This window comes from Amycolatopsis tucumanensis, from assembly GCF_021654135.1.
In the GTDB taxonomy this organism is placed as follows: domain Bacteria; phylum Actinomycetota; class Actinomycetes; order Mycobacteriales; family Pseudonocardiaceae; genus Amycolatopsis_E; species Amycolatopsis_E tucumanensis.
Genome location: NZ_JAKGSD010000004.1, coordinates 1 through 112,176 on the forward strand (window position 1 = coordinate 1; position 112,176 = coordinate 112,176).

The following is a 112,176-nucleotide window of genomic DNA, read 5'->3' on the forward strand; positions in this document are numbered from 1 at the left end:
GCATGTTCGGCCGCCGGAAAGCACGCAGGTTGCGGCCCTGGCTCAAGGTGATCGTCCAGTGTCAGGCGACGGGATGACCACCCAGCATGGGTTTTGTTCGCGGGCTAGTAGCCCTGGTAGCCGCCGCCTGCGGCCATTGCCTTCAGGCCTGGGTGCCCCTCAAAGCCGCCGTACCGGCTGAACGTGTACCGCACTCCGGCGATGATGTTGTCGACCGGGTTGTAGATGTCGTCGTGGCCGGGCAGTTTGTGCGCGTTGAACGTCGAGTCGATGCACTGCATCAACCCCTTGGACGGGTGCCCCGCCGCGGCATTGCTGTCCCAAAGGTTTATCGCGTTGGGATTGCCGCTCGACTCCTTTTCGATGATCGTCCAGATCTTGTCGATGTCGGCTTCCGTGACCGGCACCCCGGCGGCCTGCAGGATGCGGATCGCCTCTTCGATCCACTGCCGCACGTTGCCAGGGGGCTGGCTGCTCGGCGGGCCGCCGCTCGGGCCCAGCCCGCCGCCACCACCGCCACCCGCGCCGCCACCGCCGCCGGAGCCGGAGCGCAGTCCGCCCGTGCTCTTCATCGTCTTCGGCTTGCCGCCCAGCGGGGGCACCGACGCGTACCCGCCCTGGACCTCCTTGCGCACCAGGCCCATCACCCGGTTGATCTGCTCGTTCGCGCTGCTCAACAACCCCTGGATCTGGTCCCGGGCGCCGGCCGCGATGCCGCTCGTCTTCTGCGCGTTCGCGGCCATGATCTCGGCCGACGTGGGCGAGGGCATCGTGGCGCCGGGTTTGCCCTCGCGCACCTCGCGCTCCATCGCCTCGGCTGCGTTCGCGTTCGTCACCGCGTCGCTGTTGGCCTTCTCGATGTCCGTCTGCGCCTGCTGCCTGATCGTGTCGATCCGGCCCTTGACGTCGGCCAGCGACGTCTGCAGACCGGACAGCTCCCGCGCGACCTCGTCGAGGTGGTCGTTGACCTTCTTGCCCGCGTCGCCGATCTGCTTGACGTAGGCGAAGAACGCGTCGGCCGCGGGGCCGGTCCACGTGCCGCCGCCCAGTGCCGCGGTCGCGTTCCGCAGCGCCACCGAGTGGTCCGCGGAGTCCTTCGACGCCTGCGTGAACTGGTCCGCGACGGCCTGGATCCCCGCCGGGTTCAGCTTCTCGACCTGCTGCGCGCGGGCCACCACGTCGTTCCATTCGGGCGGCATCCCCGGTGCGGCGACCATGTCAGACCTGCAGGCTTCCGTCCTTGACGGTCACGCTGTCGCGCGCCGCGTCGTCGGTCTCGCGCAACGCCCGCGCCGCGTCGCGCAGGGCGCTGCCGGTCGACCTCATCAGCTCGGCAGCCGCGTCGAACTGCTTGTGCACGCCGTCGCGCAACGACCCCAGCGCGTCCACCATGCCGTCCGACGGGTGCTCGCCCGGCTCCAGCTCGTCCGGGCGCTTGATGGCGCCGAACGGGTTCTCCCCGGTCACGCCCGTGACCTTGTCCTTGGCTTTCTTGAACTGCTCGTGGATGGCCTCGACCTGCCCGGCCACATGCTCCAGCGAATCCGGATCACTCTCAGGCACGTCGCTCACTGTAGGACGGTTGTCGCAGCCTGTACGCGGAATCCGCCAAGTTCCACCATCCGGTGGTTCACACCTCGTCGAGCAGCTCCGCGACCCGGCTGACCAGCAGCTGGTTGTCCGCGGGCGCGACCGTCGCCCAGTCCTGCCCGCCCACCTGCAGCAGGTACCGGCCCGCGTCGGTGTCGTAGAACGCGACCACCCGGCCCGCGCGCCGCCCCTCCCGCTCGACGCCGAACTGCCCGCGCGTGGTCATCCCGACCAGCATCCCGGCCAGCTCCTGCGCCTCCCACAGCTCGACGCCCCGGTCCTCCAGCGCCGTGACCAGCGACTTCGGGTCGCCCTTCGCGTCGGCGTCGGCCGCCCGCAGCGTGCTGTGCGGCAGGCTCACCGAGTGCCCGACCCCGGCCGGCTGCTCACCGGCCACCGACACCGCCGACTCGGCCAGCGCGTTCGGCCGCGCCGGGATCAGCCACACCTCGCCCGAGTCCACCACCGCGAGCAGCGCCTGGCCGCCGTTGGACACCGCGAGGCCGCGGATCTCGCGGTCTGTCCACACCCACACGTCGATCGCGACCTGCGGGTTCGCCAGCAACGTCGCCATGTCGACGATCTCGCCGACGGCCCGCTGCCCGCGCGCGAGCCCGCGGTCGGCGAGCATCTCCCAGGCGCGGCCCGCGAGCTGCCGCCGCTCGGTGTGGGTGCGGCCCGGGCTCGGCACTCGCAGCGCCGGGTGGGCGCGGGGCAGCCGCAGGCTCTCCCACAGGACGTCGAACTCGAGCGTCGTCAGGACGAGGCTCATCGGTCGCCGATCGTGTCCGGTGAGACGTCCCGCCGGTCGGTGAACAGGTCGTTGTCGTCGACACCGAAGCGGCGGACGTGCCCGGCGTCCTCCTCGCCGTCCTGCGGTGCGGCGGGTTCCAGGATCGACCGGGTGGTCGCCGAGTCGGGGGTGTGGCCGCCGCGCCGGGCGAGGCGGGCTTCCTCCTCCTCGGGCAGGTCGTCGGAGGGGATCTGGTGGATGCGGTTGCCCGCGGTGTTCCGCCCGACGCGGCTCTGCCGTTCGCCCTCGCCCGCCAGCGCCCCGCTCGCCCCGGCCGCGCCGAGCGCGGGGGCGGCCTCGGCGAGCCCGCTGAGCCCGGAGGGCGTCCGCACGGCGGCGAACCCGGGGCCGACCGCATTGGGGGAGGTGGTGGAGGGCGGCATCGCGCCCGCGGAACGGCCCCTGCCGAGGGCTTCTTCGGCAGGTGTTGCCGCGCTTCCGCCGCCCGCGCCGCTTCCGCCCGCCGCGCCCGCGCCGCTTCCGGTGCCTGCGCCGAGCCCGACACCCGGGCCGAGCCCGGTGCCGGGTGCGCCGGCCGCGGAGCGGCCACCGGCACCGTGGACCTGCCCGGCGCCCGGCTGCCCGGCGGAGCCGGGCCGGGCGCCTACGGCGGAACCACTGCTGGGAATCGCCCGGCCGCCGGTCGCAGCGCCGGACTGGCCACCAGTGTTCTTCGATTCAGGCGAAGCCGACGCCCGGCGTTCGCCGGCGAAGCCGGCTCCGCCGGGGGAACCAGAGCCGCCGGCAACCGATCCGGTGGGCGCGGGCGCGGCGGGGCGTCCAGCCGTCGTCCCACCACCGGCGCCCGCCGGGGTGACCCCGGCCAACGAAGCACCCGCAGCCGGAGCGGCCGGCACGCCCATCGGCGGTGTCGGGGTGTCCACCCGCGCCGGCGTCACGTCCTTCGTGCCCTGGGCCTGGGTCGGCGCGGTGTCCGGCAGCGACGGCACCGGCGCCGACGCCCCGCCGATCCCCGCCACCACACCGGTGCCCGGCGCGGACAGCAGCGAGACCGGCGCCGGTGCGTCCACAGTGGACGTCGAGCCGAGGTAGTTGCCGCTGTCGTGGGCGTAGGCGTTGAGCGCGTCCACCGCCTGGGCCTTGGCCTCCTCGGCGGTGCGCACGTCGGCCGCATGATCGGTCTCGAACCCGAACAGGCTGAACACCGTGTCGCCGAAGGTGTAGCCGCCCGCCTTGCGCAGGTCCTCCGGCGCGGGCAGCTTGTTCCTGGTCCGGGTGAAGGCCTCGGCCTGCTCGTACATCATCTGCGCGGCCTGCTCGACCTTCGCCGTCGCCTCACCGGAGAACCCGGCCTCCCGCGCGACCACCGACGACGCCTGCCCGGCCGCGCGGCTCTGCCACTCCACACCGAGCGCCTTGAGCTGGGTCCGCAGCGCCTCTTCGGTGTCGGCGAGCGCGCCGGAGATCGACTTCAGCGCCTCGACGGCCCCGGTGATCCCCGACGGGCCCGCGCCGTCCCGGAACTTCTCCACGACCTGCGCGAGCTGCTCCGGCTGGTAGCCGTCGAACCGCTGGTCGCGCAGCTTCGCCACGAGCGTCGGGATGTCGTACTTGCTGCTGTCGAACGTGGCCACGCCACACCTCACTTCAGCGTTTCGAGCGTCTGGACGGCCAGCTTCGCGACGTTCGTCGCCATGTCGCACAGCTGCTGCTGGGTGAACGAGCGGTCGTCGGGCGCCATCTGGGCGCGCAGCGTCTGGCCCTGGGCGACGCCGACGAGCACCTCGCAGTCCTGGATCCCCTCGCTGGGCGCGTAGTTCACCAGCGCGGGGAACCCGGGCACCGCGACCGGCTGCTGGACCATGCTGGTCCGCCGGTGCGCGCCGGTGCGCCAGTCCTCGATGTCGGCGTCGCCGATGACCTCGAGGTAGTACGTGTACGTCGGCGGCCTGGCGTCGACGTCGAACGCGCAGGTCTTCGGGCAGCCAGCGGGGCGCGCCGTTCTCGCCGAGCCGGTCCAGCTGGGCGGACGTGAGCAGGGCGCACGGGTCGGCGTCCCGCAGCGGCAGCTCGCGTTGCCGGGCGGGCAGTTCGGGCGGCTGACTGCTCGGCCGCGTGGCGGGCCCGGCGACCCCGGACACGGTCGACGTGCAGCCGGACACCACGAGCGCGGCCGCGACGACCGTCCTAGGCAGGGCCGGCACCGCGGTCCCCCAGCGCGATGACCTTCTCCTCCTCACCGGCCTGGTAGGCCTGCGCGGCCTGCCGGAGCTGCGCGGCGAGGTCACGCAGGTTGCGGACGTAGGCCTGCACCCGCGCCGCGTACGAGTCTTCGCCGCGGGCCACCAGCCGGTTCCACGCGTCGGTGGCGGTGGTGCTGATGACGTCCTCGGCCGGCGCGGTGATGTTGAGGTCGATCAGCTTCTGCCGGATGCGGTCGTCGAGCGCGTCGGCCTGCTCGTTGACGACCTGCGCGACCAGCAGCACCTTGTCCGGGTCGACCCGCAGGTCGTGGGGCACCGACGGCACGGTCGCGCCGAGGGCGCCGAGCGTGGGTGCGAGACCCTGGCCGGCGCCGCGCAGGTCGTCCTCTGCCACAACTCACTCCCCGGGTACGGACGGTAACCGACCAGTTCCGGTAGGAAGGCTACCAATCCCGGGATCAGCTCGGGCCGGAATTCGCCGAAGCACCCGGCACGGTGATCTCGCCGCGAGCGGCCTTGAGCCCGATGTCGGTGCGGTGGTGCGAACCGGACAGGTGCACCTTCGCGACCCGCTCGTAGGCCTGGGCGCGGGCCGCGTCGAGGTCCTCGCCGACGCCGACCACGGACAGCACCCGGCCACCGTGGGAGACCACGGCGCCGTCGTCGCGGCGGCGGGTGCCCGCGTGCAGCACGCCCTCGGACTCGGCGCCGGTGATCACGTCGCCCGCGCGCGGCACACCCGGATAGCCGTCGGCGGCGATCACGACGGTGACCGCGGAGCCCGGGTGCCACTCCAGCGGCGGGTGCTCGGCGAGGGTGCCGGTCGCGGTCGCGTGCAGCAGCCCGGCCAGCGGGGTGGCCAGCAGCGCGAGCACGACCTGCGTCTCCGGGTCGCCGAACCGGCAGTTGAACTCGATGACCTGGGGGCCGTCGGAGGTGATCGCGAGGCCCGCGTAGAGCAGGCCGGAGAACTCGGCGCCGCGGGCGGCCATCTCGTCGACGACCGGCTGGACGATGTCGCGCACGATGTCGTCGACGAGGCCGGCGGGCGCCCACGGCAGCGGCGCGTACGCGCCCATGCCGCCGGTGTTGGGGCCGGTGTCGCCGTCGCCGACGCGCTTGAAGTCCTGCGCGGGCAGCAGCGGCACCACGGTGCGGCCGTCGACCAGGCAGAACAGCGACACCTCCGGCCCGTCGAGGAACGACTCCAGCAGCACCGGGTGGCCGCCGTCGAGCAGCTTCATCGCGTGCGCGCGCGCCGCGTCGCGGTCCGGGGTGACGACGACGCCCTTGCCGGCGGCCAGCCCGTCGTCCTTGACCACCCAGGTCGGGCCGAAGCGGGACAGCGCCTCGTCGAGCTTGGCCGGGTTGTCCACGATCTCGCTGCGCGCGGTCGGCACCTTCGCGGTGGCCATCACGTCCTTGGCGAACGCCTTCGAGCCCTCGATGCGGGCCGCGGCGGCGGACGGGCCGAAGACCGGGATGCCGGCCTTGCGGACGGCGTCGGCCGCGCCGGCGACCAGCGGCACCTCGGGGCCGATCACCACGAGGTCGGCCTGCCAGCGCTTCGCCAGCTCGGCGACCGCGGCCGGGTCGGCCACGTCGACGCCGAGCTGCTCGGCCAGCGCCGCGGTGCCGGCGTTGCCTGGCGCGCAGGCGAGCGCGGTGACGGCCGGGTCGTGGGACGCGGCGAGGAGCAGGGCATGTTCGCGGGCACCGGACCCGATGACTAGAACGCGCACAAGCCCTGAGCGTAGACGTTGACCTGCGCCACGCCCCGTTCACCCGCCCGCCAGCCCACCGTCCCCCGCCCGTGTGGCGGCCGTAGTCCGGGCCGGTGAGAGTGGCGCGGAGATCCCTTTCGTCCCCACAGGAGGTTCCCGTGCGGAGAAGACTCGCCGCCCTGGCGTTGTCCGGCCTGTTCCTGGTCGGCGCCGCCGGCGTCACCAGCGCGAGCCAAGCCGCCCCGGCTGACAAGGAGCGTGCCGAACCAGTGGTCGTCGGACACCGGGGCGCGCCCGGCTACCGGCCGGAGCACACGCTGGCCTCCTACGAGCTGGCCTACCGCCAGGGCGCCGACTGGGTCGACGTCGACCTCGTGCCCACCAAGGACGGCCAGCTCGTCGCCCGGCACGAGAACGAGATCGGCGGCACGACCGACGTCGCCGCCCACCCCGAGTTCGCCAACCGGAAGACCACCAAGGTCATCGACGGCGTCGCGCTGACCGGCTGGTTCACCGAGGACTTCACGCTCGCCGAGCTGAAGACCCTGCGCGCCACCGAGCGCATCCCGGACATCCGCCCGGACAACAAGATCTACAACGGCCGCTGGCAGATCGCGACCTACCAGGAGGTGCTGGACCTCACCAGGCGCCTCGGCCGCGAACTGCACCGCACGCTGGGCACCTACCCGGAGATCAAGCACTCCACCTACTTCGCCTCGATCGGCAACCCCACCGAGCCGAAGCTGGTCGACCTCCTCAACCGCAACGGCCTGAACAAGCGCAACGCGCCGGTGATCATCCAGTCGTTCGAGGTGGCCAACCTCAAGGCGCTGAGCAGGCAGGTGAAGGTGCCGCTGGTGCAGCTCACCTCGGCCAGCGGCGCGCCGGCCGACTTCGTCGCGAGCGGCGACAAGCGCACCTACGCCGACCTGGTCACCCCGGCCGGGCTCAAGGAGATCTCCACCTACGCCGACTACCTCGGCCCGGAGAAGGCGCAGATCATCCCGCGGACCGCGGCGGGCGCGCTCGGCACGCCGACCTCGCTGGTGAAGGACGCGCACGACGCGGGCCTGAAGGTCGTGCCGTACACCTTCCGCAACGAGAACAGCTTCCTGCCGGTGAACCTGCGCTCGTCGGCCGACCCGTCGGCGTGGGGCAACGCCTTCGCCGAGCTGGACGCGTTCCTCGCCACCGGCATCGACGGCCTGTTCGCCGACCAGCCGGACACCGCGCTGGTCGCCGTCGGGTCCTGAGTGGACGACGCGGGCACGGCCACGGGCCGTGCCCGCGTTTTCGCTTTCCGCTGAAGTGATCCCGACCACTCGAAAAGTCTTCGCGTCATAGCCTGTCGCCCGGCTAGTCTCAGAGTGGACTGAGGGGGATTTGCGCTTTTTCTTCGGGGTTTCCTCCTGCGGTCGGCCCTGCCCGCTCGTAGACCTGGACGGACCACTTCATGACCACTGCTTCGGAACCAAGACCCGCGGACGCCGACAAACTCGACAGCGCGGTGCTGAAGGTCGCTGCCGTCGTCGTGCTCGGCAGCGTGATGGCCATCCTCGACACCACCGTCGTCAACGTCGCGCTCCAGGCGCTGACGCTGGAGTTCGAGACCTCGTTCGACACGATCCAGTGGATCGCGACCGGGTACATGCTGGCGCTGGCCACGGTCATCCCGGTCACCGGCTGGGCGTGCGACCGGTTCGGCACCAAGCGCCTCTACATGCTGGCGATCACGTTCTTCCTGATCGGCTCCGCGCTGGCCGGTGCGGCGTGGGACATCGAGTCGCTGATCGTGTTCCGGGTCCTGCAGGGCCTCGGCGGCGGCATGCTGATGCCGGCGGGCATGACGATCCTGACCAAGACCGCGGGCCCGCACCGCGTCGGCCGCGTGATGGCCGTGCTCGGCGTGCCGATGCTGCTCGGCCCGATCGGCGGCCCGATCCTGGGCGGCTGGCTGGTCGACTCGGTGAGCTGGCGCTGGATCTTCTACATCAACGTGCCGATCGGCATCGTCGCGATCCTGCTGGCGTGGCGGCTGCTGCCGAAGGACGAGCCGCGCCCGGCCGAGAAGTTCGACTTCGCCGGCATGGTGATGCTCTCGCCCGGGCTCGCGGCGCTGATCTACGGCGTGTCGAACATTCCGCACCACGGCGGCGTCGGCGCGACCAACGTGTGGCTGCCGGGGATCGTCGGGATCGTGCTGATCGTGGCGTTCATCGTGCGGGCGCTGAAGGTCGCCAACCCGCTGGTCGACCTGACCCTGTTCCGCAACCGCACGTTCAGCATCGCGATGGTGACCATGACCCTGTTCATGATCGCCTTCCTCGGGTCGATGCTGATCCTGCCGACCTACTTCGTGCTGGTGCGCGGCGAAAGCGCGCTGCAGGCCGGTCTGCTGCTGGCGCCGCAGGGCATCGGCGCGATGATCACCATGCCGATCGCGGGCAAGCTGGTCGACAAGATCGGCGCGGGCAAGGTCGTGCTGCCCGGCATCGTGCTGATCATCGCCAGCGTCGCGGTGTTCACGCAGGTGGGTGCGGACACGTCCTACCTGCTGCTGATGGGCGCGCTGTTCGTGATGGGGCTCGGCATGGGCATGAGCATGATGCCGATCAGCACCGCGGCGCTGCAGACGCTGACGCAGCGCACGGTGGCGCGGGCCTCGACGGCGATGAACATCGTGCAGCAGACCGCCGGTGCGGTGGGGTCGGCCATCGTGTCGATCATCCTGGCCAGCCTGCTCGCCGGGAAGTTCGGCGTGGCGACCAGCGAGGGCCAGCTCGCCGCGACGGCCGCGCTGATGAACCCGGCCACGCACGACGCCGCGGCGGTGGCCAGCGCGGACGCCTTCGCGTCGACGTTCACCTGGACGCTGGTGCTGGTGGCGCTGTGCCTGATCCCGGCGCTGTTCCTGCCGAAGAAGCCGGCGCTGCCGCCGGAGGAGGACGCCGCCGAGGGCGCCCCGCCCGCGGTGATGATGCACTGAGATTGTTCTGAGGAAGGGCCCGGGCAGCGCTGGATTGCTGCCCGGGCCCTTTTTCGTGTGCGCGGCCGCGGGTTGCGCACCCGGGTGAGCGGGTTGTGCGCCCGGGTTGGGTTTCGCGCCTGGGTGGGTGGGTTGCGCGCTCGGGCTGGCGAGTCCCGCACCGGGGGCGGCGAGTCGTGCACCCGGGCTGGTGAGTCGCGTACCGGGGCTGGCGGTTGTGCACTGGGGGCGGTGGTTTCGCGTGGGGCGGCGAGTCGTGCACCCCGGCTGGCGAGTCGCGCACCGGGGGCGGCGAGTTGTGCACCGGGGGCGGTGGTTTCGCGCGGGGCGGCGAGTCGTGCACCCGGTTTGGTGAGTCGCGTACCGGGGCCGCCGGTTCTGCACCGGGGCCGGCGGTTCCGCACGGGGCGGCGAGTCGTGCACCCGGGCTGGCGAGTCGCGTACCGGCGCCGCCGGTTCCGCACCGGGGCCGGTGGTTTCGCGTGGGGGCGCGTCGTGCACCTGGTTTGGTGAGTCGCGTACCGGGGGCGGTGGTTCTGCATCGGGGGCGGTGGTTTCGGGTGGGGCGGCGTGTCGTGCACCTGGTTTGGTGAGTCGCGTACCGGGGGCTGGCGGTTCCGCATCGGGGGCGGTGGTTTCGCGTGGGGCGGCGAGTCGTGCACCCGGGCTGGCGAGTCGCGCACCGGCGCCGGCGATTCCGCACCGGGGCCGGCGGCTCCGCACGGGGGCGGCGCGTCGTGCACCCGGGGTCGCGCGTTCCACGTTCGTGCCCGCGAGTTCCCCGCCCGGCCCGGCGATTCAGCGCTCACTCGCGCGAGTCCCGCGCTCGCGGCAGCGAGTTCCCGCTCACCCCGCGAGTTCCTCACCCTGGCGAGCCCTGCGCTCGCCGCCGCGGGGCTCGTCACTCACCGGGTGGAGCGCGGCTCGCTGGGTAAGCATCTACCCATGGAGCTCCTGACCTTGATGGGCGTGCTCGCCGGCGCGCTCGGTCTCACCGCGATCGCCCGGCGGTTCAACCTCTCGGCGCCCCTGCTGGTCGTCGTGGCGGCGCTGGCCGTGTCGTTCATCCCGGGCGTGCCGCGGGTGCAGATGGAGCCGGAGCTGATCCTCACCCTGGTCCTGCCGCCGCTGCTCTACTCCACCGCACGGGAGAGCTCGTTCGCCCAGTTCAAGGCCGCCGCCCGGCCGATCATCGGGCTCGGCGTGGTCCTCGTCGTCGTCACGGCGCTCGTCGTCGGGTTCGTCGTGCACCTGCTGCTGCCGGACCTGCCGCTCGCCTCGGCGTTCGTGCTGGGCGCGGTCGTCGCGCCGCCGGACGCCGTCACCGCCGCCGCGATCGGCCGCCGCCAGCGCCTCCCGCGCCGCCTGATGACCGTGCTCACCGGGGAGAGCCTGGTCAACGACGCCGCCGCGCTGACCCTGTACAAGATCGGTCTCGCCGCGGTGCTCGGCGCGGCCGGGTCGCTCGGCCACGGATTCCTGGTGTTCCTCGTCGCCGCGGTGCTCGGGATCGGCGTCGGGCTCGCGGCGGCGGTGCTCGTCTCCTACATCCGGCGCAAGCTCGACGACCCGCTGATGGAGTCGGTCTTCGGCATCATCGTGCCGTTCGCCGTGTACGTCGTCGCCGAGCACCTGCACCCGTTCTCCGAGGACTTCAGCGGTTCGGGCGTGCTCGCGGTGGTCGCCGCCGGGTTGTACCTCGGTGACCGGTCGTTGTACGCGGGCTCGGCCACGCGGGTGCAGGACTCGTCGATCTGGGCGTCGCTGGACGTGCTGCTCGAAGCGCTCGTGTTCGCGTTGATGGGCCTGCAACTGCCGTTCGTGCTGGAGAGCGCCAACGAGAACGCGCGCGGCAACTGGCAGCTCTTCGCCGCGGCGATCGCCATCCTCGCGGTCACCATCGCCATCCGGTTCCCGTACGTGTTCCTCAACGCCTACCTGCCGCACGCCCTCCGGCTGTTCGGCCGCGAACGAGAACGGCCGCCGACGCGGAACCTCCTCGTGTTGTCCTGGGCGGGCATGCGCGGCGTGGTGTCGCTCGCCGCGGCGGCCGGTGTGCCGCTGACGACCCACGCCGGGCAGCCGTTCCCGGGCCGGGACGAGATCCAGCTGTTCGCGTTCGTCGTCGCGATCGGGACCGTGCTGATCCAGGGGCTCACCCTGCCCGCGGTGATCCGCAAGCTCGGCGTGCACGACAAGGACGACGCCGAGCAGGACGCGGAGGAGGAGATGGCGGCCCGCGAGGCGGCGATGCACGCGGCCTTGGCCCGGCTCGACGAGCTGGCCCCGGAGCTGTGCCACCGGCTCGACATCCCGCCGGAGAAGGCCGACCGGCTGGTGAACCGGTTGCGGGCCCTTGTCGAGACCCGCTACCGGGGAGCCGTCGCGGCGATCTCGCTCAGCGCCGAGGAACGCGAGTCCAGCCCGCACGCCGCGTTCGTGCAGGCGCGCCGCGAACTGCTGCTCGTGCAGCGCGAGACGATGCTGGAGCAGCGGGCCGAGGGCAAGCTCGACGACGAGGTGCTGCGCAAGGTCCTGCGCGAACTCGACCTCGAAGAGCTCGCCCTGTCGGACACCCTCACCGCGCGGCTGTCGTGACCGCCCTCCTCACAGCAGGTCGGCGATCTTGATCGGCAGGTCGCGCACCCGCCGCCCGGTCGCGTGGAACACCGCGTTCGCGATCGCCGCCGCGACCCCGACCGCGCCCAGCTCGCCGATGCCCTTCGCGCCGACCGGGCTCGCCAGCCGGTCGTCGTCCGGCACGAACGCCACGTCCAGCTCGCGGATGTCGGCGTTCACCGGCACCACGTAACCGGCGAGGTTCTTGCTCAGGAACCGCCCCAGCGCCGGCTCGAACACCGAGTGCTCCAGCACCGCCTGCCCGTAGCCCCAGACCAGCCCGCCGGTCATCTGGCTGTGCGCGGCCAGCGGGTTGAGGATCCGCCCCGCCGCGTACCGGCCGACCGCCCGCGACATGCGCAGCAGGCCGAGGTCCTCGTCCACCCGCACCTCGACGAAGATCGCGCCGTAGGTGTGGATCGAGTGGTCCGCCGACCGGCCCGCCGCCAGCGACGACTCCGGCGCCCACCGGCCCTCCGCGGTCAGTTCGGGCAGCCCGGCCGCGGCCAGCGCGTCGGCGAGCGGGTCGCCCGGGTCCGCGCCCAGCTTGTCCAGCACTTCGCGCGCCGCCGCCTGCACGGCCGAGCCGAGGCCCATCGCGGACATCGACCCCATCGTGCCGCCGTGCCCGGGGAAGTCCGGGTCGCCGTGCCGCACCTGGACCGACTCCGGATCGCAGCCGAGCGTCTCCGCGGCCACGGCCTGCACCATCGCGGGCAGCCCGGTGCCGATCTCCTGCGCCCCGGTCTCCACGGTGACCCGGCCCGCGGCGTCCACCCGGACCCGCGCCGCCGACGGGGCCCGGAACGTGTCCATGGTCGCCGCCGCGACACCCCAGCCGACGAGGTCGTGCCCGTCCCGCATCGACCGCGGTTCCGGATCGCGCTCGGACCAGCCGAACCGGCGGGCGCCCTCACGCAGGCACTCGACCAGCTTCCGCGACGAGAACGGCCTGCCGGTCATCGGGTCGGCCGCCGGTTCGTTGCGGATCCGCAGCTCGACCGGGTCGATGCCCAGCTCGTGCGCCAGCTCGTCCATCGCGGACTCGAGCGGGAAGATCCCCGGGCCCTCGTGCGGCGCGCGCATCGGCGTCGGCTGCGGCCGGTCCACCCGCTGCACCCGCATCGCGGTGTGGATGGCCGGGCTCGCGTACAGCCAGGTGGTGCCGTGGGTGGTGTTCTCGGTGTAGTCGTCCACCCGGGCGGCCGCGTTGCTGCTGAGGTGCCGGATCGCGGTGAGCCGCCCGTCGGCCGTCGCGCCCAGCGTGATCGTCTGCCGGGTGGCCGGCTGGTGCCCGGACAACGTGAACATCTCGGCACGCGTGAGCACCAGCTTGACCGGCCGCCCGGTGACGCGGGCGGCCGCGGCGGCCAGCGGGAGCGCCGGCCACACGTAGCCCTTGCTGCCGAACCCGCCGCCGGTGAACGGGCAGATCACCCGCACCGCGTCCGCCGGGACGCCGAACAGCTCGGCGACCACTGCCTGCGTGAGCGCGGCGGCCTGCACGGACGCGTGCAGCACCAGCTCGTCGTCCACCCACTCGGCGAGCACCGCCCACGGCTCCATCGGGTTGTGGTGCCGGTTGGCGGTGGTGTAGGTGGCCTCGACGATCCGGTCGGCCGCGGCCAGTCCGGCCTGGAGGTCGCCGGTCGACTCGTCGGCCTCGCCCAGCAGGTGGTCGCTGTGCGGCACGACGTCCTCGGCCTGTCCGAACAGCAGCGGCGGCCGGACGTCGTCGTAGGTCACCCGCACCTGCCGCGCGGCTTCGCGGGCCTGCTGCCAGCTGTCCGCGAGGACCACCGCGACCGGCTGGCCTTCGTAGTGCACGAGGTCGTCCCGCAGGGGCAGCACCGAGTGGCCCAACGGCGGCGACGGCATCGGGGTCAGGCGCGGCAGGTCGTGGTGCGTCAGCACCGTCGCGTCCACCACCTGGGAGGTGTCGATGCTCGTGACCCGCCCGGTGGGCACCGTGGCGGGCACGAGCGCGGCGGTCAGGGTGCCGGGTGCGGACGCGTCGGCCGCGTACCGCGCGGCCCCGGTGAGCTTGGCCGGGCCGTCCAGTCTGGTAAGCGCTTTCACGACATCGCCTCCTTGATCGCGCGCACCGCGGCGCGCTCGGCGAGGGTGACCTTGTACTCGTTGCCGGGCAACGGACGCGCGCGGGTGAGCCGCACCACCTCGGCCAGCCTGTCCAACGGCACGCCGACGAGTTCCATCCGATACGGCCCGTGCGCCACCCCGCCGAGCGCGACGCGTGCCCGCGTGATCGTCTGCCCGTCCCACTCGACGACGGCCGCGGCGGAGACCACCGCGAACTCGTAGGAGACCCGTTCCCGGACCTTCAGGTAGTGCGAAAACCGCGTGCCACCACGGGGCACCTCGATCGCGGTGATCAGCTCATCGGACCGGAGTTCGTTGTGCCGCGCCGGTTCGTCGCCCGGCAGCCGGTGAAAACTCGTCGCCGGGATGCGCCGCTCGCCGTCCGGGCCACGCACGACCACGACCGCGTCGAGCGCGGCGAGTGCGACCGCGAGGTCCGACGGGTGGGTCGCGACGCAGTCGTCGGACCAGCCGAGGATCGCGGCGGACGTGGTGTCGCCGTGCCGGGCCGAGCAGCCCGAGCCGGGCACCCGCTTGTTGCACGGCAGCCCGGTGTCCGCGCGGAAGTACGGACAGCGGGTGCGCTGCATCAGGTTGCCGCCGAGCGTGGCCATGTTCCGCAGCTGCGGCGAGGCGGCCCGCAGCAGCGACTGCACCAGGACGGGGAACTCGCGCGCCAGCTCCGGGTGCGCGGCCACGTCGCTCATCCGGCACAAGGCGCCGAGCCGGACGTGGTCGTCGGCGAACTCGATCCGGTCCAGCGGCAGTCGGTTGATGTCGACCAGCCGGGCGGGCGCTTCGATGCCCTCCTTGAGCCAGTTCAGCAGTTCGGTGCCACCGGCGATGGCCTGCGCGCCGGCGGTCAGCGCGTCCAGCGCCGCCTCGACGGAGGTGGCCCTGGTCAGCTCGAACGTCCTCATCGGACCACCTCCGCGGCGGCTTTCCGCACGGCGGAAACGATTTGCGGGTAGGCGCCGCAGCGGCAGATGTTGCCGCTCATCCACTCCCGGATCTCGTCCTCGGAGCCGGCGTGTCCCTCGGCGATGCACGCGGCGGCGGACACGACCTGCCCCGGCGTGCAGAACCCGCACTGGAACGCGTCGTTCTCCAGGAAGGCGCGCTGCACCGGGTGCAGTTCGCCCTCGGGCGCGAGGCCCTCGGCGGTCGTCACCTCCGCGCCGTCGGCGAGCAGGGACAGGGTCAGGCAGGACAACACCCGGCGGCCGTCCACCAGCACGGTGCAGGCGCCGCATTCGCCGCGGTCGCAGCCGCGTTTGGTGCCGGTCAGCCCGAGGTCGTCGCGCAGTGTTTCGGCCAGCATCGACCGTGGATCGACGGTCAGCCGGTGCTGGATCCCGTTGACTGTGATCGTCAGTGCAGAGCGGTCATCCATGCCTGCCGAGGCTAGGCACATGGAGTCCGCTCCAGGCAACTCATTTTCCGGACAGTTCGCCCAGCAGCCGCCAGGTGCGCCGCTGGTCCTCCGCGCTGCCGAGGTCCGTCTGGGTGAAGACCACCTCGGTGGCCCCGGCGTCGAAGTAGCGCCGGATCTCGGCCGCGACGGTCTCCTCGTCGCCGATCACCGCCAGCTCACCGGCGCGCGATACACCCGCCAGGCCGATGACCCGCTGGTAGGACGGGATCCGCTCGTAGAACGCGAGCTGCTCGACGGCGTTCGCGCGCACCCGCTCGGCGTCGGAGGTGACCACACCGGCGACGAACGCGACGACCCGCGGCGCGGTGGCCGACGCGGCGGTGATGGCCGGGACGATCTCGCCTGCCAGCACCTTCGGCCCGGCCAGGTAGGGCAGCGTGCCGTCGGCGAGTTCCCCGGTCGCCCGCAGGGCCTGCGGCCCCATCGCGGCGACCAGCAGCGGCACCGGGCCCGCGCCGGGGACCGCGGCCGGCAGCGGCGGCACGGCGGTGAGGACCTCGCCGCGGAAGTCGGCGGTGCCGGTGGTGAACAGCTCGCGCAGCACGGTCAGGAACTCGCGCAGCCGGGCCACCGGACGGTCGTAGCTGAGGCCGAACGCGCCTTCCAGCAGGTTCTTCGCGCCCAGCGCCAGCCCGAGCTGGAACCGCCCGTGCGTGGCGGCCTGCGCCGTCTGGGCCTGGCTGGAGACCAGCAGCGGGTGCCGTCCGAAGATCGGGATCGCCGAGGTGCCGACGGACAATTCCGGCACCTCGCGCCCGACGACGGTCGCCAGGGCGGCAGCGTCGTAGTCGAACCGCTGCCCGAACCACACCGACTTCAGCCCGTCGGCGGCCACCTGCTTCGCCTGGGCCACGATCGCGTCGACGTAGTTGGTGTCGTCCGCGGTGGCCAGTGCCGCTCCGATCCTCATGATCACCGGTAACGGCGACCGGGCGGCGTGGATTCCGCGTCCCAGCTTCTGGGAGCCCTCGCGCCGCGCGGGGCGCTCACGTCACCGTGATGACCATGTCGCTCACCGATGTCATCGAGGGAACCCGCCAGGCCGTCTCGGCCGATCCCGCCAACGCCGCCGTCTCGTTCACCGTCGACCACCAGCTGGTCGGCGGCACCGCAACCCAGGTCGACGTGAAGGTGCGGGACCACGCCTTCCGCGTCGACGAGCCCGCGCCGCTGGGCGGCACGGACACCGCCGCCAACCCGGTCGAGTACGCGCTGGCCGCGCTCGGCTCGTGCCAGGTGATCACGTACCAGTTCTGGGCCGCGAAGCTGGGCGTGCCGCTGACCTCGGTGAAGGTCACCGTCGAGGGCGATCTCGACCTGCACGGCTTCTTCGGCTTCAACGAGACCCGCCCCGGCTTCACCGACGTGCGGGTCACGGTCGACCTGGACGGCCCGGCGAGCCGCGAGGCCTACGAGGACCTCAAGCGCCAGGTCGACGAGCACTGCCCGGTGCTGGACCTCTTCCGGAACCCGACGCCGACGAAGACCGCCCTGGCCTAGAGCACCGCGCCGCCTCAGGTTCCGCTACCCGCACCGCCCCGCAAGCCGTGGAACCACTTACAAGAATTCGTGGCGGACGATGGTCTGTTCGCGGCCCGGGCCGACGCCGATGGCGGACACCCGGGCCTGCGACAGCTCCTCGATCCGCTCCACGTACGCCCGCGCGTTCGCCGGCAGCTCCTCGAACGTCCGGCAGTGCGAGATGTCCTCCCACCAGCCGGGCAGCTCCTCGTAGATCGGCACGGCGTGGTGCACGTCCGTCTGCGTCATCGGCATGTCCTCGGTGCGGAAGCCGTCCACCTCGTACCCGACGCAGATCGGCACCCGCTCCAGGCCGGACAGCACGTCGAGCTTGGTGAGGAAGTAGTCGGTGATCCCGTTGACCCGCGTGGCGTACCGGGCGATCACCGCGTCGAACCAGCCGGTGCGGCGCGACCGCCCGGTGGTGACGCCGAACTCGCCGCCCGCCTTGCGCAGGTGCTCGCCCATCGCGTCGTTCAGCTCGGTCGGGAACGGGCCCGACCCGACGCGCGTGGTGTAGGCCTTGAGGATGCCGAGCACGGTGCCGATGCGGCCCGGCCCGATGCCCGACCCGGCGCTCGCGCCGCCCGCGGTCGGGTTCGACGACGTCACGAACGGGTAGGTGCCGTGGTCGACGTCGAGCAGCGTGCCCTGCGACCCCTCCAGCAGCACCGTCTCGCCCTTCTCCAGGGCCTTGTTCAGCTGCAGCCGCGTGTCGGCGATGCGGTGCGCGAACTTCTCGCCCGCGGCCAGCACCTCGTCGGCCACCTGGTCGGCGTCGAGCGCCTTGCGGTTGTAGACCTTGACCAGCACCTGGTTCTTGAACTCCAGGGCCGCCTCGACCTTCTGGCGGAAGATCTTCTCGTCGAGCAGGTCCTGCACGCGGACGCCGACGCGGGCGATCTTGTCCTGGTAGCACGGGCCGATGCCACGGCCGGTGGTGCCGATCTTGCGGCTGCCGAGGTAACGCTCGGTGACCTTATCGATCGCCACGTGGTACGGCATGATCAGGTGCGCGTCGGCGGAGAGCAGCAGGCGGCTGGTGTCCACGCCGCGCTTCTCCAGGCCGTCCAGTTCGTCGAGCAGCACACCCGGGTCGACGACCACGCCGTTGCCGATCACGTTGGTCACGCCCGGCGTGAGGATCCCGGACGGGATGAGGTGCAGGGCGAAGTTCTCCCCGTTGGGGAGCACGACCGTGTGACCGGCGTTGTTGCCGCCCTGGTAGCGGACGACCCACTGGACACGGTCGCCGAGCAGGTCGGTGGCCTTGCCCTTGCCTTCATCGCCCCACTGGGCACCGATGAGCACGATGGCCGGCATGTGACACTCCAGGTATTCGGCAACAGGAAATTCAGCGCAGGCAAATGCCGGTGCATGAGCGTAACGGAGGACCCGGTGGCGCGGGGAACGGTGCTGGCTTGCGGGTCTGGTTCGTCACTCCTTCGCAACGAGCCGGGAGTGCGGGAAGTGCCCGCGCGCCCCGGCAGGAACGACGTGGATCCCCTGCTGGAGGGCACTTCCGGGGAGCCGCTGATCGTCGTCGGCACGGATGCGGACCTGGCCGCGGTCGTGGTGCGGATCATGCGGAAGAACCGGTTGGGGGACACGCCGGTGGGATACGTGCCGACCGATCCGGGCTCGCCGGCGGCGCGGCTGTGGGGGCTGCCGGCCGACCCGTCGGAGGCGCTCGCGCTCGCCCGGAAGGGTGAGCCACGGCCGCGGGTGCTCGTGCGCGACGACAGCGGCGGAGTCCTGCTGGGTGAAGCGGTGGTCGGTCCGGTCACCGGCGAGGCTTACTGTGACGACACGGTCGCTTTCCGTGGCTCAGCGCGGTCGTTCGTGGTCCGGCCGGGTGCGGAGGGCGTCGACGTGCGCGTGACCCGCGGGCTGTTCCGGCGGGTGACCGAGGTGTCCGGGCGGGCTTGCCAGCTGGGCTGCCACCCGGCGGAAGTGGTGCAGAACGGGGTGCGGCATCCGCGGCCGGTGACGCGCTGGACCTGGTACCGGCACACCGAGGACCTGCTGGCGATCACCGATAGTTAACCTACTGTCGTCGGTAAATCACCCACAGGTATTGCTTTCGCCATCTTCATGTTCGACCTTCGGAGGGTCCTCACCGATCACCCGAAGGCGGCACCCATGCGCATCGCCCGAAACTCGCTGATCGTCCTCGGCCTCTCGGCCCTGCTCACCACCGGCATCGCGACCGGCACCGCGGTGGCGGAGCCGCCGAACATCCCGTCCGAGACCACGGCCCGCTCCGAGCTGGCGGCGCTGACCGTCCAGGCGGACGGCACGTCCACCGGCTACTCGCGCGACAAGTTCCCGCACTGGGACGACCAGGGCGGCAGCTGCAACACCCGCGAGGTCGTGCTGAAGCGGGACGGCACCAACGTCGTGACGGATTCCAGTTGCGCCGCCACGTCGGGAACCTGGAAGAGCCCCTACGACGGCGCGACCTGGACCGCCGCTTCCGACGTCGACATCGACCACGTCGTGCCGCTGGCCGCCGCGTGGCGGACCGGCGCGTCGGCCTGGACCACCGCCAAGCGCGAGGCGTTCGCCAACGACCTGACCAACCCGCAGCTGATCGCGGTGACGGACAACGTCAACCAGGCCAAGGGCGACAAGTCGCCCGACGAGTGGAAGCCGCCGCTCACCGGCTACTGGTGCACCTACGCGAAGATGTGGATCGACGTGAAGTACGAGTGGCAGCTGACCATCGACAGCGCGGAGAAGGCGGCGTTGACGGAGATGCTGGACCGCTGCTGAGCCAGGGGATTTCTCGTTGGTCCTGGGCGGGTGGCCTTCGTTGATCTGGGCCGCGTGGCTCCTGTTGATCCAGGCCGAGTGGCTCCCGTTGATCCGGCCCGCGTGGTTCTCGTTGACCCGGCCCGCGTGGCTCTGGTGGCTGCGGGCCGCGTGGCTCTGGTGGATGCGGGCCGCGTGGCCGAAGATCGCGGCCCACCGCGCTGGGGGTGGGGCGGTGCGTCAGTAGCGCGGTGGGCAGCGTCCCGCGCGAGGGCCGGTCTGCCGGTGGTGAATGCTGGATGAGCCGGCCCCGGAACTGCAACCGGGACGTTCACGCCCGGGGCCGGTGGCAGGCCGCCGCCCGCTGGTACCCGAGCGGCGGCCTGCCCCACCCCCCGGCCCGCGAGCGCAGGACCCGAGAACTCAACCCCGCTGCCAGCCATTCCGGCCCGCGCCCGTAGCCGGCCGGCCCGGCACCCCGGCCGGCGCAGCACCCTGGCTGGCCCGGCACCTTGGCTGGCCCGGCACGCTGGCTGGCCCGGCACCCCGGCCGGCGCAGGCCGCCCCGGCTGGTCCGGCACCCTGGCTGGCCCGGCACCCTGGCTGGCCCGGCACCCTGGCCGGCCCGGCACCCCGACAGGCCCGGCACCCTGGCTGGCGCGGCACCCCAGCAGGCCCGGCACCCTGGCTGGCGCGGCACCCCAGCAGGCCCGGCACCCTGGCCGGCGCGGCACCCTGGCTGGCCCGGCACCCCGGTCGGCCCGGCACTCTGGCCGGCGCAGCACCCCGGCCGGCCCAGGCCGCAAGTGCCGCCCACCGCGATGGGCACACGCCGCGGCCCGCGCCGCCGTACTGCGGATGGCACTTGCCTTACCCGGCACCTGCCACGCCAGGCGCCCGCCGCACCCCGCCCCGGCCGCACCCCGCCCCGGCCGCGCCCGGCGCCCGCCGCGCCCCGCCTCGTCGCCTCTGCCGCTGCCGCTGCCTTGCGCATGGCATCCGCCGCGCCCGGCACCCGCCCCCGCTGCGGCCTGTAAATCACCCCACCATTCGCAGGATCTCCCGCGCCGCAGCGTCGTTCTGGCGGAATGACGGGCCGTTCGTGCGTGGGCGGGTGAACGCCGCTGCCGAGCGGGCGCTCGTGTGCGGGCCCAAGGCGAAACGCCGCGACTGGGGCCGGCCTGCCGCGTCCAGCAACCGTCCGTCCGACACCCGCGTCGAGATGCGGCCCGACGGCAGGTCCCGCACGTGCTCCTCCGCCAGCTCGCCCGCGCCCCGCAACTGCGCCAGCAAACCGTCCGACGCCCGTGAGACGCTGGGCGTCGGCAGGCGCGCCTCGATCAGCGTCCGGGCCGTCACCGAACCCGGGAAGCTGCCCGACGACGCCACAAACCCCTCCGCCGAGAGCGAAATCGAAACATCCGCCCCCAGGAAAGACACCACCCCGGCCTGGTGCAACGCCAGCAACTCGTGCAACCGCCGCGGCGGCGGGCCGCTCGCGTAGTACGAGAAGAACCCGTGCCACCAGCCATCCACATCGGACACATCGAGCGCGCCGGACGCGGTCAGCGCCGGCATCTGCTGGTACGCCGACAACAAAGCCATGAACGCGCCCAGATCCGCCGAATACGCCGGATCCGCCCGCCGCGCCAGGTCGGCCTCCACATAGGACCTCAGGTGCTTCCCGAACTCCTCCGCCGTCTCGAACCGCAGCCCCGCCAGCGGCCGGTCCAGCCGCTCGAGGTCGAGCCGGTCCTCCTCGGCAGGCACCGCCCGCCGCACCAGCGCCCGCATCTCCGCGCTGTCCCACGAAAACTCCGCGAAACAACGGGAAAAATCCTCGAATGACATCAGCACCCGCGACGGATGACCGGTGAACAGCTCGCTGTAGTACCCCCACGCCAGCTCCTTCGCGACGTGCGGCCACACGTCCGCGCGGAAGTCGAGGTGCCGGTCCCGCCCCAGCAGTTCCGCAACCCGCTCCGGACCGAAGAACCGCGGCAGGCGCAGCGCCGACCCCTGCAACCGGTAACCGGGCTTCGCGTGGTACGGCACCCCGCGCCGGGATCCGATGTGCAGCACCGGTTCCGCCCCGCTCGGGTGGTAGACCAGGCCGCCCGACCGCTCCTCGAACCGCCCGCCGCGGCCCTCGGTGAGCAACAGCATCAGGTCGACGAACGCCAGCCCGAACCCGCGCACCAGCACCGGCTCACCCGGCGCGACGTGCTGGTAGTCGACGTCCGCCGTGTACCCCGCCGGGTAGTACGCCAGCCCGTGCGCGGCCGCGAACTCCGCCAGTTCCCGCTCACCCGAACCCGGTTCGGCGTCCAGGTGCCCGACCGCCAGCACGATGACGTCCACGTCCAGCGGCTCGTCCACACCGTCCAGCCACACGCGTGTCTCGTCGATCCGCGTCGCGCGCGTGCGGTGCTCCACCACCTCGATGCCCGGCGCCAGTCCGGCCAGCACGTGCCGGTACACCCAGTCCAGGTAGGCGCTCGCCAGCCGCCGCGTCGGGAACGACGTTCCGCGCAACGCCGCGAGCTCGTCTCGCAGGTCCTCGGGCACGTCGTAGCGGATCCGCCCCGCGCGCACCTCCTGCGCCCACTGCCACAGCGACGGCCCGGTCCGCACGGGCCCGTCCATCGTCACCGTGTCGTCGGTGAACATCGTGACGTCCTCGGCCATCGAGTTCATCCGCAGCAGCGGCGACTGCTCGTACCGCCAGATCCGTCCCGCGCCCGGAGGAAAGGGGTCGATCAGGTGCACCACCAGCCCCGCGGGCCCGAGCAACTCGGCCGCGTTCGCCGACAGCCGCTCCAGCACGCCGACGCCACGCGGCCCCGCCCCCACGATCGCGAGCTGAGACGGCGCCATGCCTTCGACGCTACGGAAAGACCTCGCGCCGCTGCCCTGGTTCCCGCATCCTGGACACCTACCGGACGCGCGCGATGACCTCCGGCGCCTGGCTGTACAGCCGCAGCACGCCGCCGATCGTGAACTCGGTCAGCAGGTCGATCAACGCGTCCCGGTCCGGCGCGTCGCCGTTCCAGTTGAGCCGGACCAGCGACTCGACCATCGCGAAGTACATCGTGACCAGCGCGGTGTCCGCCCGGCCCGGTTCGACGCCGAACTCCGCCCACCGCTGCCCGCTCGCCTCGGTGTAGACCAGGGCCAGCCGCTTCCGCAGCCGGGACAACGCGGAATTGCCGGTGCGCTCGGCTTCCTGGAACAGCGGCAGCGCGTCCGGGTGCCCGGCGACGAAGTCGAACAGGTTCGCGTAGTTCTTGCGCGCCCAGCTCTTCAGGTCCAGATCGGCGTCGCTCGCGCCGGCCGCGGCGATCGCCGCGTAGGCCTGTTCCTCCGCCTGTTCGACGACGGCCGCGAACAACGCGTTCTTGTCGCCGTAGAGCTCGTAGACCGCCTGCCGGGTCAGGCCGGCGTCACGCGCGATCTGTTCGATGGTGGCGCCCTGCAGGCCGCTCGTGGCGAACACGTGCCCCGCCGCGGCGAGCACGAGCGCGCGCTGTTCGGCGACCGGCAGCTTCCGGGGCCTGCCGGGGCCACGCTTTCGGGGCATTGACATGCCTGCCACCTCACCACAATCCTTTTCCGACATAGCTGTCGGAAAATAGCTCACCGGGGAGCGTTCATGCGCCTTTCGAATCGCCGGCTCGTGGCGATCGTGACCGCGGCGGTCGCCGCGCTGTCGTTGACGACCACGCCCGCCGTCGCCGTGACCTCCTCCGCTGACTTCTACGACCCGCCGGCCACCCTGCCGAGTGACAACGGGGCCATCATCCGTCACGCGCCGAGCGAGTTCTTCCTCGACCCGGTGAAACTGCTCCGCGCTCCCGCCGACGTCGAGCGGATCATGTACCGCAGCACGGACACGCACGGTGACGCCATCGCGGTCACCGGAACCGTGCTGACACCGAAGACGCCGTGGCACGGCGCGGGCGACCGGCCGCTCATCGCCTACGCCCCCGGCACGCAGGGCCTCGGCGACCAGTGCGCGCCGTCGAAGGCACTCGCCGCGGGCGGGGAGTACGAGGGCCCGTTCATCGCCGGCCTGCTGGCGCGCGGCTACGCGGTGGTCGTCACGGACTACGAGGGCCTCGGCACCCCCGGCGTGCACACCTACGTCAACCGCAAGGCCGAGGGCCACGCCGTCCTCGACTCGATCCGCGCGGCGCAGCAGCTGCCGGGCGTGCCCGCCGACGGACCGGTCGCGATCGCCGGCTACTCGCAGGGCGGTGGCGCGTCCGCCGCGGCCGCCGAGCTGCAGCCGTCCTACGCGCCGGAGCTGGACCTCAAGGGCGCCTACGCGGGCGCGGTCCCGGCGGACCTCGCCGCGGTCGGCCGCAGCCTGGACGGCGCCTACGCCGTCGGCTTCCTGATGTTCGCGGTCGCGAGCGTCAACTACGCCTACCCCGAGCTGCGCATCACCGACGTCCTCAACGACCGGGGCAAGGCGCTCGAAGCGCAGGTCGAGAACGAGTGCACCGCCGAGTCGATCGTGAACCACGCGTTCACCCGCACCGCCGACCTGACCGTCGACGGCCGCTCGATCGGCGAGTACCTGGCCGAGGAGCCGTACGCGTCGGTCGTCGAGGAGCAGCGGATCGGGACGCTCGAACCGGAGGTGCCGATGTACGTCGTGCACAGCGCGCTGGACGACATCGTGCCCTACGAGCAGGGCCGCACCATGGCCCGGAACTGGTGCGGCGAGGGCGCCACCGTGCAGTTCGACACGCTCGCGGTGCCGACCCACGTCGGTGGCGCCGTCGCCGGCTACCCGGCCGCCTTCGCCTGGCTGGAAGGCCGGTTCGCGGGGAAGGCGGCACCAACCAACTGTGGAGCGTTCTAGATGGTCCGGATCTACTGGAGGCCGGTCGCCGCGGCGGCCGCCGGGTCGGAGTCGGCGATGAACTTCCGGCACCGCTCGTACTCCTCGGTCTCGCCGAGGCGCTGGGCGGCCTTCGCGAGGGCGGCGAGGGCACGCAGGAAGCCCTGGTTCGGGCGGTGGTCCCAGGGGACCGGGCCGAAGCCCTTCCACCCGGCGCGGCGCAGCTGATCCAGGCCGCGGTGGTAGCCAGTGCGGGCGAAGGCGTAGGCGGGGACGAACTCGCCCGCCTCCAGCGCCCGCTCGGCCAGCGCCGCCCAGGCCTCGCTGAAGTCGGGGTGCTCGGCGGCCACGTCGGACGGGTCGGTGCCTGCGTCCATCGCGGCCTGCGCGTCCACGCGCTCGGGCAGCCGGGTGGGGTCGGGTTCCAGCAGGTTCGTCATGCTGCCCAGTATCGGCGGTTCAGACGAACAGGCTTGCGAGGACCCCGCTGCCGAGCAGGACGAGAGCGGCGATCAGGATCGTGGCGACGAGACGTTTCGGCATCACGGGCGGACACAATGCCCGCCGCCGCCCCCGGACGCAAGCGTGTCACGCCTCAGGGTGAACCCTGAAATTCCGGCATCTCGCTCCGCCCCGCCGGGCCGACCGTGGATGATGTCCGCATGACGAAGGCGCTCGAGGGGGCCGCCGAGGGTGTCGCCGTGCCACGCGGACCCATCGGCAAGACCAAGCTTTTCTTCGCCACCCACTGGGTGCGCGGAGTGCCGGGGCAGCCGACGCCCGAGTGGGTGCTGCGGTTCGCCTACGGCATGTGGCTGGTCGCGTTCACCTTCAAGGTGCTCGGCTCGTCCTGGGACATGTCGTGGCACTTCAAGTTCATCCGCGACGACTTCGCCCCGCCGCACCTGATCAACACGGTCGGCACCGGGATCGTCATCGTCCTCGTCGCGATCCACAGCTACACCGGGCTCGGCTGCGACCGCCGGTCGCTGCGGCTGATGCAGGCCGGGCTGGTGATGTTCCTGATCGCCGCGCCGCTGGACGTCATCAACCACCGGGTCAGCGGCGTCGACCTGACCGCGTGGAGCCCCACGCACATGCTGCTCTACATCGGCACCGGCGTGATGCTCGCCGGCGTCATCGACGGCTGGCTGAAGTCCGCGCCGCCGGGCCGGTTCCGCACGCTGGTGCTGACCGGGCTGTGGGTGTTCTTCCTGGAGAACACGTTCTTCCCGAACGGGCAGCAGGAGTACGGCATCATCAGCCTGCGGGCGTGGGAGCGCGGCGCGCCGGAGGCCGAGCCGTCGCTGCTGAGCTTCGCCGCCGAGCAGATCGGGCACCCGGTCGACCGGGTCGCGGTGCTGCACTTCGCGATGCCGATCGCCGACTGGGTCTACCCGCTGTGGGGCATCGGGGTCTCCGCGCTGGTGCTGGCGCTGGCGCGGCACACGATCGGCCGCGCGTGGGCGGCGACCGCGGTGGCCGCGGCTTATGTGGCCTACCGCGCGATCATCTGGCCGCTGCTCGTCGTGGGCATGTTCCCGGCCTCGGCGATCCCGTTCTACCTGCTCGCCGTCGGGCTCGCGGTGGACGTCGCGTTCAGGATCGGGCGGGCGCACCGGGTGCTGACGCCGCTGGTCGGCGGGCTGCTGGTGACCGCGTTCGGGTACGGCGCGCTGTGGCTGCAGGCGCAGCTGCGGCCGTGGCTGCTCGGCGACGCGCACACCGAGTCCGCGCCGCCGTTCGCCTACTGGCCTGCCCTGGTGGTGCTGGTCGGCCTGCCGGTCCTCTGGTGGGCCCTCACCCGCGTGAGGACCCACCGGGAGGTCGCGGTCAGCTGAGCTTCTGGCCGGCCGACTTGAGGTGCTCGGCGGCCTCGACGATGCGCTTGGCCATCGCGGCCTCGGCCACCTTGAGGTAGCTGCGCGGGTCGTAGGTCTTCTTGTTGCCGACCTCGCCGTCGATCTTCAGGACGCCGTCGTAGTTCTTGAAGAAGTGGTCGGCGATCGGGCGGGAGAACGCGTACTGGGTGTCGGTGTCGATGTTCATCTTCACCACGCCGTAGGAGACCGCCTCGTGGATCTCCTCCAGGAGCGAGCCGGAGCCGCCGTGGAAGACGAGCTCGAACGGCTTGCTGCCCTCGGCGAGGCCCAGCTTCTCGGCGGCGACCTGCTGGCCGCGCTTGAGCACCTCCGGGCGCAGCTTGACCGCGCCCGGCTTGTACGCGCCGTGGACGTTGCCGAAGGTGGCGGCGAGCAGGTAGCGGCCCTTCTCGCCGGTGCCCAGCGCGTCGACGGTCTTCACGAAGTCGCCCTCGGCGGTGTACAGCTTCTCGTTGATGTCGTTCGAGACGCCGTCCTCCTCGCCGCCGACGACGCCGATCTCGACCTCGAGGATGATCTTCGCGGCGGCCGCCTTGGCGAGCAGCTCGGTGGCGATCTCCAGGTTCTCGTCCAGGTCGATGGCCGAGCCGTCCCACATGTGCGACTGGAACAGCGGGTTCTGGCCCTTGTTGACGCGCTCCTGGGACAGGGCGATCAGCGGGCGGACGAAGCCGTCCAGCTTGTCCTTGGGGCAGTGGTCGGTGTGCAGGGCGATGTTGACCGGGTACTTCTCGGCGACGACGTGCGCGAACTCGGCGAGCGCGGTCGCGCCGGTCACCATGTCCTTGACCCGGGTGCCGGAAGCGAACTCGGCGCCACCGGTCGAGATCTGGATGATCCCGTCGCTCTCCGCGTCGGCGAACCCGCGCAGGGCGGCGTTGAGGGTCTCCGACGAGGTCACGTTGATCGCCGGGTACGCGAACTCGCCCGCCTTGGCCCGGTCCAGCATCTCCGCGTAGACCTCGGGGGTGGCGATGGGCATCGTTGGTCCTCCTAGCTGTGGTTCGCCTTCCTTGCCCGAATCGTACGAGGTCGGCGGTGCGAGGACAGTGTGCTGGCTCTCTGCCGCGGAGGTCGGGAACGATCAAGTGAGAAAAGCCGCTCCACCCTGGTGCGGGCGGAGCGGCTTCGGCGGTCTGGAGCGGGTCAGGAGAGCAGGGCTTCGCTGATGGCGCGGTAGCCGGGCAGCGGGTCGTCGCCGAGGACCTGGACGCAGACGTGGTCGGCGCCGGCGTCGAGGTGGGCGGTGATGCCTGCGGCGATCGAGTCGATGTCGCCGTGCAGGGCGAGCGCGTCGATCAGCGCGTCGCTGCCGCCGTTGTCCAGGTCGGCCTCGGACCAGCCGTGGCGGAGCAGGTTGCTGCGGTAGTTGACGAGGTGGAGGTAGGGGTGCTCGATGGTCGGGCGGGCGATGGCGCGGGCCTTCGCCGGGTCGGTCTCCAGGACGACCTTCTGCTCGGGCGCCAGCAGCACGCCGTCACCGAGGACGCGGCGGGCTTCCTTGGTGTGCTCCGGCGTGGTCAGGTACGGGTGCGCGCCCGCGGTGCGCTCGGCGGAGAGCTTGAGCACCTTCGGGCCGAGTGCGGCCAGCGCGCGTGCGGCGACCGGTACGCCTGCCTGGTCCAGGCCGTCGAGGTAGTCGACGATCTTGTCGTAGGGCTTCTGGTACTCCTGATGGGCCTCCGGGTGGCCGATGCCGACGCCGAGGAGGAAGCGGCCGGGGTGCTTGGCCTCGATTCGGTTCCAGGACGCGCCGACCGTGGCCGCGTCGTCCTTCCACATGTTGACGATGCCCGTGGCGACCTTGATGTTCTCCGTCGCGTCCAGCAGCTCGTCGACGATGGTCAGCTGCCCGTCGGGGGAGCCGCCGATCCAGATCGCGCCGAAGCCGAGGCGTTCGGCTTCGCGTGCCAGGTCCGCGTTCAGCTGGTGCCAGCCCCGCCAGATACCGATCTTGCCGAGTTCGATAGCCATGACCGTCTCAACTCCGGCGGGTGGCCGGTGCATTCCTCTACGTTGGCAACATGGCGAAAATCGGTGATCTGGAGGTGTTCCCCCTGAACCTCGGGGGCAACGTGTTCGGCTGGACGGCGGACGAGGAGCAGTCTTTCGCCGTGCTGGACGCGTACGCGGCCGCCGGCGGCAACTTCATCGACACGGCGGACGTGTACATGGCCCGCATCCCGGGCAATTCGGGCGGCGAGTCCGAGACGATCATCGGCAGGTGGCTGAAGCGCCGTGGTCGCCGGGATGACGTGGTGATCGCGACGAAGGTGGGCAGCTGGGCGGCGCGGCCGGGGGTGAGCGCGAAGAACATCCGCGAGGCGGCGGAGGATTCGCTGCGCCGGTTGCAGACTGATTATCTGGACCTGTACTACGCCCACCGCGATGTGGCGGACGTGCCGCTGGAGGAGACGCTGGGCGCGTTCGACGAGCTGGTGCGGGCCGGGAAGGTGCGGCACCTGGGGGCGTCGAACTACAGCGCTGAGCGCCTGGCCGAGGCGCTGTCCATTTCGGACCGCGAGGGGTTCGCCCGGTATGTCGCGGTGCAGCCGCACTACAACCTGGTGGAGCGCGGGTACGAGCAGGAGCTGGCCCCGCTGGTGGCTCGCGAGGGCCTGGCGACGCTGCCCTACTTCGGCCTGGCGCGCGGCTTCCTGACCGGCAAGTACCGCAGCCGCGAGGCGAGCGGCAGCCCACGCGCCGAGAAGGCGGTGGAGTACCTGGACCACCGGGGCGAGCGGGTGCTGGAGGCGCTGGACGAGATCTCGGCCGCGCACGGAACCTCCCCGGCCGCGGTGGCGCTGGCATGGCTGGCCGCGCAGCCGACTGTCGTGGCGCCCATCGCCAGTGCCCGGAATGTGGAGCAGTTGACGGATTTGCTGGCCTCGGTGGAGTTGCGTCTTGATGCGGAGGAGCTGGCTGTTTTGGATGAGGCTTCGCAGTAGGTGGGTTGGTGGACCTGGGGCGCCCGGGCTGGCCGGATTGAGTTGGCCCGGCCCGGCCCCGCCGGGGTTTGGCCTGGCCCGGCCTGGTTTGGCCTGGCTTGGCTCGGCCTGGCTTGGCTCGGCCTGGCCTGGCTTGGCTCGGGCTGGCTTGGCTCGGGCTGGCTTGGCTCGGGCTGGCTCGGGCTGGCTTGAGCTGGGCCGGGCTGGCTTGAGCTGGGTCGGTCGGGGTCGGCCCGACTGGGCCTGGGGCGGCTGGGTTGGCCTGGCCATGGCTGACTCAGTCGGCGCCGGCCCGGCCTGCGCTGGAGGTGGTGGCCGGTCCTGCTGATGCGATCTGACCCTCGGCGGCGCTGGTGGTTCCGCACGCCACGAGTGGGCACCTCGTGCGGGGCGAGCGGCCCATTCGTGCGTTCATGAAGTGCCCACCGGTGCCCGCGTGTGCGAGGTGCCCAGTGGTGCGGCGATGAGATGCCTGCTCGTGTGGCTGTGAGGTACCCACTCGCGCCTCAGGCGCGAGGTGCCCACTCGTGCTGCCACGAGGTGTCCATCCACATGGCGGCGAGGCGTCCCTTGGTGCCTGGGCTGGGCGAGGCGCCCAGCGGTGCGCCGAGGAGGTGTCCAGTCGTGTGGCTATGAGGTGCCCGCTCGTGTGCCTATGAGGTGCCGGCTCGTGTGGCTGCGAGGTGTCCGCTCGCGCGTTCGCGAAGTGTCCACCGGTACTGCCACGACATTCCCACTCGTGGCCCAACGAGCGGTCACGCCGTGGCGCACGAAGCGCCCACCGGCGAGCCGCCGAGATGCCCACTCGGTGCCCCCGTGGCCGAGATGCCACTCGGTGCCCCCGTGGCCGAGACGCCACTCGCGCCCCCGCGAACGGCCTGCCAACCAACCCGGCAACGAAGCAACCACGAGCGCGCCCCGCGAACGACTCGCCCAGCGACGCTGGCCCCCGAGACCCGCCACCAACAAAGACCAATCCACCTACTGAGGAGTAGCTTACTCCCGGTAGGTTGGTATATGGTCCGTCCATGGCGAACGTAAAAGGCAAGGTCGTGCTCATCACCGGAGCTGCGCGCGGCATTGGCGCCGGGCTCGCGGAGCGTCTCGCGGCTCGGGGGGCCAAGGTTGCCCTCGTCGGGCTCGAAGCCGACGAGCAGCGCAAGGTCGCGGAACGCATCGGGGACTCCGCGAAGTCCTGGGAAGCCGACGTGACCGACTGGGACGCCCTCGAAAAAGCCACCGCGGGCGTGGTCGAGCACTTCGGCGGCATCGACATCGTCATCGCCAACGCGGGCATCGCCACCACCGGCTTCGTCCGCTCCGTCGACCCCGCCGCCTTCGAAAAGGTCATCGAGGTCGACCTGCTCGGCGTGTGGCGCACCTTCCGCGTCACGCTGCCCCACGTCATCGAGCGCCGCGGGTACCTGTTGGCCATCTCCTCCCTCGCGGCGATCACCCACGCGCCCGGCATGGCCAACTACGCCGCCGCGAAGGCCGGCGTCGAGGCGTTTTCCAACAGCCTCCGCGCCGAGGTCGCCCACCTGGGCGTCAAGGTCGGCGTCGCCCACCCGACCTGGATCAAGACCGACCTGGTCGACAGCGCCGACGCCCACCCGGTCTTCGGCAAGCTCCGCGCCGGCATGCCCGGCCTGCTCGGCAAGACCTACCCGCTGAACGTCGCCCTCGACCAGATCGAGGCGGGCGTCCTCAAGCGCGCCCGCGTCATCCACGTGCCCAAGTGGGTCGGCGTGCTCAAGGCCTTCCGCTCGTTCCTCCCGCCGATCGTCGAGCTCGGGTCGCGCACCCGCGTCCCCGCCGCGGACAAGGCCGCGCTCGAGGACATCAAGGCACGCGGCGCGCGCGAAGCCGCCATCACCGGGCATGGTGGACGGGCAGCGATCCATTGAGGAGGCCCGCATGTCCCGCCGCGACCTGATCAAGATGACCCCCGACGAGGTCCTCGCGTTCCTCGCCGAACAAAAGGTCATCAACGTCGCCACGATCAACCCCAACGGCCGCCCGCACCTCGCGCCGCTCTGGTACGTGCCGCGTGGCGACGGGGTCGCGACCTGGACCTACCGCAAATCGCAGAAGGTCGCGAACCTGCAGCGGCTGCCGCAGGCCACCGTGCTCGTCGAGACCGGCGACACCTACGACAAGCTGCGCGGCGTCCAGTTCGAGGCCGACGTCGAGATCGTCGAGGACACCCCGTCCGTGGCGGAGATCGGCTCGGCCATGGCGGAGCGCTACGGCGGCGGCTCGCTCGCCGCCGAGGTGGTCGCCGCACAGGCGGCCAAGCGTGTCGGGCTGGTGTTCACGCCGACGAAGGTCGTCAGCTGGGACCACACCAAGCTCGGCGGCGTCTACTGAACCCAGGCGCCCAGCGTCGGCTTGAACTCCCGCACCGTGAAGCTCTCCAGGGCGCCCTCGACGACGTACGGATCGGCGTCGAGGACGGCCTGGAGTGAGTCGGCGTCCTCGGCCTGGATCAGGAACACGCCACCCGAGTCGTCGGCGAACGGGCCGGCCACCGCGACCGTGCCCTCGGCCGCGAGCTTCGCGAGGTACTCGCGGTGCCGGGGCCGGACCTCCGCGTACTTCCCCTGGTCGTAAACCGTCTGCACCAGGAACCAGGCCATGCGCACCTCCGTCTGAGTACCTGCTCCGCACGCTACCGGGTGAAGTGAATCAACCGATACGCTGGTTCCCGCGTGTACAGCACGTGGACAACGGTCAGGCCGAGGACAGGCGGGAGTACATGCCGGACGGCAGCGCGGAGCGCAGCGTCGAACGCACGCTCGGGCACTTGCGCACCATGGACGGGGTCGCGCCGGCCCAGCCGGCGGGCCCGCTGACGCTGGAGGATCTGTACAAGATCCACCGGATGCGGCTGGTCCGGCTCGCGATCCTGCTCGTCGACGAACCGGCCACGGCCGAGGACGTCGTGCAGGAGGCGTTCACCGGGCTCTACCGCAACTGGGGCAAGCTGCGCGACGCCGCGTCCGCGGTCGCCTACCTGCGCACAGCGGTCGTCAACGGCTCGCGCAGCGTGCTGCGCCGCCGCAAGACCGCCCGCGAGTACGTGCCGCCGCACGTGGTCAACGCGCGCTCCGCGGAGAGCCTGGCGATGCTGTCCAGCGAACACCAGTCGGTGGTGAACGCGCTGTCGAAGCTGCCGCCGCGGCAACGCGAGGTGCTCGTCCTGCGCTACTACGGCGGGCTCTCCGAAGCGGAGATCTCCGAGGTCGCGGGCATTTCGAAGGGCACCGTGAAGTCCACGGCGAGCCGGGCCCTGGAGGCTCTCCAGAAGGCCATGAGTGCCTAAGCTGGTTTAGACCAATATGCTGGAGCCTGTGACGGGTTTCGTGCTGACGGGTGGCAGGCTCGCCCTCCCCGAAGGACTGGTGGACGACGGCTGGCTCGCGGTCTCCGGCGGGGCGATCGCGGGCATCGGCACCGGGACGCCACCGCCGGGTGACCAGGTGGACGTCGGCGGGTGCTACGTGGTGCCCGGTTTCGTCGACGCGCACTGCCACGGCGGCGGGGGCGGGTCGTTCTCCAGCGGCGACGCGAAGGAGATCGTCACCGCGATCAAGGCCCACCGCAGGCACGGCACCACCACGATGCTCGCGAGCCTGGTGTCCGATCCGGTGCGCACGCTGGTGGACCAGATGGCCGTGCTGCGGGAGCTCGTCGAGGACGGCGAGCTGGCCGGCATCCACCTGGAGGGCCCGTTCATCGCGTCCGCCCGTTGCGGCGCCCACGACCCGGCGGTGCTGCGCGAACCCGACGCGGCGACCGTCGACGCCCTGCTGCGGGCCGGTCACGGCGCGGTCCGCATGGTGACGCTGGCGCCGGAGCTGAACGGCGGTGTCCGCGCGGTCCGCCAGCTGGCCGAGTCCGGCGTGATCGCCGCGATCGGGCACACCGACGGCACCGAGGAGCAGATCCGCCCGGCCATCGACGCCGGTGCGACCGTCGCGACGCACCTGTTCAACGGCATGCGCCCGCTGCACCACCGCGAGCCCGGCCCGATCGGCGTCCTGCTCGACGACGAGCGCGTCACGGTCGAGCTGATCTGCGACCTGGTCCACGTGCACCCCACCGTGCTGCGGATGGCCGCCCGGTACGCCGGCCGCGGCCGCACGATCCTCATCACGGACGCCATGTCGGCCACCGACGCCGCCGACGGCCGCTACCACCTTGGCCGGCTGGAGGTCGACGTCCGGGACGGTGTGGCGACGCTCGCCGACACCGGATCGCTGGCCGGCAGCACGCTGACCATGGACGCGGCGTTCCGCAACCTGGTCAAGGGCGCCGGCCTGGCCATCCCCGACGCGGTCCGCGCGACCTCGGGACGCCCGGCCGAACTGCTGGGCCTCGCCGACCGGCTCGGGTCGCTGCGCACGGGGCTCGCCGCCGACCTGGTGGTGCTGGACGCCGACCTCCGGCCCAAGCGGGTGCTGCGGCAGGGCGCCTGGATCGCCTGATCAGGCGGGCGGCTCGACGTGCTCCACGTAGAGCGGCGTCGCGGCCAGCACCGTGCCCGACGGCGTGGGGATCCGCGCGGTGACGCGCGCGTAGCCGGCGACCCAGGCGGCGGTGTAGCGCGGCTGGAACTCCTGGTCCAGCCACCGCAGGACCCGCTTCAGCCACCCGTGGAACAGCTGGTTGTCGTCGAGGTCGCTCCGGCCGTTCTCGACGTTCGCTTCGCGCAGCGCATGGGTGAAGTGCAGCCACAGCGAGAACGTCACGTCCCGCCCGGTCCGGTGCTCCGGGTGCCCGGCCCCGAGCAGGTGGGCGCTCGAGCCGTGCAGCAGCAGGCGCAGCTGCCCGCCGGAGGGGTAGCCGTCGACAGGCTCGCCGACGTCCAGGAAGGTCGCCGCGCTGACCACCACGCCGTAGCTCATCGGCGCCTCGAAGTGCACCCACTGCCCGGGCCGCACGTCCGGGTCGGCGAACCACTTCGGGGCCCGCTCCGAGGCCTCCAGCCGCGCGACCGCGCCCGCGAGCCCCGGCTCGGCCTCACGCGCCGCCTTGCCGACCTTGAATCCGCCGACCGGAGTGGTCACCTCGGCCTCCACGTCCCGCAGGCCGCGGGCACGCTTCGGCAGGTCGGGAAGCAGCTGCCGGAGCTTCGCCTCCGAGACGTAGACGAGTTCACGCATGTGCCCATCGTGCCGTGCGGTTGATTACGCTGTGCAGGGTGAGCGAGCCGAAGGACCCGGAACGGCTGCTGGCCGAGGCGCTGCAGGCGCAGGCCCGCAGCGCGCCGCACCCCGGCCCGCCCTCGGGCGGGTGGCCGCAGTTCGGCCTGCTGTCCGGCGCGGACGCCAGCTCGCTGGAACGCGAGCGCGCCGCACTGGAAAACCCAGCCAAGCGGCCCGCCCCGCAGGCGCCGCGCCGGAACGTTCCCCCGGTCCGCCACCTGCCCGCCTACTGGGTCCTCGGCCTCGCCGCGCTCCTCGGTCTCGCGACCGGCGCGGTCATCGGTCTCATCACTCTCCTGTGAGCCCACATACTGCACACAGGGTCACCCTGTACCGTTTTGTGCTGTGATTCTCGCCGAGACCGCGACCACGCTCGCTCTCATGCCGAAGTGGTTCAACCCGGAGTACCTGCTGACCGAGTTCGGCGCGTACGTGATCCTCGGGCTGTGCCTGATCATCTTCATCGAGAGCAGCATCTTCCCCGTGCTCCCCGGTGACTCGCTGCTGTTCACCGCAGGCCTGTTCGTCGCGCAGGGCTCGATCCAGGCGCCGCTGTGGCTGGTCTGCACCCTGGTGACGGTCGCGGCGCTGCTCGGCAACGTCCTCGGTTACGCGATCGGCTGGAAGGCGGGCCCGGCGCTGTTCCGGCGCCCGGACTCGAGGTTCTTCAAGCAGGAGTACGTCGACAAGACGCACGCGTTCCTGGAGAAGCACGGCCCGAAGGCGGTCGTGCTGGCCCGGTTCGTGCCGTTCGTCCGGACGTTCATCACCTGGATCGCCGGCATCGGCCGCATGGACCCCAAGAAGTACTTCACCTACACGGTGATCGGCGGCATCCTGTGGGCCGGTGGCATCACGGCGCTGGGGCACCTGCTCGGCAACATCTCGTTCATCAAGAACAACATCGAGGCCATCTTCATCCTGATCGTGCTGGTCTCGGTGGTGCCGATCGTCATCGAGTGGGCGAAGGCCCGCCGCGAGAAGAAGCTGGCGGCCGCCGCGGGCCCCGCCGAGTCCGACGCCGAGGTCACGCAGCAGATCCCGCGCATCGAGCGCTGACGCAGGCGCGAGAAGGCCGCCGCACCCGCTCCGGTGCGGCGGCCTTCTCACGTCTCAGGCGGGCGCGATCGCCGGTAGTCCCATCGACCGGGCGCATCCGAGCAAGTGCTTGTCGTAGGTGACGAACGCGGTCAGATGCCTGCCGAAGATCGCCTGCGCCGTCGCCAGGTGGATGGCGTCGAGCGAGCGCAGATCGGGCAACCGGTAGCTCGCCGCGGTGGCGCGGACCAGTTCGTCGATCTCGTAACGCGCGATCCGCTCCAGGACAGTCGGCACGCGGGCGACGAGCTCCGGTCGGTCCGCAGCAACGCCCTGGGCAGCTCGACCTCGGCGAGCGCGGAGGAGACCAGCGTCGACTCGTCCCGGGCGTCCAGCCAATCCGCCAGCGCATCGCTTTCCGGCTCCCGCCGGATCAACTTCACCAGGGCAGCCGTGCCGAAATGGATCATCAGTACCGTTCGTCGTCCCGGAGACGACGGACCAGGTCGCCCGCTTCGTGGTCGGTCCTGACCGGCCCGGTGGGCCGGGGTACCGGGCCGGTCAAGGTCGCCGGCCGCAGCTTGCCGGTGGCGAGCAGCGCCGAGAGGGGACCCGGCTGCGCCGGGACCAAGCGGGCGACCACTGCGCCACGTTCGGTGATCTCGACTTCTTCGCCGTTCTTCACGCGAGCCAGGACCCCTGCGGTGTTCTGGTTGAGCTCGCGAACTGACACCCGGGTCAAGGGGCTGGTGTACCACGAAGGCGCCGTACACCAGCCCGGATTGGCAGCGTCACGTCATCGAGAACATCGAGCCCGGGTTGAAGAGGTTCTCCGGGTCCAGCGCCTGCTTGATCTGCCGGTGCACGCGCATGCCCACCGGGCCGATCTCGCGCTCCAGCCACTCCTTCTTGATCTTGCCAACGCCGTGCTCGCCGGTCACCGTGCCGCCCAGCTTCAGCCCCACGTCGAGGATCTCGTCGAACGCGCGCCGCGCCCTGGCGAACTCGTCCTCGTCGTCGGGCTGGTACACGATCGTCGGGTGCATGTTGCCGTCGCCGGCGTGCCCGACGACCGCGATGCGCAACCCGACCTCCTCGCTGATCCGCTGGCAGCCCGCGATCAGCTCGGCGATCCGCGTCCGCGGCACGGACACGTCGTCGGTCAGCCACACGCCGTACTGCTCCAGCGCGGTCAGCACCACCCGCCGCGCCTGCATCAGCATCCGGCCCTCTTCGAGGTCGTCCGTCGCGTACGTCATCGTCGCGCCGCAGTCGTTGCAGATCTGCTCCAGCGCGGCCAGCTCGCGCCGCGCCACCTCGCCGCCCGCGTCGGACTGGCACAGCAGCAGCGCCTGGCAGTCGGAACCGGCGCCGAGGTCGGTCTTCAGGTACGTCTCGGCCGCCTTGATCGAGCTGGCGTCCATGATCTCCATCAGCGACGGCACCAGGCCCTCGCGCACGGTCCGCGCCACCGCCGTCCCGGCCGCCTCGGTCGTGTCGAACCCGGCGACGAGCGTGCCCGGCGCCTGCGGCAACGGCTTCAGCGCGACCGTGGCCTGCGTGATCACCCCGAGCGTGCCCTCGCTGCCGACGAACAGCCGCGCCAGGTCGTAGCCCGCCACGCCCTTCACGGTGCGGCGGCCGGTCTTCAGCAGCGACCCGTCGGCGAGCACGACCTCCAGGCCCAGCACCGAGTCGGTGGTCACGCCGTACTTCACGCAGCACAGCCCGCCCGCGTTGGTGGACAGGTTGCCGCCGATCGTGCACCAGTCGTAGCTGGACGGGTCCGGCGGGTAGAACAGCCCGTGCTTCTCCACGGCGTTGCGGAAGTCGAGGTTGACCACACCCGGCTGGACCACGGCGAGCCGGTTGCCCGCGTCGATCTCGACGATCTGGTCCAGCTTGGTCATCACGAGCACGACGCACCCGTCGATGGCGTTCGCGGCGCCCGACAACCCGCTGCCCGCGCCGCGCGGCACGATCGGCACCTTCGCCTCGCCGCACGCCCGGACCACCGCCTGCACGCCTTCGACGTCCGAGGGCAGCACCACCGCCAACGGCCGGCCCGAGGGGGCCAGCGGCATCATGTCGCGGGAGTAGCTCCCGGTGACGTCCGCATCGGTCAGAACAGCGTCCTTGCCCAGCTCGGCGCGCAGTTTCGTCAGCAAAGCGTCGGTGCTCATGCATCTATGGTAGTGCCCATCACGTCCGCAGTGCGGAAAAAATTTTCCGCAGTGATCGACCACGGAAATCAGTTGTCTGTGGCAACTAAAGTGTTGTCGACCACAGACGGGTTATTTGAGTGGCGCAACCAACTATCCCGGGTGCATCCTTGACACGAGCAACTAGTTGCTTCGGTCAAATAAGACATCCCGTACGAAGAGAGTGATCGGCCATGCCATCTCCCGTAGAGGAAGCGGCCTTCACGGACACCGAGCTCGACATCGCCGACGAGCTCGGCGTGCAGCTCGTCCGGTTCATGCGGCTCCTCACCAAGGCGAAGTCGCAGGTCGCGAAGCTCGGACCGGACGGGATCGAACGCGCCGCCTACGCGATCCTGTTCCAGCTCGTCCACGACGGGCCGCAGCGCACGAGCAAGCTCGCCGAGGCGCTGCACGCCGAGATCTCGACGATCAGCAGGCAGAGCAGCTCGCTGGTGCAGCACGGCCTGGTCGAGCGCCTCGCCGACCCCGAGGACGGACGGGCCTGCCTGCTCGCGCCGACCAGCGAGGGGCTGCGCGTGTTCGAGGAGAACCGCAGGCAACGCAACCGGTGGCTGGCCGAGGTGCTCGCCGAGTGGCCGGAGGAGGAGCGCCGCGTCCTGAACAGGCTCCTCGACCGGCTCAACACGGGGATCGAAGCTCACGCTCCACAACTCGCCGACCAGATCTCGGCGCGCAGCAAGGGGGAAAGCGCATGACACGCTCCACAAGAGAACAACCGGCGCCCGTCGCGGGCGCCGTGGCGGACGAGGGTCCGCGCCTGACGCACAAACAGATCCTGACCATCCTCAGTGGACTCCTGCTGGGGATGTTCCTCGCGGCGCTGGACCAGAACATCGTCAGCGTCGCGATCGTCAAGATCGCCAACGACCTGCACGGCTTCGACGAGCAGGCGTGGGCGACCACGGCGTACCTGATCACCGCGACCATCGCGACCCCGCTGTACGGCAAGCTGTCCGACATCTACGGCCGCAAGCCGTTCTACCTGACCGCGATCGCGTTGTTCGTGATCGGCTCGGCCGCCTGCACGTTCGCCACCTCGATGTACGAGCTGGCCGCGTTCCGGGCGTTCCAGGGCCTCGGCGCCGGTGGCCTGATGTCGCTGGCCATGACGATCATCGGTGACGTGGTGCCCGCCCGCGAGCGGGTCAAGTACCAGGGCTACTTCATGATGGTCTTCGGCAGCGCGACCGTGCTCGGTCCGGTGCTGGGCGGCCTGTTCTCCGGCTTCGACAACCTGGCCGGCCTCGACGGGTGGCGCTGGATCTTCCTGATCAACGTCCCGATCGGCGTCGTGGCGCTGGCGGTCGTCGCCAGGGTGCTGAACGTGCCGCACCAGCGGCAGGACCACCGCATCGACTGGTTCGGCGCCGTCTCGCTGGCCATCGCCGTGGTGCCGCTGCTGCTGGTCGCCGAGCAGGGCCGCACCTGGGGCTGGGGCTCGACCACGTCGGTGATCTGCTACGCCGTCGCGGCGTTCGGCATCGTCCTCTTCCTCTTCGTCGAGTACGTGATGAAGGACGAGGCGCTGATCCCGCTGCGGCTGTTCCGCAACTCGACGTTCAGCGTCGCGATCGGCGGCGGCACGCTCGTCGGCCTCGGCATGTTCGGCGCGCTGAGCATGATCCCGCTGTACTTCCAGGTCGTGCGCGGCTACTCGCCGACCGAGGCGGGTCTGCTGATGCTGCCGCTGGTGCTGGGCATCATGACCGGTTCGCAGATCTCCGGCCGCATCACCGCGAAGACCGGGCGCTACAAGATCCTGCCGGTGGTCGGCACGGTCCTGATCGCCGCGGGCGCGGTGCTGTACGCGCAGGTGCACTACGACAGCCCGCTGTGGCAGCCGCTGGTCGTCGCGCTGCTGATCGGTCTCGGCCTCGGTGGCTGCATGCAGACGCTGATCATCGCCGCGCAGAACGCGGGCCCGCGCCGCGACATGGGCGTGTCGACCGCGTCGGCGACGTTCTTCCGGCAGATGGGCGGCACCCTGGGTGTCGCGGTCTTCCTGACCATCCTGTTCAACCTGCTGCCGGGCAAGATCGCCGACGCCTTCGGCGGCAACCTGCCCGCGGGCTTCGACCAGAACCAGCTGAGCGCGCTGCAGGCGGACACCAGCGGCCTGCACAACCTGCCGGACGCGGTGAAGGTCCCGATCCTGACCGGGTTCACCAACTCGATGCACGGCGTCTTCTACGTCGCCGCCGGGGTCGCCCTGCTCGCCGCGATCGTGCTGGCGTTCATGAAGGAGATCCCGCTGGCCGGTGGCCCGGCCACGCCCGCGCCGCCGGTCGAGGGCGGCGAGGCGCTGCTGCCGGACGACAAGGCGAAGGCGGAAGCGGAAGCGGACACCTGGGCGGACGCGGACGCCGCGTTCGACGAGGACCGCGAACCCGTGCTAGTCGGTGGGAGGCATGCGTTGAGCGACAACGGACACGGCGAGTACCAGCTCGCCGCCCAGACCGCGCCGATCACGAACGCGGTCGCGAGCGCCGGGGCGGACCAGTCCCTCGGCACCGGCGGGCAGCCGGTCACCGGCACCATCCGGCGCCAGGACGGCACCCCCGTCGGCGGCGCCGCGCTGACCCTGATCGACCAGCGGGGCCGCCAGGTCTCGCGGGCGACCGCGGGCGGTGACGGCGGGTACCGCATCGCCGCGCCGGGCGGCGGCACCTACGTGCTGATCGTGTCGGCGACCGGGCACCAGCCGCAGGCGGCCAGCGTGGTCGTCGCGGACGGTCCCGCGCGGCTCGACCTCACCCTCATCGGGTCGGGCGAGCTGAGCGGTGTGGTCCGGGTGGCGGGCAAGGGTTCCCCGCTGGCCGGCGCCACCGTGACGCTGACCGACTCGCGTGGTGAGGTCACCGGGGCCGCGATCAGCGACGCCCAGGGCGGCTACGTCTTCCGCGGCGTCGGCTCCGGCACCTACACGCTGGTCGCGAGCGCCGACCGGATGCGCCCGGTGGCGTCGCTGATCACCGTGCCGGAGAGCGGTGTGCTGCAGCAGGACGTGGAGATCGCGCCCGCCGTACTGCTGGCCGGGACCGCCCGCACCGACGGCGGCCGCCCGGTGCCGGACGCGCGGATCACGGTGCTGGACGCCGAGGGCAACGTCGCCGCGGTCGCGCGGACCGACGAGAACGGCGAGTACGTCGTCAGCGACCTGCCGGAGGGCGACTACACCGTGGTCGCCAGCGGGTACCCGCCCGCGACGAGCCAGGTCAGCCTGCCCGGCGGCGGCGACATCCAGCACGACGTCCGGCTGGGTTACGAGCAGGTCCTCGACCAGCTCGGCGACCCGGCGAACAACGGGGTGGAGCACTCATGAGCGGATTGCGCGCGCAGATCCGCACGGCCGAGGGCTGGGCGGTGGCGAACGCGGTGCTGACCGTGACGGACATGAGCGGCCAGCAGGTCGCCCGTGCCGTCGCCGACGAGACGGGAGCGGTGGTCACCCCACCGCTGCCCGCGGGCGTCTACACCGCGGTCCTCACCGCCGCCGGGTACGCCCCGGTGGCGCGGACCGCGCAGATCGGATCGGACGGGTCGGGCTCGCTCGGCGACCTGGTGGTGACGCCGGTGGCGGGTGCGGTCGAGCTGCCGCCGGCCGGGCCGTGGACGATCGACCCGGTGCACTCCAGCGCGGTCGCCACCGCGCGGCACCTGGGCATCGCCAGCATCAAGGCGCGGTTCTCCGACATCAGCGGCCGCATCGAGATCGGCCGCCCCGCCGAGCAGTCGCGGGTGGAGGCGGAGATCAAGGCCGCGAGCATCGACACCGGCATCAAGATGCGCGACGACCACCTGCGGTCGCCGGAGTTCCTGGACGTCGAGTCCTACCCGGTGATCGGGTTCGTCAGCACCGGGTTGCGGCAGCGCGGCGCCGACACCTGGACGCTGGCCGGGGAGCTGACGCTGCACGGCGAGCGCAAGCCGATCGAGCTGGACCTGACCTACGGCGGTTACGGGCCGGATCCGTGGGGCGGGGTGCGGGTCGCGTTCCACGCGGAAACGCAACTGCACCGGAACGATTTCGCGATCAATTACAACGCGATGGTGCGTGCCGGCGTCGCCGCGATCGGGTCGAACATCAAGATCGAACTCGACATCGAGGCTGTTCAGGGCGAGTCGCTGCCGCAAATGTGAGCGGATCCGCGGTCGCACACCCTGTTCGGTGTGCGACCGCGTTCCGTAACGATCACCTGTTTTCCGCCGATCGGTCGACCGTTGGTTGCGTGCGGCACGTACGCTTTCCGGGTGACTTTCGACTTCGCCGCGTCCGAAGCCGTCGGCGTCGGCTGGTTGAACACAGCCGGCCCGCTGCTGGTCTGGGTCATCGTGCTCAGCTTCGTGTTCATCGAGTGCGCGCTCATCATCGGGCTGTTCCTGCCCGGGGACTCGCTGCTGTTCGCGGCCGGGGTCGTGCTCGCCTCGCACGGGGCGCACGCGAGCGCCTGGCTGCTGTCCGGGGCCGCGCTCGTCGTCGCGGTGGTCGGCAACCAGGTCGGCTACTACATCGGGCAGCAGACCGGCGTCCGGTTCATCGCCAGACGCGGGGGCAAGGTGCTGAACCGGCACAACCTCGAACGGGCGCGCGAGTTCCTCGACCGCAAGGGCTTCTTCGCGATCGTGGCGGCCAGGTGGATCCCGTGGATCCGCACGCTGGCGCCGCTCATCGCGGGCGCCGCACGGATGGACCCGCGGCGGTTCATGCTCGCCACCACGATCGGCGGCGTGTTCTGGGTGCCGACGCTGGTGCTGATCGGCTACTACGGCGCCGGCCTGCTGGACGCGATCCCGTGGGTCAAGACCGTGCTGGTGTGGCTGTCGGTCGCGTTCTTCGTGGTCGGCACGGGGTACGGCTTCGTGCGGTACCGGCAGGAGATGCGCCGCCCGGTCGAGGAAGACCCGGAGAACGAGTACCCCGCGGCGGCCTAGCTTCAGCTAGCCGTACCGCGCCGTCAGTTCGGCGCCGATCCGGGCCAGTTCGGCGCGGACCGGCTCGGGGTCCAGCACCTCGATCAGCGCGCCCCAGCCGGCCAGGTGGCGGGCGATGTCCAGCGGCGTCGGCGCGGCAAGGCGGACCCGGCTGCGGCCGTCCTCCTCCGCGACGACCTCACTGTGGCGCCCGAACTGGTCCCGCAGCACATCCGCGAACCGCGACTCCACGAGCACCGTCGCCCAGGTGCGGGACCGGCGCCGCTCCACCTCGGCGACCACCTCGTCCCACGCCTGCGCCAGAGTGAAGTCGTCCGGCCGCCCGGCCGGTTCCTCCGTCGCTTCGGCGGCCAGGATCCGGTCCACCCGGAAGGTCCGCCTGCCGCGCTCGGTGCCGGCCACCAGGTACCAGACGTCGTCCTTGTCGACCAGGCCCCACGGGTCGACCAGCCGCTCCGAGCGCTCCCGCTTCGAGTTCGCGTACGCCAGCCGCACCTTCCGCCGCCCGATCACCGCCGCCTGCAGGCGGTCCACCAGCTCCGGGCGGGTCTTGTCGCGCTCACCCCAGCGGGCCGGGTCGATCATCGTCGCGCTCGCCGCGGCCTCCGCGTCCGCCCGGAACGGTCCCGGCAACGCCCGCACCAGCTTGCGCAACGCCGCCTTCGCGTCGTCCGACTCCGCCACCGGCCCGGCGAGCAGGAACAACGCCCGCGCCTCGGCCGCGGACAACCCGCTCAGATCCGTCCGCGCGCCCCCGACCAGCGACCACCCGCCGCCGCGGCCCGGTTGTGGATAAACCGGGATCCCGGCTGTGGACAACGCCTCCAGATCACGGCGCGCGGTCGCCACCGACACTTCCAGTTCGGCGGCCAGTTCGGCGGCCGTGACCCGGCCGCGGGCCTGCATCAGCAGCACCGCGGAAATCAACCGGTCGGCTCGCACGAAATCCTCTCCGGAAAGTGCTCAGTTGGTGAGCACTTTAGGCGCGAGCATGGGTCCTGTCACCGGAGAAAGGACCGAAAAATGTTGCGAGGACTCACCACCGTCACCTACTACGCCGACGACGTGGAGGCCGCCGCCCGCTGGTACAGCGAAGTGCTCGGCGCCGAGCCGTACTTCCGCCGCCCGCTGGACGGACCGCCCGCCTACCTCGAATTCCGCATCGGCGACCACCAGCACGAACTCGGCATCAAGGACAGCCGCTACGCGCCGGAGAAGCCGGGCGCGAACGGCGCGATCGTCTACTGGCACGTGGACGACGTCGAGGGCGCCTTCCGGCGGCTGCTCGACCTCGGCGCCACCGAGCACGAGAAGCCCATCGAACGCGGGCCCGGCTTCGTCACGGCGTCGGTGGTCGACCCGTTCGGCAACGTGCTCGGCGTGATGTTCAACCAGCACTACCTGGACATGCTGCGATGACCACGTACAGCGCGCGCACCGCGGCGGAGTGGCGGGACTGGCTGGCCGCGCACAGCGGCACCGAGCGGGAGATCTGGCTGGTCATCCAGCACAAGGACAGCCCCGTGCCGAGCGTCGGCTACGGCGAGGCGATCGAGCAGGCGTTGTGCTTCGGCTGGATCGACAGCCACGCCCGCAAGCACGACGCGACCAGCTTCCGGCTGCGCTTCACCCCGCGGCGGCCGGGCAGCAACTGGAGCCGGGTGAACCAGGAGCGAGCCGCGCGCATGATCGAGCAGGGCCTGATGACCGAGCGCGGCCAGGAGCAGATCGACCTGGCCAAGGCCCGCGGCGCATTCCCGGACCGGCCCGTGAGCCCCGAGGCAGGCGCTAGTCGCGCAGGCGGCTCTTCTGGATCTTCCCCGCGGGGGTGAGCGGCAGGCTGTCCCGCACGACGATCTCCTTCGGCACCTTGTAGTCGGCGATCTTCCCGGCGCAGAACGACTTCAGGTCGTCGCCGGTCGCGGTGGCCCCTGGCGCGAGCACCACGTAGTAGCGGCCGATCTCGCCGAGCACCGGGTCGGGCACCCCGATCCCGGCGGCCAGCACGACGTCGGGATGCGCGGTGAGCACGTTCTCGACCTCCACCGGGTACACGTTGAACCCGCCCTGCACGAACATCTCCTTGGCCCGCCCACGCAGCCGCACCGCGCCGGTGTCCGTCACGGTCGCGAGGTCGCCGGTGCGCAGCCAGCCGTCGGCGAAGGCCTCGGCCGTCTCCCGCGGGCGGCCGTGGTAGCCGGCCATCAGCGAAGGCGACCGCACGAGCAGCTCACCCGTCCCGTCCGCGGCGGCGTCCACCCTGATCTCGACGTCCGGCAGCGGGTGGCCGACCGTGGTCGCGGTCGTGTCGAAGTCGTCGTCCCACGCCGTCATCAACACGGCGCCCGCGGTCTCGCTCAGCCCGTAGAGGTTCATCACCCTGGCGCGCGGGAACCGGGCGTGCAGGCGCTCCAGCAGGGCGGGCTCGGCGTTCGCGCCGCCGGTGACGACCAGCCGCACCGCCGAGGTGTCCACCGCGTCCAGCTCCGGACGGTTGAGCAGCAGCGTGTGCATCGTGGGCACCCCGACCCACAGGGTGAGGCCCGCGGTGGCGAAGAGACCGGCGATCTCGCGGGGGTCGAAGGCGGGCAGCAGGACCGCGCGCGCCCGTGCGACGAGTGCGGCCAGCACGCAACAGGTGATCCCGCTGACGTGGTTGAGCGGCACGGCGACCGGCAGGACGTCGTGCTCGGTCATGCGCATGTGCCTGGCCTGCGAGCGAGCCGCCGCGAGCTGGCCGCGGTGGGTGAGGACGGCGCCCTTGGGCGTGCCGGTGGTGCCCGAGGTGTAGATGATCATCACCGGGTCGTCCGGGGTGACCGCTGCCCCTGCCTCCGCCGTCGGCCCGTCGACCAGGAGGTCGTCGAAGGTCAGGCCGTCGCCGCCGAAGGTCACCACGGTCTCGACGAGGCCGGCGAGCAGCGCGGGGAAGTCGATACCGTCGTGCGACGGCACGGTGACCACCAGGCGCGCTCCGGAGTCACGCAGCATGTGGGCGAGTTCGTTCTCCCGGTAGCGCACGCTCAGGCCCACCACGACCGCGCCGATCTTGGCCGCGGCGAAGTAGACCACGAGCCATTCCGGCGCGGTGGGGCCGAGGACGGCGATCCGGTCGCCGTGCCGGATCCCGTGCCGCAGCAGGCCGGCCGCGAACCGGTCGGACAGCCGGTCCACCTCGGCGAACCCGATCTCGCGGCCACCGGACAGCCAGCCGATGGCGGCCGGGTCCGCGGCGGCGTCGGCGAGTGCGTCGAAGATCCGGTCCGTCATCGGTCCTCCGGGGGCTGGCGCTTCCACCGCGGTCGCGTGGTGGAACCAGGTTCTCGCGGTCGACCGCGCAGATCAACAGCGCCGGGCCTCAGGAGTCGATGCCGGCCCACACCTCCAGCTGGATCCCGTCCGGGTCGCGGAACACGATGACCGCGGAGCCGGGCAGCGTGCGCGACTGCTTGGCGGGGCTGTACTCGACCCCGTAGTCCGCGAGCCGCTGCTCCCACTGCTTGAGCTCGGCGAAGGTCGGCACCGTGAACGCGACGTGGTCCAGCCCGGTCCGGCGCTCGTCGAACGGGCCGCGCTCGGTGTCCGGGTGCTGCAGCAGGACCACCGAGAACGCGTCGCCGGGGGCCTGGAGCAGCACCTTGCGCAGGCCGGTCTCCGGATCCTCCCGCCGCCCGGTCTCCCGCAGGTCGAGCACGCGCTCGTACCAGGGCACACTCCGGTCGACGTCGGTCACCGTGAGCGCCAAGTGGTGCACTCCGGTCAGCTTCGACATGCAGTCCCTTCTCACCCGATCGAGCCCCCTCAGGAATGACAACGTCCCGTTCGGGTTCCCGGTTTCCACGGGTGTACCTGTGGACAACTCGAACTTTCATCCACAGGCTGTGGACAGCGTCAGCGGCCGCCGCCGACCGGCAGGATCGCGCCCACCGCGTAGGACGCGGCGGGCGAAAGCATCCACAGGACCGCCTCGGCGATCTCCTCCGGCCGGCCGGGGCGCGCGAGCGGGATCGTCGGCGCCAGCCGCTCCACCCGGTCCGGCAGCCCGGCCGCCGCGTGCAGGCCGGTGTCCACCAGGCCGGGCGCCACGGCGTTGACCCGCACCCCCTCGCCGGCCACCTCCTGCGCCAGTCCCCAGGTCAGCGTCTCGACCGCCGCCTTCGTCGCCGCGTAGTGCGTCCACTCGCCGGGCGAACCGGTGCGCGCGGCTGTGGACGAAATGTTGACCACTGCGCCACCGGACCCGCCGTACCGCGTCGACATCCGGCGCACCGCTTCCCGGCAGCACAGGAACACCCCGGTCACGTTGACGTCCAGCACTCGCCGCACCGTCGCCACGTCTTGGGAGTCCAGCCGCCCCGGCGTGTTGCCGGTGATCGCCGCGTTGTTCACCACCGCGGTGACCGGCCCCAGCCCGGCCGCCGCGTCGAACAACGCGATCACGTCCTCCTCGGACGCCACGTCGCCGCGGACGGCCAGCGCCTTCCGGTCCGCGGCGCGAACCCGGGCGGCGACCTCCTCGGCCGCCGCCGTGTCGCTCGCGTAGTTGATCACTACGTCGTACCCGCGCGCGGCGCCCAGCGTCGCGACCGCCGCGCCGATGCCCCGGCTGCCCCCGGTGACGACGAGGACCCCGCTCATATCACGAAGTTCTGCAGCGGCAGGTTCTCCAGCACCAGGTCGGCCCGGCTCGCGGTGGTCTCGATCAGGTCCGCGTTGCGCTGGTCGCTGCCCAGCGCCCGGCCCTTCGCCTCGACCAGCGTGCGGCCGTAGCGGCGGTGCCGGTTGACCAGCCGCTCGATCCGCTCCTGCTCGTCGGGCTTGAGGAACCAGATCTCCTCCAGCAGCCCGGGCACGTCGCTCCACGGCTCCTCGTCGACCAGCAGGTAGTTGCCCTCGGTGATGACCAGCGGCACCTCTGGCGGCACGCACACCGCGCCCGCGATCGGCTCCTCGATCTCGCGCCGGAACAGCGGCGCGTACACCGTCTCCTTGGTCTCCTTGATGCGGCGCAGCAGGCTCACGTAACCGAAGGCGTCGAAGGTGTCCGGCGCGCCTTTGCGGTCGGTCCGGCCCAGCCGCTGCAGCTCGACCTGCGCCAGGTGGAACCCGTCCATCCCGACCACGACCGCGCGGTTGCCGAGCGCGTCGGCCAGCCCGCGCGCCAGGGTGGTCTTGCCTGCCGCGGGCGCGCCCACGATCCCGAGGATGGACCGCCTCCCGCGCGTCACCAGGCCCTCCGCCCTGGTCAGCAGCTCGTCGAACGTCGGACTCGTCATCGCACTCCCAACTTCCCTACCTCCGGGACCCACGTCCGTGGCCCCGCGTGCCGCACCTTCTCCGCGGCCACTCCGTTGGCGAACCGGATCAGTTCCGGCAGCCCGAACCTCCCGACGCCGTGGACCAGCGCACCGTGCCAGACGTCCCCCGCGCCCAGTGTGTCCACCGCGGGCACCCGCGGCACCTCGATCTCACCAGCATCGTCGCTCGTTTCCCAGCGCACCGGGCCGGGGCCGTTCGTCACGACCACCGTGGGCACCCCGCGCTCACGCAGGCTCGGCCCCGGCGCGCGGAACCGCGCCGAGCAGGCCGCGATGTCGACCAGCGGCAGCAGGTCGTCCAGCACCGGTTTCCAGCTGCCCGCGTCCAGCACGACCGGCACGCCCCGGTCCCGAGCCCAGCGCGCCACGCCCAGCGCCAGCCGCGGCAGGTGCCCGTCGACCAGCACGGCTCGGACGCCGTCCGGCAGTTCGGACGGCATGGCGCCCGGGTTCGACCCGGCGTTGCGCGAGACGACGGTCCGCTCGCCGTCGCGGTCACGCACCGCGACGGCGCTCACCGCGGGGGGTTCGTCCTGCTCGGGGGCGATGTCCACGACCCGCACGCCGTGCGCGGCCAGGTCGGCGCGGGCCAGCCCGGCGAGCGGGTGCCTGCCCAGCGCCGTCACCAGCACGGCCTCCTCGCCGAGGGCCGCGACCGTGACGGCGGCGTTGGTCGCCGGCCCGCCCGCGGCAACCTCGACGCCGAGCGACTGCACCTTCTCGCCGGGGGACGGCAGCTCCGCCACCCGCTGCACGAGATCGACCGTGCACAGCCCCGCGAGCAGGACGGTCACGCCGACAACCCCGTCCGCACCGCCGACTCGACCTCCTCGACCTGGCCGTCCGCCCCGACGCGCAGCGCGCCGGTGATCAGCCCGACGACCTGGTTCATGCTGGTCGTCTTCGGCGAGACCACCCCGACCCGCTTGCCCAGCCGGTGCACGTGGATGCGGTCCGCGATCTCGAACACGTGCGGCATGTTGTGGCTGATCAACACGACCGGGAGGCCGCGCTGCCGGATCCGGTCGATCAGCTCCAGCACCTTCGCCGACTCGGCGACCCCGAGCGCGGCGGTCGGCTCGTCCATGATCACGGCCTTGGTGCCGAACGCCGCGGCCCGCGCGACCGCGACGCCCTGCCGCTGGCCGCCGGAGAGCGTCTCGACGGGCTGCGTGATCGACTTGATCTTGATGTCCAGCTCGTCGAGCACCCGCTGGGCCTCGGCGCGCATCTTCGCCGTGTCCAGCTTGCGGACCAGACCGAGCGGGCCACGGCGGCGGATCTCCCTGCCCAGGAACATGTTGGTCGCGATGTCCTGCGCCGGCGCCAGCGCCAGGTCCTGGTAGACGGTCTCGATGCCGCAGCGCCGCGCGTCCAGCGGCGTGCGGAAGTGCACCGGTTCGCCGTCGACGAAGATCTCGCCCGCGTCCGGCACCAGCGCCCCGGACAGGGCCTTGATCAGGCTCGACTTGCCCGCGCCGTTGTCACCGACCACGGCGAGCACCTCGCCCGGTTCGAGGTCGAAGTCCGCGCCGTCGATCGCGGTCACCCTGCCGAAGCGCTTGACCAGGCCGCGCGCCGAGAGTGTCGGGGTCATTTCTGCCTCCTGGCCAGCCGGTCCACGGCCACCGCGGCGATCACCAGCGCACCGGTGGCGACGTCCTGGTAGAGCGAGTCGACGCCGAGCTGGGTCAGCCCCGAGCGCAGCACCGTCACGATCAACGCACCCATCATCGTCCCGAACACCGATCCGCGTCCGCCGAACAGGCTGGTGCCGCCGAGGACGACCGCGGTGATCGAGTCGAGGTTGCCGAGCTGGTAGGCGTTCGGGTCGGCGTTGGGCACCCGGCCCAGCGCCTGCCACGCGGCGATGCCGAAGATCAGCCCGGCCACCAGGTACACCGACACGATCGTCCGGTTGACCTTGATGCCGCTCAGCCGCGCGGCTTCCGGCGCGTTGCCGACGGCGTAGACGTGCTTGCCCCACGCCGTCCTGGTCAGCGCGTACCAGAGCACGAGGTACATGACCAGCGCGAGCGTCATGCCGTAGGTGACCGGGATGCCGCCGAACAGGTAGCGGCGGGTGCCCAGCCAGGCGAGCAGCGAGTCGGGCGCGATCGGCACCGCCTGGCCGTCGGCGACCAGCTTGGCCGCCGCGGTGAGCATGGTGAACAAGCCGAGCGTGACGATGAACGGCGGCAGCTTGACCCGGGTGACCAGCGAACCGGTGACCAGGCCCAGCACGGCCGTGACCAGCACGCCGAGGATGAGCGCCAGCCCGCCGGGCACCCCGCCGACCAGCAGTTTCGCCATCAGCAGCGTCGCCAGGACCATCGCCGCCGCGTTCGACAGGTCGATGCCCGCGGTGAGGATGATCAGCGTCTGGCCGAGGGCGAGCGTGCCGACCACCAGCGACTGCTCGACCACCAGCGACAGGTTGTCCAGCTCCAGGAACGTGCTGGTGGACAACGAGAACACGACGACAGCGACCACCAGCGCGAGCGCGGGCCCGATCGCCGGGGCGCGCAGGAAGAACTCACCGAGCGACTCGCGCCGCTCCACAGTGGACGCCGTCATTTCGTCCCCCAGCAGTTCTGCAGGCCCCACGTGGTGTCCTGGCTGGGCACGCCGGGCATCGGGCGGTCGGTGATCACGACCGAGCCGGTGTCGATGAACCCGCTCGGCTTCTGGCCGGTCTGCGCGTACCGGACGGCGGCGGCGACGCCTTCTTCGGCCATCTTGCGCGGGAACTGCATGACCGTCGCCGCGTACTGGCCGTCGCGCACGTTCTGCACGCCCTGGCAGCCGCCGTCGATCGAGCCCATCAGGATCCGCAGCCCGCGGGCCTGCAATGCGGCGTACGCGCCACGCGCGGTCGGCTCGTTCATCGTGTAGACGGCGTTGAGGTCGGTGCTGCGCTGGAGCAGGTTCTCCATCTTCTGCTGCGCGATGGACTGGTCGCCGTTGGCGTTGTCCCGCCCGACGATCGCCGGATCGCCGTCCTTCAGGCCGATGCCCTCCAGGAACCCGTTGTGCCGGTAGGTGTCCACCGTGCTGCCCGCGGTGCCGTCGATCATGATCACCTTCGGGGCGGCGCCGGCGAGCGCGGCCTTGACGTAGGCGCCCTGCTGCCGCCCGGCCGCGACGTTGTCCGTCGCGTAGGTGGCGTCGACCGCGTCGGCCGGGTCCGTCGCGGTGTCCAGCGCGATCACCATGACCCCGGCCTGCCGCGCCCGCTCGATCGCGGCGAGCACGCCGGTCGAGGAGTTCGGGGTGATCAGGATGGTGGTGACGCCCTGCTGGACCATGTTCTCGATGGCCCGGACCTGGCCGTCGTTGTCGCCGTCGAACTGCCCGGCCAGCGCCATGAACTCGGCGCCCTGGGCCTGCGCGGCGGCGCTCGCCGCGTTGCGCAGCTCCACGAAGTACGGATTCGTTTCGGTCTTCGTCACCAGGCCGACCTTGGCCTGGCCGCTGCCCGCCGGAGCGGAACTCCCGCCCCAGTGGCGTTCGACGGTGCACCCGCTGACGGCCAGCAAGCCGGCCGTGACGAGGCACAGGAGACTCCGCTGTCTCACGCTGCCCTCCCCATCGAGGCTGATCGTTTGCCGACGGGGACGGTAGGAGGGCTTACACTACTCCGGCAAGCGTTTGCGCAAACGCTTGCGGATCGCTCGTGCTCGATGGAGAACTCTGATGCCGTCCAGGCCCACCCAGAAGGACGTCGCCGATCTGGCCGGCGTCTCGATCACCACCGTCTCACACGTGGTGAACGGGACCCGCGCGGTGGCCCCGGAAACCAAGGCCGCGGTGCTGCGCGCCATCGAGGAGACCGGCTACACCGGCGACGCGATCGCCCGTTCGCTGGTCACCGGCGGCACGCGGCAGATCGGCGTCGCGATCTCACTGCTCGCCAACCCGTACTTCGCGGCGCTGATGCAGGCGATCGAACGCGAAGCCGCCGCGGCCGGGTACACGGTGCTGCTCGCCGACACCCACGACACCGTGAAGACCGAGCAGGAGACGGTCCGGACGCTGCGGTCCCGGCGGGTCGAGGGGATGCTGCTGACCCCCGCGGCGGGCGATGGTCGCGTGATCAGCGAGCTGGTGTCGCTCGGGCTGCCGACCGTGCTGATCGACCGCCTGACCATGCGGACCGACGTGGACCAGGTCGGGTCGGAGAACATCCAGTCGACGTCGGCGCTGACCGAGCACCTGGCCTCGCTGGGGCACCGGCGGATCGGGTTCGTCAGCGGGATGCCCGGGCTGACCACGTCCGAGGAGCGGACGCTGGGCTACCGGCTCGGCCTCGGGCGCGGCGGGTTGTCGTGGAACCCGGAGCTGGTGGTGTCCGGGCACTCCTCGCGCGAGGGCGGCGCGGCGGCGACCGCGAAACTGCTCGCGCTGCCGGACCGGCCGACGGCGCTGGTGGTGGCCAACGACTCGATGATGGTCGGCGTGCTGCACGAGGTCCGCAGGCAGGGGTTGCGGGTCGGCGCGGACCTGGCGCTGGCCGGCTTCGACGACGTCGAGTGGTCGGACCTGGTGGAGCCGCCGCTGACCACGATGGCCCAGCCGATCGAGGAGATCGGCCGCCGCGCGGTGCGGTTGCTGCTGGCCCGGATCAAGGAGCCGGACCGCCCACACGAGACGGTCCGCCTGCCGCCGCGCCTGATGCACCGCGCCTCCTGCGGCTGTCACCTCTAGAGCGCTCGGCGAGTCCCACGTTCCCGCGCGCGAGTCCCACGCTCACGAACGCGAGTTCTGCGTTCTCGGGCGCGAGTTCCACGTTCGCTGCCACCCTTAGAGCGTGGCCGCCGCCTCTAGGAGCATCCAGGCGCCCAGCTGCACCGAGAGGTCCCGCGCCGGGTGGTTCTTCGGCAGGGGCGGGGTGGGCGCCGGCTCGTTCCACTCCGGACTGAACAGCGGGCCGCCGTACGCGTCGGCCGCTCCGGTCCACGCCGCCTCCGCGGAGGCGAGCACCAGATCGCGCGCCGCGTCCGCCTCCGGGCCTGCCGGCAACCGGTGCACGGCCAGCGCCAGGTACCGCGCCAGGATTCCCGCGAACAACCCGCCGTCGCCGCCGCCTTGACCGCGCAGCACCCCGCCCGGAGCGCAATTCGCGGCCACCGCCCGGATCGTGCGCGCTGCCCGGTCCAGTTCGGACATTTCCAGACACGCGCCGAGGAAAACCCCTTGGCAGTACGTGTAGATCTCCTGCACCAGGTCGCCGCTGTCCACCCGCAGCCCGTCCCACACCACCCCGGTGTCGGGGTCGACGAGCGTCTTCTCCATCCAGTCCAGCAGTTCCCGCGCCCGCTCCACGTCACCGGCCCTGGCGAACAGAATCGCCGCCGGGCCGTTCGACGGCGCGTTCTTGAACCGGTCCCCGCGCCGCCACCAGATGCCGCCGCCGCCCTCCGTCGTCCAGCCGGACCGCAGCTCGCCGAGGAAGAAGCCCACGTCCCGGCCGGTGCGCTGCAACGCGAGTCCCAGCCACGCCAGGTCGTCGTAGTAGTCGTTGCGCCAGCTGCCCCGGTTCCGCAGCCGCATCGACGACACGAACCGCTCGATCGCGGCCTCGCGCGCCGGCGTCGGGTCCCGCAGTTGCGCGTCGGTCAGGCAGTCCAGGAGGTGCGCCTGCCACCAGTAGTTCCAGTGCACGTGCAGCCGCTGATCGGGGGTCGCCGGCCAGCCGCTCCGGGCGAGCAGCGTGCCCGGCAGTCCCCAGAGCCGGCGCAGGTGCCGGGTGACGATCGCCCGTTCCGCGGCGGCGGCCCAGTCGCTGTGCATGAACCCATCATGGATTGGCCCTCGACATGTCGCTGGGTTCCGTCGACGATCAGGGGATGGCAACGGCGCATGTCACCTGTCCGCTCTGCGAGGCCACCTGCGGCCTGACGGTCACCTTCGACGGCAGCCAGGTCACCGAGGTGCGCGGGGACGCCGAGGACGTCTTCTCCCGCGGCTTCATCTGCCCCAAGGGCGCGTCGCTGGCCGCGCTGCACCACGACCCCGACCGCCTGCGCACCCCGCTCGTCAAGCGCGACGGCAAGCACGTCCCGGTCTCCTGGGACGAGGCGTTCGCCGAGATCAACGCGCGCCTGCTGCCGATCATGGAGGCGCACGGCCGCGACGCCGTCGCCGTGTACGCGGGCAACCCGAGCGTCCACAACCTGTCGACCGCGCTCTACGGCCGCGTCTTCTTCAAGGCCCTGGGCACCAAGAACTTCTACACCGCGGGCAGCGTCGACCAGCTGCCCAAGCACTACTCCAGCGGCTACCTGTTCGGCGACGGCATGACGATCCCGGTGCCGGACGTCGACCGCACCCAGCACCTGCTGGTGCTCGGCGCCAACCCGCTGGTCTCCAACGGCAGCCTGATGACCGCGCCGGACATGCGCGGGCGGCTCAAGGCGATCCGCGAGCGCGGCGGCAAGGTGGTCGTGGTCGACCCGCGCCGGACCCGCACCGCCCAGGTCGCCGACGAGCACCACCCGATCCGCCCCGGCACCGACGCGCTCCTGCTGTTCGCGCTGGTCAACGTGCTGTTCGCGGACGGGAGCGTGAGCCTTGGGCACCTCGCCGAGCACGTGACGGGCGTCGAGGACGTCGGCGAACTGGCCCGCGACTTCACCCCCGAGGCGGTCGCGCCGGTCACCGGCATCCCGGCAGGCGAAATCCGCCGGATGGCCCGCGAGCTCGCCGCCGCCGAGTCCGCCGCGGTCTACGGTCGGATCGGCACCACCACGCAGGCGTTCGGCACCCTCGCCAGCTGGCTGGTCGACGTGCTCAACGTCCTCACCGGCAACCTGGACCGCCCCGGCGGTGTGATGTTCCCGCTCGCCGCCGCCGGGCAGGCGAACAGCGCGCCCGGCAAGCGCCGCCCGTTCCGGCACGGCCGCTGGCGCACCCGCGTGCGCGGGCTGCCGGAGGTGCTCGGCGAGGTGCCGGTCGCGACGCTGGCCGACGAGATCCTCACGCCCGGCGACGGCCAGGTCCGCGCGCTGATCACCGTCAGCGGCAACCCGTGCCTGAGCACCCCGAACGCCGGTCGGCTCGCGGAAGCCCTGGCGCGGCTGGACTTCATGGTGTCGCTGGACATCTACCGCAACGAGACGACCCGGCACGCCGACGTCATCCTGCCCGGCCCCACCCCGCTCGAACGGGAGCACTACGACGTCGCGCTGTACCAGCTGGCCGTGCGCAACGTCGCGAACTGGACCCCGGCCGCGCTGACCAGCGAGCTGCCGCCGGAATGGGCGACCATGCTGCGACTCACCAGCATCGTCACCGGGCAGGGCCCGGATCCGGACATCGAGGCGCTGGACGCGTTCGTCGCAGGGCAGATCGCGCAGCGCGCCGGGCTCGACCCGGCCGTCGCGGGGGACCGGCGCGGGCCGGCGCGGCTGATCGACCTGATGCTGCGCGCCGGGCCGTACGACCTCACCCTGGCGGACCTCGAAGCCGCCCCGCACGGCGTGGACCTCGGGCCGCTTCGCCCGCGCCTGCCGGAAATCCTGTCGACGGCGAGCGGAAAGGTCGAGCTGGCGCCGGAGGCCATCACCGCCGACGTGCCACGCCTGGCCGCGGAACTGGCGCACGTGCCGGACGGTGAGCTGGTGCTAATCGGGCGGCGGCAGCTGTCGTCGAACAACTCGTGGATGCACAACCTGGAACCGTTGGTGCGCGGCAAGAACCGGTGCACCGTGCAGGTCCACCCGGACGACGCGGAGCGGCTCGGACTGGCCGACGGGGAGCCGGCGCTGGTCAGCTCCAAGGCGGGCAAGATCGAGGTGCCGGTCGAGGTGACCGAGGAGATCCGGCCGGGTGTGGTCAGCATCCCGCACGGCTGGGGCCACGGCGGGCCGGGCACGCAGACCGCGGTCGCGGCGGCGCACGCGGGCGTGAACAGCAACCTGGTGGCCGACGAAACCCTGCTGGACGCGCTGTCCGGAACCGCTGTGCTGAACGGGATTCCGGTCGAGGTGACGCCTACCAGGCCGCCGACAGGTCCGCGTGCTGCCTGATCCAGGCGTGCATCACGATGCCGGCGGCGACCCCGGCGTTGATCGAGCGCGTCGACCCGAACTGCGCGATCGACACGACCACCGCCGCCGCGTCGTGCGCCTCGGCGGACAGGCCGGGGCCCTCCTGGCCGAACAGCAGCACGCACTCCCTTGGCAGCTCAGCGGTTTCCACGCGCTGCGAGCCGGGGGTGTTGTCCACGGCGACGATCGCCAGGCCGCGCTCGCGCGCGTAGGTCAGCAGTGACGGCACGTCCGGGTGGTGTTCGAGGTGCTGGTACCGATCGGTGACCATCGCGCCGCGCCGGTTCCAGCGCCGCCGCCCGACGATGTGCACGGCGGCCGCGGCGAAGGCGTTCGCGGTGCGCACCACCGTGCCGATGTTGTGGTCGTGCTGGAAGTTCTCGATGGCGACGTGGAACGGGTGCCGTCGCCGGTCGATGTCGGCGACGATCGCTTCGCGCCGCCAGTACCGGTAGGCGTCCACGACGTTGCGGCGGTCGCCTTCGGCCAGCAGCTCCGGGTCGTACCGCTCGTCGGTTGGCCACTCGCCCTCCCACGGGCCGACGCCGACCGGTTCCCGGGCGGTCCACTCGGTCGGGCCGGTCTCCTCGCTCATCGGCGGGCCCCGGACAGGTCCGCGAGCAGGTCCGCGGTCGCGGTGGTGAGGTCCTGCTGGGTCAGCTCACCGGGGAACACCGCGGCGATGTGCTCGGTGGTGAAGAACACGGTCTGGGTGGTGATCCGCTGCGCCACCTCCGCCGGGAGGTGGTTGCTCGACCCGAGGACGTCGTCGATCGTCACGAACGTCGACTGCAGCGGCGGCAGCGGTGCGTGGCCGGGCCGCCACCCGGTGCGTGCGGCAAGCGCTTGCACCCCGTCGGCGAAGGCGTCCTGCGCGGCCCGCGCGCGGGGGCGCATGACCAGCCCGGCGACCACGCCGCAGAGCAGGATGCCGAGCAGGATCAGGAGGATGACCACACGGAGGATTGTGTCCTAGGCCTGCGGCATGGCGTGCGTCGACGGGTGCTCGCGGTGCTTCCAGCGCAGGTACGCGCCCGCGTAGGAGAAGACCACCAGCGCCAGCGCGACCACGGCGACCACCGGCAGCATCGAGCGCGGGAACACCGTGTCGTAGAGGTAGTAGGCGTTGAAGCCGCCCGGCAGCGGGCCCAGGCCCTGCAGGCCGCGGAAGTAGTCCTCCAGCGCCGTCAGCGGGCAGGGGATCGGGAAGACGTTGACCACCACACCCCAGATGGCGAAGAACACGTGCACGAAAATGCTGCGCGGCCAGCGCCAGGCGAGAAACCCGCCGAGGCCGATGTAAAGCAGGGCCAGAATGTGTAATCCGACCGTTATGTCGGCCAGAACTCCCGCGATCGTCACGCCGCCCCCTTCCCGCGATTCCCCTGGTATCGAGGTTACTCCTGATCAAGGCAGGAATGTCGACTCGAATTCCGGAGATCACTTCGGGGTTTCCCCCTAGGGGGCGGCGTGAATCGGCTACAGACCCAAGTCGTCGAGGTCCAGCAGATACCGGTAGGTGAGGCCTTCCTTCTCGATGGCCTCACGCGCGCCGGTGCCGCGGTCGACGACCGTCGCCACGCCGACCACGGTCGCGCCCGCCTCGGTGAGCGCCTCGACGGCGGTCAGCACACTGCTGCCGGTGGTCGAGGTGTCCTCCACGGCGAGCACCCGCTGCCCGGCGACCTCGATGCCCTCGATGCGGCGCTGCATGCCGTGCGACTTCGTGGCCTTGCGCACCACGAACGCGTCGAGGACCTTCCCGTCCGCCGACGCCGAGTGCAGCATCGCGGTCGCGACCGGGTCCGCGCCGAGGGTGAGCCCGCCCACCGCCACGTAGTCCCAGTCCGCCGTGAGCTGCCGCATGAGCCGGCCGATGAGGGGGGCCGCCGCGTGGTGCAGCGTGGCCCGCCGCAGGTCGATGTAGTAGTCGGCCTCCTTGCCGGAGGCCAGCGTCACCTTGCCGTGCACCACCGACAGCTCGGTGATGAGACGTGCCAGTTCGAACTTCGCTGCCTGATCCAACCCGGGGTTCGCCACGCCCGGAAGTCTTACACACGACCACGACAGGCTTGCGCTCTCGACGGTCAACGTGCGGGCCACGGAGATCAACGAGCTGCTCGACCTGGTGGCGGGCTCCCGCCCCCCGCGCCTCCCGCGCGTCACCGGTCGCTGATCGTCCGCGCCACCTCGTCCACCACGGTGCGCGTCGAGGGGGGCCACACCAGCCACGTCACCAGTTCCAGCGCCGGGTCCACCACCGGCCGCCACGGCCAGCCCGGCAGCAGCCGCGTCGCGGAGTGTTCGGTCAGCAACACGGCGTCCGACTTCGTCGCCTCGGCGCATGCCCGCGCGTGCTCGGAGAACTGCGCGAACTGCCACAGCGGCACCACACCCGCGTCGTGCGCCGCGACGACCAGGCGGTCGTGCGCGACCGGCACCTGCTGCCTCCCGTGGGCGAGGATCCGCACCCCGTCCAGGTCCCGCAGCCGGCACGCCGGGCCGTCGGCCAGCGGGTGCCCTGGCCGGACGGCGACCCCGAACGGCTGGTCGAACAACCGCGCGCCCCGCAAGCTGCCGGCCGGCTGCTCGTGCACCAGGCCCAGGTCGAGCCTGCCCTCGCGGACCATCCGGAGCTGCTCGGTGCTGCTCGCCTCGGTGAGGGCGACCGCCGCGTGCGGGACCGCCGCGTCGAGCGCGGCCAGCGTGTCCAGCAGCCACTCCGCGGACAGCCCGGGCGGGATGCCGATCCCCACCACCTCACGGGACCGGCCCGCGGCCGCGTGTGCGGTCTCCCTGGTGGCGTCCGCCAGGCGCAGCAGGAGCACCGCGTGCGCGTGCAGCGCGGCGCCGGCCGGCGTGAGCGTCGTGCCCGTCGCCCCGCGCTCCAGCAGCGGCGCCCCGATGTCCCGTTCGAGCTGCCGGATCTGACGGCTCAGCGACGGCTGGGTGAGGTGCAGCCGTTCCGCCGCACGGGTGAGCGAGCCCTCGGTCGCGACGGCGACGAAGTACCGCAGGTGACGCAGCTCCACGCGCTTCTCCCCTGCCTGTGAGGCATGACCGGGCTGATTAACCGGCATTGGACAGGCACGTGTCAAGGCACGTGTACTACTTCCTGCCTCTCAGGCAGGACATCAATGGAGAAGGGACGCTCAACGATGAGTCGAACTCCCGGCCGGGACCCGTACCGCTGGGTGGTGCTGGTGCTGTCCTGGGCCGCGTTCACGATGACGTCGGTGGACCGGTCGACGTGGGGACCGGCGTCGGTCGCGGTGGGCGAGCACCTGGGGGTCTCGCTCACCGGTCTGGGCGTCTTCGCCACCGGCTACTACGTCGGCTACGTCATCTCGAACGCGGCCGGCGGCGTCCTCACCGACTGGCTCGGCGCGCGGGTCGTGATGGGCGCGTCGCTGTTCCTCGCCGGCGGGTTCATGATCCTGTTCGGCGAGACCGACTCCGTGCCGGTCGGCATCGCGTTCCAGGCCGCGGTCGGGATCTTCGCCGGCTGCGACTACTCGGCCGGCGTGAAGCTGATCGCGCAGTGGTTCACGCCGAAGGACCGCGGGTTCGCGATGGGCGTGTTCATGACCGCGACCTCGCTCGGCACGGTGATCGCCAACGCGGTCGTGCCGCGGCTGCTCGAATCCGCCGGGTGGCAGACGTCGTACCACGTGTTCGGCGGCGCCTCGATGGTCATCGCGGTGCTGTGCCTGCTCCTGGTGCGCACGCGGACCGAAGACGCGGCCGAACGCGCGGTGCCGGACCTGCGCCCGCTGGCCCGCTCGCGTGATCTGTGGCTGCTCGGGCTGGCCGGGTTCGGCGGCCTGTGGGGCACCTACGGGTTCATCACGTGGTCCAACGCGTTGATGGTCAAGGGCAACGGGCTGACCGGGGTGCAGGCGGGCGGGGTGGTCGCGATCTTCGGGATCGCCGCCATCGCGGCCAAGCCGTGCATCGGGTTCGTGTCCGACCTGCTCGGCGGCAGGCGGAAGGCGTTGACCGTCGTCGTGCTCGGCGCGTTCGTGGTGGCGCTGCTGGTGTTCGGCACGCGGGACAGCCTGACCGGCTTCCTGTGGGTGGCGCCGTTCCTCGGCGTCGCGGCCTACGTCTACAGCCCGCTGATGGTCGCGATGATTCCGCGCATCGCCGGGGTCGGCCTGGCCGGTTCGGCGGCCGGTGCGACGAACGCGTTCTGGCAGCTCGGCAGCACGGTCGTGCCGGTGGTGCTTGGCGCGGTGTTCCAGGCGACCCATTCGTTCTTCGCGGCGTTCGCCACGCTGGCCGCAGGCCCGCTCGTGGGAGCGCTGCTCATGCTCGGCGTCCGCGAACAGCAGCCGGCGCCGGATCGCGAGAAGGAGGCTGTGTGAACTACGACGTGATCGTCGCCGGTGGCGGTTCGGCCGGGATCGCCGCGGCGGTCGGCGCGCGGCGGGCCGGGGCCAGGACGCTGCTGATCGAGCGCGGACCGTGCCTGGGCGGGGCGGCGACGTTGCGGAACGTGGTGACGTACTGCGGGTTGTTCACGCGGGAGGACCGCGAGCAGGTGGTGTTCGGCGTGGCGGGCGAGGTGCTCGACGGGCTGCGCGAGCTGGGCGCGGTGAGCGAGCCGACGCGCTTCACCGCGGTGGCGGTGGTGTTCGATCCGGAAGCGGTGAAGCGGGTCGCCGACGACCTGTGCGACGCCGCCGGGGTGGACGTGCTGCTGCACTCGCACCTGCTGGACGCGTCCAGAGTGGACGATCGCGTTCGGACGGTGCGGGTGGCCGATCACGCCGGGGTGCACGAGTACTCCGCGGACGTGTTCGTGGACGCCACCGGTGAAGCCGACCTGGCGCAGCACGCGGGCGCGGAGGTGCGGTACGGCAACGACGGCTGGGTGCAGAACGGCACGCTGGGTGTGCGGTTCGGCGGGATCGCGGCGAACGCCGAGGTCTCGCGGGATGCGGTGCGGGAGGCGGTCCGGGCGGCGAAGGTTCGTGGTTTGCCCGGCCTGACGGCGGAATCCGGGTTGATCGCGCGGATGCCGGTGTCCGGCGACCTGATCACGTACCTGGCGGACGAGGGCTACGACGCGCGCGACGCCGCAGACACGAGCCGAGCCGAACGCAGCGCACGACGGCAGGCCGCGGCGTACCTGCGGGTGATCCGGACGTTGCCGGGGTGCGCGGACGCCTACATCGTCAGCACGGGCCCGGAACTGGGCACGCGCGAGTCGCGGCACCTGGTCGGACGGGTCCAGCTGACCGAGAAGGACGTGCTGTCGCCGGCCCCCGCGGACGACGCGGTGGCGATCGGCGCGTGGCCGATCGAGTACCACCCGGGGGTGGGGGTGCCGTCGGAGTGGCGGTTCATCGGCGAGCCGGGTTACTACGGCATCCCGCTCGGCGTGCTATGGAGCCGGAACACGCTGAACCTGTTCTGCGCGGGCCGGACCGTGGACGGCGACCGTGGTGCGGGCGCTTCGCTGCGCGCCATGGGGACGGCCTTCGCGACCGGCCACGCGGCGGGGGTGGCGGCGGCGCTGAGTGCCCGGGGTGCGGTGAGCGCGGCCGCCGTGCGGGAGGAACTGCAGCGCCAGGGCGCACGACTGCCGGATTGAGCCCCCGCCTGCCGCAGCGTGGCCTGCGCTGCTTCCCGCTGGGCGCCCGCGCTGCGGCACCCGGCGCCTCGGCTCCCGCCGGCGTGGCGGGGTGCCGGGCCTGCCGACCCGGGCCGCCCGGCGCGAGAGATTCCGCGACGCCCGGTCGGATTTCCCGCCTGACTGCCCGGCGCGACCGCTCCGGGACTCCGGCTACCGGCCCGCACCGCCTGGGGTCAGCATCTCCGCCACCGCCCGGGCGGACGCCTCCAAATCACCGGTCACCTCGGGCGGCATCGCGCCGCTGAGCCACAGCGTCGCGAAACCGTGCACGATCGACCAGGCCGCGACCTGCGCCAGCTTCCCCTCCGACACCGCGTCCGCCATCACCGCCCACGCCCGCTGCCGCGCCGCCAGCAGGTCCGCGTCCTCGGCGTGGTGCAGGTCCGGCCGGAACATCACGTCGAAGTGCGCGCGGTGCCCCACCGCGAACCGCACGTACGCGACGCCGATCTCCACCAGGCCCTGGTCCCGGGCAGCGGTGAGGGCGTCGGCCAGCAGGTCGTACCCCTCGGTCGCCAGCGCGGTCACCACGCCGGCCTTGTCGCGGAAGTGGTGCACCGGCGCCGCGTGTGACACGCCGGCCCGTCGCGCCACCTCGCGCAGGCTCAGGGCCGCGACGCCGTGCTCGCCGATCGTCTTGGCGGCGGCTTCGAGGATCGCGCGCCGCAGGTCGCCGTGGTGGTAGGAGCGCTCAGCCATGCCCTCAGCATATCTTTCCATTGACAAGATGCGAGCGTGAGAGCAATCTTGTCACTGACAAGATGTGGAGGAGACCCATGGCACCGCTGATCATCCTGATCGTCGTCACGCTGGTCCTCGCGCTCGCCGGCGCGGCCGGGGTCCGGTGGCTCAGACCGTGGCCGCTGGCCGTGCGCGGCGGCGTCGCTGCGATGTTCACCGCGACCGGCATCTCGCACTTCGTGGGCATGCGGGAGCAGCTCATCGACATGGTCCCGCCGGCGCTGCCCGCGCCTGCCCTGCTGGTGACCGTCACCGGAGTCCTGGAGCTCGCCGGCGCCGTCGGTGTGCTGTGGCCGCGCACCGCCCCGTGGGCCGCGGCCGGGCTGACCGCCATGCTCGTGCTGATGTTCCCGGCGAACGTCTACGCGGTGCAGAGCGGCGTGCTCACCGCGTGGGACGACCAGATCGTCCCGCGCACGCTCATGCAGGTCGTGTTCCTGGCCGCCACGCTGACGGTCTTCGTGCACGCCCGCCGCGGCGATCAGGCCCGGCTGAACCGGCCCGCCCACTCGCGCAGCTGATCACGCAGCTCCGGCGGCCCGACCACGCGGAACTCGGCGCACAGCGAACCCAGCGCCAGCGCGGGCCAGTCCAGGGAGGCGGTCGTCATCCGCACCCGGCACCGGCCTTCGTCGACCTCCTCGACCGTGCCCCACCGGCCGATCCGCTCGCGCGCCACCGCCGCCGGGACGTCGACGACGACTTCGACCTCGTACGGCTGCGGCAGCGCGCCGAGCGAGCTGCGGACGAACTCGGCGGCGTCGCCGGTGGGCAGTTCGCGTGGCCGGAACCGGGCGCCGGTGCCGCGTGGACCGCTGATCCGGTCGATGCGGAAGTTGCGCCACGCGTGCCGGGTGAGGTCGTAGGCCACCAGGTACCACTGCCGCCCGAGCGGGACCAGCCGCAACGGCTCGACCTCCCGCTCGGACTCGCGGCCCCCGGCGTCGGTGTAGCCGAAGCGGAGGCGTTCGCTGTCCCTGCAGGCCAGCGCGATCGTGGTGAGCAGGCCGGGGTCGATCCGGGGCGCGGACGCGCCGGGCCAGGTCGCCGGCACGGTCATCGCCCGCAGCGCGTCGACCCGGCGGCGCAGCCGGGCCGGCATCACCTGCACGACCTTCGCCAGCACCCGCACCGACGACTCCGCGATGCCGTCGACCGAACTCTGCGCGGCCGTCTGGAGTCCGACGGTCAGCGCCACCGCCTCTTCGTCGTCCACCACGAGCGGCGGCAGCGACGCGCCCGCGGCGAGCTGGTAGCCGCCGTCGACACCGCGCTGCGCCTCCACCGGGTAGCCCAGCTCGCGCAGCCGGTCGATGTCCCGGCGCAGGGTGCGCGGCGAGACGCCCAGCCGCTCGGCCAGTTCACTGCCCGGCCAGTACCGGTGGGTCTGCAGCAGGGACAGCAACCGCAGCGTCCGCGAGCTCGTGTTCGCCATGTTCCCGATTCTCGCGCAATTGCGGTCAAAAAGTGGCCGCAAGGCGTTCTACCTTGGTCTCAACGACGACGAAGGGACTCCGAAATGACCTCCACCGAGACCGTCACCGGCGAGCGCGCGGACCTGCTGGCCATGCTGGCGAAGCACCGGTTCTTCCTGACCTTCACCACGCGCGGCCTGACCGACGACCAGGCCCGGCAGCGCACCACGGCGAGCGAGCTGTGCCTCGGCGGGCTGATCAAGCACGTGACCTCGGTCGAGCGCGGGTGGGCGAACTTCCTCGTCGAGGGCGCTCCCGCGATGCCGAACTTCGAGGAGATGACGGAGGAGGACTTCAAGCAGCGGGAGAACGAGTTCAAGCTGCTGCCGGACGAGACGCTGGCCGGCGTGATCGCCGAGTACGAAGCGGTCGCGCGCCGCACCGACGAGCTGGTCGGCACCATCGACCTGAACGCGAGCCACGAGCTGCCGAAGGCGCCGTGGTTCACCGACACGGAGTGGTCGAACCGGCGCGTGCTGATGCACATCATCGCCGAGACCGCGCAGCACGCCGGCCACGCCGACATCATCCGCGAATCCCTGGACGGCCAGAAGAGCATGGGCTGACCGGCGAGTCCCAGTCGATGCGGTGTCCGTACAGCCAGTCCATTGCTTCCGGTCCCGGCCGGTACAGCTTGAACAGCAACGGGAGCAGGTGCCGCATCACCGGACCGAGTGTCTTGCCGTCGCCATTGCGCTTGCCCTGCGCCACCACGCGTTCCACCCGGTGGCGGCGCAGGGATTCGTACGTGGTGAACGCGTCGTGCACGTCGCCGGCGTCGCGCAGGCACTTCGCGAGCACGACCGCGTCTTCGATGGCCATCGACGCGCCCTGGCCCGAAGCCGGTGAGGTGGCGTGCGCCGCGTCGCCGACGATGATCATGCGGTTCCGGTGCCAGACCGGCACCTTCGGGAAGTCGTAGGTGTTCCAGCCCGCGAAGATCTCGTCGGTGGCGGTCACGAGATCGCGGGCGGGACCGTCGTCCTCGGCGAAGAGGTCGAGGAGCCGGGCGCGCCACTCGTCCGCGGTGACGGCGGCCAGTTCTTCGCGTGTCTGCTCCCGAGGCTGGCGCGGGTTCGCGAACCACCACACGTCGCCGTCGGGGTGGACGACGTAGGAGTAGAAGCAGCCGCGTCCGAACACCATGTGCATCTCGCCGGGCTCGACGTCGAGCCGCAGCCCCCTGGCGTAGCCCCCGGTGTTGAGCAATGGCACGTACCGGGGCGGCGGCGCCCCGGGATCGATGATCGTCCGTACGGTCGAGCGCAGGCCGTCGGCGCCGATCAGCAGGTCGGCGTGCGCGGTGCTGCCGTCGGCGAAGGTGGCCGTCACGCCGCCGGCCTCCGGGGCGGCGGCGACCAGCCGCTTGCCGTACTCGGTCGGCACGCCGCGTCGCACCGCCTCGTCGCGCAGCGAGTCGTAGAGATCGGCCCGCCTGATGGTGTGCGTGCCGGTCCCGTCGGGCAACGCGGCGCCGAAGCCGAACTCGGCCATGGGTTTCTTCCCGCCCATGCCGATGGACATTTTCGTGGTCGCGAACCCCTTGTCGCGCACCACCGCCTGCAGGTCGAGGGCGCCGAGCGCCGCGACGCCGTTGACTGCCAGGGTCAGGAACGCTCCGACGCCGTCCGCGCCACGGTTGTACGCCTCGTAGACGGTCGCCTCAATGCCGGCCCGTCGCAGTGCCATCGCCGTGACCGGACCGGCGATGCCGCCGCCGATCACCAGTGCCTTGATAGTCATAACATGACTATACATATCATAACTATCGAGTCAAGGCGGCGGTTAAGGTCGTTGGCGTGGCGAGGAGCATTCATCGGCGGTCCGTGCTGGCACTCGTGCTGCTCTCCCTGCTGGCTGAGCAGCCCATGCACCCGTACCGCATGCGCGAGCTGATCAAGGAGCGCGGCAAGGACCGGATCGCGAACGTTGCGCAGCGCAACAGCGTGTATCAGACCATCGACCGCCTGTTGCGCGCCGAGCTGATCGCCGTCCGGGAGACCGAGCGCGACGAGCGCCGTCCCGAGCGCACCGTCTACGAGATCACCGACGCCGGCCGGGCGGCCCTCCGCGAGTGGACCGCCGAGATGCTCGGCAGCCCAGCGCGCGAGTTCCCGGAGTTCCCGGCAGCGCTCGCCACCCTCATGGTCCTGACCCCGGACGAGGCGCTCGCCCGGCTGTCCGACCGTGCGGCCGAGCTGTCCGCCTCGCTGGCGGCCGACCGCGCGGCACTCCAGGCGGTTCCCGGCCTCCCGCGCCTGTTCCTCCTGGACGAGGAGTACTCGATCGCCGTTCGCGAGGCGGAGCTGAAGTGGGTCGACCGCCTGCTGGCGGCGCTCCGGTCCGGTGAGCTCACCTGGTCGGAGGCCTCGATACGCGCCGTGGCGGAGAAGTTCGCGTAGGTGTCAGCGGCGGCGTCAGCGCGGTGGCGGCCCGGTGTCAGCGCTCCCGGCGAAAGTTGTCCTCGACAGCAGGAACAACGAGCACAGGAGAGCACGATGCAGAACTTCGACACCGCCGCCCCGATGGTCGCCGTCGCCGACATTCCCGCCGGGAGCATCCGGTTCGTGGCCGCCGACCGGGCCGACACCACCGTCGAGGTCCGGCCGGGGGACGCCGCGAAGAGGCGTGACGTGCGGGCGGCCGAGCAGACGACCGTGGCCTACGCCGACGGCGTGCTGCGGATCGCTGGCCCGGCCGGGAACCAGGTCCTCGGCAGCTCCGGCTTCGTCGCGGTGACGGTACAGCTGCCCGCGGGGTCGTGCGTCGAGGCGACCGGCGCCGGCCTCGATCTGCGTGGCACCGGGCGGCTCGGCGAGGTCGTCGTCGAGGGCGCGCACGGCGAGGTCGAACTCGACGAGGCGGCGGCCGTCCGGGTCGAGACGCAGGCAGGCGACGTCACGGTCGGCCGCCTGACCGGCTCCGCGCGGATCGGCACCCGCAAGGGCGACATCCGCATCGCCGAGGCCGAGCGCGGCGAGGTCGTGCTCCGCACCGAGGCCGGTGACGTGTCGGTCGGCGCCGCCGCGGGGGTTTCCGCCTCGCTGGACGCGGGCACCAGCTTCGGCCGGATCCGCAACGCGCTCCGCAACGACGGGACCGCCGGCCTGACGATCCGCGCGACCACGGACTACGGCGACATCCACGCACACAGCCTGTGAAGCGGGTCAGGTCCCGAGCCCCAGGGCGGTGAACCCGTCCTGGGGTGTGCGGCTCAGGTGCGGTCGCGACCCGCGACGAGGCTGCTGATCCGCCGCAGCAGGCCGCGCGGCAGCAGGCCGCCGATGGCGACGATCGCCTTGTACTGGGGTGACGGGATGGAGATGACCTTCCCGCGCCGCAGGTCGGCCAGGCCCTCGGCGACCACCCGGTCGGCCTTGAGCCAGAACGCCTTCGGGCCCGGCTTCTCCAGCCCGGCCCGCTCGTGGAACTCGGTCTCGGTGAAACCCGGGCACAGCGCGGTCATCCGAATGCCGGCAGGCAGCGCCGCCGCGATGCCCTCGGTGAACGAGGTGACCCAGTTCTTGCTCGCCGTGTACGTCGAGCCGCGGCCGGAGAAGAAACCGGCCACGCTGGACACGTTGATGATGTCGCCGCGGCCGCGCTCGATCATCCCGGGCAGGGCCGCCCGGGTCAGGCGCAGCACGGCGGTCACGTTCACGTCCAGCTGCGCCTGCAGCTCGTCCACCGGCGCGGTCCAGAACTCGCCGGCCAGGCCGAACCCGGCGTTGTTGACCAGCATGTCGACCGGCTCCGCGGCCAGCCGCTCCTCGACGGCCGCCCGGCCCTCCGCCGACGCGAGGTCCGCGGGCAACGTGACCGCCTTGATCCGGTGCCACCGCGACAGCTCGCCGGCAAGCGCTTCCAGCCGCTCCGCGTTGCGGGCGACGAGGACCAGGTCGTAACCCTCCTCGGCGAGCCGGCGCGCGAACGCGGCGCCGATCCCGGCGGTCGCGCCGGTGACGAGCGCGGTGCTCACTGGGCGGGCCCGGCCGGCGGCGGCGTGCTCAGGCCCGGCTGCTCGGACTGGCCGGGCTGCCAGTGACGACCGGCCGCCGGGTACTCCTCGTCGAACGGGTCCACGATGTCGGCGATCTCGCCGAGGTCGCGAAGCAGGCGCTCCAGCCGGGACGGCCCGGCCTGCGGCGCGACGCTGGCGAGCACCCACTCGTTCTCCAGCCACGCCACGCCGACGTCACCGCCGAGCGCGTCGGCGGCGTCCACGAGCTCCTGGGTGATGACCGCGCGGGCGCCTTCGGGGTCGTCGGCGAACGCGTAGCGCTGGCCCACCGGACCGAGCAGCTCCGGCATGTCCGCGCGCTGGAACGGCACGCTCGCCAGCCACAGCTCGACGAGCACCGGGTGCACGCGGTTGCAGCGCACGGCGACCACGACCGCCGGGATCTGGCCGTCGGCCTCGATGTCGAACACGAACACCGGGCGGCGGCCGTCGGCGGTGAAGGTCGAGCCGACGACGACGTTGACCGCCGTCTCGGCGCGGAAGTACCCGAGCGCGCCGCCGGACCACTGCCGGACGAGCCGCTCGTCCTCCTCCACGAACTGCCATCCGCGCAGGTCGGACCAGCGCATCCGCTCCCGGTTGCGGGAGCCCTCCCTGGTCCGGTCGACGGCGAGCAGCAGCAGCCCCGCCACCAGTGCGACGGCGGCGATGACGAACCAGACCCACGCCGGAATACCCACGAGGGTGAGGGTAGCGCGCCGGGCCGCTGAACCAAGGTCAGCGGCCCGTGTCGCAACCCGTTAGTCCGCCCGGGTGACCACGAGCGTGTCGCCCGCGTTCAGGTCCGGCACGTCCACGCGCACCGTGTCACCGTCGCGGACCTCGCCTGCCAGCAGCTTCTTCGCCAGCTGGTCGCCGATCGCCGACTGCACCAGCCTGCGCAGCGGACGGGCGCCGTAGATCGGGTCGAACCCGTTCAGCGCGAGCCAGTCGCGGGCGCCGGGGGTGACGTCCAGCGTCAGGCGGCGCTGGGCCAGCCGGGTGGCCAGCTTCGCCACCTGGATGTCCACAATGGACGTCAGCTGCTCGGTGTCGAGCGAGTGGAACACCACGATGTCGTCCAGCCGGTTCAGGAACTCCGGCTTGAAGTGCCGCTGCACCGTGGACAGCACCGCGTCCCGCCGCTGCTGCTCGTCGAGGGAGGCGTCCGCGATCGCCTGCGAACCGAGGTTCGAGGTCAGGATCAGGATCGTGTTGCGGAAGTCGACCGTGCGGCCCTGGCCGTCGGTCAGCCGCCCGTCGTCGAGCACCTGCAGCAGCACGTCGAACACGTCCGGGTGCGCCTTCTCGACCTCGTCCAGCAGCACCACCGAGTACGGCCGCCGCCGGACGGCCTCGGTCAGCTGACCGCCCTGGTCGTAGCCGACGTAGCCCGGGGGAGCGCCGACCAGCCGCGCGACGCTGTGCTTCTCGCTGTACTCGCTCATGTCGATGCGGGTCATCGCGCGCTCGTCGTCGAACAGGAACTCCGCCAGCGCCTTGGCCAGCTCGGTCTTGCCGACGCCGGTCGGGCCGAGGAACAGGAACGAACCGGTCGGCCGGTCCGGGTCCGCGACACCGGCGCGCGTGCGGCGCACCGCGTCCGACACCGCCTGGACCGCCTCGCGCTGGCCGACCACCCGCCTGCCCAGCTCCTCCTCCATGCGGAGCAGCTTGCCGGTCTCGCCTTCGAGCAGGCGGCCGGCCGGGATGCCGGTCCAGGCCGAGACCACGTCGGCCACGTCGTCCGCGCCGACCTCTTCCTTCAGCATGACGTCGGCGCCGGACGAGCTGTTCGCGGTGTTGCGCTGCGCGGCTTCCAGGTCCTTCTCCAGCGCCGGGATCTTGCCGTAGCGCAGCTCGGCGGCGCGGCCCAGGTCGGCGTCGCGCTCGGCCCGGTCGGCCTCGCCACGCAGCTGCTCCAGCTGCTCCTTCAGCTCGCGGACCTTCTCGATCGAGCCCTTTTCGTTCTGCCACCGGGCGGTCAGCGCGGAGAGCTCCTCGCGCTTCTCGGCCAGCTCGGCGCGCAGCGCGGCCAGCCGCTCGATCGAGGCCGGGTCCTCCTCCTTGGACAGCGCCATCTCCTCGATCTCCAGGCGCCGCACGGCGCGCTCGACCTCGTCGATCTCGACGGGGCGGGAGTCGATCTCCATGCGCAGCCGGGACGCGGCCTCGTCGACCAGGTCGATCGCCTTGTCCGGGAGGAAGCGTGCGGTGATGTAGCGGTCGGACAGCGTCGCGGCCGAGACCAGCGCGGCGTCGGTGATGCGGACACCGTGGTGCACCTCGTAGCGCTCCTTGAGGCCACGCAGGATGCCGATGGTGTCCTCGACCGACGGCTCGCCGACCAGCACCTGCTGGAAGCGCCGCTCCAGGGCCGCGTCCTTCTCGATGTGCTGGCGGTACTCGTCGAGCGTGGTGGCGCCGACCATGCGCAGCTCACCGCGGGCGAGCATCGGCTTGATCATGTTGCCCGCGTCCATCGCGCCCTCGCCGGTCGCGCCCGCGCCGACGATGGTGTGCAGCTCGTCGATGAACGTGATGACCTGGCCCGCCGACTCGGTGATCTCCTTGAGGACGGCCTTGAGCCGCTCCTCGAACTCACCGCGGTACTTCGCGCCGGCGACCATCGAACCCAGGTCCAGCGCCACGACCCGCTTGCCGCGCAACGACTCCGGCACGTCGCCGGCCACGATCCGCTGGGCGAGGCCCTCGACGATCGCGGTCTTGCCGACGCCCGGCTCGCCGATCAGGACGGGGTTGTTCTTGGTGCGCCGCGACAGCACCTGGACCACGCGGCGGATCTCCGCGTCGCGGCCGATCACCGGGTCCAGCTCGCCCTTGCGGGCGCGGTCGGTCAGGTCGACGCCGTACTTCTCCAGCGCCTTGAACGTGCCCTCGGGGTCGGGGCTGGTGATGCGGGCCGAGCCGCGCACCTTGGTGAACGCCTCGCGCAGCGCGTCCGGGGTGGCGCCGTGCCGCTTGAGCAGGTCCGCCACCTGGCCGCCCTCCGCGGCGAGGCCGACCATCAGGTGCTCGGTGGAGACGTACTCGTCACCGAGCTCGGTCGCGAGCTTCTGGGCGTGCGTCAGCGACTTCACCGCGGGCGGGTCGAACTGCGGAGTGGACACGGTCGCGCCGGTCGCGGAGGGCAGCCCCTGCGTGATCGGCTCCAGCTCCTTGTGCACCTGCCGCGGATCGGCGCCGACCGCCGTCAGCAGCGGGCCGGCCAGCCCGTCGCCCTGCGCCAGCAGCGCGCCGAGCAGGTGTGCGGCGGTGACGCTGGGGTTGCCCGCCACGGTCGCCGCCTGCGCCGCCGACGAGATCGCCTGCTGGGTCTTCGTCGTCGGGTTGAAAGCGTCCATCCCACACTCCATGTCGCATGCCTGCCGGAGACCTTCCTCCAGGTCCCTCGACATCTACAACGTCAACAAACTTGAGCGTGTTCCGCTCAACCCTGATTTTTCCCCTTGCGCAATGGTCAAGATTCGTTGACCATTGCTGGCATGCCTGCCGATGATCAGTCCGAGACGTTCCGCGTCACCACCGACGAACAACTGCGCGCCGTGTCCAACCTGACGCGCCACCGGATCATGGCCGTGCTCCGCTTCGAGCCGGCCACGATCACGCAGATCGCCGAGCGGGTCGGTCTGGCGAAGGGGAGTTCCAGCTACCACGTGCGGCTCCTGGAGAAGGCCGGCCTGGTGAAGGTCGTGCGGACGCGCAAGGTCCGGGGGGTCGTCGAGCGGTACTACGCGATGACCGCGCGGAGCATCGAGCTGCCTGATCCGGGCGAGGGCGGGCCGGACGTGCTGATGCGGCACGCCGTGGCGGACCTGGAGGCATCGCCCGCGGACGGCGAGCGGCACGTGCGGATGGCGCACCTGCGGCTCACCGACGAGCAGTTCGCGGAGCTGGGAGCGCGGCTGCACGCGCTGGCGGACGAGTACCGGAAGCTGTCCGATCCGTCGCTGCCGGACACCTCGCTCGTCTTCGCGTTGTTCCACCCGGCGCAGGGCGCCAAGCCCGAAGGAGGCGCCAGATGACCTCGGACGTCCGGAAGACGCTGCCGACCGGGTTCGGCCGGCTGTGGACCGCGCAGACGATCTCCTCGCTCGGCGACGGGGTCACGCACGCCGCGCTGCCGCTCATCGCGTTGACGCTGACACGGGAGCCGATGGCGCTCGCCGTCGTGACGGCCGCGGGAACGCTGCCGTGGCTGCTCTTCGGGGTGCTCGGCGGTGCGCTGGTGGACCGCTGGGACCGGCGCCGCACGATGTGGGTCGCGGACGCGGCACGCGCGGTGCTGCTCGCGGTCCCCGCCGCGGCGGCGGTGTTCGACCTGCTGTCCATCCCGCTGCTCGCGATCGTCGCTTTCCTGCTCGGCCTCGGCGGGCTCTTCTTCGACACGGCGGCCTCGGCCTACCTGCCGGACCTGCTCCGCCGCGACCCCGCGCTCCTGGAGCGGGCCAACTCCCGGTTGCGTGGCGCCCAGACCGCCATGTCCGGCTTCGCGGGACCGCCCGCGGGCAGTGCGCTGCTCGCGCTCGGGCGGGCCGTCCCGCTGGTCGCCGACGCGGTGTCGTTCCTGTTCTCCGCACTGCTCGTGCGGACGCTGCCCGCCATGCCCAGGCCCGTGCCGGAGGTCCGCGAGTCGCTGCTCCGGCAGGCGCGGGCCGGCGCCTCCTACGTCTTCCGGGACCGCGTGCTGCTCGGGCTCGCGCTCCGCCCGGCGGTCGGGAACGTCGCCTTCCTCGCCGTGGAGACCGTTCTCGCCCTCTTCGCGCACGACCGCCTCGGCATCGGCACCGCCGGCTTCGGCCTGCTCCTCACGGCGGAGGCCACCGGCGGCCTGCTCGGTGCGGCCATCGCCTCCCCGCTGGGCAGGCGCCTGGGCACCGGCACCGCGCTGACCTGCACGGCCGCCGTCGAGGGGCTCGCCATCCTGGGCCTGGCCACCGCGTCGAACCCGTACCTGGCCGGGCTGGCGCTCGCCGTGTGCGGGGCCGGCATGGGCGCCACGATGGTGCTCGGGCCCTCCCTCCGGCAGGCCATCGTCCCGGCCCACCTCATGGGCCGGGTCGCCTCCACCTCCCGGATGCTGGCCATGTGCGCCGCCCCGCTCGGGGCCTTCCTCGGCGGCTGGCTGGCCGCCACCTACGACGTCCGCACCCCGCTCTACGCCGCGGCCATCCTCCTACTGACGATGACCGCCGTCACGGCGTCCATGACCAGCAACCGCCGGGTCGAAGCGGCGTTGCGGGCCGCCGCCCCGGCCGCCGTGTCGTGACGCTGCCGCCCCGGAAAAGCACGAAGACCGCCTCCCGGGGGATTGAGGCGGTCTTCGCGGGTCTGTAGTTCGCGGGTCAGCGCGGGTGCGTCAGCTCCACGTCACGCGAGAGCGGGGCGCCCGCGACGACTTCCAGCGGCGCCGCGACCGGGGCGTATCCGCTGGTCACGAGCGTGTAGTCGCCCGCGGGGAGGTCGCTGAACGAGTACCGGCCGTCCTCGTCGGTCAGCGTCATCGCGACCACCTCGCCGCCCGCGTCGAGCAGCGTCACCTGGGCCTCGGCGACCGGGCGGTCGTCCCGGCCGGCGCGAACCACTCCGCCGAGCCGGGCGGTGAGCCCGAGTTCGACGTCGTGCGTGGCCTGCTCGCCCTCGGTGGTCGCCAGCGGCACCGCGGCAGGCTGGTGACCGGCGGCCGTGACGGTCAGCGTGTGCACGCCGCCCGGCACGTCGTCGAAGTGGTACCAGCCGTCGCCACCGGTGACGACCGACGACACCACCTCGCCCCGGTCGTCGGTCAGCACGAGCGTCGCGCCGCCGACCGGCTGGCCCGCGCTCGACCGCACCACGCCGCTGAGGCCACCGGCGCCGCTCATCTCGACGTCCCGGCGCACCGGCTGCCCGTCGACCGTGACCATCACGGCGCTCGGCTGGAACCGGGCCGCCGAGGTGATCAGCAGGTAGATGGCGTTCGGCGGGGCCGGCAGCCGGTAGCTGCCGTCGGCCGCGGTCAGCGTTCGCGCCACCTGCTGCCCGGACGAGTCGGTCAGCGTCAGGGCGGCCCCGGCCAGCGGACGACCCGACTGGCCGGTCACGACGCCGTGGACGGCCGGACCGGCGACCGGGGCCGCGACCGCCTCGGTGCTCTCGGTCAGGTCGATGCTGCGGCGCAGCGGGACCTCCTTGATGAGCACTACCGCGATCAGCGTCGCGATCGCGACGATCCCGCCTGCGAAGAAGATCGAGCCGATGCTGTCGCCGTAGGCGGCCCGCACGATCGACTGGATCGGCTCCGGCAGCGCGGCCAGGTTCAGGCTGCTGCCCGCGCCTGCCGATCCGCCCTGGATGCCCAGCGCGGCCAGCGCGCTCGACACGTGGCTGCTGACCTTCGCCGCGAGCAGCGCGCCCAGCGCGGACACCCCGGCCGAACCGCCCAGCGTGCGGAAGAAGGTCACCACCGAGGACGAGGAACCCATGTCCTTCATCGCGACGGTGTTCTGCACGACCAGCACCAGGTTCTGCAGCAGGGTGCCGACGCCGAGGCCGAGCAGTGCCAGGTAGGTGCCCATCAGCACCAGGTTGGTCTGGTGGTCGATCGTGCTGAGCAGGAACAGGCTCGCCACCAGCAGCACCGCGCCGCCGAGCATCCACGCCTTGGTCTTGCCGGTGCGCGAGATGACCTGGCCCGAGATGGTCGAGGACAGGAACAGCCCCAGCATCATCGGGATGGTCATCAGCCCGGCGTGCGTCGGGGAGTAGCCGCGGGCGAGCTGGTAGTACTGCCCGAGGAACACCGCGCCGCCGAACATCGCCGTGCCGACCGACAGGCTGCCGATCACGGCCAGCGTGAAGGTGCGGTTGCGGAACAACTTCAGCGGCACCACCGGGTCCGGCACCTTCGACTCGACGAACACCGCCAGCGCCAGCGCGACCAGGCCGCCGAGCACGTAGAACAGGGTCGACCAGGACCACCAGGCGAAGCTGCCGCCCGCCAGCGACACCCAGATCAGCAGCAGCGAGACGCCGCCGACGAGCAGGGTCGCGCCGAGCCAGTCGATCTTCACCTGCTGCTTGAGGACCGGCAGGTGCAGCGTCTTGCCCAGCACGATGAACGCGACCACCGCGACCGGGACCGTGATCCAGAAGTTCCAGCGCCAGCCGAGCGGCGAGTCCACGATCACGCCACCGAGCAGCGGACCGGCGACGGTCGCCAGCGCGAACACCGCGCCGATGTAACCGCTGTAGCGGCCGCGTTCCCGCGGCGAGATCATCGCCGCGATCACGACCTGGATCAGCGCCTGCATGCCGCCGAGGCCGAGGCCCTGGACGGCGCGGAACGCGATCAGCTCGGGCATGGACTGGGAGATGCCGCCGAGCACCGAGCCGACCGTGAAGATCACGATCGCCAGCTGGTAGAGCATCTTCTTGCTGAACAGGTCCGACAGCTTGCCCCAGATCGGGGTGCTCGCCGTGGACGCCAGCAGGGTGGCGGTGACCACCCAGGTGTACTGGCTCTGCGAGCCGTCGAGGTCGGCCAGGATCGTCGGGAGTGCGTTCGAGACGATCGTGGAGGACAGCACGGCGACCAGCAGTGCCAGGAGCAGGCCGACGAACGCGCGCCCGACCTGGCGCCGCGTCATCGCCTCCTGGTTCGCTGTCGTGCTCACTTCGGGGATCACTTCCTCTTCTCCGCCGCCGGGTCCGGCGGGCAGGTGACCGGCGTCTGGCCGAGGGCCTCGCGCAGTCCTTGGTTCATCAGGGTCAACCGGGCGGTGAGTGCTTCGACCTCGTCGTCGGACCAGTCCGCGAGCGCGCGCCGGATGAAGTCGACGTGCAGCTGCCGCCACCGCTCGAGCTCGGCGCGGCCGGCTTCGGAGAGGCTGATCAGGCTGGCGCGCCCGTCCTCGGGCGCCGGCCTGCGCTCGACCAGCCCGGCGGCGGCCAGCTGGCCGATCTGCCTGCTGATCACCGAGATGTCGACCATCTTGCGCTTCGCGAGGTCCGACGGGCGGCTCTCGCCGTGCACGTTGAGATCGGACAGCAGCATGGCGGCCGCGGGGTGCAGGCCGTCGTGCTCGCGCTGCCAGGACTGGTTGATCCAGGCGTGCTGCAGCTGGCCGGCCGCGCGCAGCTCGCGCATCAGCTGGACGGCCTTCTCGTCGCGGTCCCCCATGGACCCACCTCCTGGTTGGTTGTCACATACAACTATAGGAGCAGTAGTTGTATGCCACAACTATCTAAGTTGGTGACTTGTCCCACTGATGGAGGGCATCTCCGAACCACCCGGAAGGAGCAACTTCGCGAGGATTGCGACGGAGGCGGTTACCCTGCGACGGATCGTGTTCGCATTACCTGGCTACGATTAACCGAGTAGGGTGGATTATTCATGATCTTTTCACACGCTCACGTGCTATTGCGTGTTCATGAATAATCGACGGCGAGCATGAACGCGCACTACGGAGCAGCCCCGATCCCATGACAGCCGACCCCGTCAGCCCCGTTCCCCGGTCCGTGCACCGGGAGGCGCCCCCTGCCGTCACCGCGATGGTGCGCCTGATCCGGGACTCCTGGGTCAAGGCGGAGCCGTACCTGCCCGAGGTGACGCAGTTCTTCTACGGGATGCTGTTCACCCTCGCGCCCGCGACGCGGGACTTCTTCCCGATCAACATGGAGGTCCAGCGCAACCGCATGGTGCGCGCGCTGGTGCACGTCGTGCAGATGGTCGACCAGCCCGACGACCTGGTGCCGTTCCTGCGGCAGCTCGGGCGCGACCACCGCAAGTTCGGCGTGGTGCCAGGCCACTACGAGGCGGTCGGCACCGCGTTGCTGGCGGCGATGAAGACGCAGCTCGGCCCGGACTGGACCGACGAGGTCGAGCGGGCGTGGGCGGAGGCGTTCACGATCATCGCCCGGCAGATGCAGGAGGCCGCGGCCACCGACACGAACCCGCCGAACTGGTCGGCGCGGGTGGCCGAGCACCGGCGGCTGAGCTGGGACCTGGCGATGGTGCGGCTGGAGCCGGAGCAGCACATCCCGTTCCGGCCGGGGCAGTACCTGAGCGTCGAGGTGCCGCAGCGGCCGCGGTTGTGGCGGTACCTGTCGCCGGCGAACGCCCCGCGCCCGGACGGCTCGCTGGAGTTCCACATCCGCGCCATCGAGGGCGGCTGGGTGTCCCGGGCGATCGTCAGCCACACCCAGGCGGGTGACGTGTGGCGGTTCGGGCCGCCGCTGGGCACGCTGGGCGTGGACCGGGAGAGCGGCCGGGACGTGCTGATGGTCGCGGGCGGCACGGGTGTCGCGCCGATGCAGGCGATGCTCGACGAGCTGGGCCAGTGGGGCGAGAACCCGAAGGTGCACCTGTTCTACGGCGGCCGGACGCGCGAGGACCTGTACGCGCTGGAGGGGCTGCGGATGGTCGCGTCGTGCAACCCGTGGCTGACGGTGACGCCGGTGGTGGAGAACGGGCCGGGCCTGGTCGGCGGCGAGCAGGGCACGCTGGCCGACGTGGTGACCCGGTACGGCGCGTGGCCCGGCCACGACGTGCTGGTGTCCGGTTCGCCCGCGATGATCCGCGCGACGGTTTCCCGGATGCTGGTGGCCGGAACGGCACTCGATCAGATCAGGTACGACCCGTTCACGATCGACTAGCCTGCGACGGATGGACATTCCTGTCGCAGACGGAACCATCCGCGGCTATCTGGCCACTCCGCAGAGGGAGGTGTCGGGCGAGCCGCCGTGGCCAGGGGTCGTGATCGTGCACGACGCGGTCGGCCTGTCGCAGGACGCGAAGAACATCACCGACCGGTTCGCCACCGCCGGATATCTCGCGCTGTCGCCGGACATGTACTCGCGTGGCGGGCTTGTGCGGTGCGTGAAGTCGGTGTTCAAGGAGCTGGCGGCCGGGAAGGGGCGGGCGTTCGACGACCTGGACGCGGCGCGGTCGTTGCTGGCTGCGCGGTCCGACTGCACCGGGCGGGTGGGGATCGTCGGGTTCTGCATGGGTGGGGGGTTCGCCCTGGTGGCGGCTTCCCGGGGATTCGACGCGTCGGCTCCGTACTACGGTCAGCTGCCGAAGGATTTGTCCGTTTTGGACGGTGCTTGCCCGGTGGTGGCTTCGTTCGGGAAGAAGGACTTTTCCTTGCGTGGAGCCGCGGCGAAGCTGGAGCGGGAGTTGTCGGCTCGGGGGGTGCCGCATGACGTCAAGGAGTACCCGGGGGTCGGGCACAGTTTCGCCAATCAGTTCCACGGGCCGGTCAATGTGCTGCTGAAGATCGCCGGGATGAGCTATGACCGGGAGGCCAGCGAGGACGCTTGGCGGCGCGTGTTGGCCTTCTTCGCGGAGCACTTGGGGCGCGAGGCGGCGTAGAGCGCGTTCTGCTGAAAGAAAGAAGGGCCCCGCGTGCTGCGGGGCCCTTCGTCGTTTATCGCCTTCGGCGTGGTTTCCACACCACCAGGGCGGTTTCCTGCTTCATCGGCACCAGGTCCTTGCGGTAGGAACGGTGCACGGCCGCCGCGGCTTGTTCGGCTGCGGCGTACGCGGTGGCGAGTTCTTCGGTCAGTTCGGCGATCCGGGACTGCAGCGCTTCGACCTGGTTCTCCAGCTCGATGATCCGCTTGATGCCCGCCAGGTTGACGCCCTCCTCCTGGGACAGGCGCTGCACCTCACGCAGCAGCGCGATGTCCCGCATGGAGTAGCGCCGCCCGCCGCCCGCGGTCCGGCCCGGGGAGACCAGGCCCATGCGGTCGTACGAGCGCAGGGTCTGGGCGTGCAGGCCGGACAGCTGAGCGGCCACGGAGATCACGAAGACCGGCGTCTCTTCGTCGGCCCCGTGCGGCAACCCGCCGAACACCTAGATCAACCCCTTTCGCGGAGCAGCTTCGTGATCTCCGGGCGCGGGTCGTGCTTCTCGGCGATCTTGGCGTACGCCTCGAGCGCCTCCCGCTCCGAAGACTCCAACCGCGACGGCACGGCCACCTGCAACGTGACGAGCAGGTCGCCCTGCGAACCGTCCCGCTTCTTGATGCCCTTGCCGCGCACCCGCAGGACCCGGCCGCTGCCGGTGCCCTCGGGCACCTTCACCGAAACCTTCCCGTCCAGCGTCGGCACGGTGATCGTCGCACCCAGAGCCAGTTCGGGGTAGCTCACCGGGACCGTGATCGTCAGATCATTACCCGACCGGCCGAACACCGGGTCCGGGTTCACGTGCACCCGCACGTACAGGTCACCGGCGGCCGCGCCGCCGCGGCCCGGCTCGCCCTGGCCGGCCAGCCTGATCCGCTGGTTGTCGTCCACGCCCGCAGGCACCCGCACGGTCAGCGTGCGCGTCTGGGTGCTGACACCCTCACCGCCGCACTCCGGGCACGGGTCGTCGATGATCCGGCCGCGGCCACGGCAGTCCGGGCACGGCTCGGAGAACGCGAACGCCCCCTGGCTGCGGCTCACCAGCCCGGCGCCCTTGCAGGTGGGGCAGGTGCGCGGCGTGGTGCCCGGGCGGGCGCCGTTGCCGTGGCACGTCGAACACGTCGCCGGGCTGGACAGCCGCAGCGGCAGGGTCGCGCCCTTCACCGCCTCGGCGAAATCGATCCGCACGTCCGTCTCGACGTCGGCGCCGCGCTGGCCCCGGGCACCCGGGTTCTGCTGGCCCCGCCTGCCGAACAGGCCGCCGAGGATGTCGCCGAGCCCGCCGAAACCGCCCTGCGCGCCCGCGCCCGCGGTCTGCCCGAAGATGTCGCCGAAGTCGAAACCACCGGTGCCGCCCGCGCCGGGGAAGCCGAAGCCACCCGGCCCGCCGCCCGAACCGAACAGCCGCCGCGCCTCGTCGTACTCCTTGCGCTTGGCAGGATCCGACAGCACGCCGTAGGCCTCGGACACGGCCTTGAACTTCTGCTCGGCCTCCGTGTTGCCGGGGTTGGCGTCCGGGTGGTTCTCCCGCGCCAGCTTGCGGTAGGCCTTCTTGATCTCGTCCTGCGAAGCGTCGGAGGAGACGCCCAGCTCACGGTAGAAGTCCTTACCGATCCACTCCCGTGCACTCACCGGACGTCTCCTCCTCTCGCCTGTTCGTTACTGCTGTGCGTTCTCATCCGACAACTGCTCGACCGGGAGCTCACCCTCGACCGGGGCCTCGCCCGGCTCGTGGTCGGTGACGCCGACCAGCGCGGCCCGCAGCGTCCGGTCGCCGAACCGGTAACCACGGCGCAGCACCGTCGTCACCGTCGGCCCCGACACCTCCGGCGAGGTGTTGTGCTGCACGGCCTCGTGCACGCTCGGGTCGAAGGGCTCGCCCTCCGCGCCGAACGGCTCGAGCCCGATCCGCTGCAGGCTCGCGACCAGCTTGTCCGCGACCGCCTTGAACGCGCCGGTGAGGTCGCCGTGCTGCTCGGCCCGCTCGAAGTCGTCGAGCAGCGGCAGCAGCTCGTTCACCACCGACGCCTTCGCGGCGCTGACCACGGCCTCGCGGTCGCGGTCGACGCGCTTGCGGTAGTTCGCGAACTCCGCCTGCAGGCGCTGCAGGTCGGCGGTGCGCTCCGCCAGTTCCTTCTCGACCTCGGACGGAGCCGCCACCGCGTCGTCCACGATGGACTCACCGAGCGACGGGCCCGCGTGGGCCGCCGGGGCTTCCGCGGCGGGCGCCTCGGAAGCCTCCGGTTGGGTCCGCACCTGGCCGGTCTCGGGGTCGATCTTGCGCCGGTCCCGCACGACCAGAGGCTCGGTGACCGGCTCCTGCTCGTCGATCTCGTTCGAGTGGCGTCCCGTCACTTCTTCTCGTCCTCGTCCACGATCTCGGCGTCCACCACGTCGTCCGCGCCCTTGTCGCCGGACGCGCCCGCCGCACCCGAGTCAGCGCCCGGGTTGGCGCCACCGGCCTGCTGCGCGTTGGCGTACAGGGCGGTGCCCAGCTCCTGCGACGCGGTGTTCAGCTTCTCGATGGCTTCCTTGATCTTGGCCGTGTCGGTGCCCTTGAGCGCCTCGTTGGCCTCGTCGATCGCGGTCTTGACCTTGCCCTTGAGGTCCTCGGGCAGCTTGTCCTCGTTGTCCTTGACGAACTTCTCGGTCTGGTAGACCAGCGTCTCGGCCTGGTTGCGGGTCTCGGCCTCCTCGCGGCGCTTGCGGTCCTCCTCCGCGTGCGCCTCGGCGTCCTTGACCATCCGCTCGATGTCCTCCTTCGGCAGCGCGGAGCCACCGGTGATGGTCATCGACTGTTCCTTGTTGGTGCCCAGGTCCTTCGCCGTGACGTGCACGATGCCGTTCGCGTCGATGTCGAAGGTGACCTCGATCTGCGGCACACCGCGCGGCGCCGGCGGGATGCCGGTCAGCTCGAACATGCCGAGCTTCTTGTTGTGCGCGGCGATCTCGCGCTCGCCCTGGAACACCTGGATCTGCACCGACGGCTGGTTGTCGTCCGCCGTGGAGAAGATCTCAGACCGCTTCGTCGGGATGGTCGTGTTGCGCTCGATGAGCTTGGTGAACACGCCGCCCTTGGTCTCGATGCCCAGCGACAGCGGGGTCACGTCGAGCAGCAGGACGTCCTTGACCTCACCCTTGAGCACACCGGCCTGCAGCGCGGCGCCGACGGCGACGACCTCGTCCGGGTTCACGCCCTTGTTCGGCTCGCGGCCGCCGGTCAGCTCCTTGACCAGCTCGGCGACGGCGGGCATGCGGGTGGAACCGCCGACCAGCACCACGTGGTCGATCTGGCCGACCGAGATGCCGGCGTCGCGGATCACGTTGTTGAACGGCGCCTTGGTGCGGTCCAGCAGGTCGGAGGTGATCCGCTGGAACTCCGCGCGGGACAGCGTCTCGTCCAGGAACAGCGGGTTCTTGTCCGCGTCGACCGTGATGTAGGGCAGGTTGATGTTCGCGCTGCTCGAGCTGGACAGCTCGATCTTCGCCTTCTCCGCGGCCTCGCGGATGCGCTGCAGCGCCATCCGGTCCTTGGTCAGGTCGATGCCGTGGCTGGCCTTGAACTTGTCCACCAGCCAGTCGACGATGCGCTGGTCCCAGTCGTCACCACCGAGGTGGTTGTCACCGCTGGTGGCGCGCACCTCGACGACACCCTCGCCGATCTCCAGCAGCGACACGTCGAAGGTGCCGCCACCGAGGTCGAAGACCAGGATGGTCTGCTCCTTCTCGCCCTTGTCCAGGCCATAGGCCAGCGCGGCCGCGGTGGGCTCGTTGACGATGCGGAGCACGTTCAGGCCGGCGATCTGGCCGGCCTCCTTGGTGGCCTGCCGCTGCGCGTCCTCGAAGTAGGCGGGGACGGTGATGACCGCGTCGGTGATCTCCTCACCGAGGTAGGCCTCGGCGTCGCGCTTGAGCTTCATCAGCACGCGCGCGCTGATCTCCTGGGCCGTGTAGGCCTTGCCGTCGATCTCGGTCTTCCAGTCGGTGCCGATGTGCCGCTTCACGGACCGGATCGTCCGGTCGACGTTGGTCACGGCCTGGTTCTTCGCCGGCTGGCCCGTCAGCACCTCGCCGTTCTTGGCGAACGCGACGATCGACGGGGTCGTGCGGGAGCCTTCCGAGTTGGCGATGACCGTCGGCTCGCCGCCCTCCAGGACAGCGACGACCGAGTTGGTCGTGCCGAGGTCGATGCCGACCGCTCGCGCCATGGTGTGTTCCCTCCTGGTCATGCTGTGTGCGCAGCCCCGGTGAGCTGCGGTTTCGCGCCCGCGTTGAGCGGGTGGTACTCAAGTTCTATCTCGGGCGCGTGTTGGGCGTCAATCAGACTTGAGTGCTGCTCGCTCAACCTTTCTGACAGGGTAACGAGCGGGTCTGCGGTGTTGTTCCCGGCGTACCCGAAATCAGGTAGGCCGCCTCGTGGGACCGCGCACAGGCGGAGTTGTAGACCCCGGTGTGGCCGTCCTCGGGGTAGGTGAGCAGCACGCTGCGCTCGATCCGGGCGGCGAGGCTGCGCGCCCAGGTCAGTGGCGTGGCCGGGTCGTGCTCCCCGCCGACCACCAGGATCGGCGGGGCCCCGCGAACGGGCTCGGCGTGCGGCGGGTTCGCCGCCGGGACGGGCCAGCCGAGGCAGCCCGACGCGAAGTCCCAGAACTCGGAGTAGCGCCAGCTGTGCGGCGCGGCTTCCCGGACCCGGTCGGCCGTCCGGCGCAGGTCCGCCGGGCCGGTGAAGGGCGACGGGAAGTCCTGGCAGCCGACGGCCCGGTAGGCGGGGTACTCGGCCGAGCCGAAGGGCATGGCCGAGGTCAGCGCGCTCGCGTCCGCAGGCGCGGCGCGCAGGGCGTCGGCCAGCCGCGGCCACAGCTGCGGGAAGTAGAGGTGCGAGTAGACGCCCGCTGCCAGCTCCTCGGGCGTGGCGTTGCGGCCGAGCTGCGCGGAGGGCGCGCCGGTGGTCATGAGCGCGTCGTAGCGGGCGAGCACGTCGTCGTCGCCGCAGTTGCTCGCGCACCACCGGGCGAAGCGCAGCAGGGCGTCCTCGGTGGCCGCGGCCGCGTCGAGGACGTCCTGCCGCATCGGCAGGGCGTGGTCGACCGCGCCGTCCAGGACCATGGCACGCACGTGGTGCGGGTGGCGGGCGGCGTAGAGCGCGCCGATCTCGGTGCCGTACGAGGCGCCGAGCCAGGAGATCCGCTCCTCGCCGATGGCGAGCCGGATCCGCTCGACGTCCTCGGCGACGGTGGCCGTGTCGACGTCGCGGGGTCCGCGGCAGCCGAGGCCGACGTTCCGGTTGTGCGCCGCGAGCCGCGCGTAGCCGGCGTCGTCGGCGGGGAAGCGGCTGACCGCGGGGTCGTGCACCGGGCCGCATGTGATCGCGGGGGTGCTGCCGCCGACGCCGCGCGGGTCGAAGCCGATGACGTCGAACCGCCGGGTGAGCTCGGCGAACTCCGGCGTGGCGAGGCCGAGCCCGCCGTAGGCGACGACGTCGGCCCCGGATCCGCCCGGGCCGCCCGGGTTGACCAGCAGCGAGCCGATGCGGCGGGCCGGGTCGAGCGCGGGCAGGCGGGCCAGCCGCAGCGCCGCGCCGGGCACGTCGAGTTCGGCGCACTGCAGGCGCTGCGCGGTCTGCGGAGTGGCGCAGTCGCGCCAGGTCAGAGCGGGCGCGGCGGGGGTGGCGACGGGTGTGACGAGCAGGGTGGCGGCCAGGGCGAGTGCCGGGATCATGCCTGCTTCACGCTCGCGTCGCCGCTGGAGGTGCTGACGTCCAGGACGTACGGGGCCGACGGGTCCTGGACGACCTCGATCGACCGGTCGCCGCTCCTGGTCTCGCCGGTGACCCGGTAGCGGTCGGCGGGCACGACGACGCGGACGTCGCCGCTCTGGGCCTCGGCGCGGACGTTCTGGGCGGTGGCGAGGTCGACCTCGATGCTGCCCGACTTGGTGCGGGTCGTGACCGGGCCGGTGACGTCTTCGACGCGGATGTCGCCGGAACTGGCGGCCAGGTCGACCGCGCCGACCCCGTAGACGGTGAGGTTGCCGGAGCGGACCTCGCCGGTCACGGTGGTCCCGCGTGGGACCACCACCTCGTAGTCGACGGTGCAGTCCCCGCCGCAGCCGTCGAGGACCAGCTGGGCGCCGTCCAGGCGGAAGGCGCGGGCGGGCTGGTCGCCGTCATAGTGGAGGACCTGGTTGACCGACGTCGTGGCGGTGTCTTCGACGCGGATCCGCACGTCACCGGAGTTGTTGTCGATGCGGACCGAGGACACCGGCTGGGCGACGGTATCGGTGATCTCGGCGCGGTCCGAGATGCGCCACCAGTTCCAGTTCCACCCCAGTGCGAGCCCGATCCCGGCGACGATGAGCGCGATCCCGCCTATCGCGAGTGCCGGCTTGCGCATTGCGTCCTCCCCAGTGAACTTTGCTGTGCCGGTCACGCTATGGCCTGCGCGGGGCGCGCCGGTATCAGGGAAGCCCCCGGTTCGTCCCGGGGGTCACCCCGAACGGCACTAGGGTGATCACCGGCCACTCTGTGACGAGGAGGAATCGATGCCACAACCACCGAATCCGTACGAGTTCCTGCCGTCGGTGCCCGCCTTCACGGTGCGCAGCGATGACGTGGCGGACGGGGAGACGCTCGCGGCGCCGCACCTCAGCGGCATCTTCGGCGTCCCGGGCGGCGAGGACCGGTCGCCGCACCTGGCGTGGGAGGGCTTCCCGGCCGAGACCAAGAGCTTCGCCGTGACCTGCTACGACCCGGACGCCCCGACGGCCAGCGGGTTCTGGCACTGGGCGGTGTACAACATCCCGGCCTCGGTGACTTCGCTCCCGTCGGGCGCCGGGGACGCGTCGGGGTCCGGCCTGCCGTCCGGCGCCGTGACGGTGACCAACGACGGTGGCGTGCGGCAGTTCCTCGGCGCCGCGCCGCCGCCGGGGCACGGGCCGCACCGCTACTTCTTCGTCGTGCACGCGCTGAACGTGGAGTCCCTGGACCTCCCCGAGACGGCGACGCCCGCGTTCCTTGGCTTCAACATGTTCGGGGCGACGCTGGCGCGCGCGATGGTCGTGCCGGTGTACGAGAACAAGGGCTGAGTCCCTTCACCCCCGGATGAGGTTCCGCGTGGCGGCGGCCGCCATGGTCGCCGGACCACGGGAGGCGGGATGTCCACGACCAGCGCGGTGAAGACCGGCGGGGTGCTCGGCACCGCCTGCGCTCGTCGGGGCCGCGAGATCGTGAGGTCCGGCGCGCTCGGCGACGTCTTCGGGCCGCCGGATGTTCGTGCTGGGTCTCGGGCTGTTCGTGGTGTCGTGCGCCCTGATGGCGCTCGCGCGCGGCGGGTGGATGGTCGTCGTCGGCCGGGTCGGGCAGGGTGCCGCAGGCGCGGCCTGGTGGTCGGTGCCCACCGTGGTCTGCCTTGCCGTCACGGCGCTCGCCTTCCCGGTGGTGGAGCGCCGGATGGTCGCGCCGCTGGTCGACCTGCGGCTGCTGCGGAACCCGGTGCTGGTCGGCGCGACGCACCCAGCGGGCGGTCGCGGCCGAACGCGGGACCGCGACCGCGGCGGTCGCCCACACGGTGCCGGTCCCGCACTGATCACCGGGGTTTCAGCAGGTACTCCACGGTCGGCCGGAGCTCCTCGGCGGTCGGCGGCTCGTCGTCGATCAGGCCCTGGATCAGCAGCCCGTCGATCCCGGCCAGGAACACCCGCAGCGCCACCAGGTCGTCGGGCCGCACCATCGTGGTCAGCACGTCCAGCCACCGCCGCGCAGCCGGCCGCAGCTCCGGCCGGCGCGCGGCCAGCAGGTACAGCTCGTACTCCGCCATCGTCCGGCCCCGCCGCGGGCCCAGCGCCTCCGCGAGCAGCGTCGCCACCTCGGACGCGCCCCGGCTGCCCCGCGACCTGGCCCGGTCGATCGTCCAGTACACCTCGGTCGCCATGTCGCGCGCGCACGCGATCAGGGTCGCGATCAGCAGGTCGTCGAGCGTCTCGAAGTGGTAGGTCGTGGACGTCGTCGGCACCCCGGCCTCGGCCGCGACCGTCCGGTGCGTCACCCCGGCCACGCCGTCCCGCTCGATCACCCGCAGCGTCGCGTCGATGATCTCCTGCCGCCGCTTCTCGCCGCGGGCCCGCCGCCCGTCGCGCTGGGGCTTCACGCCGAACCCACCTCGATCAGCACCACACCGCCGATGACCAGCGCCAGCCCGGCGACGATCGTCGGGTTCACCGGCTCGCCCAGGAACAGCACGCCGATGATCGCGACCGCCGCGACGCCCACCGCGGCCCAGATCGCGTACGCCACCCCGACCGGCATCCCGCGCTTCAGCACGCTCGCCAGCGCCGCGAACGCGACGAGGTACCCGGCCACGACGATCACCGACGGCCACAGTTTCGTGAAGCCCTCGGACAACTTCATCGAAACAGTGGCGGTGACCTCGGCCGCGATGGCCAGAGCGAGCAGCAGATAGGCGACCATCCCGCCAAACTACCGGTACGATCGTCCCGATATCCAGCGAGTCCTACGCCACACTCGTGGGACTCAACTCGCGCCGATCGGTTACTCATGAGTAAATCCGGTTAGGCTCCCGCCAACCCACCACATCACGGACGAAAGGCCCCGATCATGGGTGCACTGCAGATCACGCTCGGCGTGGTCGGCGTCGCCGTAAGCATCGTCGCTTGGATCATGTTCGGCACCGGCGTGTACCGGATGGTCCGGATCATCCGGCTCGGTCAACCGGACGCGACGCGCAACGGCCCGTTCGGGCCGCGCATCATGACGCTGATCAAGGAGTTCGCCGCCCACACGCGGATGAACAAGTTCCGCCACGTCGGCCCGTGGCACTGGCTGGTCATGTGGGGCTTCCTGATCGGCTCGCTGTCCTGGTTCGAGGCCTACGGCGAGACGTTCGACCCGCACTTCCACTGGCCGATCATCGGCAACTGGAGCATCTGGCTGCTGCTCACCGAACTGCTCGGCCTCGGCACCGTCGTCGGCGGTCTCGCGCTGGTGATCATCCGCCAGCTGAACCACCCGCGCCGCGCCGACCGGCAGTCGCGCTTCGCCGGGTCGAACTTCAAGCAGGCCTACTTCGTCGAGACCGTGGTGATCGTCGAGGGCCTCGGCATCCTCGGCGTGAAGGCGTTCAAGATCTCCAGCGGCATCGAGGACCCGGCGCTGTGGACGAGCTTCGTCACGAAGCCGCTCGCCGAGATCCTGCCCGCCAGCACGGTCGCCGTCACGATCACCGCGCTGGTCAAGCTGCTGTCCGGCATGATCTGGCTCTACATCGTCGGCCAGACGCTCACCATGGGCGTTGCCTGGCACCGCTTCAGCGCCTTCTTCAACATCTACTTCAAGCGCGAGGCCGACGGCGGCACCGCGCTGGGCGCCCTGAAGCCGATGATGAGCGGCGGCAAGCCGCTCGACTTCGAAGAGGCCGACCCGGAGAAGGACGTCTTCGGCGCCGGCCAGATCGAGGACTTCAGCTGGAAGGGCTGGCTCGACTTCACCACCTGCACCGAGTGCGGCCGCTGCCAGTCGCAGTGCCCGGCGTGGAACACCGGCAAGCCGCTGTCGCCGAAGCTGGTCATCACCCAGCTCCGCGACCACGCCTACGCGAAGGCGCCGTACCTGCTCGCCGGCGGCAAGAAGGACGTCACGGGTGAAGAGGTCGGCCTGACCGGCGAGAACCCGTACGCCGGCATCGACGTGCTGGCGCTGGCCGAGGCCGAGCGCCCGCTGGTCGGCGACGACGGCGGTGTGATCGACCCCGAGGTGCTGTGGTCGTGCACCACCTGCGGCGCGTGCGTGGAGCAGTGCCCGGTGGACATCGAGCACGTCGACCACATCGTCGACATGCGCCGCTACCAGGTGATGATCGAGTCGAACTTCCCGACCGAGCTGAACGGGATGTTCAAGAACCTGGAGAACAAGGGCAACCCGTGGGGCCAGAACGCCAAGGACCGGATGGCCTGGGCCGAGGACCTGGACTTCGAGGTGCCGGTGTTCGACGGCGAGCTGGGCGACACCGAGTACCTGTTCTGGGTCGGCTGCGCCGGCGCGTTTGAGGACCGGGCGAAGAAGACCACCCGCGCGGTGGCCGAGCTGCTGCACATCGCGGGGGTCAAGTACACCGTGCTCGGCCCGGAGGAGTCGTGCACCGGTGACCCGGCCCGCCGCGCAGGCAACGAGTTCCTGTTCCAGATGCTCGCGCAGCAGAACGTCGAGGTGCTGAACTCGGTGTTCGAGGGCCGGGAGGCGGGCAGCCGCAAAATCGTCGCGACCTGCGCGCACTGCTTCAACACCCTCGCCAACGAGTACCCGGACCTCGGCGGGAAGTTCGAGGTCGTGCACCACACGCAGCTGCTCAACCGCCTGGTGCGGGAGAAGCGGCTGGTGCCGGTCGCGCCGATCGCCGACGACGTCACCTACCACGACCCGTGCTACCTGGGCCGCCACAACAAGGTCTACGAGGCGCCGCGTGAGCTGGTTGGCGCGTCGGGGGCGCAGTTCCGCGAGATGCCGCGGCACGGCGACCGGTCGATGTGCTGCGGCGCCGGTGGCGCCCGCATGTGGATGGAAGAGAAGATCGGCAAGCGGATCAACATCGAGCGCGTCGACGAGGCGCTCGGCACCGCGCCGTCGAAGATCGCGACCGGCTGCCCGTTCTGCCGCGTCATGCTCACCGACGGTGTGACCGCGCGGCAGAACGACGGCAAGGCGAGCGAGAAGGTCGAGGTCGTCGACGTCTCGCAGCTGCTGCTGTCGGCGGTGAAGCGCCGCCCGCAGCCCGCGCCTGCGCCCGGTGCGGACTCGCTGCCGGCCGTCGAGTCGGACCCGCTGGAGGCCGACGCCCCGACGGACAAGGTGTCGACCGGCACGCCGCTGCCGACCGAGGACAAGTAACTTCCGGTGCACACGAAGGCCACCCCGCCGCGGCGGGGTGGCCTTCGTCGTTACCGCCCGCGGGACGGTTCGACGGGAGTGCCTCGCGTGCAGCGCGACCCGCCGGGGCGGACGTGCGGCTGGGCGGGCGCCTTCACCGTCACCACCCGCAGGGCCGCCACCGGCGGCGGAATTGCCGCCCACCGCGCTGCGGAGTGAGTGCGTCGCTGGCCGCGCGGCTCGGTGGGGCGGCCGGTCGGGTGCGCTGTCGCCCGCGGGGCAGGTGCGCGCGCGTGGGCGGGTGCGTCGCTGACTCCGAGTTCCACCCTCGCGCACGCGGGTTCCACCCCGCGCCAGCGCGTTCCGCACGGCGGGCGCCTTCACCGTCACCACCCGTTGGGGTCTCGACACCCGGGTTATCCTGTTCGTCACGCTGCCGACGCTGCCCGCGGAGGATGCTGACGCGCGCGAACGGGGCTGAGCATGGGAGTACCCGACGGGACCGGACCGGCCGGTGAGCCGGTGGTCGCGCGCGCCGGTGCCCGGTTCCCGTCCGTGAAGCAGTTGCGGAAGCTGACCGGCGAACACGCCGACCCCCCTGGCCCGGAACCACAAGCTCCGGGCCCTGTCCCCGCCGAGACCACGACGACCAAACGGGCCGCAGGCGCGCGGTTCCCGACCGAGAAGCAGCTCGCTCGGTTCGGTGAACCCGAGCCGCGGCCCGCGCCCGAACCGGAGCCCGAACCGTTGCCGGACCCCGAACCGCGCGAGGAGTTCAAACCCTCGCCGCGGCCCCGCCCCGAGCCCGCGCCCGCCGCCGAGCCGGAGCCCCCCGAGCTGCTCGACCCCGACGACGAGAACCGGCTGCGCGTGCGGCCGTACGTGCTGACCAAGGGGCGCACGCACTCCGTCTACGAGCTGGCGATCGAGACGCTGGTCTCGGTCCGCGCCGACGCGAAGTGGACCGGTCCCGCGCTGAGCGCGGAGTACCAGCCGGTCCGCGCGGTGGTCGACACCCCGCGCTCGCTGGCGGAGGTCGCGGCGCTGCTGTCGATCCCGCTCGGCGTGGCCAGGGTGCTGTTGTCCGACATGGCCGAACTGGGGTTGCTGCACATCCACGGCATCGAGCGGACCGCCGAGGGGCGGCCGCCGCTCGAGCTGATGAAGCGCGTGCTGGACGGCCTGCAGCGGCTGTGATCCGCTCGTAGGATCGGCCGGTGAGCGAGGAACCGGAGCGCCGGGACGCGGGCGGCGAAAGCACCCTCACCGTGTTGCTGGCGGGTGGGGTGAACCTGGCCATCGCCGTGATGAAGGCCGTGGCCGGCGTGATCACCGGTTCGGGGGCGATGCTCTCCGAGGCGGCGCACTCGGTGGCCGACACGTTCACCGAGATCCTCCTCCTCACGGCGCTGCGCCGGTCCGGCCGCCCGGCGGATGTCGTGCACCCGTTCGGGTACGGCAAGGAGCGGTACTTCTGGTCGCTGCTCGCGGCGGTGTCCATCTTCGCCTCCGGTGCGACTTTCGCGCTGTACGAAGGTTTCTCGACGGTGTTCGGGGAGCCGGTGGAGCAGACCAGTCCGATCGTCGGGTACGTCGTGCTGGCGCTGGCGTTCGTCCTGGAGTCGGTGTCGTGGACGCAGGCGTTCCGCCAGGTGCGGCGGGGCGCGGCGGAGCAGAACCGGACGATCTGGAAGTTCCTGCGCTACATCGACGACCCGGCGCCGAAGACGGTGTTCCTGGAGGATTCGGCCGCGTTGATCGGCCTGGTGCTGGCCTTCGCCGGGTTGTTCCTGCACCACGTCACCGGTTCCGCCGTGTACGACGGGGTCGCGTCGATCCTGATCGGCGTGCTGCTGGCCGTCGTGGCGTACGTGCTCGGCCGGACGAACCTGCGGCTGCTGATCGGGCGGCAGGCGGATCTGCCCGTCCTGCGGGGGATCCGCGAGCACCTGGCCGGGGCGCCCGAGATCGAGTCGGTGGTCGACCTGCAGACGATGCTGCTGGGGACGGACCAGATCCTGGTGTGCGCGCGCGTGGACTTCGACGACGCGCTCGGGGCGGCGGACGTGGAGCGCGCGTGCGTCCGCCTCACCGCCGAGCTGCACGACGAGTTCTCCGACGTCACCGAGGTCTTCATCGAGCCCGTGCCGCGCAGCGATCCCGAGCTGCGCGCCGCGGTACTTGCGCGGTACGGCGAGATCGCGAAACGCTACGGGCGGTAGGTGACCTGGCTGGGGAGGGCGGAATGTCGCGTCGGTGGCTGCTGGTCTTCCCCGTGCTCTTCGCGCTGGCCCTCGTGACGTTGCCGCTCTACGGGGAAGCCCTGTTCGAGGACGAGCCGGTGTCCTCGGAACCGGCGCCGGTGCTCCCGCCGAACCCGTGCCCGCTCGGCCGCCCCGACGCCGAGGTGCGGCACCCCAACGCCTACACCGACCGCGCCGCGCCCTACAGCGGCAGCGGAGTGCACCCCGTGCTCTTCGTCAACGCGGGAGATGGCGTCGGCGATGTCGGCCGGCCCTACGACACGTGGAGCCTGCGCGTGCCCGTCGAGTGGGACGCCGAAGGCGAGCCGGAGTCCGCGGTGCAGCTGATCGTCTGCGAGTACGCCGTTTCGGCCGGCGAGGTCGCGACCACCTGCACGTACGGCGGAGCCCACGAGGTGGATTTCCTGCGCACCTCCTACGCCTACCGCGTGTTCGAAGCACGCACCTCCCGGCCGGTCGCGGAGTTCACCCTGGAGAGCGGGGACGTGTGCCCGAGCTCGGTCGACGCGGACAACGGTGGCCGCCCGGACTACCGGATGCTGCAAAGCCCCCGCGAGGAAGATCTGGTGAACGCACTGCGCCCGCTGGTCGAAACCTGACGAGGCGATAGTGTGCGCCTCACCAATTCGATCATCGATCTGTGGGGAACCGACGTGCGTAAAGTCCTGAGCCTCGCCGCCGCGTTCGTGGCGTCGACGGCGCTTCTGGCCGTGCCCGCGCAAGCCGCCGAACTGCCCGACGGCATGACCGCCGGGTACACGGTGCTCGACCGTGAAACCGGTGCGGTCCATGCCGCGAACGAACACCGGCAGTACCGGTCGGCCTCGCTGGTGAAGCTGTTCATCGCGCTGGACTACCTCGAATCGCACGGACCGGACTACGAGATCCCGGCGGACGACCTCGCGCTGCTGGAACCGATGCTGCGCTCCAGCAACGACGACGCGGCCAGTGTGCTGTGGGTGCGCGACGGCTGGGAGGAGATCGTCAACCGGATGGTCGCGAAGATCGGTCTCACCGACACCGCGCCGCCGCCCGCCGAGAAGCGCGGCACGTGGGGCTACACCGCGGTCAGCGCCGCGGACATCGCGAAGACCTACTCCTACGTCCTGGAGGAGGCGCACCCGAAGTTCCGCGACTTCATCATGGACAACCTGGAGCAGTTCACGAAGTGCGGCGACGACGGGTTCGACCAGTCGTTCGGCATCCCGAGCGCGCTCCGGCGGCCGGGCGCGGTGAAGCAGGGCTGGTCCGGCTTCGGCGCGGCACCGGCCCCGGGCGAGGAGTGCGTTTCCGAGAACACCAAGCGCGTGCTCGCCTCGCCCGAGGCCCGGTCGGCACTCGCCGTCGCCTCCAGCGGCGACGTGGACCTGACCAGCCGGGTCATGCACACCAGCGGCACTGCCGACGGCGACCGGCGCATCGTCGTCGTCCTCACCTCCGAACCGACCACGCTGAGCTGGGCGGACTCCGCGGACCGGATCACCGGCCTGACCCGCGCCGTCTACCGGGAGGCCCTTGCGTGAAGCGCTGAATCAGTGCTTCACTTCTTCCCGTGCCCTACCGACGCACCCCTCAGGTCCAGGCTCGCCTCGACGCGCAGCGCGAGGCGATCCTGACCGCCGCCGGTGAGATCCTCGCCGAGCGTGGCTACGCGGGCTGCTCCGTGAGTGCCGTCGCGGAGCAGGCCGGCGTCGCCACCGGCACGGTCTACCGCCACTTCCCCGGCAAGGCCGAGCTGGTCGTCGAGCTGTTCCGCAACGTCGTCAACCACGAGGTGGAGGCCGTCCGGCAGGCCGCGGAGCGGCCCGGCAGCCCCGCCGAGCGCGTCGCCGCCATCGTCGAGACCTTCGCCGAGCGCGCGCTCAAGGTGCCCCGCCAGGCGTACGCCCTGCTGGCCGAGCCGGTCGACGCCCCGATCGAGGCCGAGCGCATCGTCTTCCGGCGCGTCTTCCGGGACGAGCTCGCCCGCCACGTCCGCGAGGGCGTCCGCACCGGCGAGCTGCCGCCGCAGGACGCCGACCTCACCGCGGCCGCACTGGTCGGTGGCGCCGCCGAGGTGCTCATCGGCCCCCTGACCACCGACAGCGCCAACGCGGTCGGCGCGCTCCGCACGTTCATCTTCCGCGCACTGGGAGGCAAGGATGCCTGACACGCACGAGGTGTTGAACCAGGTCCCGCCGCTGGTCGACTACGACGTCGCCGACGACGCGGCCCTCCTCGACGGCCTCCGCCGCGAAGGTGCGGCCTGGGCCGAGGACGAGGTCCACGAGCTGGGCCGCCTCGCCGGCAGCGCCCAGGGCCAGGAGTGGGGCCGCGTCGCCAACGAGAACCCGCCGAAGCTGCACACCCACGACCGCTACGGCAACCGCGTCGACGAGGTCGAGTTCCACCCCTACTGGCACGAGCTGATGACCGTCGCCGTCGGCCACGGCCTGCACGCCACCCCCTGGCGTGACGACCGCGAAGGCGCGCACGTCGCGCGCGCCGCCAAGGTGCTGGTCTGGAACCAGGCCGAGGGCGGCCACATCTGCCCGATCTCGATGACCTACGCCGCGGTCCCGACGCTGCGCCACAACCCCGAGCTGGCGGCCGCCTACGAGCCGCTGCTCGCCGCCACCGAGTACGACTACGGCCTGCGCGTCCCGGCCACCAAGCGCGGCCTGATCGCCGGCATGTCGATGACCGAGAAGCAGGGCGGTTCCGACGTCCGCGCGAACACCACCACCGCGCGTCCCGCGGGTGACGGCACGTACGTGCTGACCGGCCACAAGTGGTTCACGTCGGCGCCGATGTCCGACATGTTCCTCACGCTCGCCCAGGCGCCCGGCGGCCTGTCCTGCTTCCTGCTGCCGCGCGTGCTGCCCGACGGCTCCCGCAACCGCATCTTCTTCCAGCGCCTCAAGGACAAGCTGGGCAACAAGTCCAACGCCTCGTCCGAGATCGAGTACGACGGCGCGGTCGGCTGGCTCGTCGGCGAGGAGGGCCGCGGCGTGCCGACCATCATCGAGATGGTCAACAACACCCGCCTCGACTGCGTCCTCGGCAGCACTTCGCTGATGCGCCAAGGCGTCGTGCAGGCCGTGCACCACGCGCGGCACCGCAAGGCGTTCGGCGCGAACCTGGTGGACCAGCCCGCGATGGCGAACGTGCTGGCGGACCTGGTCGTCGAGTCCGAGGCGGCCACCACCGTCGCGCTGCGGCTGGCCGGCGCGACCGCGAACCCGGACCAGCAGGCGTTCCGGCGGCTGGCGCTCGCGGTCACGAAGTACTGGGTGTGCAAGCGCGGCCCCGCGCACACCGCCGAGGCGCTGGAATGCCTGGGCGGCAACGGTTACGTCGAGGACTCCGGCATGCCGCGGCTCTACCGCGAGGCGCCGCTGCTGTCCATCTGGGAGGGTTCCGGCAACGTCGCGGCGCTGGATTCCCTGCGCGCCATGGGCAAGCAGCCGGAGTCGGTGGAGGCGTTCTTCGCCGAACTCGACCTCGCCGCGGGCGCCGACGCCCGGCTGGACGACGCGATCGCGCGGGTGCGCAAGGAGCTGTCCGACCTGGAGGACCTCCAGTACCGGGCGCGGCGGCTGGCCGAGATGATGGCCCTGGTGCTGCAGGGCTCGCTGCTGGTGCGCTTCGCGCCCAAGGCGATCGCGGACGCGTTCTGCGCGTCCCGCCTCGGCGGCGACTGGGGCATCGCGTTCGGCACGCTGCCCGCGGGCGCCGACACCAGGGCCATCATCGAGCGGGCGTTCGTCAGCTGACGTCCTCGATCGCGGTGCCCTTGGTCTCGCGGACGAAGCGCAGCGCGAACGGGATCGACAGCAGCGCGAACGCCGCGTAGATCCAGTAGGTGATCGACAGGTTCCAGTCGGCCATGCTCGGGAAGCTGACCGTGACCGCCCAGTTGGCGACCCAGTTCGCCGCGGTGCCCACGGCCAGCGCGGCGCCGCGGATGCGCAGCGGGAACATCTCGCCGAGCATGACCCACAGGATCACGCCCCACGACATCGCGAAGGAGATCACGAACAGGTTCGCGAACACCAGCGCGATCGGGCCCCAGGCGCCCGGCAGGCTGAGCTCGCCGCCGACGGTCTGCGCGTTGCCGAACGCGATCGCCGCCACGCCGAGGCCGACGAGCATGCCGACCGAGCCGATCAGCAGCAGCGGCTTGCGGCCGACCTTGTCGATGAAGGCGATCGCGATGAACGTGCCGATGATGTTGATGACCGGGCTGACCATCGAGATCAGCAGCGAGTCGGTGTTCTGGCCGACCGAGTGCCACAGCGTGTCGCTGTAGTAGAAGATCACGTTGATGCCGACGAACTGCTGGAACACCGCCAGCGCGATGCCCACCCACACGATCGGCAGCAGCCCGAACCGGCCGCCGGCGAGGTCGCGGACCCGGGACCGCTTCTCGGTCTTCAGGCTGCGGCGGATGTCTTCGAGCTTGGCGTCGACGTCACCGCCCTCGACCTCGCGCAGCACCTTGCGGGCCCGCTCGATCTTGCCGTTGGCCAGCAGGAAGTGCGGGGACTCGGGGATGATCGAGGCGAGCACGAAGTAGATCACCGCGGGCACCGCCGCGGCGCCCAGCATCCACTGCCACGGCTCGATGCCGCCGAGGTTGCCGTTGAGGTCGTGCGCGCCGTCCGCCCCGATCGGCGCGAGGGCCTTGATGACCCAGTTGACCAGCGCGGACACCCCGATGCCGAGGACGATCGCCAGCTGTTGCAGCGAGGCGAGCCTGCCGCGGTAGGCGGGCGGCGCGACCTCGGCGATGTAGGCCGGGCCGATCACGGACGCGACACCGATCGCGATGCCGCCGACCACGCGCCAGATCGCCAGGTCCCACACGCTGAACGGGAACATCGCTCCGAGGGCGCTGACCAGGAACAGGACCGCCGCGAGCTGCATGGTCCGGATGCGGCCGATCCGGTCGGACAGCAGCCCGCCGAACCAGGCGCCGACGGCCGAACCGATCAGCGCGCTCGACACGGTCAGCCCGGTCACCCCGTCACCGACCTCGAAGTGCCGCTGGATGCCGAGGACGGCACCGTTGATGTTCGAGCTGTCGTACCCGAACAGGAACCCGCCGACCGCGGCCGCGCCGGCGATGAACACGACATGGGCGAGATGTTGCTGACCGGCTCGCTCCCCGGTCGTCGTCGAACTCACGACCCGTGCTCCTTTGCCTGAGGTGTTTCCTCCATTCGGAGCAACCTACAAAATGGTCCAGTCCATGCCGGACCACCGGGTGACATGGACCACCCGATCATGGGAGTTTGGACGCATGACCTTCGAAGACGAGGTGGCCGAGCGACTGGCCGGCCTGCCCGGCGTCCAGGCCGCGACGCTGGGCGGCTCACGGGCGACGGGCACTGCGCGCCCAGACAGCGACTGGGACTTCGCGATCTACTACCGCGGGCGCTTCGACCCCGCCGACCTGCGTGCGCTGGGCTGGCCGGGTGAGGTGTCCGAGATCGGCGGCTGGGGCGGCGGCGTGTTCAACGGTGGCGCGTGGCTGACGATCGACGGGCGCCGGGCCGACGTCCACTACCGCGACCTGGACGTGGTCGAGCACGAGCTGGCCGAGGCGCGGGCGGGCCGGTTCCACTGGGAGCCGCTGATGTTCCACCTGGCCGGGATCCCGAGTTACCTGGTCGTCGCCGAGCTGGCGGTGAACCGGGTGCTGCGCGGTTCACTGCCCGAGGTCGAGTTCCCGGAGGCGCTGCGGAAGTCGGCGCCCGCCGTCTGGCGCGAGCGGGCGTCGCTGACACTGACCTACGCCGAACACAACTACGCGCCGCGCGGGCAGGTGGCGGAGTTCGCGGGCGCGCTCGCCACGGCGGCGATGCAGGCCGGGCACGCGGTGCTGGCCGAGCGCGGCGAGTGGGTTCTGAACGAGAAGCGCCTGCTCGACCGCGCCGGCCTGCGGGGGGTCGACTCGCTGATCACCGGGGACCTGGTGGAAGCCGCCCGGCGGGCCCGTGAGCTGCTCGGGCTTTAGCGGTTGGTGTCGGCGATGTGGAAGTTCAGGTGGGCGCGCGACGGCGTCGGGCCGCGCTGGCCCTGGTAGCGGGAGCCGACGGCGGCCGAGCCGTACGGGTTCTCGGCCGGGCTGGTGAGCCGGAACAGGCACAGCTGGCCGATCTTCATGCCCGGCCACAGAGTGATCGGCAGGTTCGCGACGTTGGACAGCTCCAGCGTGATGTGGCCGGTGAAGCCGGGGTCGATGAAGCCGGCGGTGGAGTGCGTGAGCAGCCCGAGGCGGCCGAGGGAGGACTTGCCCTCGAGGCGGCCCGCGAGGTCGTCGGGCAGCGTGACCAGCTCGAACGTCGAGGCGAGCACGAACTCACCCGGGTGGAGGACGAAGGCGTCCTCGCCGTCCTTCTCGACCAGCGACGTCAGCTCGTCCTGCTGGAGCTTGGGGTCGATGTGGGTGTACTGGCTGTTGTTGAACACGCGGAAGAACCGGTCCAGCCGCACGTCGATGCTGGACGGCTGGAGCATCGCCGGGTCGAAGGGGTCGATGCCGAGACGGCCGGCTTCGAGCTCTTTGCGGAGGTCGCGGTCACTGAGCAGCACGGCTTCACCTTAGCTAGCCTGCCTAGGCAAGCCAGTCAGGCCATCATGGCCAGCCTGCCTACACAAGTTGGCGAGGTCAGGAAAGCTAGCTGCCGCCCCATTTGATATCGGTTGCGCCCGAGGTCAGTTGAAACCCAGGCTCAGCTCGCCGGCGAGGGCCGAGTGGCACTGCTGGCGCAAGGCGGTGCGGGCTGCGGTGAGGAGGGAAGTGATGTCCTGCCACCTGGCTTCGCTCTCCGCTCCGACGCGACCGGCGAAGACCTCCAGGCGGCTGGTGGGGAGGTCGCAACATCCACTTCGACCGGAGGGCCTCCCTCTACTCGCACCAACCCTAGCTAGGCCGCCTTCATGTGGCGGGCGTAGGTGGGATCGAGTTTGAAGATCTTGCCGAGGCGGTCGACGTAGCGGCGGCGTTCGAGGGTGCCGAGGTACTCCTGCAGCGCCGTCGCGCCCGGGATGAAGCGGCGCGCGGTCTCGGCGGCGAAGTTGCCCGCGGCCACCGCGAGGATGGCGCCCTGTGCGATCGGGTCGTTGGGGATCTCCAGGAAGTCGGCGTTGGACTTGCCCAGCACCAGGCGGCTGATGGAGGAGTGCACGGCGACCGAGACGTGGGAGAGGACCTTGCCGACGGCGCCGCGCCCGTCGCCGATCGCCGCGTGCGTTTCGAGCAGGGCGCGGGCGAGGCGTTTGCTGTCCTCGTCGGGGATGAACTCGGTGGACGCGAGTAGCCAGAACAGGCGCCAGGCGTCGTCTTCTGTGGCGGGCAGGAGCTCCTCGTCGACGCCGAGCAGCCAGCCGACGTAGCGCCAGAGGTGCAGGATGTCGGCGCGTTCGCGGTCGCTGTAGCGGATGCCGAGCAGCCGGGTGCCGTAGACGAAGACGAGGGAGAACAGGAGCAGCGTGCCGGCGGTCTGGACCTGGTTGACCGGCTTGTCCCACTCGTCGTAGTCCCAGTCGGGGCGGCGGTTCAGGGCGGCGCGGACGTGGGCGTGCACGAGGCGGACGCGCAGGGCGGAGGCGTAGCCCGTGCCGTGCATGGCCAGCGCGCCCGGGGTGGTGACGTCCATCCACCAAGCCGCGGTCTCCACGAGGCGCTGGCTGGCCATCCGTTCGATCTCCCCGGTGGCGACGAGGGCCTTCGTCGCGCGCGAGGCGAGGTAGCCGCCCATGAGGGACATGTCGCCGAGCGGGAAGAGGCCGAGCACGCCGGTGCGGATGATGGCCCGCGCGCCCCGGTCGAGCCGGGCGGGGTCGACCCAGTACGGGGTGGCCTCGACGTGCTCGAAGAAGTCGACGAGTTCCGGCGGCGGGTTGTCCAAGCTGTGGATGCCGTCGGCGAGCGCCTGTTCGAACAGCTGCCGCCCGCGGTTCTTCGGAAGACGACGGAACAGCGCGACGACCGCGTCGGCCCTCGGGTCCTGCACCTGGGCGAACTCCCGGAAGCGGCGCACCTGGCGCTCGGTGGCGCGGATGTCGTGCTTGACGAAGACCTTGGCCGCGAGGCTGAAACCCCCACGGCGGAACAACTCGGGATCCGGCAGTCGCTCGTCCATGCACCCACCACCCTCTCGACAACGAGTGTTGTCACTTGCGACCCACAGAGTCAAGGGGGTGCTCTCACCAGGGGGCGACGTTTGTGTATGCTGTGCGTCGCTGCGGATGTAGTTCAATGGTAGAACATCAGCTTCCCAAGCTGAGAACGCGGGTTCGATTCCCGTCATCCGCTCTTCGCGCGAAGGCCCAGGTCAGCGGGTGTCTACTCCGGACCTGGGCCTTCGTCGTTTCTTGATCAACTGTGGTCGCGTGGCATCAGCGGGCCATTAGGGGCCGGCGCGCCGGGCTCGTCGCCGTCCGGGCCATCAGATCCTTGGTCGAGGTTCCGGTCTTCGCCTGGCCCGCTTCCTCCTACGACATCCCAGTCGGCCAGCGAAGGTCGATGTCGGGGCATCGCCGGTACCACCAGGCCAACCCGAGAGGCGCGAGCGGATACGGCAGGGTGCGCTTCGCGTATTCACGGTCCAGCGGGTCGACGAGGCGTCTTAAGCGGTCGGCTGCGAACGCAGGTAGGTCCCAGATGATCTCGTCCAGCTCCGATCGGCAGTACGGCATCTCGCAGCAATCGGAGTGGTCGGTACCCGGCCAGCCGTGTCGAGCGGCCTCGCGCCACTCCTCGAGCATCCGAGCTGTCCAGCCGGGCGAAGGCTCAACCCGTGCGATGTAATCACGGACTGCCGGAGACAGACCCCGAATCTGCGACGGCCGGTAACGGCGTGGGCGGCTGGGGAGCGTGGCACGTACCGCGCCTGCGGACCTACGCGGCATCGTCCTTTCGGAAGATCGTCATGCCGCCATCTTGGCATTCCTCGGACCTGCGCCGCCAGAGCGACAGGGCGCCTCCCGGAGGCCAAGGCTCCGCCCCAGACCCCGGCGCCCCGTCGGGGATCAGGGGAGGTGATCTCTTCGCGGGCGCGCCGAGGGCAGCCAAACCGGCCGGCACCATCCGGTCGGTAGGGAGCCTTTGGTCAGGGAACACTGCCATTCGCTCGGGCTTTCCACAGCTCTTGCCGGGCGGGCGGGGTGCCGAGCTGCTCCAAGCCCCTGACAGCCAGGGATCGCAACGACTCATCCTCGCTGTAAAGCTGCTCGGCGAGGGTGGGCAAGGTCAGCGGCGACCGAGCTTCACCGATGAGTTCGAGTAGCCAGCGGCGTAAGCCGTGGTCGTCACGCTCGTCCTCGAACGCGGCAATCAGCTTTTCGACGTACTTGCCGAAGGCCTCTGTTTGGTGTTGCCGGTAGGCCAGCCTCGTGTACTTGCGCCACGCACCGCGGCTGTGCGGAACCGGGCACAGTGATCGGGTGGATGATCGTGGGCTGGCGGCGGACGGGACGATCGCGCGCGAAGGCTCTTTGGAGAGAATCTCCGCCGAGTTCGCCCCCGTCGTCGAGGCTCTGCGGGTGCACGTCGCTGGGACTTTCGCTCGCCTGCACAGCGCTTACCTCTACGGCAGCATCCCGCGTGGCACCGCCGTCCCCGGGGTTTCCGACCTCGACGTCCTGCTCGCCCTCCACGACGAGCCCACCGACGCCGATCGCGCCGATGCCAGGCGGATCGAGGGCGCCCTCGACCGCGAGTTTCCCCAGATCAACGGCGTCGGCATTCAACTCGCCAGTGCCCGCACGCTCCTCAGCGACGCCGAGCGCCACGACGGCGGCTTCTTCGTCGCCTGCCTGTGCACGCCGCTCCTGGGCGACGACCTCGCCGAGCACCTGCCCCGCTATCGCCCCACCTCGCTGCTCGCGCGTGAGACGAACGGTGACCTTGGAACGCTGCTCCCGGGTTGGCGCGAGCGCGCCCAGACGGCGAGGGACCACGAACGCCGCACCCTGAGCCGCTCGGTGGCGCGGCGCCTCGTGCGGACCGGGTTCACCCTGGTCATGCCCCGCTGGGGCGGCTGGACGAGCGACCTCGCCCGCTCCGCCGAGCTGTTCGGGCGCTACTACCCCGAGCGGCTCGAGCAGATGCGCACCGCTGCCCAGACCGCTCGCGAACCCACCGCCGATCCCGCGATCCTGGCGATGCTGATCGACGACCTCGGCCCTTGGCTCGCCGCCGAATACACCGCCACCCACGGCGAACGGGCGCCCCGGCCCTGACGCGGCATACTGACGCCCGTGGTGAACCAGCCGGCCGACGAGCCCTTCCCGTTCCGCGGACGGGTCGTGTGGCTCACCCCGGAGCAGGGCGGTCGTCAAACCGGCCCACCGCGCCCCGACTTCTACGCGGCCAACGCCTTCGTGCCCCCGCACACCGCCCACTCGGGTCTCGCGTCCTTCGTGCTCCGGAACCTCGTCGCCGGGGCGCTGGTCACGCCGGCCGAGGCGCGCTGGCTGGCCGTGGAGAACTCGGGCCCGTACCGCATCGCGCCCGGGACGGTGGTCGTGGTCAGCGAGGGGCCCAAGCCGGTCGGCTACTTCCACGTCGAGGAAGTGCGGGCTTAGCGGCGTCACCCCGACGTGAGCGTTGCCCTGCGCGCCGCCCGTCCCCGGCTTAGCTTGGGCCGCATGGTGCGCCGTGTTCTTGTCACGACCTTGATCGCCCTCGCTGCTGCCGGCTGCTCGTCCGGTGGCGACGACCAGGCGCCCGACCCGGCGCCGCCCAACCCAGCGCAGCCCACTTCCGCGCCGCCTGCGTCCGCGGCGCCCACCAGCGCCGGTGCCTCGATCGTCGACGTGGCCTACCGGAACGGGCAGGTCGAGCCGGCGAACCTCGTGATCGCGGGGAAGGTCGGCCAGCCGCTCCAGGTGAACGTCTCCTCGGACCGCCCGGACGACATCGTGGTCGACGGCTACCCGGACGCGAACGCCGACGTCGACCCCACCGAACCGGAGGACCTCGACGTCACCCCGAACCGCACCGGCACATTCACCATCCGCCTCGCCGGCGCCAACGCCACGCTTGTCACCGTCGAGGTCAGCTGACCAGGCCCCGCAGCGGCCCCGACAGCCGGGCGGCGAGCGACGCATCGACCCGGCCGGCCTCGGCGATCAGCAGCTCCACGACGACCCCGAACGCGCGCCGCAGCTCGGCGGGCTCCACGGACCGGACCAGGGCGTCCGCGAACGGCGCCACCACCTCCGCCGGCAGGTCGTCCATCCCGCGCCCCTGCACGGCGCGCACCCCGTGCCGGAGGCAGGCCAGCGCGAGCACCTCGTCCCGCGCGCCGCTGATCATGTACTCCGCCTGCCACACCCGGCCCCGCGCGATCGACGACCGCGCGTGCAACGCGTACAGCCACGCCATCCCGACCACGTGCTCGGCCGACGGCGGCGAGATCCGCGGCAGGTCGTTCGGCTTCCCGAACAGCGTCCGAAATGTCGGACCGGTTGGCCCGAACTCGGCCTCCGGCCAGAACGCGATGTCGACCTGCAGCGTGTCCGGCAGCAGGAACACCCGGAACACGCCGAGGTCCAGGTGGTGGACGGCGCCGTGGTCGCGGTACATCCGGTCGGTCCAGTCCGCGAGCACCTGATCGCGGTCGGCCGCCACCGCGAGCGCCAGGTCGATGTCCGACCACTGGTCCTCTCGTCCAACCGAAGCGGACCCGGTCAGCGCGGCACCGCTGATCCGGTCGTCCGAGCGAGCCGACGCGATCAGCGAGTCGCGCAGCCGCGACCGGCTGTCAGGGGCGAACACGGTCCTCCTCCCGCGGCGCGCCGACCGTCCACCGTGCGGCCGCCCGCAACGCCAGCAGCAGCGGCACCGAACCGCTGTCAGTGAGCAACGCGGGCAGCGACGGCAGGTCCGCGCCGCCGGCCAGTTCCCGGCCGTACGCGGCGAGGTCGACCTCCACGAACCGCGTCGCGGCGGTGAACTCGCGCTCCGACCGGTTCGGCCTGCGGACCAGCAGGTCCTGCCGCGTCACGGACAACTCCGTCAGCCCGAAGAACTCCGGCTTCGCGCCGCGGTCCATCCAGCGCGCGAACCCGGTGATCGTCGTGCGCACGATCTCGTCGCGGCGCAGCCCGGTCTCCTCGCACAGCTCGCGCTCCATCCCGGCGCGGACGACGTCGTGCAGGTCGTCCCCGTCGAGGTCACGCGGCTCCAGCGACCCACTGCCCGACGGGGCGAGCAGTGACTGGCTGGCCGAATTCCGGTTGGACTGGAGCACCACCAGTACCCAGCCGTCGGTCGTGACGGCCACCGTCGACACGCCGACGATGTCCGCCAGCCTGCTCTCGGCGAGCGTGTGCAGGCGGCCCGCGGTGTCGACCATCATCTGCCGCCGCAGGTCGAAGACCTCGTCGGTGTCCCGGCGGGCGATCCTCAGCGTGGCCAGCTCGTTCGAGCACTGGGCGTCGAAGAACCGGGTGCGCTGCAGCCGGATCGGCGCGCCGTGCCCGACCGACGGCAGCGGCTCGCCCCGCATCCCGACGACCTTGCCGTTGAACAGCAGCCGGCCGTGCGCGCGCAGCGGCAGCACGTACGGCGCGGTGGCCTTCAGCTCGGCGGGCAGGCGGTAAGGGTCCGGCGCGACCTCGACCGGGAACCGCTGTGTCCACAGCGCCCGGTCGATGGCGTCGCTGACCAGGGCGGTTCCACGTCCGGGCAGCTCGAGGTAGCGGGCTTCGGGGTAGCTCGCCGGGGGTGGCACGTCGGCGTGCGGGAACGGCGCGGCGATCGTGGCGAACTCCCAGGCGGCCCAGCGGCCGCGGAGCATCCGGACGTCGCGGGTGAGGGTCAGGACGCCGAGCACGAGCGCGATCACCGACAGCACGATGCCGACGGCGCTGGGCACGAGCGTGACCAGGCCGAGCAGCACGCCGAGCGCGGAGACGAACACCGGCCACTCGCGGGAACCGATGAACCAGAGGTAGTCGGCCTTCGCCCTGGCGCGGTTGGTCAGCTTGCCCATCGGTTCTGGTGTCTACCAGAAACCGGGTAACGATCCGGACGAAATGATCGGGATCACCGCCCCGGCACGTGCGACGATCGCGCCGGACCGACGGGAGACGCAGATGTGGGAAAAGCGCATGGAGTGGCCGCTGACGGGCGTCGCGGTGTTGTTCCTCGGCGCCTACGCCTGGCCGATCCTCCAGCCGTCGCTCGGCAGCACCGGCCGGGTGTGGTGCGAGGTCGTCACATGGCTGGCGTGGGGGCTGTTCGCGCTGGACTACGTCGTGCGACTGGTCCAGTCACCGGACAAACCGCGATTTCTCCGCCGTCATGTACTGGACCTCCTGGTCATCGTGCTCCCGCTGCTCCGGCCGCTGCGGCTGCTGCGCCTCGTCGCGATGCTGAACGTCCTCAACCGCACGGCCGCGCTCGCCCTGCGCGGGCGGGTCGTCGTGTACTTCGTCGGCGCCACGGCGCTGATCGTCTTCTGCGCGGCGCTCGCCGTGCTCGAAGCGGAACGGCCGATCGAGGAGGCCGGCATCCGGAACTTCCCGGACGCGTTGTGGTGGGCGATCACGACGATCACGACCGTCGGCTACGGCGACCGCTACCCGGTGTCCGGCACCGGGCGGCTGATCGCGGTGGGGCTGATGGTCGCGGGCATCGCGCTGCTCGGCGTGGTGACGGCGACCTTCGCGTCGTGGCTGGTGCGCCGGGTGGAGGAGGTCGAGGCCGCGTCGCAGACCGTGACCCGCGCGGAGATCGCGGAGCTGAGCCGCGAGATCGCCGAACTGCGCGCCGCCCTCGCCGCGAGTGAGCGGAAGGAAACATGACGGTGCTGCTGCCGGGCTCGGCGCGCGTTGCGGTCACTGCTCCAGGCCAGCGGAGCGGGATGCGCAGCTTGTCGCTGAGTGCGACGCCGGACCGAAACGGGGGCCGGGGAACTGGTGGGGCTCGGATCAGCCGCCCGAGTGCATGTCCTCCGCTTCGGGCACCAGGTCGTCGTCCGGGTTGTCGAGCCAGCCGTGCGGCAGCGTGACCTTGCCGGGCGAGCCCTGGCGGCCGCGCGGGCCGAGGGCGTCCGCCGGGAAGGGCGCCTCGTGGTCCAGCTGGCCGATCAGCTCGTCCAGCTCGTCCATCGACGACACCATCGCGAACCGCCGGCGCAGCTCGGAGCCGACCGGGAAGCCCATGAAGTACCAGGCCATGTGCTTGCGCAGGTCGCGCATCGCCTTGTCGTGGCCGTCGTGCTGGACCAGCAGCTCCGCGTGCCGCCGCAGCACCTGGGCGACCTCACCCAGGCGCGGCCCCTCCGGGATCGGGCGGCCGGCGAACGCGGCCTCCAGCTCGCCGAACAGCCACGGCCTGCCGAGGCACCCGCGGCCGACCACCACGCCGTCGCACCCGGTCTCGGCCACCATCCGCAGCGCGTCGTCGGCCGTGAAGATGTCGCCGTTGCCCAGCACCGGGATGGTCTGCACGGCCTCCTTCAGCCGGGCGATCGCGCTCCAGTCGGCCTTGCCCGAGTAGCGCTGCGCGGCCGTGCGCGCGTGCAGCGACACCGCCGCCGCGCCCTCGGCCTCGGCGATGCGGCCTGCGTCGAGGAAGGTGTGGTGGTCGTCGTCGATGCCGATCCGGAACTTCACCGTGAACGGCACGCCCGCGGCCTCGGCCGCCTCCACCGACGCGCGCACGATCTGCGCGAACAGCTTGCGCTTGTACGGCAGCGCCGCGCCGCCGCCCTTGCGGGTGACCTTGGCGACCGGGCAGCCGAAGTTGCTGTCGATGTGGTCCGCGAGGCCCTCGCCGACGATGATCTTGACGGCTTCCCGCATCGTCTTCGGGTCCACGCCGTACAGCTGCATCGACCGCGGGTACTCGCCCTGGTCGAAGGCCATCATGTGCATGGTCCCGGGGTGCCGCTCGACGACGGCGCGGGCGGTGATCATCTCGCACACGTACAGCCCGGCGCCGTACTCGCGGCACAGCCGCCGGAACGCGACGTTCGTGATGCCGGCCATCGGCGCGAGCACCACCGGGGGATCGACCTCGTACGGGCCGATCTTCAGTGCGGGCTTGCTCAGGGTGGCGGTCACGTCCTCCATTGTCGCTGGTGACTCGCGCCACCCGCAGTCAGGCCTGTTCGACCGCCGGGATGTCGGCGGCGATCCGGGATTTCGGACGCGGCGCGGTGACCGTCCACAGGATCTTGCCGTCCGGCGAGGTGCCGCCCACGCAGGTCAGGCGACGGCACACCACCTGGGCGGCGTGACCGGTCGACCCGAGCTCGATCTTCAGGTGCGGGATGTCCACGGTGGGGCTCTGCAGCACCTGGTCCTCCGCCCGGCCGACCACGAGGCCGGTGAACCACAGCTGGTCGAAGCGCATCGACAGGACGCCCTCGAACAGCAGCTCGACCGGCTCGTCGGGGTTGTCGTCGGTGCGCAGGACCAGCTCCGAGTGCTCGACGCCGTAGCGCCAGACGCGGAAGGCCCGGGACGAGCTGAACAACGGCTCCGGCTGGTTCATGGCCCCAGTATGGGTCCTGATCAGCCGCGCCGCGGCCCAGCCGTCACCGGACCAGTTGACACCGGCTCACGCCAGCAGCTTCTCCAGCGCCCGCTTCGCGTCCGAGCCGTCGGACAGCGTCTTCATCGCCAGAAAATCGGCCAGCTCGGCCGCCGGGCGGTCCAGGTAGCGCCCGGCCCGGTGCGCGGCGTCCACCGCGTCCTCGGCAAGCCCGTGCGAGACCAGCAGCGACACCGCGTCCGGCCACTTCGGCGAGCCGATCAGGTCACGAATGGTCCGCACGCGCGGCTGCGACAGGCACGGGTCGTCGACCGTCCAGCTGTGCGTGCCGTGCCGCACCTCCGCCACCGGCCCGCCCGGGACGTGCACCTCGGCCCGCACGCCAGGCGGCACCACGACGTCGAGCGTCAGCTTCCCGTCCGCCCGGCGCCAGGCCACCGAAGCCGCACCGTAGGGCGTCTCGTGCCGGGCCGAGGCGTGGGTGAGCGCGGCGTCCGGCACCGGGCGCACGACGATCGACCGGTAGCCGGGCGCCGCGGGCGCCAGCCCGGCTACCGTGCGGTGCATCCAGTCGGCCACCGCGCCCAGCGCGTAGTGGTTGAACGAGGTCATCTCGCCCGGGTTGATCGAGCCGTCCGGCAGCATGCTGTCCCAGCGCTCCCAGATCGTCGTCGCACCCATCGTCACCGGGTACAGCCACGACGGGCAGCCCCGTTCGAGCAGCAGCCGGTAGGCCAGCTCCGGATGGCCGGCCGTGGTGAGCGCGTCCGTGATGAGTGGCGTGCCCACGAATCCGGTCGCGATGCGGAAGCCGTTGGTCCGCACGAGATCAGCCAGTCGTCGACCCGCGACCGTGCGCTGCTCCGCCGTCGGCAGCAGTGCCCACTCGATCGCCTGCGCGTACACGGTCGGCGCGTCCGAGAGCACCCGGCCCGATCCGGTGACGTACTCCCGGGCGAACGCGGCGCGCGTCTGGTCGGACAGCGTCCGGTACTTCGAACCGTCCCGGCCGAGCACCTCGGCCGCCGCCGCCACGATCTCCGCGGACCGCGCCAGGTACGCCGTCGCGACCACGTCCGAGTCGGCCTTCGCGGCGAACGGGTCGTCCGGCGGCGCGGCCGGGTCCAGCCAGTCACCGAACTGGAACCCGCCCGCCCACACGCCGTCCGTGGTCAGCGACGCGATCTTGTCGACCCACCCGCGCATGCTGTCGAACTGCCGCGCGAGCACCTCCGCGTCGCCGAACCGCTGGTAGAGCACCCACGGCACGATCACCGCGGCGTCGCCCCAGGCCGTAGCGGTGGGGCTGTCGCCGGGCAGCACGTCCGGGATCACGAACGGCACCGCGCCGTCCGGGTGCTGGTCGGCGGCCAGGTCGGCGAGCCACGAGCGGAGGAACCCGGCGCAGTCGTAGAGGAAGGACGCGGTGGGTGAGAAGACCTGGATGTCGCCGGTCCAGCCGAGCCGCTCGTCGCGCTGCGGGCAGTCGGTCGGCACGTCCAGGAAGTTGCCGCGCATGCCCCACACGACGTTCTCGTGGAACTTCTCCAGGTCCGGGTCCGAGCAGCTGAACCAGCCGGTGCGCCGCAGGTCGCTGTGCACCACGACGGCCTCCAGGTCCTCGGCCCGCAGATCGTCCACTCCGGACACTTCCGCGTACCGGAACCCGTGGAACGTCAGGCTCGGCTCCAGCACGGTTTCGGTACCGCCGGGGAGGACGTAGGTGTCCGTCGCCTTCGCCGACCGCAGCGGCCGCACGCCGAGCTCGCCGTCCTCCAGCACCTCGGCGTGCCGCACGGTGACCTCGCGCGCGTCCCGCACGCGCAGCCGCACCCAGCCGACCACGTTCTGGCCGAAGTCGACCAGCGTCTTCCCGGACGGCGACGACCACACCCGCACCGCGGGCACCACCTCCGTCACACGCACCGGCGGCCCCTCGGGCGCGACGAGCCTGCTCAGATCGGCCTCGACGACCTCGACCTCGTCCACTTCGGACTCGGACAGCGTCAGGTCGGTGCGCTGCCCGTCGTACAGGTCGTCGGCGGTGATCCGGCTCTCCGTCGCCGACCACCGCTCGTCGGTGCCGATGACCTCGGTGGTGCCGTCGGCGTAGGTCACCTCCAGCTGGGCGAGCAACGCGAGGCGATCGCCGTAGAGCGCGCGGCGGCCGGACCAGGTGAGCCGTCCGCGGAACCAGCCGTTCCCGAGCAGGAACTCCAGGTCGTTGGTCCCCTCGCGGAGCAGCGAGGTGACGTCGTGGGTCTGGTAGCGCAGCCGGTGCTCGTAGCTGGTCCAGCCGGGCGCCAGCACCTCGTCACCGACCCGGGACCCGTTGATCGACGCCGTGTAGACGCCGTGCGCCGTCGCGTACAGCCGCGCGGACACGATCCCCGGCCGCAGTTCGACGCTGCGGGTGAGGATCGGCGCGCGCTGCCCGATGCCGCCGATCGTGCGTGGGCTGATGAACCGCGCCGACCAGTCCTCCGGGTGGAGCAGCCCGGTTTCCACGGTGGCCGGCTCGGACCACTCGTCGCCGACGCGCACCCGCACGGTCGCCCGGGTACGCGACGGCAGCGGCTCGAACGGCCACGGCACCAGCACCTGCTCGGCGGATTCGACCCGCACCGTCGTCGACCCGTTCAGCTCGACCTCGTACGCGGTCTGCGACCAGCCCGGGTCGTCGGTGCGCACCTGCCAGGACAGGCGTGGCGTGCCGGTGCCGACGCCCAGTGCGACGTCGTGGTGCTCGAAGCGGACGGCGGTGACGGTCAACGGTCGCTCTCCTTCTCGTGCTGTACCAGCCGCACCGGCCCGAACAGGCCCGTGCGGACCTGCCCGGCGGCCACGGCCATCGTGGGTGACGCGTCGTCGAGGTAGCCGGCGAGCGTGCCGCGGACGACGATTTCCAGTTCGTTGACGCCGTCCCGGACCGCATCCGAGATTTCGGACCGCCACGGGCCCCAGACCAGGCGGTCGACCAGCCGGCCGTTGATCACCACGTCGGCCGTGCCGCGCACCTCGCCGAGGTCGAGCACGACCCGGCCGGGCAGCGCTTCGAACGTGGTCCGGTACCGGACCAGGCCGCCCAGCGCACGCAGCCCGAGGTCCTCCCAGCTGCGCAGTTCGACCGGCGCCTCGGCGGTCTCGACCTCGATCCCGGAGTCGAGCAGCGCCCCGCCCCGGCGGCCGTCGACCGCGCGGAACCGCAGCTCCACCGTGCTGCCCGCGGCGAGTGGCGCGGGGAAGCGCACGCGCTGGTCGACCGGCTTGTACTCGGCCTCGCCGACGCGCACCACGACGTCGAGGTCGGTCGGGATCCGCAGCGCCACCGCCCCGAGCGGGGCCGGGAAGGTCAGCGTCTCCGTGCGTTCCCCGGCCGGCGCGACGTCGGGGACCACCGGCACGACGACGTCGCCGGGCGCGGCGGCGGGTTCGAGCCAGTGCGCGCCGGGCAGCGGGTGCGGCCGCGCGTGCAGGCACAGGAACCGCGGATCGCGCCGGTGCAGGCGGCGCACCTCGCCCCAGTCCGGGCCGCTGACCAGTCGCGGGTCACGCGAATCCACCGCGACCGGTCCAGTCGTGACCAGGGTGAGGGTGTTCTCACCGCGGCGGAGGTGCTCGCGCAGGTCGTAGGGGTGGATGCGGATCTCGCGGAAACCGGGGTAGGGGTTGAAGTCGCCCTGCCTGCCCACCTCGGCGCCGTTGACGAGCACCCGGCAGGCCTCCTCGCTCGCGACCTGCACGGTCGCGTCGGTGGGCACCTCGTCGAGGTGGAAGGTGCGGTTGATCTCCCCGCCCGCCAGCCATTCCGGCCTGCGGTAGCGCTCCGGATCGGTGACCACCGCGAACGACGCCCGCAGCGGCCCGTCCTGGTCCGCGGTGAACTCGATCTCCACGCACACCGTCCGGCCGGACGGCAGCGGGCTGAACGACTGGTAGCCCGGCCCGTCGACCGGAACCTCCGCGCCGTCCACGAGCACCCGTCGCGCCGCGCTCGCTCCGACGGCGAGGAACAGGCCGTCGCGCTCGGGCAGTGGCAGGTACGTTCGTACGCCGACCGTCTCCCCGGCCTCGACGTGACGCCAGTCGAGGAATTCCTCGGGCACGTAACCCTTGGGCCCCAGCGCTTCCGCGTGACCGGGGTCGTCCCGGATGCCGCGGGACAACGACCAGACCGCGGGCCGCCACCCGTCGCCGCCCCGGGCTTGCGCGAAGACGCCGTACCCGGCCAGCTCGTCACCCAGCCGCCAGACCTCCAGCGGCAGCACGCCGGTGCGGGCAGGGGCGGCCAGGTCGCCGTGCCGGTTGTCCAGAGTGGACTCCGCACGGGCGCGCCAGCCGTCGAGGTGCACCGACCGGACCACGGGACCGGGCGGGGTGTGCGTCGCCTCCGGCAGGTCGTCGCCGAACACCAGCAAGGTGATCGGGCCGTCGGTGAAGACGACCTCGACCTCGCCGTCCACGACTGGGACATCCGTGCGCTCCCCGGTGCGCGGGTGCCACTGCTGGGCACGGCCGGTCACTCCGGCCACGTGCGCCACCCGGTCCGACGGGGAGACGAACTCGTACCCGTCCTCGCGCAGCTGCCGCCAGTACTCCTCCCAGGGAAACCCCTGGTCCGTCCAGCCTTCGCGGTCGAGGTCGACGATCGGCGCCCGGGTGCCGCTGCGCTCGTCGTGCGCGGTGAGCAGCAGCACGTGCCGGTCGCCGTGCCGCCGGAGCAGGAACGGCACGTCGGACCGGATCCGGGATTTCGGAAGGACCGCGGGCACGTCCTCCGGCGAGCCGACCGTGACCGCGCCCTCCACCGGGCAGCTGCCGACGCAGACGACCGTCCCGCCGGCCGCGGCGAACTCCGCGAGCCGGGCGGCCGCGGCCGGGAGCAGCAGCTCGACGTCGGGCAGGACCACCGCCCGGTAGGTCTCCGCGCCGATCCGGAGCGCGCCGCCCGACACCTCCCCGGCGGCGATCGTGGCTTCGTCGAACGTGTCGTGGTCGATCCCGGCCCGCTCCAGCACACCGCGTTCCTCGGCGAACCACGTGCCGACACCGTTCAGCGCGTGGAACGAGGCCGCGGCCCGTTCGGCTGGCGGCAGTGGTCCGTCGAGCGTCAGGTAGGCCTGGG

General features: G+C 71.6%; 108 protein-coding genes, 1 tRNA gene and 1 pseudogene (1 of these 110 only partly in view). 47 read left to right on the plus strand and 63 right to left on the minus strand.

Annotation, left to right across the window (positions count from 1 at the left end; genetic code table 11):
- Window positions 1–104: 104 nt before the first annotated feature.
- The 7 genes and pseudogenes from L2C96_RS06285 to purD form a co-directional block, all read right to left on the minus strand.
- A complete protein-coding gene (locus L2C96_RS06285) occupies window positions 105–1,217 on the minus strand; it encodes a transglycosylase SLT domain-containing protein (RefSeq protein WP_237335523.1) in 1,113 nt (370 codons plus the stop codon).
- Window position 1,218: 1 nt separating this feature from the next.
- The gene (locus tag L2C96_RS06290; protein ID WP_235716251.1) at window positions 1,219–1,563 is read right to left on the minus strand and encodes a hypothetical protein; all 345 of its coding nucleotides are present in this window, start codon (window positions 1,561–1,563) and stop codon (window positions 1,219–1,221) included.
- A gap of 67 nt (window positions 1,564–1,630) precedes the next feature.
- Window positions 1,631–2,362 carry an ESX secretion-associated protein EspG gene (locus L2C96_RS06295; RefSeq protein ID WP_237335524.1) on the minus strand — a complete coding sequence of 244 codons (732 nt, stop codon included), beginning with the start codon at window positions 2,360–2,362 and terminating at the stop codon, window positions 1,631–1,633.
- On the minus strand, window positions 2,359–3,978 hold the full coding sequence (locus L2C96_RS06300; RefSeq protein WP_237335525.1) for a PPE domain-containing protein: 1,620 nt from the start codon (window positions 3,976–3,978) through the stop codon (window positions 2,359–2,361). The genes L2C96_RS06295 and L2C96_RS06300 overlap by 4 nt, the downstream gene beginning before the upstream one ends.
- Before the next feature lie 8 nt (window positions 3,979–3,986).
- Window positions 3,987–4,265 (minus strand): annotated as a pseudogene (locus tag L2C96_RS06305) (DUF3558 family protein); the annotation flags it as partial.
- 266 nt (window positions 4,266–4,531) lie between these two features.
- Window positions 4,532–4,942, minus strand: coding sequence for a type VII secretion target (locus tag L2C96_RS06310; protein WP_017985721.1), 411 nt, complete (start codon window positions 4,940–4,942; stop codon window positions 4,532–4,534).
- 64 nt (window positions 4,943–5,006) lie between these two features.
- Window positions 5,007–6,290 carry a phosphoribosylamine--glycine ligase gene (gene purD, locus L2C96_RS06315; protein WP_020423318.1) on the minus strand — a complete coding sequence of 428 codons (1,284 nt, stop codon included), beginning with the start codon at window positions 6,288–6,290 and terminating at the stop codon, window positions 5,007–5,009.
- Window positions 6,291–6,457: 167 nt separating this feature from the next.
- Here purD and L2C96_RS06320 point away from each other — a divergent pair, with 167 nt between their 5' ends.
- The 3 genes from L2C96_RS06320 (at window position 6,458) to L2C96_RS06330 (ending at window position 11,856) form a co-directional block, all read left to right on the plus strand.
- Window positions 6,458–7,525, plus strand: coding sequence for a glycerophosphodiester phosphodiesterase (locus L2C96_RS06320; protein WP_272882135.1), 1,068 nt, complete (start codon window positions 6,458–6,460; stop codon window positions 7,523–7,525).
- A gap of 200 nt (window positions 7,526–7,725) precedes the next feature.
- Window positions 7,726–9,258, plus strand: coding sequence for a DHA2 family efflux MFS transporter permease subunit (locus L2C96_RS06325; RefSeq protein ID WP_237335527.1), 1,533 nt, complete (start codon window positions 7,726–7,728; stop codon window positions 9,256–9,258).
- A gap of 945 nt (window positions 9,259–10,203) precedes the next feature.
- Window positions 10,204–11,856 carry a Na+/H+ antiporter gene (locus L2C96_RS06330; RefSeq protein ID WP_237335528.1) on the plus strand — a complete coding sequence of 551 codons (1,653 nt, stop codon included), beginning with the start codon at window positions 10,204–10,206 and terminating at the stop codon, window positions 11,854–11,856.
- Between the two features lie 9 nt (window positions 11,857–11,865).
- Here L2C96_RS06330 and L2C96_RS06335 read toward each other — a convergent pair whose 3' ends face one another.
- The 4 genes from L2C96_RS06335 to L2C96_RS06350 are packed head-to-tail and all read right to left on the minus strand — an operon-like array spanning window position 11,866 to window position 16,322.
- Window positions 11,866–13,956: a xanthine dehydrogenase family protein molybdopterin-binding subunit gene (locus L2C96_RS06335; RefSeq protein WP_237335529.1), complete on the minus strand. Its 2,091-nt coding sequence runs from the start codon at window positions 13,954–13,956 to the stop codon at window positions 11,866–11,868.
- A complete protein-coding gene (locus L2C96_RS06340; protein WP_237335530.1) occupies window positions 13,953–14,897 on the minus strand; it encodes an FAD binding domain-containing protein in 945 nt (314 codons plus the stop codon). The genes L2C96_RS06335 and L2C96_RS06340 overlap by 4 nt, the downstream gene beginning before the upstream one ends.
- On the minus strand, window positions 14,894–15,370 hold the full coding sequence (locus L2C96_RS06345) for a (2Fe-2S)-binding protein (protein ID WP_020423312.1): 477 nt from the start codon (window positions 15,368–15,370) through the stop codon (window positions 14,894–14,896). The genes L2C96_RS06340 and L2C96_RS06345 overlap by 4 nt, the downstream gene beginning before the upstream one ends.
- A 40-nt stretch (window positions 15,371–15,410) precedes the next feature.
- A complete protein-coding gene (locus L2C96_RS06350; RefSeq protein WP_237335531.1) occupies window positions 15,411–16,322 on the minus strand; it encodes an LLM class F420-dependent oxidoreductase in 912 nt (303 codons plus the stop codon).
- A 95-nt stretch (window positions 16,323–16,417) separates the two neighbouring features.
- On the opposite strand from L2C96_RS06350, the gene L2C96_RS06355 reads away from it, so the two are divergent.
- Window positions 16,418–16,912 carry an OsmC family protein gene (locus tag L2C96_RS06355; protein WP_027936667.1) on the plus strand — a complete coding sequence of 165 codons (495 nt, stop codon included), beginning with the start codon at window positions 16,418–16,420 and terminating at the stop codon, window positions 16,910–16,912.
- Between the two features lie 57 nt (window positions 16,913–16,969).
- Here the strand turns inward: L2C96_RS06355 and L2C96_RS06360 are convergent, their stop codons facing one another.
- Window positions 16,970–18,256, minus strand: coding sequence for an adenylosuccinate synthase (locus tag L2C96_RS06360; RefSeq protein WP_020423309.1), 1,287 nt, complete (start codon window positions 18,254–18,256; stop codon window positions 16,970–16,972).
- A gap of 54 nt (window positions 18,257–18,310) precedes the next feature.
- Between L2C96_RS06360 and L2C96_RS06365 the strand changes: the two genes are divergently transcribed.
- Window positions 18,311–18,979, plus strand: coding sequence for a hypothetical protein (locus tag L2C96_RS06365; RefSeq protein ID WP_237335532.1), 669 nt, complete (start codon window positions 18,311–18,313; stop codon window positions 18,977–18,979).
- A gap of 96 nt (window positions 18,980–19,075) precedes the next feature.
- Window positions 19,076–19,708, plus strand: coding sequence for an HNH endonuclease family protein (locus L2C96_RS06370; RefSeq protein ID WP_027936665.1), 633 nt, complete (start codon window positions 19,076–19,078; stop codon window positions 19,706–19,708).
- 1,017 nt (window positions 19,709–20,725) lie between these two features.
- Here L2C96_RS06370 and L2C96_RS06375 read toward each other — a convergent pair.
- Both L2C96_RS06375 and L2C96_RS06380 read right to left on the minus strand, forming a co-directional pair.
- Window positions 20,726–22,564, minus strand: a complete 1,839-nt coding sequence (locus L2C96_RS06375; RefSeq protein WP_237335533.1) for an FAD/NAD(P)-binding protein — start codon at window positions 22,562–22,564, stop codon at window positions 20,726–20,728.
- 58 nt (window positions 22,565–22,622) lie between these two features.
- Window positions 22,623–23,273 (minus strand): TetR/AcrR family transcriptional regulator, encoded by a 651-nt coding sequence (locus L2C96_RS06380; protein ID WP_039791508.1) that lies wholly within the window; start codon window positions 23,271–23,273, stop codon window positions 22,623–22,625.
- Between the two features lie 66 nt (window positions 23,274–23,339).
- Here L2C96_RS06380 and L2C96_RS06385 point away from each other — a divergent pair, with 66 nt between their 5' ends.
- Window positions 23,340–24,557: a lipase family protein gene (locus L2C96_RS06385; RefSeq protein ID WP_237335534.1), complete on the plus strand. Its 1,218-nt coding sequence runs from the start codon at window positions 23,340–23,342 to the stop codon at window positions 24,555–24,557.
- A gap of 11 nt (window positions 24,558–24,568) precedes the next feature.
- Here L2C96_RS06385 and L2C96_RS06390 read toward each other — a convergent pair whose 3' ends face one another.
- Window positions 24,569–24,976, minus strand: coding sequence for a DUF3151 domain-containing protein (locus L2C96_RS06390; protein WP_020418429.1), 408 nt, complete (start codon window positions 24,974–24,976; stop codon window positions 24,569–24,571).
- A 222-nt stretch (window positions 24,977–25,198) separates the two neighbouring features.
- Between L2C96_RS06390 and L2C96_RS06395 the strand changes: the two genes are divergently transcribed.
- Complete coding sequence (locus L2C96_RS06395; protein ID WP_237335535.1) at window positions 25,199–26,377, plus strand: hypothetical protein; 1,179 nt, start codon at window positions 25,199–25,201, stop codon at window positions 26,375–26,377.
- On the opposite strand, the gene fbaA is transcribed toward L2C96_RS06395, so the two are convergent.
- Together fbaA and L2C96_RS06405 are read right to left on the minus strand one after the other, a co-directional pair.
- Complete coding sequence (fbaA, locus tag L2C96_RS06400; RefSeq protein ID WP_020418427.1) at window positions 26,370–27,401, minus strand: class II fructose-bisphosphate aldolase; 1,032 nt, start codon at window positions 27,399–27,401, stop codon at window positions 26,370–26,372. The two genes, L2C96_RS06395 and fbaA, sit on opposite strands and share 8 nt — an antisense overlap.
- Window positions 27,402–27,565: 164 nt before the next feature.
- Window positions 27,566–28,393: an LLM class F420-dependent oxidoreductase gene (locus tag L2C96_RS06405; RefSeq protein WP_020418426.1), complete on the minus strand. Its 828-nt coding sequence runs from the start codon at window positions 28,391–28,393 to the stop codon at window positions 27,566–27,568.
- Window positions 28,394–28,443: 50 nt separating this feature from the next.
- Here L2C96_RS06405 and L2C96_RS06410 point away from each other — a divergent pair, with 50 nt between their 5' ends.
- The 3 genes from L2C96_RS06410 (at window position 28,444) to L2C96_RS06420 (ending at window position 31,737) form a co-directional block, all read left to right on the plus strand.
- Entirely contained in the window at window positions 28,444–29,367 is a 924-nt protein-coding gene (locus L2C96_RS06410; protein WP_237335536.1) for an aldo/keto reductase, read from the plus strand.
- A 1,028-nt stretch (window positions 29,368–30,395) separates the two neighbouring features.
- Window positions 30,396–31,274, plus strand: coding sequence for an SDR family oxidoreductase (locus tag L2C96_RS06415; RefSeq protein WP_237335537.1), 879 nt, complete (start codon window positions 30,396–30,398; stop codon window positions 31,272–31,274).
- A 10-nt stretch (window positions 31,275–31,284) separates the two neighbouring features.
- Window positions 31,285–31,737, plus strand: a complete 453-nt coding sequence (locus tag L2C96_RS06420) for a pyridoxamine 5'-phosphate oxidase family protein (protein ID WP_020418423.1) — start codon at window positions 31,285–31,287, stop codon at window positions 31,735–31,737.
- Here the strand turns inward: L2C96_RS06420 and L2C96_RS06425 are convergent.
- Window positions 31,731–32,006 (minus strand): YciI family protein, encoded by a 276-nt coding sequence (locus L2C96_RS06425; protein ID WP_020418422.1) that lies wholly within the window; start codon window positions 32,004–32,006, stop codon window positions 31,731–31,733. The genes L2C96_RS06420 and L2C96_RS06425 overlap by 7 nt on opposite strands.
- 119 nt (window positions 32,007–32,125) lie before the next feature.
- On the opposite strand from L2C96_RS06425, the gene L2C96_RS06430 reads away from it, so the two are divergent.
- Window positions 32,126–32,692 (plus strand): SigE family RNA polymerase sigma factor, encoded by a 567-nt coding sequence (locus tag L2C96_RS06430; protein WP_026153625.1) that lies wholly within the window; start codon window positions 32,126–32,128, stop codon window positions 32,690–32,692.
- Between the two features lie 40 nt (window positions 32,693–32,732).
- On the plus strand, window positions 32,733–33,857 hold the full coding sequence (nagA, locus tag L2C96_RS06435) for an N-acetylglucosamine-6-phosphate deacetylase (RefSeq protein WP_027935930.1): 1,125 nt from the start codon (window positions 32,733–32,735) through the stop codon (window positions 33,855–33,857).
- Here the strand turns inward: nagA and L2C96_RS06440 are convergent, their stop codons facing one another.
- A complete protein-coding gene (locus tag L2C96_RS06440; protein ID WP_237335538.1) occupies window positions 33,858–34,535 on the minus strand; it encodes an SAVMC3_10250 family protein in 678 nt (225 codons plus the stop codon). It lies immediately after the preceding gene.
- Window positions 34,536–34,573: 38 nt separating this feature from the next.
- Here L2C96_RS06440 and L2C96_RS06445 point away from each other — a divergent pair, with 38 nt between their 5' ends.
- The gene (locus L2C96_RS06445; protein ID WP_020418418.1) at window positions 34,574–34,879 is read left to right on the plus strand and encodes a hypothetical protein; all 306 of its coding nucleotides are present in this window, start codon (window positions 34,574–34,576) and stop codon (window positions 34,877–34,879) included.
- Window positions 34,880–34,922: 43 nt separating this feature from the next.
- Window positions 34,923–35,636: a DedA family protein gene (locus L2C96_RS06450; protein ID WP_020418417.1), complete on the plus strand. Its 714-nt coding sequence runs from the start codon at window positions 34,923–34,925 to the stop codon at window positions 35,634–35,636.
- A gap of 54 nt (window positions 35,637–35,690) precedes the next feature.
- Here the strand turns inward: L2C96_RS06450 and L2C96_RS06455 are convergent, their stop codons facing one another.
- The 3 genes from L2C96_RS06455 to L2C96_RS06465 all read right to left on the minus strand — a co-directional run bounded on the left by L2C96_RS06455 (window position 35,691) and on the right by L2C96_RS06465 (window position 37,798).
- Window positions 35,691–35,912 carry a PIN domain-containing protein gene (locus tag L2C96_RS06455; RefSeq protein ID WP_237335539.1) on the minus strand — a complete coding sequence of 74 codons (222 nt, stop codon included), beginning with the start codon at window positions 35,910–35,912 and terminating at the stop codon, window positions 35,691–35,693.
- A gap of 172 nt (window positions 35,913–36,084) precedes the next feature.
- Entirely contained in the window at window positions 36,085–36,348 is a 264-nt protein-coding gene (locus L2C96_RS06460; RefSeq protein ID WP_237335639.1) for a type II toxin-antitoxin system Phd/YefM family antitoxin, read from the minus strand.
- 58 nt (window positions 36,349–36,406) lie between these two features.
- Window positions 36,407–37,798, minus strand: a complete 1,392-nt coding sequence (locus L2C96_RS06465) for an FAD-binding oxidoreductase (RefSeq protein ID WP_237335540.1) — start codon at window positions 37,796–37,798, stop codon at window positions 36,407–36,409.
- Between the two features lie 212 nt (window positions 37,799–38,010).
- Here L2C96_RS06465 and L2C96_RS06470 point away from each other — a divergent pair, with 212 nt between their 5' ends.
- From L2C96_RS06470 to L2C96_RS06485, 4 genes are all read left to right on the plus strand, one after another.
- Window positions 38,011–38,535: a MarR family winged helix-turn-helix transcriptional regulator gene (locus tag L2C96_RS06470; RefSeq protein ID WP_020418414.1), complete on the plus strand. Its 525-nt coding sequence runs from the start codon at window positions 38,011–38,013 to the stop codon at window positions 38,533–38,535.
- Window positions 38,532–41,162: an MFS transporter gene (locus L2C96_RS06475; protein WP_237335541.1), complete on the plus strand. Its 2,631-nt coding sequence runs from the start codon at window positions 38,532–38,534 to the stop codon at window positions 41,160–41,162. The genes L2C96_RS06470 and L2C96_RS06475 overlap by 4 nt, the downstream gene beginning before the upstream one ends.
- Window positions 41,159–41,980, plus strand: coding sequence for a YceI family protein (locus tag L2C96_RS06480; protein ID WP_020418412.1), 822 nt, complete (start codon window positions 41,159–41,161; stop codon window positions 41,978–41,980). Before L2C96_RS06475 ends, L2C96_RS06480 begins: the two co-directional genes overlap by 4 nt.
- Window positions 41,981–42,091: 111 nt before the next feature.
- Window positions 42,092–42,772 carry a DedA family protein gene (locus L2C96_RS06485; RefSeq protein WP_020418411.1) on the plus strand — a complete coding sequence of 227 codons (681 nt, stop codon included), beginning with the start codon at window positions 42,092–42,094 and terminating at the stop codon, window positions 42,770–42,772.
- 6 nt (window positions 42,773–42,778) lie between these two features.
- Here the strand turns inward: L2C96_RS06485 and L2C96_RS06490 are convergent, their stop codons facing one another.
- Window positions 42,779–43,714, minus strand: a complete 936-nt coding sequence (locus tag L2C96_RS06490) for a helix-turn-helix transcriptional regulator (RefSeq protein WP_237335542.1) — start codon at window positions 43,712–43,714, stop codon at window positions 42,779–42,781.
- Window positions 43,715–43,795: 81 nt separating this feature from the next.
- Here L2C96_RS06490 and L2C96_RS06495 point away from each other — a divergent pair, with 81 nt between their 5' ends.
- Together L2C96_RS06495 and L2C96_RS06500 are read left to right on the plus strand one after the other, a co-directional pair.
- On the plus strand, window positions 43,796–44,191 hold the full coding sequence (locus L2C96_RS06495; RefSeq protein ID WP_020418409.1) for a VOC family protein: 396 nt from the start codon (window positions 43,796–43,798) through the stop codon (window positions 44,189–44,191).
- On the plus strand, window positions 44,188–44,604 hold the full coding sequence (locus L2C96_RS06500; RefSeq protein WP_237335543.1) for a YdeI/OmpD-associated family protein: 417 nt from the start codon (window positions 44,188–44,190) through the stop codon (window positions 44,602–44,604). The genes L2C96_RS06495 and L2C96_RS06500 overlap by 4 nt, the downstream gene beginning before the upstream one ends.
- On the opposite strand, the gene L2C96_RS06505 is transcribed toward L2C96_RS06500, so the two are convergent.
- The 8 genes from L2C96_RS06505 to L2C96_RS06540 all read right to left on the minus strand — a co-directional run bounded on the left by L2C96_RS06505 (window position 44,561) and on the right by L2C96_RS06540 (window position 51,668).
- The gene (locus tag L2C96_RS06505) at window positions 44,561–46,042 is read right to left on the minus strand and encodes a class I adenylate-forming enzyme family protein (protein WP_237335544.1); all 1,482 of its coding nucleotides are present in this window, start codon (window positions 46,040–46,042) and stop codon (window positions 44,561–44,563) included. The two genes, L2C96_RS06500 and L2C96_RS06505, sit on opposite strands and share 44 nt — an antisense overlap.
- An 88-nt stretch (window positions 46,043–46,130) precedes the next feature.
- A complete protein-coding gene (locus L2C96_RS06510) occupies window positions 46,131–46,544 on the minus strand; it encodes a VOC family protein (RefSeq protein WP_020418406.1) in 414 nt (137 codons plus the stop codon).
- Between the two features lie 119 nt (window positions 46,545–46,663).
- Window positions 46,664–47,410 carry an SDR family oxidoreductase gene (locus L2C96_RS06515; RefSeq protein WP_020418405.1) on the minus strand — a complete coding sequence of 249 codons (747 nt, stop codon included), beginning with the start codon at window positions 47,408–47,410 and terminating at the stop codon, window positions 46,664–46,666.
- Window positions 47,407–48,048 (minus strand): nucleoside/nucleotide kinase family protein, encoded by a 642-nt coding sequence (locus L2C96_RS06520; RefSeq protein ID WP_020418404.1) that lies wholly within the window; start codon window positions 48,046–48,048, stop codon window positions 47,407–47,409. Before L2C96_RS06520 ends, L2C96_RS06515 begins: the two co-directional genes overlap by 4 nt.
- Complete coding sequence (locus tag L2C96_RS06525; protein ID WP_237335545.1) at window positions 48,045–48,884, minus strand: PfkB family carbohydrate kinase; 840 nt, start codon at window positions 48,882–48,884, stop codon at window positions 48,045–48,047. The genes L2C96_RS06520 and L2C96_RS06525 overlap by 4 nt, the downstream gene beginning before the upstream one ends.
- On the minus strand, window positions 48,881–49,687 hold the full coding sequence (locus L2C96_RS06530) for an ATP-binding cassette domain-containing protein (RefSeq protein ID WP_020418402.1): 807 nt from the start codon (window positions 49,685–49,687) through the stop codon (window positions 48,881–48,883). Before L2C96_RS06530 ends, L2C96_RS06525 begins: the two co-directional genes overlap by 4 nt.
- Window positions 49,684–50,667 (minus strand): ABC transporter permease, encoded by a 984-nt coding sequence (locus tag L2C96_RS06535; protein ID WP_020418401.1) that lies wholly within the window; start codon window positions 50,665–50,667, stop codon window positions 49,684–49,686. The genes L2C96_RS06530 and L2C96_RS06535 overlap by 4 nt, the downstream gene beginning before the upstream one ends.
- Window positions 50,664–51,668, minus strand: coding sequence for a substrate-binding domain-containing protein (locus L2C96_RS06540; RefSeq protein ID WP_027935929.1), 1,005 nt, complete (start codon window positions 51,666–51,668; stop codon window positions 50,664–50,666). Before L2C96_RS06540 ends, L2C96_RS06535 begins: the two co-directional genes overlap by 4 nt.
- Before the next feature lie 118 nt (window positions 51,669–51,786).
- On the opposite strand from L2C96_RS06540, the gene L2C96_RS06545 reads away from it, so the two are divergent.
- Entirely contained in the window at window positions 51,787–52,797 is a 1,011-nt protein-coding gene (locus tag L2C96_RS06545; RefSeq protein ID WP_237335546.1) for a LacI family DNA-binding transcriptional regulator, read from the plus strand.
- Window positions 52,798–52,893: 96 nt separating this feature from the next.
- Here L2C96_RS06545 and L2C96_RS06550 read toward each other — a convergent pair whose 3' ends face one another.
- Window positions 52,894–53,883, minus strand: a complete 990-nt coding sequence (locus L2C96_RS06550; RefSeq protein WP_237335547.1) for a glycoside hydrolase family 76 protein — start codon at window positions 53,881–53,883, stop codon at window positions 52,894–52,896.
- A gap of 56 nt (window positions 53,884–53,939) precedes the next feature.
- On the opposite strand from L2C96_RS06550, the gene L2C96_RS06555 reads away from it, so the two are divergent.
- Window positions 53,940–56,120, plus strand: coding sequence for a molybdopterin-dependent oxidoreductase (locus L2C96_RS06555; RefSeq protein ID WP_237335548.1), 2,181 nt, complete (start codon window positions 53,940–53,942; stop codon window positions 56,118–56,120).
- On the opposite strand, the gene L2C96_RS06560 is transcribed toward L2C96_RS06555, so the two are convergent.
- The 5 genes from L2C96_RS06560 to L2C96_RS06580 all read right to left on the minus strand — a co-directional run bounded on the left by L2C96_RS06560 (window position 56,086) and on the right by L2C96_RS06580 (window position 59,173).
- Complete coding sequence (locus L2C96_RS06560; protein WP_237335549.1) at window positions 56,086–56,736, minus strand: TrmH family RNA methyltransferase; 651 nt, start codon at window positions 56,734–56,736, stop codon at window positions 56,086–56,088. The genes L2C96_RS06555 and L2C96_RS06560 overlap by 35 nt on opposite strands.
- Window positions 56,733–57,098: a hypothetical protein gene (locus tag L2C96_RS06565; RefSeq protein ID WP_237335550.1), complete on the minus strand. Its 366-nt coding sequence runs from the start codon at window positions 57,096–57,098 to the stop codon at window positions 56,733–56,735. The genes L2C96_RS06560 and L2C96_RS06565 overlap by 4 nt, the downstream gene beginning before the upstream one ends.
- A gap of 15 nt (window positions 57,099–57,113) precedes the next feature.
- Window positions 57,114–57,497 carry a DUF2784 domain-containing protein gene (locus L2C96_RS06570; RefSeq protein ID WP_237335640.1) on the minus strand — a complete coding sequence of 128 codons (384 nt, stop codon included), beginning with the start codon at window positions 57,495–57,497 and terminating at the stop codon, window positions 57,114–57,116.
- Window positions 57,498–57,620: 123 nt separating this feature from the next.
- Window positions 57,621–58,181 carry an orotate phosphoribosyltransferase gene (pyrE, locus tag L2C96_RS06575; RefSeq protein WP_027935926.1) on the minus strand — a complete coding sequence of 187 codons (561 nt, stop codon included), beginning with the start codon at window positions 58,179–58,181 and terminating at the stop codon, window positions 57,621–57,623.
- Between the two features lie 122 nt (window positions 58,182–58,303).
- Window positions 58,304–59,173 (minus strand): LysR family transcriptional regulator, encoded by an 870-nt coding sequence (locus tag L2C96_RS06580; protein ID WP_020418390.1) that lies wholly within the window; start codon window positions 59,171–59,173, stop codon window positions 58,304–58,306.
- Between the two features lie 126 nt (window positions 59,174–59,299).
- Here L2C96_RS06580 and L2C96_RS06585 point away from each other — a divergent pair, with 126 nt between their 5' ends.
- Window positions 59,300–60,508, plus strand: coding sequence for an MFS transporter (locus L2C96_RS06585; RefSeq protein WP_237335551.1), 1,209 nt, complete (start codon window positions 59,300–59,302; stop codon window positions 60,506–60,508).
- Window positions 60,505–61,740 carry an FAD-dependent oxidoreductase gene (locus tag L2C96_RS06590; protein ID WP_237335552.1) on the plus strand — a complete coding sequence of 412 codons (1,236 nt, stop codon included), beginning with the start codon at window positions 60,505–60,507 and terminating at the stop codon, window positions 61,738–61,740. The genes L2C96_RS06585 and L2C96_RS06590 overlap by 4 nt, the downstream gene beginning before the upstream one ends.
- Before the next feature lie 192 nt (window positions 61,741–61,932).
- Here L2C96_RS06590 and L2C96_RS06595 read toward each other — a convergent pair whose 3' ends face one another.
- Window positions 61,933–62,481, minus strand: coding sequence for a TetR/AcrR family transcriptional regulator (locus L2C96_RS06595; RefSeq protein WP_237335553.1), 549 nt, complete (start codon window positions 62,479–62,481; stop codon window positions 61,933–61,935).
- 77 nt (window positions 62,482–62,558) lie between these two features.
- Here L2C96_RS06595 and L2C96_RS06600 point away from each other — a divergent pair, with 77 nt between their 5' ends.
- Complete coding sequence (locus L2C96_RS06600) at window positions 62,559–63,044, plus strand: DoxX family protein (RefSeq protein ID WP_237335554.1); 486 nt, start codon at window positions 62,559–62,561, stop codon at window positions 63,042–63,044.
- Here the strand turns inward: L2C96_RS06600 and L2C96_RS06605 are convergent.
- Entirely contained in the window at window positions 63,005–63,958 is a 954-nt protein-coding gene (locus L2C96_RS06605; RefSeq protein WP_237335555.1) for a helix-turn-helix transcriptional regulator, read from the minus strand. The genes L2C96_RS06600 and L2C96_RS06605 overlap by 40 nt on opposite strands.
- An 84-nt stretch (window positions 63,959–64,042) precedes the next feature.
- Here L2C96_RS06605 and L2C96_RS06610 point away from each other — a divergent pair, with 84 nt between their 5' ends.
- Window positions 64,043–64,564: a DinB family protein gene (locus L2C96_RS06610; RefSeq protein WP_020418384.1), complete on the plus strand. Its 522-nt coding sequence runs from the start codon at window positions 64,043–64,045 to the stop codon at window positions 64,562–64,564.
- Here L2C96_RS06610 and L2C96_RS06615 read toward each other — a convergent pair.
- Entirely contained in the window at window positions 64,524–65,741 is a 1,218-nt protein-coding gene (locus tag L2C96_RS06615) for an FAD-dependent oxidoreductase (protein WP_237335556.1), read from the minus strand. The genes L2C96_RS06610 and L2C96_RS06615 overlap by 41 nt on opposite strands.
- Window positions 65,742–65,797: 56 nt before the next feature.
- Between L2C96_RS06615 and L2C96_RS06620 the strand changes: the two genes are divergently transcribed.
- The gene (locus tag L2C96_RS06620; RefSeq protein WP_027935923.1) at window positions 65,798–66,400 is read left to right on the plus strand and encodes a PadR family transcriptional regulator; all 603 of its coding nucleotides are present in this window, start codon (window positions 65,798–65,800) and stop codon (window positions 66,398–66,400) included.
- 96 nt (window positions 66,401–66,496) lie between these two features.
- On the plus strand, window positions 66,497–67,159 hold the full coding sequence (locus tag L2C96_RS06625) for a DUF4097 family beta strand repeat-containing protein (protein WP_237335557.1): 663 nt from the start codon (window positions 66,497–66,499) through the stop codon (window positions 67,157–67,159).
- 53 nt (window positions 67,160–67,212) lie between these two features.
- On the opposite strand, the gene L2C96_RS06630 is transcribed toward L2C96_RS06625, so the two are convergent.
- The 3 genes from L2C96_RS06630 to clpB are packed head-to-tail and all read right to left on the minus strand — an operon-like array spanning window position 67,213 to window position 71,363.
- On the minus strand, window positions 67,213–67,977 hold the full coding sequence (locus L2C96_RS06630) for an SDR family NAD(P)-dependent oxidoreductase (RefSeq protein WP_237335558.1): 765 nt from the start codon (window positions 67,975–67,977) through the stop codon (window positions 67,213–67,215).
- Window positions 67,974–68,699, minus strand: a complete 726-nt coding sequence (locus tag L2C96_RS06635; RefSeq protein WP_020418377.1) for a TtfA family protein — start codon at window positions 68,697–68,699, stop codon at window positions 67,974–67,976. Before L2C96_RS06635 ends, L2C96_RS06630 begins: the two co-directional genes overlap by 4 nt.
- 60 nt (window positions 68,700–68,759) lie before the next feature.
- Window positions 68,760–71,363, minus strand: coding sequence for an ATP-dependent chaperone ClpB (gene clpB / locus L2C96_RS06640; RefSeq protein WP_020418376.1), 2,604 nt, complete (start codon window positions 71,361–71,363; stop codon window positions 68,760–68,762).
- Between the two features lie 141 nt (window positions 71,364–71,504).
- Here clpB and L2C96_RS06645 point away from each other — a divergent pair, with 141 nt between their 5' ends.
- Window positions 71,505–72,044 carry an ArsR/SmtB family transcription factor gene (locus L2C96_RS06645; protein WP_020418375.1) on the plus strand — a complete coding sequence of 180 codons (540 nt, stop codon included), beginning with the start codon at window positions 71,505–71,507 and terminating at the stop codon, window positions 72,042–72,044.
- Window positions 72,041–73,288, plus strand: a complete 1,248-nt coding sequence (locus L2C96_RS06650) for an MFS transporter (RefSeq protein ID WP_237335559.1) — start codon at window positions 72,041–72,043, stop codon at window positions 73,286–73,288. Before L2C96_RS06645 ends, L2C96_RS06650 begins: the two co-directional genes overlap by 4 nt.
- A 76-nt stretch (window positions 73,289–73,364) precedes the next feature.
- Here the strand turns inward: L2C96_RS06650 and L2C96_RS06655 are convergent, their stop codons facing one another.
- Together L2C96_RS06655 and L2C96_RS06660 are read right to left on the minus strand one after the other, a co-directional pair.
- Window positions 73,365–75,647, minus strand: a complete 2,283-nt coding sequence (locus tag L2C96_RS06655; protein ID WP_237335641.1) for an MFS transporter — start codon at window positions 75,645–75,647, stop codon at window positions 73,365–73,367.
- A 35-nt stretch (window positions 75,648–75,682) separates the two neighbouring features.
- Complete coding sequence (locus tag L2C96_RS06660) at window positions 75,683–76,180, minus strand: MarR family winged helix-turn-helix transcriptional regulator (RefSeq protein ID WP_020418372.1); 498 nt, start codon at window positions 76,178–76,180, stop codon at window positions 75,683–75,685.
- Between the two features lie 302 nt (window positions 76,181–76,482).
- Between L2C96_RS06660 and L2C96_RS06665 the strand changes: the two genes are divergently transcribed.
- Window positions 76,483–77,655 (plus strand): globin domain-containing protein, encoded by a 1,173-nt coding sequence (locus tag L2C96_RS06665; RefSeq protein ID WP_193354354.1) that lies wholly within the window; start codon window positions 76,483–76,485, stop codon window positions 77,653–77,655.
- 10 nt (window positions 77,656–77,665) lie between these two features.
- Window positions 77,666–78,373: a dienelactone hydrolase family protein gene (locus tag L2C96_RS06670; RefSeq protein WP_237335560.1), complete on the plus strand. Its 708-nt coding sequence runs from the start codon at window positions 77,666–77,668 to the stop codon at window positions 78,371–78,373.
- 55 nt (window positions 78,374–78,428) lie between these two features.
- Here the strand turns inward: L2C96_RS06670 and L2C96_RS06675 are convergent, their stop codons facing one another.
- The 6 genes from L2C96_RS06675 to L2C96_RS06700 all read right to left on the minus strand — a co-directional run bounded on the left by L2C96_RS06675 (window position 78,429) and on the right by L2C96_RS06700 (window position 84,801).
- A complete protein-coding gene (locus L2C96_RS06675; RefSeq protein WP_020418369.1) occupies window positions 78,429–78,857 on the minus strand; it encodes a heat shock protein transcriptional repressor HspR in 429 nt (142 codons plus the stop codon).
- Between the two features lie 5 nt (window positions 78,858–78,862).
- Window positions 78,863–80,041 (minus strand): molecular chaperone DnaJ, encoded by a 1,179-nt coding sequence (gene dnaJ / locus L2C96_RS06680; RefSeq protein WP_020418368.1) that lies wholly within the window; start codon window positions 80,039–80,041, stop codon window positions 78,863–78,865.
- Between the two features lie 27 nt (window positions 80,042–80,068).
- Entirely contained in the window at window positions 80,069–80,764 is a 696-nt protein-coding gene (grpE, locus tag L2C96_RS06685) for a nucleotide exchange factor GrpE (protein ID WP_020418367.1), read from the minus strand.
- Complete coding sequence (dnaK, locus tag L2C96_RS06690; protein WP_020418366.1) at window positions 80,761–82,617, minus strand: molecular chaperone DnaK; 1,857 nt, start codon at window positions 82,615–82,617, stop codon at window positions 80,761–80,763. Before dnaK ends, grpE begins: the two co-directional genes overlap by 4 nt.
- A gap of 133 nt (window positions 82,618–82,750) precedes the next feature.
- Complete coding sequence (locus tag L2C96_RS06695; protein WP_237335561.1) at window positions 82,751–84,127, minus strand: alpha/beta hydrolase; 1,377 nt, start codon at window positions 84,125–84,127, stop codon at window positions 82,751–82,753.
- Window positions 84,124–84,801, minus strand: a complete 678-nt coding sequence (locus L2C96_RS06700) for a DUF4097 family beta strand repeat-containing protein (protein WP_237335562.1) — start codon at window positions 84,799–84,801, stop codon at window positions 84,124–84,126. Before L2C96_RS06700 ends, L2C96_RS06695 begins: the two co-directional genes overlap by 4 nt.
- Window positions 84,802–84,949: 148 nt before the next feature.
- Here L2C96_RS06700 and L2C96_RS06705 point away from each other — a divergent pair, with 148 nt between their 5' ends.
- Window positions 84,950–85,492, plus strand: coding sequence for a YbhB/YbcL family Raf kinase inhibitor-like protein (locus L2C96_RS06705; protein ID WP_237335563.1), 543 nt, complete (start codon window positions 84,950–84,952; stop codon window positions 85,490–85,492).
- Between the two features lie 500 nt (window positions 85,493–85,992).
- On the opposite strand, the gene L2C96_RS06710 is transcribed toward L2C96_RS06705, so the two are convergent.
- Both L2C96_RS06710 and L2C96_RS06715 read right to left on the minus strand, forming a co-directional pair.
- On the minus strand, window positions 85,993–86,553 hold the full coding sequence (locus L2C96_RS06710; protein ID WP_020418361.1) for a TetR/AcrR family transcriptional regulator: 561 nt from the start codon (window positions 86,551–86,553) through the stop codon (window positions 85,993–85,995).
- Window positions 86,550–86,873 carry a DMT family transporter gene (locus tag L2C96_RS06715; RefSeq protein ID WP_020418360.1) on the minus strand — a complete coding sequence of 108 codons (324 nt, stop codon included), beginning with the start codon at window positions 86,871–86,873 and terminating at the stop codon, window positions 86,550–86,552. Before L2C96_RS06715 ends, L2C96_RS06710 begins: the two co-directional genes overlap by 4 nt.
- Before the next feature lie 147 nt (window positions 86,874–87,020).
- Here L2C96_RS06715 and L2C96_RS06720 point away from each other — a divergent pair, with 147 nt between their 5' ends.
- From L2C96_RS06720 to L2C96_RS06750, 7 genes are all read left to right on the plus strand, one after another.
- Complete coding sequence (locus L2C96_RS06720) at window positions 87,021–89,306, plus strand: (Fe-S)-binding protein (protein ID WP_237335564.1); 2,286 nt, start codon at window positions 87,021–87,023, stop codon at window positions 89,304–89,306.
- A gap of 462 nt (window positions 89,307–89,768) precedes the next feature.
- Window positions 89,769–90,482 carry a DUF742 domain-containing protein gene (locus L2C96_RS06725; protein ID WP_020418358.1) on the plus strand — a complete coding sequence of 238 codons (714 nt, stop codon included), beginning with the start codon at window positions 89,769–89,771 and terminating at the stop codon, window positions 90,480–90,482.
- A 20-nt stretch (window positions 90,483–90,502) separates the two neighbouring features.
- Window positions 90,503–91,507, plus strand: coding sequence for a cation diffusion facilitator family transporter (locus L2C96_RS06730; protein ID WP_237335565.1), 1,005 nt, complete (start codon window positions 90,503–90,505; stop codon window positions 91,505–91,507).
- A gap of 23 nt (window positions 91,508–91,530) precedes the next feature.
- Window positions 91,531–92,148, plus strand: coding sequence for a hypothetical protein (locus L2C96_RS06735; RefSeq protein ID WP_237335566.1), 618 nt, complete (start codon window positions 91,531–91,533; stop codon window positions 92,146–92,148).
- A gap of 54 nt (window positions 92,149–92,202) precedes the next feature.
- Window positions 92,203–93,072 (plus strand): serine hydrolase, encoded by an 870-nt coding sequence (locus L2C96_RS06740; protein ID WP_235716128.1) that lies wholly within the window; start codon window positions 92,203–92,205, stop codon window positions 93,070–93,072.
- A gap of 29 nt (window positions 93,073–93,101) precedes the next feature.
- Entirely contained in the window at window positions 93,102–93,698 is a 597-nt protein-coding gene (locus tag L2C96_RS06745; RefSeq protein ID WP_237335567.1) for a TetR/AcrR family transcriptional regulator, read from the plus strand.
- Complete coding sequence (locus tag L2C96_RS06750; RefSeq protein WP_237335568.1) at window positions 93,691–95,304, plus strand: acyl-CoA dehydrogenase family protein; 1,614 nt, start codon at window positions 93,691–93,693, stop codon at window positions 95,302–95,304. The genes L2C96_RS06745 and L2C96_RS06750 overlap by 8 nt, the downstream gene beginning before the upstream one ends.
- On the opposite strand, the gene L2C96_RS06755 is transcribed toward L2C96_RS06750, so the two are convergent.
- Complete coding sequence (locus L2C96_RS06755; protein ID WP_237335569.1) at window positions 95,297–96,718, minus strand: sugar porter family MFS transporter; 1,422 nt, start codon at window positions 96,716–96,718, stop codon at window positions 95,297–95,299. The two genes, L2C96_RS06750 and L2C96_RS06755, sit on opposite strands and share 8 nt — an antisense overlap.
- A gap of 115 nt (window positions 96,719–96,833) precedes the next feature.
- Here L2C96_RS06755 and L2C96_RS06760 point away from each other — a divergent pair, with 115 nt between their 5' ends.
- Entirely contained in the window at window positions 96,834–97,550 is a 717-nt protein-coding gene (locus L2C96_RS06760) for a nucleotidyltransferase domain-containing protein (protein WP_237335570.1), read from the plus strand.
- Here the strand turns inward: L2C96_RS06760 and dcd are convergent.
- Window positions 97,547–98,128, minus strand: a complete 582-nt coding sequence (dcd, locus tag L2C96_RS06765) for a dCTP deaminase (protein ID WP_020418351.1) — start codon at window positions 98,126–98,128, stop codon at window positions 97,547–97,549. The two genes, L2C96_RS06760 and dcd, sit on opposite strands and share 4 nt — an antisense overlap.
- A gap of 335 nt (window positions 98,129–98,463) precedes the next feature.
- Window positions 98,464–99,681 (minus strand): oxygenase MpaB family protein, encoded by a 1,218-nt coding sequence (locus tag L2C96_RS06770; RefSeq protein WP_237335571.1) that lies wholly within the window; start codon window positions 99,679–99,681, stop codon window positions 98,464–98,466.
- 102 nt (window positions 99,682–99,783) lie between these two features.
- Here L2C96_RS06770 and L2C96_RS06775 point away from each other — a divergent pair.
- Window positions 99,784–99,854, plus strand: a tRNA-Gly gene (locus tag L2C96_RS06775).
- 796 nt (window positions 99,855–100,650) lie between these two features.
- On the opposite strand, the gene L2C96_RS45305 is transcribed toward L2C96_RS06775, so the two are convergent.
- Window positions 100,651–101,046: a HEAT repeat domain-containing protein gene (locus L2C96_RS45305; protein WP_372491174.1), complete on the minus strand. Its 396-nt coding sequence runs from the start codon at window positions 101,044–101,046 to the stop codon at window positions 100,651–100,653.
- Between L2C96_RS45305 and L2C96_RS06780 the strand changes: the two genes are divergently transcribed.
- The 3 genes from L2C96_RS06780 (at window position 100,985) to L2C96_RS06790 (ending at window position 102,607) form a co-directional block, all read left to right on the plus strand.
- On the plus strand, window positions 100,985–101,782 hold the full coding sequence (locus L2C96_RS06780; RefSeq protein ID WP_237335572.1) for a nucleotidyltransferase domain-containing protein: 798 nt from the start codon (window positions 100,985–100,987) through the stop codon (window positions 101,780–101,782). The two genes, L2C96_RS45305 and L2C96_RS06780, sit on opposite strands and share 62 nt — an antisense overlap.
- An 18-nt stretch (window positions 101,783–101,800) precedes the next feature.
- Complete coding sequence (locus L2C96_RS06785) at window positions 101,801–102,127, plus strand: PilZ domain-containing protein (RefSeq protein WP_237335573.1); 327 nt, start codon at window positions 101,801–101,803, stop codon at window positions 102,125–102,127.
- Window positions 102,128–102,190: 63 nt separating this feature from the next.
- Window positions 102,191–102,607: a hypothetical protein gene (locus L2C96_RS06790; protein WP_237335574.1), complete on the plus strand. Its 417-nt coding sequence runs from the start codon at window positions 102,191–102,193 to the stop codon at window positions 102,605–102,607.
- On the opposite strand, the gene L2C96_RS06795 is transcribed toward L2C96_RS06790, so the two are convergent.
- Window positions 102,600–103,322, minus strand: a complete 723-nt coding sequence (locus tag L2C96_RS06795; protein WP_237335575.1) for a nucleotidyltransferase domain-containing protein — start codon at window positions 103,320–103,322, stop codon at window positions 102,600–102,602. The genes L2C96_RS06790 and L2C96_RS06795 overlap by 8 nt on opposite strands.
- Complete coding sequence (locus tag L2C96_RS06800; RefSeq protein ID WP_237335576.1) at window positions 103,309–104,541, minus strand: NUDIX hydrolase; 1,233 nt, start codon at window positions 104,539–104,541, stop codon at window positions 103,309–103,311. The genes L2C96_RS06795 and L2C96_RS06800 overlap by 14 nt, the downstream gene beginning before the upstream one ends.
- A 43-nt stretch (window positions 104,542–104,584) precedes the next feature.
- On the opposite strand from L2C96_RS06800, the gene L2C96_RS06805 reads away from it, so the two are divergent.
- Window positions 104,585–105,355, plus strand: coding sequence for a potassium channel family protein (locus L2C96_RS06805; RefSeq protein ID WP_237335577.1), 771 nt, complete (start codon window positions 104,585–104,587; stop codon window positions 105,353–105,355).
- 126 nt (window positions 105,356–105,481) lie between these two features.
- Here L2C96_RS06805 and dusB read toward each other — a convergent pair whose 3' ends face one another.
- The 4 genes from dusB to L2C96_RS06825 all read right to left on the minus strand — a co-directional run.
- The gene (gene dusB / locus L2C96_RS06810) at window positions 105,482–106,627 is read right to left on the minus strand and encodes a tRNA dihydrouridine synthase DusB (protein ID WP_237335578.1); all 1,146 of its coding nucleotides are present in this window, start codon (window positions 106,625–106,627) and stop codon (window positions 105,482–105,484) included.
- A gap of 28 nt (window positions 106,628–106,655) precedes the next feature.
- Window positions 106,656–107,051 carry a hypothetical protein gene (locus L2C96_RS06815; RefSeq protein WP_017985613.1) on the minus strand — a complete coding sequence of 132 codons (396 nt, stop codon included), beginning with the start codon at window positions 107,049–107,051 and terminating at the stop codon, window positions 106,656–106,658.
- 66 nt (window positions 107,052–107,117) lie between these two features.
- Window positions 107,118–109,823: a family 78 glycoside hydrolase catalytic domain gene (locus tag L2C96_RS06820; protein WP_237335579.1), complete on the minus strand. Its 2,706-nt coding sequence runs from the start codon at window positions 109,821–109,823 to the stop codon at window positions 107,118–107,120.
- Window positions 109,820–112,176: the 3' portion of a hypothetical protein gene (locus L2C96_RS06825; protein WP_237335580.1), read on the minus strand. The gene runs 1,195 nt beyond the window's last position; 2,357 of the gene's 3,552 nt are visible here — the last part of the coding sequence; the start codon falls outside the window, past its right edge; the stop codon is at window positions 109,820–109,822. Before L2C96_RS06825 ends, L2C96_RS06820 begins: the two co-directional genes overlap by 4 nt.

Coding starts and splice junctions, on each gene's coding strand:
- L2C96_RS06550 (WP_237335547.1), bottom strand. CDS start 53,883: ATGCACAGCGACTGGGCCGCCGCCGCGGAACGGGCGATCGTCACCCGG.
- L2C96_RS06430 (WP_026153625.1), top strand. CDS start 32,126: ATGCCGGACGGCAGCGCGGAGCGCAGCGTCGAACGCACGCTCGGGCAC.
- L2C96_RS06385 (WP_237335534.1), top strand. CDS start 23,340: ATGCGCCTTTCGAATCGCCGGCTCGTGGCGATCGTGACCGCGGCGGTC.
- L2C96_RS06770 (WP_237335571.1), bottom strand. CDS start 99,681: ATGGACGAGCGACTGCCGGATCCCGAGTTGTTCCGCCGTGGGGGTTTC.
- L2C96_RS06615 (WP_237335556.1), bottom strand. CDS start 65,741: ATGACTATCAAGGCACTGGTGATCGGCGGCGGCATCGCCGGTCCGGTC.
- L2C96_RS06285 (WP_237335523.1), bottom strand. CDS start 1,217: ATGGTCGCCGCACCGGGGATGCCGCCCGAATGGAACGACGTGGTGGCC.
- L2C96_RS06650 (WP_237335559.1), top strand. CDS start 72,041: ATGACCTCGGACGTCCGGAAGACGCTGCCGACCGGGTTCGGCCGGCTG.
- L2C96_RS06510 (WP_020418406.1), bottom strand. CDS start 46,544: ATGTCGAAGCTGACCGGAGTGCACCACTTGGCGCTCACGGTGACCGAC.
- L2C96_RS06350 (WP_237335531.1), bottom strand. CDS start 16,322: ATGAGGATCGGAGCGGCACTGGCCACCGCGGACGACACCAACTACGTC.
- L2C96_RS06520 (WP_020418404.1), bottom strand. CDS start 48,048: ATGACGAGTCCGACGTTCGACGAGCTGCTGACCAGGGCGGAGGGCCTG.
- clpB (WP_020418376.1), bottom strand. CDS start 71,363: ATGGACGCTTTCAACCCGACGACGAAGACCCAGCAGGCGATCTCGTCG.
- L2C96_RS06720 (WP_237335564.1), top strand. CDS start 87,021: ATGGGTGCACTGCAGATCACGCTCGGCGTGGTCGGCGTCGCCGTAAGC.
- L2C96_RS06750 (WP_237335568.1), top strand. CDS start 93,691: ATGCCTGACACGCACGAGGTGTTGAACCAGGTCCCGCCGCTGGTCGAC.
- L2C96_RS06760 (WP_237335570.1), top strand. CDS start 96,834: ATGACCTTCGAAGACGAGGTGGCCGAGCGACTGGCCGGCCTGCCCGGC.
- L2C96_RS06695 (WP_237335561.1), bottom strand. CDS start 84,127: ATGATCCCGGCACTCGCCCTGGCCGCCACCCTGCTCGTCACACCCGTC.
- L2C96_RS06705 (WP_237335563.1), top strand. CDS start 84,950: ATGCCACAACCACCGAATCCGTACGAGTTCCTGCCGTCGGTGCCCGCC.
- L2C96_RS06655 (WP_237335641.1), bottom strand. CDS start 75,647: ATGACGCGGCGCCAGGTCGGGCGCGCGTTCGTCGGCCTGCTCCTGGCA.
- L2C96_RS06425 (WP_020418422.1), bottom strand. CDS start 32,006: ATGGCCTGGTTCCTGGTGCAGACGGTTTACGACCAGGGGAAGTACGCG.
- L2C96_RS06585 (WP_237335551.1), top strand. CDS start 59,300: ATGAGTCGAACTCCCGGCCGGGACCCGTACCGCTGGGTGGTGCTGGTG.
- L2C96_RS06805 (WP_237335577.1), top strand. CDS start 104,585: ATGATCGGGATCACCGCCCCGGCACGTGCGACGATCGCGCCGGACCGA.
- L2C96_RS06440 (WP_237335538.1), bottom strand. CDS start 34,535: ATGCGTGAACTCGTCTACGTCTCGGAGGCGAAGCTCCGGCAGCTGCTT.
- L2C96_RS06380 (WP_039791508.1), bottom strand. CDS start 23,273: ATGTCAATGCCCCGAAAGCGTGGCCCCGGCAGGCCCCGGAAGCTGCCG.
- L2C96_RS06355 (WP_027936667.1), top strand. CDS start 16,418: ATGTCGCTCACCGATGTCATCGAGGGAACCCGCCAGGCCGTCTCGGCC.
- fbaA (WP_020418427.1), bottom strand. CDS start 27,401: ATGCCCATCGCCACCCCCGAGGTCTACGCGGAGATGCTGGACCGGGCC.
- L2C96_RS06530 (WP_020418402.1), bottom strand. CDS start 49,687: ATGACCCCGACACTCTCGGCGCGCGGCCTGGTCAAGCGCTTCGGCAGG.
- L2C96_RS06800 (WP_237335576.1), bottom strand. CDS start 104,541: ATGGGCAAGCTGACCAACCGCGCCAGGGCGAAGGCCGACTACCTCTGG.
- L2C96_RS06555 (WP_237335548.1), top strand. CDS start 53,940: ATGGCAACGGCGCATGTCACCTGTCCGCTCTGCGAGGCCACCTGCGGC.
- L2C96_RS06495 (WP_020418409.1), top strand. CDS start 43,796: ATGTTGCGAGGACTCACCACCGTCACCTACTACGCCGACGACGTGGAG.
- L2C96_RS06370 (WP_027936665.1), top strand. CDS start 19,076: ATGCGCATCGCCCGAAACTCGCTGATCGTCCTCGGCCTCTCGGCCCTG.
- L2C96_RS06405 (WP_020418426.1), bottom strand. CDS start 28,393: ATGGCTATCGAACTCGGCAAGATCGGTATCTGGCGGGGCTGGCACCAG.
- L2C96_RS06360 (WP_020423309.1), bottom strand. CDS start 18,256: ATGCCGGCCATCGTGCTCATCGGTGCCCAGTGGGGCGATGAAGGCAAG.
- L2C96_RS06670 (WP_237335560.1), top strand. CDS start 77,666: ATGGACATTCCTGTCGCAGACGGAACCATCCGCGGCTATCTGGCCACT.
- L2C96_RS06480 (WP_020418412.1), top strand. CDS start 41,159: ATGAGCGGATTGCGCGCGCAGATCCGCACGGCCGAGGGCTGGGCGGTG.
- L2C96_RS06505 (WP_237335544.1), bottom strand. CDS start 46,042: ATGACGGACCGGATCTTCGACGCACTCGCCGACGCCGCCGCGGACCCG.
- L2C96_RS06390 (WP_020418429.1), bottom strand. CDS start 24,976: ATGACGAACCTGCTGGAACCCGACCCCACCCGGCTGCCCGAGCGCGTG.
- L2C96_RS06515 (WP_020418405.1), bottom strand. CDS start 47,410: ATGAGCGGGGTCCTCGTCGTCACCGGGGGCAGCCGGGGCATCGGCGCG.
- L2C96_RS06725 (WP_020418358.1), top strand. CDS start 89,769: ATGGGAGTACCCGACGGGACCGGACCGGCCGGTGAGCCGGTGGTCGCG.
- L2C96_RS06330 (WP_237335528.1), top strand. CDS start 10,204: ATGGAGCTCCTGACCTTGATGGGCGTGCTCGCCGGCGCGCTCGGTCTC.
- L2C96_RS06295 (WP_237335524.1), bottom strand. CDS start 2,362: ATGAGCCTCGTCCTGACGACGCTCGAGTTCGACGTCCTGTGGGAGAGC.
- L2C96_RS06545 (WP_237335546.1), top strand. CDS start 51,787: ATGCCGTCCAGGCCCACCCAGAAGGACGTCGCCGATCTGGCCGGCGTC.
- L2C96_RS06625 (WP_237335557.1), top strand. CDS start 66,497: ATGCAGAACTTCGACACCGCCGCCCCGATGGTCGCCGTCGCCGACATT.
- L2C96_RS06665 (WP_193354354.1), top strand. CDS start 76,483: ATGACAGCCGACCCCGTCAGCCCCGTTCCCCGGTCCGTGCACCGGGAG.
- L2C96_RS06475 (WP_237335541.1), top strand. CDS start 38,532: ATGACACGCTCCACAAGAGAACAACCGGCGCCCGTCGCGGGCGCCGTG.
- L2C96_RS06595 (WP_237335553.1), bottom strand. CDS start 62,481: ATGGCTGAGCGCTCCTACCACCACGGCGACCTGCGGCGCGCGATCCTC.
- L2C96_RS06340 (WP_237335530.1), bottom strand. CDS start 14,897: ATGAGGACGTTCGAGCTGACCAGGGCCACCTCCGTCGAGGCGGCGCTG.
- L2C96_RS06560 (WP_237335549.1), bottom strand. CDS start 56,736: ATGAGCGAGGAGACCGGCCCGACCGAGTGGACCGCCCGGGAACCGGTC.
- L2C96_RS06465 (WP_237335540.1), bottom strand. CDS start 37,798: ATGAGCACCGACGCTTTGCTGACGAAACTGCGCGCCGAGCTGGGCAAG.
- L2C96_RS06610 (WP_020418384.1), top strand. CDS start 64,043: ATGACCTCCACCGAGACCGTCACCGGCGAGCGCGCGGACCTGCTGGCC.
- L2C96_RS06700 (WP_237335562.1), bottom strand. CDS start 84,801: ATGCGCAAGCCGGCACTCGCGATAGGCGGGATCGCGCTCATCGTCGCC.
- dusB (WP_237335578.1), bottom strand. CDS start 106,627: ATGGAGGACGTGACCGCCACCCTGAGCAAGCCCGCACTGAAGATCGGC.
- L2C96_RS06645 (WP_020418375.1), top strand. CDS start 71,505: ATGCCTGCCGATGATCAGTCCGAGACGTTCCGCGTCACCACCGACGAA.
- L2C96_RS06410 (WP_237335536.1), top strand. CDS start 28,444: ATGGCGAAAATCGGTGATCTGGAGGTGTTCCCCCTGAACCTCGGGGGC.
- L2C96_RS06395 (WP_237335535.1), top strand. CDS start 25,199: ATGACGAAGGCGCTCGAGGGGGCCGCCGAGGGTGTCGCCGTGCCACGC.
- L2C96_RS06815 (WP_017985613.1), bottom strand. CDS start 107,051: ATGAACCAGCCGGAGCCGTTGTTCAGCTCGTCCCGGGCCTTCCGCGTC.
- dnaK (WP_020418366.1), bottom strand. CDS start 82,617: ATGGCGCGAGCGGTCGGCATCGACCTCGGCACGACCAACTCGGTCGTC.
- L2C96_RS06790 (WP_237335574.1), top strand. CDS start 102,191: ATGGTGCGCCGTGTTCTTGTCACGACCTTGATCGCCCTCGCTGCTGCC.
- L2C96_RS06345 (WP_020423312.1), bottom strand. CDS start 15,370: ATGGATGACCGCTCTGCACTGACGATCACAGTCAACGGGATCCAGCAC.
- L2C96_RS06535 (WP_020418401.1), bottom strand. CDS start 50,667: ATGACGGCGTCCACTGTGGAGCGGCGCGAGTCGCTCGGTGAGTTCTTC.
- L2C96_RS06500 (WP_237335543.1), top strand. CDS start 44,188: ATGACCACGTACAGCGCGCGCACCGCGGCGGAGTGGCGGGACTGGCTG.
- L2C96_RS06605 (WP_237335555.1), bottom strand. CDS start 63,958: ATGGCGAACACGAGCTCGCGGACGCTGCGGTTGCTGTCCCTGCTGCAG.
- L2C96_RS06375 (WP_237335533.1), bottom strand. CDS start 22,564: ATGGCGCCGTCTCAGCTCGCGATCGTGGGGGCGGGGCCGCGTGGCGTC.
- L2C96_RS06715 (WP_020418360.1), bottom strand. CDS start 86,873: ATGGTCGCCTATCTGCTGCTCGCTCTGGCCATCGCGGCCGAGGTCACC.
- L2C96_RS06365 (WP_237335532.1), top strand. CDS start 18,311: ATGAGCGTAACGGAGGACCCGGTGGCGCGGGGAACGGTGCTGGCTTGC.
- L2C96_RS06600 (WP_237335554.1), top strand. CDS start 62,559: ATGGCACCGCTGATCATCCTGATCGTCGTCACGCTGGTCCTCGCGCTC.
- L2C96_RS06660 (WP_020418372.1), bottom strand. CDS start 76,180: ATGGGGGACCGCGACGAGAAGGCCGTCCAGCTGATGCGCGAGCTGCGC.
- L2C96_RS06470 (WP_020418414.1), top strand. CDS start 38,011: ATGCCATCTCCCGTAGAGGAAGCGGCCTTCACGGACACCGAGCTCGAC.
- L2C96_RS06420 (WP_020418423.1), top strand. CDS start 31,285: ATGTCCCGCCGCGACCTGATCAAGATGACCCCCGACGAGGTCCTCGCG.
- L2C96_RS06415 (WP_237335537.1), top strand. CDS start 30,396: ATGGCGAACGTAAAAGGCAAGGTCGTGCTCATCACCGGAGCTGCGCGC.
- L2C96_RS06325 (WP_237335527.1), top strand. CDS start 7,726: ATGACCACTGCTTCGGAACCAAGACCCGCGGACGCCGACAAACTCGAC.
- L2C96_RS06735 (WP_237335566.1), top strand. CDS start 91,531: ATGTCGCGTCGGTGGCTGCTGGTCTTCCCCGTGCTCTTCGCGCTGGCC.